The sequence below is a fragment of the Paraburkholderia kirstenboschensis genome, from assembly GCF_032806925.1.
Lineage (GTDB): Bacteria > Pseudomonadota > Gammaproteobacteria > Burkholderiales > Burkholderiaceae > Paraburkholderia > Paraburkholderia kirstenboschensis.
On the sequence record NZ_CP136513.1, the window covers coordinates 1,668,067 to 1,783,409 of the forward strand.

At 63.7% G+C, this 115,343-nt stretch carries 83 protein-coding genes and 5 pseudogenes (2 of these 88 only partly in view); 24 read left to right on the top strand and 64 right to left on the bottom strand.

All coding sequences use genetic code 11. From position 1 onward, the window contains the following. A protein-coding gene (locus RW095_RS30120) for an ABC transporter substrate-binding protein (RefSeq protein WP_317022373.1) crosses the window boundary here: on the bottom strand, positions 1-106 show its start. Its footprint begins 824 nt before the window's first position; 106 of the gene's 930 nt are visible here — the first part of the coding sequence; it begins with the start codon at positions 104-106; its stop codon lies off the left edge, out of view. 19 nt (positions 107-125) lie between these two features. Continuing rightward, complete coding sequence (locus RW095_RS41775; protein WP_449406547.1) at positions 126-1,172, bottom strand: AAA family ATPase; 1,047 nt, start codon at positions 1,170-1,172, stop codon at positions 126-128. Between the two features lie 364 nt (positions 1,173-1,536). Between RW095_RS41775 and RW095_RS30130 the strand changes: the two are divergent. Next, positions 1,537-1,992, top strand: a pseudogene (locus RW095_RS30130) (IS6 family transposase); the annotation flags it as partial. 138 nt (positions 1,993-2,130) lie between these two features. Beyond that, positions 2,131-2,340, top strand: a pseudogene (locus RW095_RS30135) (transposase domain-containing protein); the annotation flags it as partial. 76 nt (positions 2,341-2,416) lie between these two features. On the opposite strand, the gene RW095_RS30140 reads toward RW095_RS30135, so the two are convergent. Next, the gene (locus RW095_RS30140) at positions 2,417-3,898 is read right to left on the bottom strand and encodes an MFS transporter (RefSeq protein WP_317022374.1); all 1,482 of its coding nucleotides are present in this window, start codon (positions 3,896-3,898) and stop codon (positions 2,417-2,419) included. 49 nt (positions 3,899-3,947) lie between these two features. Then, positions 3,948-4,544, bottom strand: a complete 597-nt coding sequence (locus RW095_RS30145; protein WP_317022375.1) for a TetR/AcrR family transcriptional regulator — start codon at positions 4,542-4,544, stop codon at positions 3,948-3,950. A 1,240-nt stretch (positions 4,545-5,784) separates the two neighbouring features. On the opposite strand from RW095_RS30145, the gene RW095_RS30150 reads away from it, so the two are divergent. The 4 genes from RW095_RS30150 (at position 5,785) to RW095_RS30165 (ending at position 14,933) form a co-directional block, all read left to right on the top strand. Next, complete coding sequence (locus tag RW095_RS30150; protein ID WP_317022376.1) at positions 5,785-6,621, top strand: IclR family transcriptional regulator; 837 nt, start codon at positions 5,785-5,787, stop codon at positions 6,619-6,621. A gap of 379 nt (positions 6,622-7,000) precedes the next feature. After that, positions 7,001-8,443, top strand: coding sequence for an MdtA/MuxA family multidrug efflux RND transporter periplasmic adaptor subunit (locus RW095_RS30155; protein ID WP_317022377.1), 1,443 nt, complete (start codon positions 7,001-7,003; stop codon positions 8,441-8,443). 18 nt (positions 8,444-8,461) lie between these two features. Continuing rightward, a complete protein-coding gene (locus tag RW095_RS30160; protein ID WP_317022378.1) occupies positions 8,462-11,611 on the top strand; it encodes an MdtB/MuxB family multidrug efflux RND transporter permease subunit in 3,150 nt (1,049 codons plus the stop codon). A gap of 4 nt (positions 11,612-11,615) precedes the next feature. Then, entirely contained in the window at positions 11,616-14,933 is a 3,318-nt protein-coding gene (locus RW095_RS30165; protein WP_317022379.1) for an efflux RND transporter permease subunit, read from the top strand. Positions 14,934-15,032: 99 nt separating this feature from the next. On the opposite strand, the gene RW095_RS30170 is transcribed toward RW095_RS30165, so the two are convergent. The 3 genes from RW095_RS30170 to RW095_RS30180 form a co-directional block, all read right to left on the bottom strand. Further along, entirely contained in the window at positions 15,033-15,497 is a 465-nt protein-coding gene (locus RW095_RS30170; RefSeq protein WP_317022380.1) for a hypothetical protein, read from the bottom strand. A 23-nt stretch (positions 15,498-15,520) separates the two neighbouring features. Next, the gene (locus RW095_RS30175; protein ID WP_317022381.1) at positions 15,521-16,084 is read right to left on the bottom strand and encodes a peroxiredoxin; all 564 of its coding nucleotides are present in this window, start codon (positions 16,082-16,084) and stop codon (positions 15,521-15,523) included. A gap of 226 nt (positions 16,085-16,310) precedes the next feature. Next, positions 16,311-17,648 (bottom strand): EAL and HDOD domain-containing protein, encoded by a 1,338-nt coding sequence (locus tag RW095_RS30180; RefSeq protein ID WP_317022382.1) that lies wholly within the window; start codon positions 17,646-17,648, stop codon positions 16,311-16,313. Between the two features lie 296 nt (positions 17,649-17,944). On the opposite strand from RW095_RS30180, the gene RW095_RS30185 reads away from it, so the two are divergent. Continuing rightward, positions 17,945-19,759 carry a putative bifunctional diguanylate cyclase/phosphodiesterase gene (locus RW095_RS30185; protein ID WP_317022383.1) on the top strand — a complete coding sequence of 605 codons (1,815 nt, stop codon included), beginning with the start codon at positions 17,945-17,947 and terminating at the stop codon, positions 19,757-19,759. Positions 19,760-19,850: 91 nt separating this feature from the next. Further along, complete coding sequence (locus tag RW095_RS30190; RefSeq protein ID WP_317022384.1) at positions 19,851-21,308, top strand: HDOD domain-containing protein; 1,458 nt, start codon at positions 19,851-19,853, stop codon at positions 21,306-21,308. A gap of 140 nt (positions 21,309-21,448) precedes the next feature. Here the strand turns inward: RW095_RS30190 and RW095_RS30195 are convergent, their stop codons facing one another. The 15 genes from RW095_RS30195 to RW095_RS30265 all read right to left on the bottom strand — a co-directional run bounded on the left by RW095_RS30195 (position 21,449) and on the right by RW095_RS30265 (position 38,418). Further along, entirely contained in the window at positions 21,449-22,828 is a 1,380-nt protein-coding gene (locus RW095_RS30195) for an EAL and HDOD domain-containing protein (RefSeq protein ID WP_317022385.1), read from the bottom strand. Between the two features lie 277 nt (positions 22,829-23,105). After that, a complete protein-coding gene (locus RW095_RS30200) occupies positions 23,106-23,906 on the bottom strand; it encodes an ABC transporter substrate-binding protein (RefSeq protein ID WP_317022386.1) in 801 nt (266 codons plus the stop codon). Between the two features lie 279 nt (positions 23,907-24,185). Next, positions 24,186-25,238: a succinylglutamate desuccinylase gene (gene astE / locus RW095_RS30205; protein WP_317022387.1), complete on the bottom strand. Its 1,053-nt coding sequence runs from the start codon at positions 25,236-25,238 to the stop codon at positions 24,186-24,188. Beyond that, positions 25,222-26,562: an N-succinylarginine dihydrolase gene (gene astB / locus RW095_RS30210; RefSeq protein ID WP_317022388.1), complete on the bottom strand. Its 1,341-nt coding sequence runs from the start codon at positions 26,560-26,562 to the stop codon at positions 25,222-25,224. The genes astE and astB overlap by 17 nt, the downstream gene beginning before the upstream one ends. A gap of 9 nt (positions 26,563-26,571) precedes the next feature. After that, complete coding sequence (gene astD / locus RW095_RS30215) at positions 26,572-28,035, bottom strand: succinylglutamate-semialdehyde dehydrogenase (RefSeq protein ID WP_317022389.1); 1,464 nt, start codon at positions 28,033-28,035, stop codon at positions 26,572-26,574. A 2-nt stretch (positions 28,036-28,037) separates the two neighbouring features. Further along, positions 28,038-29,075: an arginine N-succinyltransferase gene (gene astA / locus RW095_RS30220; RefSeq protein WP_317022390.1), complete on the bottom strand. Its 1,038-nt coding sequence runs from the start codon at positions 29,073-29,075 to the stop codon at positions 28,038-28,040. Continuing rightward, positions 29,072-30,130 (bottom strand): arginine/ornithine succinyltransferase subunit alpha, encoded by a 1,059-nt coding sequence (gene aruF / locus RW095_RS30225; protein ID WP_128594800.1) that lies wholly within the window; start codon positions 30,128-30,130, stop codon positions 29,072-29,074. Before aruF ends, astA begins: the two co-directional genes overlap by 4 nt. 55 nt (positions 30,131-30,185) lie before the next feature. Continuing rightward, the gene (locus RW095_RS30230) at positions 30,186-31,421 is read right to left on the bottom strand and encodes an aspartate aminotransferase family protein (RefSeq protein ID WP_317022391.1); all 1,236 of its coding nucleotides are present in this window, start codon (positions 31,419-31,421) and stop codon (positions 30,186-30,188) included. Between the two features lie 176 nt (positions 31,422-31,597). After that, a complete protein-coding gene (locus RW095_RS30235; protein ID WP_201701846.1) occupies positions 31,598-32,647 on the bottom strand; it encodes a GlxA family transcriptional regulator in 1,050 nt (349 codons plus the stop codon). Between the two features lie 24 nt (positions 32,648-32,671). After that, positions 32,672-33,463, bottom strand: a complete 792-nt coding sequence (locus RW095_RS30240) for an ABC transporter ATP-binding protein (RefSeq protein ID WP_128590818.1) — start codon at positions 33,461-33,463, stop codon at positions 32,672-32,674. 78 nt (positions 33,464-33,541) lie between these two features. Then, the gene (locus RW095_RS30245; RefSeq protein WP_317022392.1) at positions 33,542-34,255 is read right to left on the bottom strand and encodes an ABC transporter permease; all 714 of its coding nucleotides are present in this window, start codon (positions 34,253-34,255) and stop codon (positions 33,542-33,544) included. A 4-nt stretch (positions 34,256-34,259) separates the two neighbouring features. After that, positions 34,260-34,949: an ABC transporter permease gene (locus RW095_RS30250; RefSeq protein WP_128590814.1), complete on the bottom strand. Its 690-nt coding sequence runs from the start codon at positions 34,947-34,949 to the stop codon at positions 34,260-34,262. A 336-nt stretch (positions 34,950-35,285) separates the two neighbouring features. Further along, positions 35,286-36,239, bottom strand: a complete 954-nt coding sequence (locus RW095_RS30255) for a patatin-like phospholipase family protein (RefSeq protein WP_317022393.1) — start codon at positions 36,237-36,239, stop codon at positions 35,286-35,288. 38 nt (positions 36,240-36,277) lie between these two features. Continuing rightward, on the bottom strand, positions 36,278-36,829 hold the full coding sequence (gene bamE / locus RW095_RS30260; RefSeq protein WP_193414888.1) for an outer membrane protein assembly factor BamE domain-containing protein: 552 nt from the start codon (positions 36,827-36,829) through the stop codon (positions 36,278-36,280). Positions 36,830-37,431: 602 nt separating this feature from the next. Continuing rightward, positions 37,432-38,418 (bottom strand): ABC transporter substrate-binding protein, encoded by a 987-nt coding sequence (locus RW095_RS30265; RefSeq protein ID WP_317022394.1) that lies wholly within the window; start codon positions 38,416-38,418, stop codon positions 37,432-37,434. Between the two features lie 163 nt (positions 38,419-38,581). Between RW095_RS30265 and RW095_RS30270 the strand changes: the two genes are divergently transcribed. After that, complete coding sequence (locus RW095_RS30270) at positions 38,582-39,493, top strand: LysR family transcriptional regulator (protein ID WP_317022395.1); 912 nt, start codon at positions 38,582-38,584, stop codon at positions 39,491-39,493. A 105-nt stretch (positions 39,494-39,598) separates the two neighbouring features. Here the strand turns inward: RW095_RS30270 and RW095_RS30275 are convergent, their stop codons facing one another. The 4 genes from RW095_RS30275 to RW095_RS30290 all read right to left on the bottom strand — a co-directional run bounded on the left by RW095_RS30275 (position 39,599) and on the right by RW095_RS30290 (position 44,014). Continuing rightward, the gene (locus tag RW095_RS30275; protein WP_317022396.1) at positions 39,599-41,200 is read right to left on the bottom strand and encodes a rhodanese-related sulfurtransferase; all 1,602 of its coding nucleotides are present in this window, start codon (positions 41,198-41,200) and stop codon (positions 39,599-39,601) included. Beyond that, a complete protein-coding gene (locus RW095_RS30280; RefSeq protein ID WP_317022397.1) occupies positions 41,197-41,805 on the bottom strand; it encodes a cysteine dioxygenase family protein in 609 nt (202 codons plus the stop codon). Before RW095_RS30280 ends, RW095_RS30275 begins: the two co-directional genes overlap by 4 nt. Before the next feature lie 236 nt (positions 41,806-42,041). Continuing rightward, the gene (locus RW095_RS30285; RefSeq protein WP_317022398.1) at positions 42,042-42,887 is read right to left on the bottom strand and encodes a class II aldolase/adducin family protein; all 846 of its coding nucleotides are present in this window, start codon (positions 42,885-42,887) and stop codon (positions 42,042-42,044) included. 11 nt (positions 42,888-42,898) lie between these two features. Beyond that, entirely contained in the window at positions 42,899-44,014 is a 1,116-nt protein-coding gene (locus RW095_RS30290) for an LLM class flavin-dependent oxidoreductase (RefSeq protein ID WP_317022399.1), read from the bottom strand. A gap of 306 nt (positions 44,015-44,320) precedes the next feature. Here RW095_RS30290 and RW095_RS30295 point away from each other — a divergent pair, with 306 nt between their 5' ends. Then, on the top strand, positions 44,321-45,316 hold the full coding sequence (locus tag RW095_RS30295; protein ID WP_317022400.1) for an LLM class flavin-dependent oxidoreductase: 996 nt from the start codon (positions 44,321-44,323) through the stop codon (positions 45,314-45,316). 110 nt (positions 45,317-45,426) lie between these two features. Here RW095_RS30295 and RW095_RS30300 read toward each other — a convergent pair whose 3' ends face one another. Then, entirely contained in the window at positions 45,427-46,563 is a 1,137-nt protein-coding gene (locus RW095_RS30300; protein ID WP_317022401.1) for an alpha/beta fold hydrolase, read from the bottom strand. Between the two features lie 626 nt (positions 46,564-47,189). Between RW095_RS30300 and glgC the strand changes: the two genes are divergently transcribed. The 5 genes from glgC (at position 47,190) to RW095_RS30325 (ending at position 53,325) form a co-directional block, all read left to right on the top strand. Then, positions 47,190-48,455 carry a glucose-1-phosphate adenylyltransferase gene (gene glgC, locus RW095_RS30305; protein WP_317022402.1) on the top strand — a complete coding sequence of 422 codons (1,266 nt, stop codon included), beginning with the start codon at positions 47,190-47,192 and terminating at the stop codon, positions 48,453-48,455. A 103-nt stretch (positions 48,456-48,558) separates the two neighbouring features. After that, positions 48,559-50,019 carry a glycogen synthase GlgA gene (glgA, locus tag RW095_RS30310; protein ID WP_317022403.1) on the top strand — a complete coding sequence of 487 codons (1,461 nt, stop codon included), beginning with the start codon at positions 48,559-48,561 and terminating at the stop codon, positions 50,017-50,019. A gap of 262 nt (positions 50,020-50,281) precedes the next feature. Then, on the top strand, positions 50,282-51,148 hold the full coding sequence (pdxY, locus tag RW095_RS30315) for a pyridoxal kinase PdxY (protein WP_317022404.1): 867 nt from the start codon (positions 50,282-50,284) through the stop codon (positions 51,146-51,148). Between the two features lie 157 nt (positions 51,149-51,305). After that, positions 51,306-51,767 (top strand): hypothetical protein, encoded by a 462-nt coding sequence (locus tag RW095_RS30320; protein ID WP_317022405.1) that lies wholly within the window; start codon positions 51,306-51,308, stop codon positions 51,765-51,767. A 406-nt stretch (positions 51,768-52,173) separates the two neighbouring features. Beyond that, on the top strand, positions 52,174-53,325 hold the full coding sequence (locus tag RW095_RS30325) for a branched-chain amino acid ABC transporter substrate-binding protein (protein ID WP_317022406.1): 1,152 nt from the start codon (positions 52,174-52,176) through the stop codon (positions 53,323-53,325). Positions 53,326-53,333: 8 nt separating this feature from the next. Here RW095_RS30325 and RW095_RS30330 read toward each other — a convergent pair whose 3' ends face one another. The 10 genes from RW095_RS30330 to RW095_RS30375 form a co-directional block, all read right to left on the bottom strand. After that, positions 53,334-55,259 carry a DUF3857 domain-containing transglutaminase family protein gene (locus RW095_RS30330; RefSeq protein WP_317022407.1) on the bottom strand — a complete coding sequence of 642 codons (1,926 nt, stop codon included), beginning with the start codon at positions 55,257-55,259 and terminating at the stop codon, positions 53,334-53,336. 24 nt (positions 55,260-55,283) lie between these two features. Next, positions 55,284-55,949, bottom strand: coding sequence for a hypothetical protein (locus RW095_RS30335; protein ID WP_317022408.1), 666 nt, complete (start codon positions 55,947-55,949; stop codon positions 55,284-55,286). 762 nt (positions 55,950-56,711) lie between these two features. After that, a complete protein-coding gene (gene hutG, locus RW095_RS30340) occupies positions 56,712-57,524 on the bottom strand; it encodes an N-formylglutamate deformylase (RefSeq protein ID WP_317022409.1) in 813 nt (270 codons plus the stop codon). Positions 57,525-57,590: 66 nt separating this feature from the next. After that, positions 57,591-58,988 carry a formimidoylglutamate deiminase gene (locus RW095_RS30345; RefSeq protein WP_317022410.1) on the bottom strand — a complete coding sequence of 466 codons (1,398 nt, stop codon included), beginning with the start codon at positions 58,986-58,988 and terminating at the stop codon, positions 57,591-57,593. Between the two features lie 15 nt (positions 58,989-59,003). Continuing rightward, complete coding sequence (gene hutI, locus RW095_RS30350; protein ID WP_317022411.1) at positions 59,004-60,233, bottom strand: imidazolonepropionase; 1,230 nt, start codon at positions 60,231-60,233, stop codon at positions 59,004-59,006. 84 nt (positions 60,234-60,317) lie between these two features. Next, positions 60,318-60,986: a HutD/Ves family protein gene (locus RW095_RS30355; RefSeq protein WP_317022412.1), complete on the bottom strand. Its 669-nt coding sequence runs from the start codon at positions 60,984-60,986 to the stop codon at positions 60,318-60,320. After that, positions 60,983-62,677 carry a urocanate hydratase gene (hutU, locus tag RW095_RS30360; RefSeq protein WP_317022413.1) on the bottom strand — a complete coding sequence of 565 codons (1,695 nt, stop codon included), beginning with the start codon at positions 62,675-62,677 and terminating at the stop codon, positions 60,983-60,985. The genes RW095_RS30355 and hutU overlap by 4 nt, the downstream gene beginning before the upstream one ends. 65 nt (positions 62,678-62,742) lie before the next feature. Beyond that, positions 62,743-63,438, bottom strand: coding sequence for a histidine utilization repressor (hutC, locus tag RW095_RS30365; protein WP_087753145.1), 696 nt, complete (start codon positions 63,436-63,438; stop codon positions 62,743-62,745). 91 nt (positions 63,439-63,529) lie between these two features. Beyond that, positions 63,530-65,053, bottom strand: coding sequence for a histidine ammonia-lyase (gene hutH, locus RW095_RS30370; protein WP_128594786.1), 1,524 nt, complete (start codon positions 65,051-65,053; stop codon positions 63,530-63,532). Between the two features lie 353 nt (positions 65,054-65,406). After that, on the bottom strand, positions 65,407-66,321 hold the full coding sequence (locus RW095_RS30375) for a LysR family transcriptional regulator (RefSeq protein WP_317022414.1): 915 nt from the start codon (positions 66,319-66,321) through the stop codon (positions 65,407-65,409). Positions 66,322-66,426: 105 nt separating this feature from the next. Here RW095_RS30375 and RW095_RS30380 point away from each other — a divergent pair, with 105 nt between their 5' ends. Continuing rightward, positions 66,427-67,338 carry an NAD-dependent epimerase/dehydratase family protein gene (locus tag RW095_RS30380; RefSeq protein WP_128585737.1) on the top strand — a complete coding sequence of 304 codons (912 nt, stop codon included), beginning with the start codon at positions 66,427-66,429 and terminating at the stop codon, positions 67,336-67,338. Between the two features lie 129 nt (positions 67,339-67,467). Next, positions 67,468-67,650, top strand: coding sequence for a hypothetical protein (locus RW095_RS30385; RefSeq protein WP_128594783.1), 183 nt, complete (start codon positions 67,468-67,470; stop codon positions 67,648-67,650). Positions 67,651-67,686: 36 nt separating this feature from the next. On the opposite strand, the gene RW095_RS30390 is transcribed toward RW095_RS30385, so the two are convergent. The 3 genes from RW095_RS30390 to RW095_RS30400 form a co-directional block, all read right to left on the bottom strand. Beyond that, positions 67,687-68,451, bottom strand: a complete 765-nt coding sequence (locus tag RW095_RS30390) for a DUF899 domain-containing protein (protein WP_317022729.1) — start codon at positions 68,449-68,451, stop codon at positions 67,687-67,689. Positions 68,452-68,550: 99 nt separating this feature from the next. Continuing rightward, entirely contained in the window at positions 68,551-68,976 is a 426-nt protein-coding gene (locus tag RW095_RS30395) for an ArsR/SmtB family transcription factor (protein WP_317022415.1), read from the bottom strand. A gap of 250 nt (positions 68,977-69,226) precedes the next feature. Beyond that, complete coding sequence (locus RW095_RS30400; protein WP_317022416.1) at positions 69,227-70,609, bottom strand: NCS2 family permease; 1,383 nt, start codon at positions 70,607-70,609, stop codon at positions 69,227-69,229. Between the two features lie 476 nt (positions 70,610-71,085). On the opposite strand from RW095_RS30400, the gene RW095_RS30405 reads away from it, so the two are divergent. Together RW095_RS30405 and RW095_RS30410 are read left to right on the top strand one after the other, a co-directional pair. Continuing rightward, entirely contained in the window at positions 71,086-72,066 is a 981-nt protein-coding gene (locus RW095_RS30405) for a PRC-barrel domain-containing protein (RefSeq protein ID WP_317022417.1), read from the top strand. After that, the gene (locus RW095_RS30410) at positions 72,063-73,319 is read left to right on the top strand and encodes an MFS transporter (RefSeq protein WP_317022418.1); all 1,257 of its coding nucleotides are present in this window, start codon (positions 72,063-72,065) and stop codon (positions 73,317-73,319) included. Before RW095_RS30405 ends, RW095_RS30410 begins: the two co-directional genes overlap by 4 nt. 111 nt (positions 73,320-73,430) lie before the next feature. On the opposite strand, the gene RW095_RS30415 is transcribed toward RW095_RS30410, so the two are convergent. Then, entirely contained in the window at positions 73,431-74,324 is an 894-nt protein-coding gene (locus RW095_RS30415; protein ID WP_317022419.1) for a LysR family transcriptional regulator ArgP, read from the bottom strand. 97 nt (positions 74,325-74,421) lie between these two features. On the opposite strand from RW095_RS30415, the gene RW095_RS30420 reads away from it, so the two are divergent. Further along, positions 74,422-75,042, top strand: a complete 621-nt coding sequence (locus RW095_RS30420) for a LysE/ArgO family amino acid transporter (protein ID WP_317022420.1) — start codon at positions 74,422-74,424, stop codon at positions 75,040-75,042. A 44-nt stretch (positions 75,043-75,086) separates the two neighbouring features. On the opposite strand, the pseudogene RW095_RS30425 reads toward RW095_RS30420, so the two are convergent. The 8 genes and pseudogenes from RW095_RS30425 to RW095_RS30460 form a co-directional block, all read right to left on the bottom strand. Next, positions 75,087-75,965, bottom strand: a pseudogene (locus RW095_RS30425) (endo alpha-1,4 polygalactosaminidase); the annotation flags it as partial. Between the two features lie 14 nt (positions 75,966-75,979). After that, a complete protein-coding gene (gene pelG / locus RW095_RS30430) occupies positions 75,980-77,353 on the bottom strand; it encodes an exopolysaccharide Pel transporter PelG (protein ID WP_317022421.1) in 1,374 nt (457 codons plus the stop codon). Beyond that, positions 77,353-79,041: a GT4 family glycosyltransferase PelF gene (pelF, locus tag RW095_RS30435; protein WP_317022422.1), complete on the bottom strand. Its 1,689-nt coding sequence runs from the start codon at positions 79,039-79,041 to the stop codon at positions 77,353-77,355. Before pelF ends, pelG begins: the two co-directional genes overlap by 1 nt. Then, complete coding sequence (locus RW095_RS30440) at positions 79,038-80,087, bottom strand: hypothetical protein (RefSeq protein WP_317022423.1); 1,050 nt, start codon at positions 80,085-80,087, stop codon at positions 79,038-79,040. The genes pelF and RW095_RS30440 overlap by 4 nt, the downstream gene beginning before the upstream one ends. Beyond that, positions 80,080-81,483 (bottom strand): PelD GGDEF domain-containing protein, encoded by a 1,404-nt coding sequence (locus RW095_RS30445; protein ID WP_317022424.1) that lies wholly within the window; start codon positions 81,481-81,483, stop codon positions 80,080-80,082. The genes RW095_RS30440 and RW095_RS30445 overlap by 8 nt, the downstream gene beginning before the upstream one ends. A 100-nt stretch (positions 81,484-81,583) precedes the next feature. After that, positions 81,584-82,135, bottom strand: a complete 552-nt coding sequence (locus RW095_RS30450; protein WP_128590940.1) for a penicillin-binding protein activator LpoB — start codon at positions 82,133-82,135, stop codon at positions 81,584-81,586. Between the two features lie 76 nt (positions 82,136-82,211). Further along, a complete protein-coding gene (locus tag RW095_RS30455) occupies positions 82,212-86,099 on the bottom strand; it encodes a tetratricopeptide repeat protein (protein WP_317022731.1) in 3,888 nt (1,295 codons plus the stop codon). Positions 86,100-86,136: 37 nt separating this feature from the next. Further along, positions 86,137-88,959 carry a sugar ABC transporter gene (locus RW095_RS30460; protein ID WP_394365223.1) on the bottom strand — a complete coding sequence of 941 codons (2,823 nt, stop codon included), beginning with the start codon at positions 88,957-88,959 and terminating at the stop codon, positions 86,137-86,139. Positions 88,960-90,182: 1,223 nt separating this feature from the next. Here RW095_RS30460 and RW095_RS30465 point away from each other — a divergent pair. Then, entirely contained in the window at positions 90,183-90,344 is a 162-nt protein-coding gene (locus tag RW095_RS30465) for a DUF1328 domain-containing protein (protein WP_006051149.1), read from the top strand. Positions 90,345-90,539: 195 nt separating this feature from the next. Here RW095_RS30465 and RW095_RS30470 read toward each other — a convergent pair whose 3' ends face one another. Continuing rightward, positions 90,540-91,442 (bottom strand): LysR substrate-binding domain-containing protein, encoded by a 903-nt coding sequence (locus RW095_RS30470; protein WP_394365224.1) that lies wholly within the window; start codon positions 91,440-91,442, stop codon positions 90,540-90,542. A 98-nt stretch (positions 91,443-91,540) separates the two neighbouring features. Between RW095_RS30470 and RW095_RS30475 the strand changes: the two genes are divergently transcribed. Beyond that, positions 91,541-92,434, top strand: coding sequence for an EamA family transporter (locus RW095_RS30475; protein ID WP_317022427.1), 894 nt, complete (start codon positions 91,541-91,543; stop codon positions 92,432-92,434). Positions 92,435-92,550: 116 nt separating this feature from the next. On the opposite strand, the gene rfbC is transcribed toward RW095_RS30475, so the two are convergent. The 12 genes and pseudogenes from rfbC to RW095_RS30535 all read right to left on the bottom strand — a co-directional run. Continuing rightward, the gene (gene rfbC / locus RW095_RS30480) at positions 92,551-93,102 is read right to left on the bottom strand and encodes a dTDP-4-dehydrorhamnose 3,5-epimerase (RefSeq protein ID WP_128591132.1); all 552 of its coding nucleotides are present in this window, start codon (positions 93,100-93,102) and stop codon (positions 92,551-92,553) included. Between the two features lie 101 nt (positions 93,103-93,203). After that, positions 93,204-94,199 carry a GlxA family transcriptional regulator gene (locus RW095_RS30485; protein ID WP_027804932.1) on the bottom strand — a complete coding sequence of 332 codons (996 nt, stop codon included), beginning with the start codon at positions 94,197-94,199 and terminating at the stop codon, positions 93,204-93,206. 712 nt (positions 94,200-94,911) lie between these two features. After that, the gene (locus RW095_RS30490; RefSeq protein ID WP_317022428.1) at positions 94,912-96,273 is read right to left on the bottom strand and encodes a metallopeptidase TldD-related protein; all 1,362 of its coding nucleotides are present in this window, start codon (positions 96,271-96,273) and stop codon (positions 94,912-94,914) included. Continuing rightward, positions 96,273-97,709, bottom strand: a complete 1,437-nt coding sequence (locus RW095_RS30495; RefSeq protein WP_317022429.1) for a TldD/PmbA family protein — start codon at positions 97,707-97,709, stop codon at positions 96,273-96,275. The genes RW095_RS30490 and RW095_RS30495 overlap by 1 nt, the downstream gene beginning before the upstream one ends. Continuing rightward, positions 97,702-99,360 carry an ABC transporter ATP-binding protein gene (locus RW095_RS30500; RefSeq protein ID WP_317022430.1) on the bottom strand — a complete coding sequence of 553 codons (1,659 nt, stop codon included), beginning with the start codon at positions 99,358-99,360 and terminating at the stop codon, positions 97,702-97,704. Before RW095_RS30500 ends, RW095_RS30495 begins: the two co-directional genes overlap by 8 nt. Next, positions 99,357-100,472, bottom strand: a complete 1,116-nt coding sequence (locus RW095_RS30505) for an ABC transporter permease (RefSeq protein WP_317022431.1) — start codon at positions 100,470-100,472, stop codon at positions 99,357-99,359. The genes RW095_RS30500 and RW095_RS30505 overlap by 4 nt, the downstream gene beginning before the upstream one ends. Beyond that, positions 100,426-101,478 (bottom strand): microcin C ABC transporter permease YejB, encoded by a 1,053-nt coding sequence (locus RW095_RS30510; protein WP_317022432.1) that lies wholly within the window; start codon positions 101,476-101,478, stop codon positions 100,426-100,428. The genes RW095_RS30505 and RW095_RS30510 overlap by 47 nt, the downstream gene beginning before the upstream one ends. Before the next feature lie 17 nt (positions 101,479-101,495). Then, on the bottom strand, positions 101,496-103,391 hold the full coding sequence (locus RW095_RS30515; RefSeq protein WP_394365208.1) for an extracellular solute-binding protein: 1,896 nt from the start codon (positions 103,389-103,391) through the stop codon (positions 101,496-101,498). A 115-nt stretch (positions 103,392-103,506) separates the two neighbouring features. After that, positions 103,507-104,280: a TonB family protein gene (locus RW095_RS30520; RefSeq protein ID WP_317022433.1), complete on the bottom strand. Its 774-nt coding sequence runs from the start codon at positions 104,278-104,280 to the stop codon at positions 103,507-103,509. After that, positions 104,277-104,696: an ExbD/TolR family protein gene (locus RW095_RS30525; protein ID WP_006051605.1), complete on the bottom strand. Its 420-nt coding sequence runs from the start codon at positions 104,694-104,696 to the stop codon at positions 104,277-104,279. The genes RW095_RS30520 and RW095_RS30525 overlap by 4 nt, the downstream gene beginning before the upstream one ends. Before the next feature lie 25 nt (positions 104,697-104,721). Further along, complete coding sequence (locus RW095_RS30530; RefSeq protein ID WP_317022434.1) at positions 104,722-105,333, bottom strand: MotA/TolQ/ExbB proton channel family protein; 612 nt, start codon at positions 105,331-105,333, stop codon at positions 104,722-104,724. A 112-nt stretch (positions 105,334-105,445) separates the two neighbouring features. Continuing rightward, a pseudogene (locus RW095_RS30535) lies at positions 105,446-106,840 on the bottom strand (TonB-dependent receptor domain-containing protein); the annotation flags it as partial. Positions 106,841-106,895: 55 nt separating this feature from the next. On the opposite strand from RW095_RS30535, the gene RW095_RS30540 reads away from it, so the two are divergent. Continuing rightward, positions 106,896-108,056 carry an IS30 family transposase gene (locus RW095_RS30540; RefSeq protein WP_317022435.1) on the top strand — a complete coding sequence of 387 codons (1,161 nt, stop codon included), beginning with the start codon at positions 106,896-106,898 and terminating at the stop codon, positions 108,054-108,056. Positions 108,057-108,062: 6 nt separating this feature from the next. Here RW095_RS30540 and RW095_RS30545 read toward each other — a convergent pair. After that, positions 108,063-109,196: pseudogene (locus RW095_RS30545) on the bottom strand (TonB-dependent receptor plug domain-containing protein); the annotation flags it as partial. Between the two features lie 34 nt (positions 109,197-109,230). Here RW095_RS30545 and RW095_RS30550 point away from each other — a divergent pair. Further along, positions 109,231-109,494, top strand: coding sequence for a hypothetical protein (locus RW095_RS30550; RefSeq protein WP_317022869.1), 264 nt, complete (start codon positions 109,231-109,233; stop codon positions 109,492-109,494). A gap of 939 nt (positions 109,495-110,433) precedes the next feature. On the opposite strand, the gene uvrA is transcribed toward RW095_RS30550, so the two are convergent. Beyond that, on the bottom strand, positions 110,434-115,343 hold the 3' portion of the coding sequence (gene uvrA, locus RW095_RS30555) for an excinuclease ABC subunit UvrA (RefSeq protein WP_317022436.1). It continues 1,006 nt past the right edge of the window; the window shows 4,910 of its 5,916 coding nt (coding positions 1,007-5,916); the start codon falls outside the window, past its right edge; it ends in the stop codon at positions 110,434-110,436.

A 115,343-nucleotide genomic window follows, 5' to 3' on the forward strand; every position in this document is an offset into this window, starting at 1 on the left:
CGGGCTGCTGCGGACTCAGATCGACGGCGGCTTGCGCGGCGGGGTGATACAGAGAAGACAAAGCGAGTGCGAGGCTCGTCAGAATGAATTGGCGTCGGTCTGTCATTGTGTGATTGTGAAAAGCCTCATAGCACTCTCGAAAGAAACTCGCGTGTACGCGCATGTTGCGGTACAGCCAGTACATTCGATGGCGGCCCTTGTTCGATCACGCGCCCGCCATCCATGGAGACAATGGTGTCCGCAACTTCCCGCGCGAAGCCGATTTCATGAGTAACGATGACCATGGCGGTACCCGAGCGCGCGAGTGCCTTGATGACATCGAGTACTTCGTTCACCAGTTCCGGATCGAGTGCCGACGTCGGTTCATCGAAAAGAAGTACCTTGGGTTTCAGCGCAAGTGCGCGCGCAATCGCACGCGCTGCTGCTGACCGCCGGACAATTGACGCGGCCATGCGTCTTCTTTCGAAGCAAGGCCGACGCGCGAAAGCAAAGCGCGCCCGAGACGCTCCGCTTCGGGGCGCGACAAGCGCCCGAGGGCAACGGGCGCTTCGATGATGTTCTCCAGCACCGTCAGATGCGGAAAGAGATTGAAGTTCTGAAACACCATGCCAACGCCAGTACGACGGCACAATGAACGATACATTCTCGCCGTTCTCGTCCTGCACGTTGATGCGCGCATAGTCCGCGAAGGCAGTGCCCGTCGAGTAATACTTCTTGCCCGTCACGCGGAAGTGCTCGCCGTCGCGCACGAGCTTCGTGACAATTTCGCCGGGCCGCGAGGTGCCCAGCTCGGTCGATGCGCCGCCGAACATCGCGCCTTGTTTTATCCGTTCAATCTGCGTGTCGTTAAACGAAGAACGGGGCGACAGCAGCAACTGCTCGGTCTGATCGTAGTGGATTCGTAGCGCGTGCGCGACATTCGACTCGTGCGCAGCCAAAGTACTCACGACATGAAAGAGATCTTCGAGCGATCCCCCAAGGCCGCCCCACTCGATAGGGAATCGCAGCACACCCAGCCCCGATGCACGAAATAGTGCAAAGCGGTCCACCGGCAACTCGCGCCGCAATTCGCGCTCCGCGGCATCTTCTCCAAGTGCCTGCGCGAGCGCCGGCAATGCGGCAAGCGCACTTTCGAGCTTCGAGCGTGTAATGGTCTCCGGAGACGCCTGCATACGCCTATTTCCCTTTTCTACGGCACACCTATGGATCGGCCACGGCGGAAAGCCGCGCCGTTGTGGTCGGCGAAACCACGCCGTATGCGTGACGCCGACGCAGCAGTATAGGCACGCTGCTTTCGACACAGAACCAGCAAATGAAGCTATGAATATGCGCGTTTCTGAAATGCAATGCTTTGCACCGACGGCCTATTGTCTCGCTCATGTGCGACTGCCCGTGCGACGCAGCGGATCGCCATCTCGGTCGCATCAGTCTGCAAAGAAACGATTGCCCGGCGGTTCTGGTGCAAATCCTGAAGGTGAATCGGTTAAAGTGTTGCTCCCCGATCTCATCATCCGACAATGAGCAACCTGAAGAGTAATCCGCGGCAAATGGGTCTACCTTTATCGGGCGGTAGATCGGTCGGGACAGACGGTTGATTTCCTGCTCAGGGCGAAACGTGACGTGAAGGCGGCCATAGCCTTCTTTAGCAGGGCCATCAAACATCAGGGCAAGCCACCAAAGACCATCACGCTCGATGGCTATGCCGCCTCACACCGTGCTGTGCGGGAGATGAAGGCGGATGGCCTGCTGCCGGAGGATACGAAGATCCGGTCCTCGAAATATCTCAACAACTTGATCGAGTAGGACCATCGCCACATCAAGTCCCGGACCAATGTCATGCTCGGCTTCAAACGGTTCAGGAACGCCGCGATCACGCTCGCAGGCATTGAGTTGCTGCATCGCATTCGAAAAGGTCAATTCAATCTTGCGAAGCTCGGCCTCAAAGATATCACTGCGCCCGCCGTCTGGAGTGCTGTCCTGTCTGCTCGATAAGAAATCCTTTCTATCTGAACCGTCTCTTCCAGACGGCCTATTTGCACCAGAACCCCTTGACGCGACGCCCGTACAAGGGATGCCAACGGTAATGGACTTCAACTTCCTGCCCGATATGGGCAGAATGATCGCGAACCTGTCGTTGCACGCAAGGGCTTCCTGTTCGCCGATACCGTTGCTGGCGCACATGCGAGCGCAAATCTTTACTCGCTGGTCCAGTCGGCAAAAGTCAACGGTATCGATCCATATCGGTACCTCACCTGGCTGCTCCGGTGCCTGCCACTCGCGCAGACCGTCGACGACTACGCCGCGCTTCTTCCTTGGTGCATGCCTGCCGAACTGCGGTAAATCTATTGCCCAGTTCAACGACTCTGATGGGCGTCGTTAATTGACCGCATACGAACGATTACCCCGAGACGGGCGACTACGGCCGATTGCGTTCAGGGCCGAAGCCCGGCCGGGCGGCCGCCCGCACCGAGGTCGGCGCGGCGGGCGCGCGTGCGAGCGAGATCCCCAGCGCGGCGCCGGCGGCGAGGAACAACGAAATCGAGAGAAGCGCGACGATGAACGCGTGCGCAATGGCGGCCGGATCCTGGCGCGTGCCGAGGACCGTATAGAAAATTCCGCCGATGATCGCGACGCTGAGCGAGGTGCTGACCTGCAGCGTCGAATTGGCGATGCCGGCGATCATGCCGGAAAGCGCAGGTGCGACGCGCCCGGTGACCATGCGCATCAGCGTGGGCAGCGCGAGCCCCTGTCCGAAACCGATGACGAACAGCGCGGCGGCGAGCGGCACGGACGCGAGCGGCATCCCGATCGGCGTGGCATCGATCAACCACGCGAGGCCGACGAGCCCGACGACCTCCAGCCCCATGCCGAACGGATTGACGTAAGCGCCGACGAGACGTGCGCAGAACGGGGTCGACAACGGGCCGAGCAGGAACCCCACGCCGAACGGCAAGAACACGAGGCCCGCGCTCAGCGCGTCGACGTGCAATGCATTCTGCAGATACACCGAGAACAGCAGGAAGAATGCGCCGATCGCGTACAGCAGCAGCGCGATCAGCAACGCCCGTCCCAGGCCCGGCGCGCGCAGCGCGGCCGGATCGAGCAGCGGTGCGCCGCCGCGGCTGCCCAGCCCGCGCTCGTAGCGCCAGAAGAGCCCGGCGAGGGCCGGCACCGCGATCAGCGACACCCATGCCCATACGGGCCAGCCTGCTTCGCGCCCCTCGATCAGCGGCACGATCAGCGCGCCGAGCGTCAGCATCGACAGCGCGGTGCCGCCGAGGTCGAGCTTGCGCGCATGCTGCGCACGCGTTTCCTTCAACAGCGGAACGCCGAACAGCACGACCAGAATCGCCAGCGGCAGGTTGACGAGGAAGATCGTGCGCCAACCCAGGTTCAACAGGTTCAGCGAGATCAGGATCCCGCCCAGCGCCTGCCCGACCACGGCAGCGAGGCCGAAAACCGCGCCATACAAGCTGAGGGCGAGCGGCTTTTCCGCTTCCGGGAAGATCGCCTGGATCGAAGCGAGCGCCTGCGGCGCCATGATCGCGGCCGTCACGCCCTGCAACGCGCGACCGACGATGAGCGTCCACGGCGAGCTCGCGAGGCCGCACAGCGTCGAGGCCGTCGCAAATCCGATCAACCCTAGAAAGAACATGCGGCCGCGGCCGAACAGGTCGCCCAACCGCCCGCCGGTGACCAGCGTCACCGCGTACAGGCCGGCATACGACGAAATGACCAGTTGCTCGGCCGATGACGAGGCGCCCAACTCCGCGCGGATCGACGGCAGCGCGACGTTGATGATGAAGAAGTCCAGCGGCGGCAGGAACGCGCCGACGAGCAGGACCGAAAACATGGCCCAGCGACGCGGGTCGGGCGAGACGGCATCATTTCGTGACATGGACGGCTCTCCATACGGAACCAACCAGTTCCAAATTGAGTAAAAAAATTCAGTCGAGGAGGCGCATCGTGCGGTCGACCAGCGCGAGCATGTCGCGCTCGGGCACGTCGGTTTTCCCCAGCACGCGCATGCCCTCGACCTGGCAGACGAGCAAACGCGCCAGCACCTGCTCGTCCTGCTCGGTGATCTCGCCGCTCGCCTGGCCGCGGACGATCGCGCCCGCATAGAGCTGCTGCAGGCGCCGGAACATGCGCCCCGTGCGCTCCGCGACATCCGCGTCGCGCGCGGCCAGTTCGGTGGTCATCGCGATCGCGAGGCACCCGCGCCGGCCCGCCTCGCCGACGGACAGGTGCGCATAGCGCAGCAGCGAGTCGCGAATCGCATCCTTCACGGGGCCGGGTTGCGACAGGATCTCCGCGGTCGCCTTGAGCCCGTCGGCCATGTACAGGTCGAGCGCCGCCAGCAGCAGCGCCTTCTTGTCGCCGAAGGCCTTGTAGAGACTGCCGCGCGACAAGCCGGTGCCGGCCATCAGGTCGGGCAGGGACGCGCCTTCATATCCGCGGTCCCAGAAAACGCCCATCGCGCCGCGCGCGGCATCGCCAAGTTTGAATTCGCGGGGGCGACCCACGCCAGCCGGATTTGCCATCGATCAGTTTCGCAAACGATGCGGTGCTTGAAATTGGAATCGATTATATGGACCGATCGGTTCCTATGTCAACGAGTGTGCGTCGAAAGGGCCGCGGCGATGGTGTCGTCCGCGCGGACGGCCCGGATACGCCAGATCAGCCGGGCCCTGCCCTGGCACCAGATGGATGCGAAGGCGCGTGATTGCGCACGCTCAACACCCACACGAACTATCGGCTACACGGAGCCGTCACTCGAGGGTAGCGCCACAATTTATGCGCGTTGATTGAGACTGGCGTTTGACTCGGAAAGGGCCTGCCCCGCCAGGCAAGTCGGAGCTTCCTGCGATATTGTTGAATATCGACGTACTGAAAAGGACCTGCACGCGAAGCGGTCCAAGTCGAGGCGTGGCAGCTTCTGGTGTAGGTCTCTAAAAGGGGGAATGTTTTTGAGCGCGTTCGACGCATTCTGCGGGTGACCGGCAGTCCCACTGGCTTCAATATTCGACGTCGCGACTGCCGACGAGCGTTATGCTTTCTACTGTATGGTGGCGCCTTCAGTGCTTGGCTCCTGCTGAGGGCGCACCTGAGACGCACAATGAGCGAGAACCGAAATAGCTTTCCTCTATCGACTCTGCTGCGATGCCGCATTTCCCACGCGCAGGCACTACTTTCTCCGCTCATCAAACGGCCGGAAGCCCTGCACAGCCTAGGTGGAGCAGACATTATTGTCCGCGCAGGCGCAGGCAGGAACAACCGCGCACTCGGGCGACCCCGTTGCCGCCTACGGCCCCCTGAACAGACCGGGTTGAAGAAGCAAAAAAAAGGCGTCACGTTACCGTGACGCCTTGAAAAGTTCTAGCCATTCCGAGGGCCGTGCTAGAACCTGAGAGACGGTATTTCGAAAGTTGGCGGGTGACCGCACTGCTAGCGGTGCAGAACACAGACGGCGCCCGCAGACCGGTATCAAAGTGGGTGGGTACGCGCTGCTGGCCACAGGCCCCAGCCACCGAAACTTAAGGGGCGGAAACCCGCCGCCTGATACCGGCTATCGAAATGAGGTTCCATTTTTTCCGGTAATGCTGACTTAGTCAAGCAAAATCTCGGGGGCCTTGAGCGCGGCGCCGGAAATTATTTCGCTACAATAATCAGAGGAAGAAAATATGGCCGTGCTGGCTTTCGGCGAGCGGCGTTTCGAGCCGGACGCATTGCGGCTAAGCGCCCCGATGAGCCAATAATCTGAAATAACGTTCCACAATTCACATGAACCCACGCACGCGACTCAATACCTTCGCCGACCCCGTCAAGGAAAAAGACGGCTCCGGCGACGAGGTCACCGCGCTGGCCCGTGGTCTGACCGTCCTCCGCTCGATTGCCGCCGCGGACGCGCCGCTCAGCAACCGCGAGTTGACCGAACTCACCGGCATTCCCAAGCCGACCGTCTCGCGTATCACCGCGACACTCGTGAGCACCGGCTTTCTATTCCGGCTGCCCGACAGCGAGCGCTTCGTGCTGACCTCGTCGGTGCTTGAACTGAGCAATGGCTTTCTGCGCAACTTCGACATTCGCGCGCGTGCCCGCCCGTTTCTGATCGAACTCGCGGAGCGCACCCGGCTCTCGGTGCATCTCGCCGTGCGCGACCGCCTCGACATGGTGGTGATCGACGTGATCCGGCCACGTTCGGCCGTGCTCGTGTCGCGCCTCGAGGTCGGCGCGCGGATGAGCCTGAGCCGCACCGCGATCGGCCGCGCCTACCTGGCGGCGCTCGACGAACCGGATCGCATGAAACTGCTGACCGGCTTGCAGGCCGCCGAAGGCGACGACTGGGGCCACGTCGGCGGCCCGCTTGAAACGGCGCTGCAAGAAACGATCGAGCGCGGCTTCGCGATCGCGACCGGCGAATGGCACGACGGACTGAATGCGATCGCGCTCGGCTTCACCGGCCCTTCGGGCGAGCGCTACGCGGTCAACTGCGGCGGCTCGGCCGACCAGTGCCCGCGCGACTGGCTCATCAACCGCGCCGGACCCAATTTGCTCGATTGTGTCGCGCGGATCGTGCTGGAGATCGGCGGGACCCCCGGCCGCCGCCTCCACAACTGAACCACAGAAGTGCCGCAAACTCGCTGCCCGCGCAGCGGCGAGCCCTCCTACATCCTGTAACCGGCGTAATCAAAAGAAAAATACGCAGGTGGACTGTTACAGAGTGCGGGACGTAGGATCATGCATTCCTGTCGCGGAGGCGCCCGCGCGGTCGGGCCTCGGGGCCGTTCGCCACGGTGCGCCGACCCCGGACCGCACGCGCGTCCCGCAGCACTGTGCATGCATCGTTGGCCGCGCCTCAGGTAGCATCGCGCTGAACATGCGCGGGCCGCCCGCTGTCGAAACCGCCTGTCGTGCCATCCGCACGCTCAAGCGCCAGGCGCTAATGCGGCACAATCGCGCGAACGCCTCACTTCCAAGCCAGTCACTGACCGAACCGATGGACGAACAACAACAGCATTCGGAAACTTCACGCCCCACCGCTCCGGTTTCCCCGACGCCCGCCAGCGGCGCGCCAGTCCGTCCGTCGCACAAACACGATAAGCGGGACACGCCGCCGGGCGTCGTCAGAACGCATCGCGGCCGTAACATCGCACTCATTGTCGCCGCGCTCGCGATTCTCGGCTTCGTGCTGTGGCGCTGGCATCCGTGGGGCTCGCCGAGCGGCGCCGCCGCACCGGGCGCAAGCGGCGCACATAGCGGACGGCCCGGCCGCGGCGGTCCGGGCGGCATGGCGAACATGCCGCAACCGGTCCATGTGGCCGCGGCGACTCAAGGCGAGATGCCGGTCGTGTTGACCGCGCTCGGCACCGTCACCCCGCTAGCCAGTGTGACCGTATTGCCGCAACTGAGCGGCACGCTGCAGGACGTGTATTTCAAGGAAGGCCAGATGGTTAAGAAGGGCGACCTGCTGGCGCAGATCGACCCGCGCCCGTATCAGATCTCGCTCGACAACGCGCAAGGCACGCTCGCGCGCGACGAGGCGCTGCTGCAAACCGCGCGTCTGGACCTCAAGCGCTATCAGACGCTGCTCTCGCAAGACTCGATCGCGAGCCAGCAGGTCGATACGCAGGCATCGCTCGTGCGCCAATATGAAGGCACCGTGAAGTCCGACAAGGCCAACGTCGACACCTACAAGCTCGACCTGGTCTATGCGCGGATCACCGCGCCGGTGTCCGGGCGTGTCGGCTTGCGGCAGGTGGATCCGGGCAACTACGTGACGCCGAGCCTGACCAACGGCATCGTCGTGATTACGCAGTTGCAGCCGATCAGCGTCATCTTCACCACCTCCGAAGACAACCTGCAGCAGATTCTCGAGCAGACGCAGACCGGCACGAAGCTTTCGGTCACCGCGTACGACCGCAGCAACACCACGTCGCTCGAAGGCGGCTCGCTGGAGACGCTCGACAACCAGATCGACACCACGACCGGCACCGTCAAGCTGCGCGCGATCTTTCAGAACAACAAGAACCTGTTGTTTCCGAATCAGTTCGTGAACACACGGTTGCTCGTCAATACGATCAAGGACGCCGTGATCGTGCCGACATCGGCTGTGCTGAACGGCTCGATGGGCCAGTTCGTGTATGTCGTGAAGCCTGACAACAGCGTTACGGTACGTCCGGTGAAAATCGGCCCCGTCGACGGCGAGCGCACCAGCATCAAGTCGGGTCTGCAAGTGGGCGAGCGCGTCGTGATCGACGGTTCGGACCGCCTGAAGGAAGGCGCGAAGATCACGATTCCGGCGGACAAGCCGCGCGGCGCCTCCGGCGCGCGCGGGGCAAGCGGTGCGGGCAGCGCAGGCGCGGCCATGGCCTCGGGCGCCTCGGGTGCTTCGGGTGCTCGCCCGCATCACGGCAAGCACGCGGCGCAAGCTTCGCAATAAGGGCACGGCACTTACCGCATGAATCCATCCCGCGCCTTTATTCTGCGTCCCGTCGGCACCGCGCTGCTGATGGCGGCGATCATGCTGGTCGGCCTCGTCGCGCTGCGCTTCTTGCCGCTTTCAGCGCTGCCGCAGGTCGACTATCCGACGATCCAGGTGCAAACGTTCTATCCGGGCGCGAGCCCGGACGTGATGACGTCGTCGGTCACCGCGCCGCTCGAACGTCAGTTCGGGCAGATGCCCTCGTTGAATCAGATGTCGTCGCAAAGCTCGGCCGGCTCGTCGATCATCACACTGCAGTTCAGCCTCGATCTGCCGCTCGATATCGCCGAGCAGGAAGTGCAGGCCGCGATCAACGCGGCGGGCAACCTGCTGCCCTCGGACCTGCCCGCGCCGCCGATCTACGCAAAGGTCAATCCCGCGGATGCGCCGATCATCACGCTCGCCATCACGTCGAAAACCTTGCCGCTCACGCAGGTCCAGGATCTCGCCGACACCCGTCTTGCGCAGAAAATCTCGCAGGTCGCGGGCGTGGGCCTCGTGAGTCTGTCGGGCGGCCAGCGCCCGGCCGTGCGAATTCAGGCGAACCCGCGCGCGCTCGCCGCCTATGGGTTGAATCTGGACGACTTGCGCACCACGATCTCGAACCTGAACGTCAACACGCCGAAGGGCAACTTCGACGGCCCAACGCGCAACTACACGATCAACGCGAACGACCAGTTGACCGACGCCGACGCGTACAAGAGCGCGGTGGTCGCGTACAAGAGCGGCCGTCCGGTGATGTTGACCGACGTCGCCACCATCGTGCAGGGCGCGGAAAACACCAAGCTCGGCGCGTGGGTCGACGGCACGCCCGCGATCATCCTGAACGTGCAGCGCCAGCCGGGCGCGAACGTGATTCAGGTCGTGGACAGCATCAAGAAACTGCTGCCTCAGTTGCAGCAATCGCTACCGGCCGCACTCGAGGTGCAGATCGTCACCGACCGCACCACTACGATCCGCGCTTCGGTGCGCGACGTGCAGTTCGAACTGGCCATGTCGGTCGTGCTCGTCGTGCTCGTCATGTACCTGTTTCTCGCCAACGTCTACGCGACCATCATTCCGAGCCTGTCGGTGCCGCTCTCGCTGATCGGCACCCTGGCGGTGATGTACCTGTGCGGCTTCTCGCTGGATAACTTGTCGCTCATGGCCTTGACGATTGCGACCGGCTTCGTGGTCGACGACGCGATCGTGATGATCGAGAACATCGCGCGCTATATCGAAGAAGGCGAAGCGCCGCTCGAAGCCGCGTTGAAAGGTTCGAAGCAGATCGGCTTCACGATCATTTCGCTGACCGTCTCGCTGATCGCCGTGCTTATTCCGCTGCTCTTCATGGGCGACGTGGTGGGCCGCCTGTTCCATGAGTTCGCGATCACACTCGCCGTGACCATCGTGATCTCGGCAATCGTGTCGCTCACGCTCGTGCCGATGATGTGCGCAAAACTGTTGCGCCACACGCCGCCGCACGAGAGCCACCGCTTCGAGGCACGCGCACACCGCACGATCGACTGGGTGATCGCCCGTTACGCGGTCGCGCTCACATGGGTACTGGGCCGGCAGCGCGCCACGCTGGTCGTTGCGGTGCTGACGCTCGCGCTGACCGCGCTGCTCTACGTGTTCATTCCCAAGGGCTTTTTCCCGGTGCAGGATACGGGCGTGATCCAGGCGATAACGCAGGCGCCGCAGTCGGTGTCGTATGCGTCGATGGCCGAGCGCCAGCAGGAACTCGCCGCGCAGATTCTGAAGAACCCGGACGTGGAAAGCCTGACCTCCTTCATCGGCGTGGACGGCAGCAATATCACGTTGAACAGCGGCCGCATGCTCATCAACCTGAAGCCGCGCGACGACCGCAGCAGCACCGCAAGCGAAGTGATCCGGCAGCTTCAGCAGGACGTCGCGCATATCGCGGGCGCGTCGCTCTACATGCAGCCGGTGCAGGACCTGACGATCGATTCGACCGTGAGCCCCACGCAGTACCAGTTCATGCTGACCGACCCGAACATGGCCGAATTCACGACCTGGGTGCCGAAACTCGTCGAGCGCTTGAGGCAGTCGCCGGAACTCGCGGACGTCGCAACCGACCTGCAGGACAACGGCCAGTCGGTCTACATCGAGATCGACCGCGCCACCGCGTCGCGTTACGGCATCACGCCCGCCACCGTGGATAGCGCGCTATACGACGCATTCGGCCAGCGCATCGTCTCGACTATCTTCACGCAGTCGAACCAGTACCGCGTGATCCTGGAAGCGCAGCCGTCGATGCAGCACTACACCGAGTCGCTCAATTCGATCTATCTGCCCTCTTCCACTTCGTCGGGCGGGCAAGTGCCGCTCTCCGCGATCGCGAGATTCATCGAGAAACCGGCCCCGTTGCTCGTCACGCACCTGAGCCAGTTCCCCGCCACGACGGTGTCGTTCAACCTCGCGCCGGGATCGTCGCTTGGCGCGGCCGTCAAGGCGATCGAACAGGCGGAAAAAGACATCGGCTTGCCGGCGTCGTTCCAGACGCGCTATCAGGGCGCGGCGCTGGCGTTCCAGGCGTCGCTATCGAACGAACTGTTCCTGATTCTGGCGGCCATCGTCACGATGTATATCGTGCTCGGCGTGCTGTATGAGAGTTTCATCCACCCGATCACGATTCTTTCGACGCTGCCTTCCGCAGGCGTGGGCGCATTGCTCGCGCTGCTCATCACGGGCCACGACCTGGACATCATCGGCATCATAGGCATCGTGTTGCTGATCGGCATCGTGAAGAAGAACGCGATCATGATGATCGACTTCGCGCTTTATGCGGAACGCGAGGAAGGCAAGGCGCCGCGCGAAGCCATTTACCAGGCGTGCCTGCTGCGCTTCCGGCCGATCCTGATGACCACGCTCGCCGCGCTGCTCGGCGCGCTGCCGCTGATGCTCGGCACCGGCGCCGGTTCCGAATTGCGCCGCCCGCTCGGTATCGCGATTGCCGGCGGCCTGATCGTCAGCCAGTTGCTGACGCTCTTCACCACGCCGGTGATCTACCTCGCGTTCGATTCACTCGCCCGCCGCACGCGCGAGCGTTTCAACCGTGGCGGTCCGTCGCACGGCGGTCCGCCGGCGGGCGCCACGCCGCCCGCCACGGACGCAGGGAACTGATGCGATGAACCTGTCGCGTCCGTTTATTTCGCGCCCCGTCGCCACCACGCTGCTCGCAATCGGGATTGCGCTGTCCGGCATCTTCGCGTTCATGAAGCTGCCCGTTGCGCCGCTGCCGCAGGTCGATTTCCCGACCATTTCAGTCCAGGCATCGTTGCCGGGCGCGAGCCCGGACACGGTGGCGACCAGCGTGGCGAGTCCGCTCGAACGGCATCTCGGTTCGATAGCCGACGTCACGGAAATGACGTCGACGAGTTCGGTCGGCTCTACGCGCATCACAATGCAGTTCGGTCTGAACCGCAACATCGACGGGGCGGCGCGCGACGTGCAAGCCGCGATCAACGCCGCGCGCGCCGATCTGCCGGCGAGCCTGCGAAGCAATCCGACGTACCACAAGGTCAATCCGGCTGACGCGCCGATCATGATTCTCGCACTCACGTCAAAGACGCTCACCGCCGGTCAGCTCTACGACTCCGCGGCCACGGTGCTGCAGCAGTCGTTGTCGCAAGTGGACGGTGTGGGTGAAGTGGACGTGAGCGGCTCGGCCAATCCGGCTGTTCGCGTCGAACTGGAGCCGCAGGCGCTTTTTCAGTACGGCATCGGTCTCGAAGACGTGCGCGCGGCGCTCGCCGCGGCTAACGCGAACAGTCCCAAGGGTTCGATCGAGTTCGGCCCGAACCGCGTGCAGATCTATACGAACGACCAGGCGAGCAAAGCGTCGCAGTACCGCGACCTCGTGATCGCCTATCGCAACGGCTCGGCGGTCAAGCTGTCGGACGTGGCGGAAGTCGTCGATTCCGTCGAGGATCTGCGCAACCTCGGGCTCTTCAACGGCAAGCGTTCGGTGCTCGTGATCCTGTACCGCCAGCCGGGCGCGAACATCATCGAAACCGTCGACCGCGTCACGGCAATGCTGCCGCAGCTGCATGCGTCGCTGCCGGCCGACGTCGACATCTCGCCCACGTCCGACCGCTCGGTCACGATCCGCGCGTCGCTGAAAGACACCGAGTACACGCTGATGATCGCGGTCGCGCTGGTCGTGATGGTCGTCTTCCTGTTCCTGCGCAACTGGCGCGCCACGCTGATTCCGAGCGTGGCGGTGCCGATCTCCATCATCGGCACGTTCGGCGCGATGTACCTGCTCGGCTTCTCGATCGACAACCTCTCGCTGATGGCGTTGACGATCGCGACCGGCTTCGTCGTGGACGACGCCATCGTGGTGCTGGAAAACATCTCGCGGCATATCGAGAACGGCGTGCCGCGCATGAAGGCCGCATTCATCGGCGCGCGCGAAGTCGGCTTCACGGTCATGTCGATCAGCATCTCGCTCGTCGCCGTGTTCCTGCCGATTCTGCTGATGGGCGGCATCGTGGGCCGGCTGTTCCGCGAGTTCGCGCTGACGCTGTCGCTCGCGATCGGCGTGTCGCTGATCGTCTCGCTCACACTCACGCCAATGATGTGCTCCCGTCTTCTGCGCGAGCCCCGGGAACAGAAAGAGGAAGGCCGTTTTGGACGCTGGCTCGAACGCGGTTTTGCGTCCATGCAACGTGGCTACGAACGCACGCTCGGCTGGGCGCTGCTGCGTCCGCGCCTGATCCTCACAATTCTGCTCGCGACCATCGGCCTGAATATCTGGCTGTATATCATCGTGCCTAAGGGCTTCTTCCCGCAGCAGGACACCGGGCGGCTCATCGGCGGCATTCAGGCCGACCAGAGTACGTCTTTCCAGGCCATGAAAGGCAAGTTCGCGCAGATGATGGAAATCGTCGGCAAGAATCCGGCGGTCGACAGCGTGGTCGGCTTCACGGGCGGGCGGCAGACCAATTCGGGCTTCATGTTCGTGTCGCTCAAATCGAAGGGCGAGCGCAAGCTTTCCGCCGATGAGGTGATCCAGCAACTGCGCGCGCCGCTTGGCGACGTAGCCGGCGCACGCACGTTCCTGCAATCGGTGCAGGACATCCGCGTGGGCGGGCGGCAATCGAATGCGCAGTATCAGTTCACCCTGCTCGCCGATTCGACACCCGACCTGTATCTGTGGGGACCGAAGCTCACCGAGGCGCTGCAGGCGCGCCACGAACTGACCGACGTGAATTCCGACCAGCAGCAAGGCGGCCTCGAAGCGATGGTGACCATCGACCGCGCGAGCGCGTCGCGACTTGGCATCAAGCCCGCGCAGATCGACAACACGCTGTACGACGCCTTCGGCCAGCGCCAGGTCTCGACGATCTACAACCCGTTGAATCAGTATCACGTCGTGATGGAAGTCGCGCCGAAATACTGGCAGAGCCCCGACATGCTGAAGCAGATCTATGTCAGCACGTCGGGCGGCAGCGCGAGCGGCGCGCAGACCACCAACGCGCCTGCGGGCACGGTGACGAAAGCGACCACCACCACGTCGTCCACGAGCGCCTCGGCGGGCGGCACGGCGGGCACCACGGCGTCGAGCGCCGCAACGATTGCCGCCGATTCCGCGCGTAACCAGGCGATCAATTCGATTGCCACGAGCGGCAAGTCGAGCGCTTCGTCGGGCGCGGCCGTGTCGACCTCGAAGGAAACCATGGTGCCGCTGTCGGCGATTGCGAGCTTCAGTCCCGGCAATACGCCGTTGTCGGTGAATCACCAGAGTCAGTTCGTGGCCTCGACGATATCGTTCAACCTGCCGCCCGGCGTGTCGCTGTCCACGGCAACCCAGGCGATCTACGAGACCATGGCTCAAATCGGCATGCCCGCGACGATCCACGGCAGCTTCCAGGGCACGGCGCAGGCATTCCAGCAGTCCATGTCGGACCAGCCGATTCTGATTCTGGCCGCTCTCGCTGCGGTGTACATCGTGCTCGGCATTCTGTACGAGAGCTACATTCACCCGCTGACCATTCTGTCGACGCTGCCGTCGGCGGGCGTGGGCGCGTTGCTCGCGCTGCTGCTCTTCAAGACGGAGTTCAGCATCATCGCGCTGATCGGCGTGATTCTGCTGATCGGCATCGTCAAGAAGAACGCGATCATGATGGTGGACTTCGCTATCGAAGCGTCGCGGCAAGGCCGGTCGTCCCGCGACGCGATTCACGAGGCGTGCCTGCTGCGTTTCCGTCCGATCATGATGACCACGTTCGCGGCCATGCTCGGCGCGGTGCCGCTCGCGTTCGGCCGCGGCGAAGGCGCGGAGTTGCGCGCGCCGCTCGGCATTGCGATTGTCGGCGGGCTGATCGTGAGCCAGATGCTGACCTTGTACACGACACCGGTGGTTTATCTTTACATGGACCGGATTCGCGTTCGCTGGGAGTCGAGGAAAGCGCGCAGAAGCGGTATTGCTCCGTCTGCATGATGCATGGCGTGATGCGTGCACGGCATCGCGCATGCGCGGGGCACTGCGATCAAATACGCACTACCGCAGCGCAATGCCCCTTCAGCGCTGCAAACGGCCTCACAGTTTCTGGTCTATAGCGAGCAGAAAAATGCGCCGCCATTGCCTTGCTTGCCGTTCGCTCTGCATAGGCAAGTGCCACACGCCATGCGCGGCGTCCTTCACTTTCAGCGCAACTTGCCATTGCGCGCCGTCGCGCTCCAGGTCGGCCCCGCGCAGATCGGCAAAGATATAAGCGCCCTGCTCCGAGCCAAGATAAATCTCACACAGACGCTTGCCCGACGCGAGCCGCACCGAGCCCCAAGTGCCGTCGAGCCGGTGCGTCCAGTTGCCGTCGCGAATATTCGGTGCGACTTCCTTGCGACGGCGCAACCAGTACGCGACGGCGGCAATCAGCAGCAAGGCGGCCAGCACCGACGCGCCGACGGCGACCGCCGTGCCGAAGGCCGACTGCAACGCATAGAACGCGCGCACCGCGCCATACACCAGCGCAATCAGCGCCAGTAGTGCAACAATAATCGGCATTGCGAGCTCCCGACGAAAAAGCCTTACGGCTGCTTGTGCGTCGCGGCCCAATCCTTCACGGCCTTAAGCGTATTCTCGACGTGCTTCTCCGGCGAAAGGCTCGTGTATTCGTAGATGATCTTGCCGTCCGGCGCGATCACGTATGAGACGCGATTGGCCATCGAACTATGCATCGGCAAGCCCGCGTCGTATGCGGCGATCACTTTCGACTCCGCGTCCGCGGCAACCGGGAATTTGCTGCGGCACTCGCTCACCGAGAATTTCGTCAACGTGTCGATGTTGTCGTGCGACACGCCGATCACGGTCGCGCCATATTTCTTGTATTCGTCGACGGCCTCGGCGAATTCATGAGCCTCGATCGTGCAGCCCTTCGTGAAAGCGGCCGGGTAGAAGTACAGCACCACCGGTCCCTTCTTCAGCTCGTCGGCAAGCGAATAGGTGTACGTCTTGCCGCCGAGCGACGCCTGTGTGGTGAACTGCGGTGCCGCGTCGCCCGGCTTGAGCGTCGCGCAAGCCGCCAACGAATACGCGGCGAACGCCACCGACACGGCAGCGGCCAGCGCCGCCGGTATGATCTTTCTTTTCATCTGCTGATCCTTTGAGCGTTGATGCACACGATTCCGGCGACGAGTCTACGGCCTCGCCGTTATAGCGCGACCATGGTCGCCCCGGACGATCCGGGCGCTTTTCAAGCAGCCTGGAGCAGCCCGAAGCGGCAAAGCCAGAGATAAACGACCGGCCTTGCGCTCTATTGGACCACGTACACGCAGAATACGTGCGCCGCACCTCGCAGGATGCAAGCATCGGCTCCGCTCAGGCGGCCGCTTCTTCCACATGCGCGCCGAACCACGCGGCCGCGGAGAGATTGAGCTCGGCGAGTACCTCGGGCGTGAGCGCGGCGAATTCCGGCGGCGCATCGGGTCCGAGCGCGATCGACGCCGCGTCGCCGCCTTCGCCCGCCACCTGGGCGATGTGCAACAGCGTGCCGAGCGCTCCGCCATGCGTCACGATCGCCTCGCGGATCTGCGGCGCAAGACCGAGCCTTTCCAGCACCGCCTTGGGCGTGCTGCCGAGCAGCACATGTACGAGCGAAAAAATGCCGGTCATGAATGCGGCGTCGGCGAATTCGTCGTCGGCGGGACGCATCCAGCCTGCCGCCAGTTCCATGAAGCGCGAACGGGTACCGGCCAGTTGCACGAGCGGATCGGCGCGCCACGGCAAATCGCCGCTGTCCGCATAAAGCAGCAGTTGCGCCCAGCGCGCGATCTGGCGCGTCCCCGTGGCGATGATCGCCTCGCGCAACGACGCGATATTGCGCCCCAGACCGAATGCGCTCGAGTTCACGAGGCGCAGCAGTTGCACGACGACGCTGGGGTTCAGCTTCAACTCGGCTTCGAGTTCGACGATACCCGCATCGCGCGACAGTAGCGCGAGCAGCCGCAAGAGGCTCGGACGCGGCGACCGGTTGCGCGGCGCGGCCAGCACCTGAGGCCGCGCGAAAAAGTAGCCCTGAAACAGATCGAAGCCGAGATCGCGGGCGAGCGTGAAGTCCTCGCGCGTCTCCACCTTTTCGGCTATCAGCGTCTTGCCGTAGCCGAGCATGGCCGCGGCGAGTTCGGGCAGATGCGCTCGCTTCGTCTGCAAAAAATCGATCTTGACCATGTCCGCATGCGGCAACATGGCGAGCAGTTCGTCGGACAGCTCGCTGACGTCGTCGAGCGCGACCTGGAAACCGCTGCGCCTTAGTTCGTTCAGCCGGCGTGCGAGTTGCGCGTCGAACTTCACCGTTTCGAGTATCTCGAGCACGAAGCGTTCGGGCGGCATGACGTGGACAATGTCGTCGAAGAGCATCGCCCGATCTATGTTCACGAAGCCGCGATGCCGCCCGAGTACCGCAGGCACACCGATTCCGCCGAGGGCGCGCGCCACCACCTGCGCCGTCGCCTGAGCGTCGTCGGTGACCTCGGCATAGTTGTGGGCGCCGGCCCGGAACAGCAGTTCGTATGCGTTGAGCGCGCCCAGGCGATCGAGGATCGGCTGCCGTCCAAGATAGACGAACTGGGCGGCGGACGCCCGGTCGCCATCCTCGCCGGACGAGTCGCGCACCTCGATGCGCCGGGCAGTGGCCCGGACCAAATGAAGTTCAGACATGGATCATCGGTGCAGCTTGTCGAAATGTGGCGCGGCAGCGGCGCGCCGCCACCGCACAAGGGGTTTGCCGTATTAACGGACGCCGGGCCGCCGCACTTTAACGCAATCGCCGGAACCCGCGGCCATGGCGGCTCGCCGTCCCTTACGAAAAGTTTTTCTCGCTCGCCGGCTAAAGATTCCGGGGCGCGAGCCGTTATCTTGTTCTGATGGGGCGGCCTGCTACTTTTTGACCGCCCTCACCAGGCGAAAAGCAAGCCGCTCCGCCTGCAGACGAACACAGGTTGCCAGCGACAAACATGGAAGCGAACAGGATCACCGCGCCCCGCCGGGGCTCCTTGCGCACGGTCGTCGACCGGCTTCTTGCGCTTGGCCGCCGCGTGGACGACACGCCGCAAGCAGCCCCGCCCCCGCCGCCGCAAATGGAACAGGTGGTGGGCGCCGTCGATCTGCTCGCCCACGTGGACAGCGAACTGCACTTTATCTATGTGTCCGACGCGAGCCTGCGCTTTATCGGCTATCACCGCGAGTATCTCGAGACGATCACGCTGCATGAACTGGTGGCGCAGGCCGATGTTGCCCGCCTCGACGCGCTGCTTGCCCGCGCGTCGGTTTCGGGCAACGTGGAGAAAGCCACGCTCGGGCTCATCAAGTCGCTCACCTACCCGATCACCGTGGAGTTGCGCGTGGTGCGCAGCAGCCACAACGGCATCGGCGGCTATGCGATTGCCGGCTTCGACGTGTCCGCCTGGCGAGCGAGCGAGGAGCGCCTCATCCAGGCACTGCATCTGGACCGCCTGACCAACCTCGCCAATCAGTCCGCGCTGATTCCCGCCGTGCTCGAGGCCCAACAGCAAGCCGACGCGCACGGCACGCCGGCCGCGCTGCTGCTGCTCGACATCGACGACTATCAGCGCGTGAACCGCGCGCTCGGCTACGATGCCGGCGACGAGATGCTGCGCGACACTGCGCGGCGTCTCATGAACATGACGAGTCCGAGCGAGACCGTGGCGCGCGTGGCAAGCGACGAGTTCGCGATCCTCGTGAAGCCCGCTGCGAACCGCACCGACGCGGCCGCCGCCGCCGAAACGCTGGCCCGGCGCCTGTTGACCGCGATCCAGCAGCCGTATGTATTTAGCGGCCAGCAAGTGCATCTTTCGGCGAGCATCGGCATCGCTCTGTATCCCGATGTGCGCCACGCCAACGACACCGCGGCCCACGACACGCATCTGCTGCGCTGGGCCGACCACGCGTTGTTGCAGGCCAAGGCGGCCGGCGGCAATACGCTCGCGTTCTATGTGCCGGACGACAATCCCGCCGACGCCGAGCGCCTGAAACTGGAAGCGGATCTTTACGACGGCGTGCGCAACGGCGAGTTCTCGCTACATTTCCAGCCGATCACGAGCAGCCGCACGCACGGCGTGGTCGGGGTCGAGGCGCTGATCCGCTGGCTGCATCCGGTGCATGGTCTCGTGCCGCCGTCGATGTTCATTCCGCTCGCCGAATCGATCGGCCTCATCAACTTCCTCGGCAACTGGGTGCTGAAAATCGCGTGCATGCAGTTGATCCAGTGGGACGCCAAGGGCATTTCGCTGCAATACGTCGCCGTCAACGTGTCGCCGCAGCAGTTCCGCGATCCGCGTTTCAAGGACGCCGTGCGCGAAGCGATCAACCTGACCGGCATCGACCCGCGGCGCCTCGTGTTCGAAATCACCGAAAGCCTGCTGATGCACGACCCGGCACACGCAAAGGTGTTGCTGGAGGACCTGACCGCGATGGGCATCCGCTTTGCCGTCGACGACTTCGGCACCGGCTATTCGAGCCTGGCTTACCTGCAACGGTTTCCGCTTGCGAAGCTCAAGATCGACAGGAGTTTTGTCGAGAATCTGCTAACCTCCCGAAACGATCAGGCGATTGTCAGCGCGGTGGTCGGCCTCGCCCAGACTCTCGACCTGGAACTGGTCGCGGAGGGCGTCGAAACCGAAGCGCAGCGCGCCCTGCTCACCGAGATGGGATGCGATCACATACAAGGCTGGCTCGTCTGCCAGGCGTTGCCTTCCGACGAACTGGCGCAGCGTTTCGAAGCGCGCTCGCTTCACCTGCACAGCGCCTAGCAGTGCGGGTCAAGCGCTTACGCAGCGGCACAAGCCGGCTTCAGGCCGGCGTGGCATTCATTGGAACATGTATGGCTTTTGCGGGACTCACATGGTAAAGGCGGCTGTGCTCGACCGGCTCTGGACGCGAATGAGCGAGCGCGGCGATTTCCCCATGCTGTCGCAGTCGCTGCGCACCACCATGGCGGCGATGAACAACGACGACCTCGACTTCACCGGCCTCGTGCAGGTGGTGCTCTCGGACTTCGCGCTCACGCAAAAGGTGCTGCGGCTCGCGAACTCGGCCATGTATATGGCTTTCGGCGGCAATATCACCACCGTGTCGCGCGCGCTGATGGTGCTCGGCATGGACGCGGTCGGCCATCTCGTCGTCGGCCTGAAGATCGTCGATCACTTTCATCACAGCGCGCCGCGCCGCATCGACGCGAAGCTCGAACTGAACCGCACGCTGCTCTCGGGCTGCGTCGCGCGCAAGCTGACCGAACGCGGCGATCTGCGTGCCGGCGAGGAAGCCGTGGTCTGCACGCTGATGCGGCAAATCGGCAAGCTGCTGGTGGTCTTCTATCTCGACGCGGAATGGGATCAGATTCGCCGGCACATCGACAGCGGCACGCTGGAAGCGGACGCATGTGTGCTGGTGCTCGGCGTGACGTTCGACGAAATCGGCGCCGAAGCCGCGGTCCGCTGGCGCCTGCCCGACATGATCCGCTCGGGCATGGGCGAGTTCGATCCGCAGGACACGGAGCAGCCGCGCCAGGTGCAATGGCTGCGCGCGATCACCAATTATTCGACGGCGGTCGCCGACGTCCTCACGCAGCAGAACGTGCCCGACTTCGAGCGCGAGGAACGCATCGCCGAACTCGCGCAGGAATATAGCCGGGCGCTCAACACCGATCCCGAAGTGCTGCTCGAAATGAGCGTCGCGCTTGCCCGCGAGGAAGGCGGCGACGGCGTGATGCGCGAAATCGTCGAACTGCGCGCGAATGCGGACGCAATGGCGCGCGAGGCGATGAACCCGGAAGCGCGCATTGCGGCAGGTGTCGAAGATCTGCGCGCCCTCCCCGACGGCAGTTCGCTCGCGCCCGCCCTCGGCATGGCTGCCGAAACGGTCCTCGCGGCGCTCGGCTTTGCGCGCACCGTGGTGTTCGTCAAGCACAGCAACGGCACCTTCCGCGCGCGCCTGGGTCTCGGCCCGAAGATCGACGCGGCGCTGCCCAAGCTCACGTTCGGTTCGGCGTTCGAACCCGACGTGTTCCACCTTGCTATAGCGAATTCGGTGGGCATCTTCATCGAAAACGCGCGCGATCCGAAAATGGTCGCGCGCCTGCCCGAATGGTTCCGCCGCTCTTTCGACGACGCCCGCGCCTTCGTGCTGTTACCGGTGGTGGATGAGACCGATCAGACTGTCGCGCTGCTTTACGGCGACTGGTCTCATACTCAGGAGCCACGCCGCATCTCGCAGAAAGAGATGAGCGTGCTGAACGAACTGGCCAAGGAGTTAGGCCGTTTTTTCGGCCTGGGGCAGATGCGGGAAATGGAGACGATGTAAAGACGTGGCGTGATCGTTGATCACGGTACGTAAGTCTCCTGCTTCTGCATTTGCCCGACGCCTGATTTTGCAAGTCAGATTCGCGATGCCGGTTTGCGCTGCATGCCGGCATCGCGCTAATCCGCTTTAATCTCTGAACTTCAGTCCTCGATTCTTTCCAGGCCTTCCGCGCTGCGGTCCGCGACACCTGCCCAGGCGCCGGCCGCGAGTCCCATCTGAGCGACCTCTTCCACCGTCAACGGCGCAAGCTGCGCGCACAGTGCGGCAAGCTCGTCCCACGAGCCGCTCTCCAGCGCCTCGACGGTGTCCAGCAACAAACCGAGCGCGCCCTCGCGTTGCAGAATCGCAGCCTGGATCGGACGCGACAGCGTGAGCACATTCAACGTGCTTTCGAGCGAGCCGCCGAACACCGCGTCGACGAATGAAAACACACCGGTGAGAAACGCCGCGTCGGCTTCGTCGCGGCCGGCTTCCGGCAAGCGTTCGATCGCCAGTTCCATGAAACGCGCGCGGGTCGCCGCCAGTTGCAGCAGCGGATCGTCTTCGAGCGCGACCTTGCGGCCGTCGGCATACAGCAGCAACTGGGTCCAGCGTGCAATCCGGTCGGTGCCGGTTGCGTTGATCGCCTCGCGCAGCGTGGTCACCTTATGACCGACTGCCAGCCCGCTGGAATTCGCGAGCTTCATCAGATGCATCACCAGCACGGGATTGAGCTTGAGCTCCGCTTCGAGCTGCGCGACAGTCGGGTCGCCTGCGAGCAGTTGCAACAGATTCAGCAGCGCATGGCGCGGCGCGCTGACGCGCCGGGTCAGCGCGGTTTGCGGGCGTGCGAAGAAATACCCCTGGAAGCGGTCGAAGCCGAGGCCCTGTGCCGTTTCGAAGTCGGCTTGCGCGTCGAGCCCCGATGCGATCAGCAGCTTGCCCGCCGACTTGAGCACGCTCGTCAGCTTCGGCAACAGCGCGGCGGGTGCGCGCGTGATGTCGATCTTGATGGCCTCGGCATAGGGCAGAAGCTTCGCGAAAGTCTCGTTGGGCTGAGTCACTTCGTCGAGCACGAAACGGTAGCGCCGGCCATGCAAGAGCACGATGCGCGCATTCAGTACCTCGTCGACTTCCAGGTTGGGCGGGAGTTCGAACAGGAAGCGCTCGGCGGGCAACCGCTCGATCGCGTCGTCGAACAGCATGTCGCGGCTCATGTCGATGTACGCGGGATGCCCGGTCAGCGCGCCGCGCACATTGCTCTGGGTGAGGCCGCGGATGATTGCGCGCGCCACGCGCTGCGCGGGCGTGGGCGCCCGGCCTGCCTTGGCGCTGGCGTCGTCCGCGTTGCTGTCAGCGTCGAGGTCGACGTCGAGGTCGGGTAGCGGTTCTGCCGGCAACTCCGGCGCGCGTATCTTGAGCTCGTAACCGCACAGCATGCCGTCCCGATTGAGGATGGGTTGCCGTGCAAAGCTGGCGTTCAACTGCTCATCGTCCGTGGCGCGCGCATGGCCCGGATTTTCGACTGCAATGGTGCTCATTCTGGTCCCCCGCGAGGCGCCGCCCAGGCGCTTGTTGCTGTTATGCCTGTGTTATCGCTGTGTTATCGCTGTCTTGTGGTCACCACTGTACAGATTGCGCCTGATTTATCGTTTGCGACGGCAGCGCGTCCGGCGATTTTAGCGCAGGCAGTCTTGCACGGGCATGTCGAGAAAACAATATCAGCAAAAATTTCGTAAGCGCGGAAAACGCGTTCTTCTGACCTGGAATAAAAAACGGCCGCAACTAGCGGCCGTTCATCTTAGGCGCGGCGATACGTTACTTGAGCACCACCTTCACGTCGAAGTACTTCGCCGCGAAACGGTCGATCGTGCCGTCTGCCTTCAGTTCCTTCAGCGCCTGGTTCAATGCGTCCTTCAGCGCCGCATCGCCCTTGCGGATGCCGAAGCCGACGCCCGCGCCGAGCAGTTTCTCGTCGCTGACAGCGGGACCGGCGAATTCGAAGCCCGCGCCTTGCGGCTTCTTCAGAAAGCCCTTGGACGCAGCCTCGGCGTCCTGGAACGATGCGTCGAGACGACCGGACGCGAGGTCCGCATAAATCTGGTCTTGCGTCTGATACGGCACGACGTCGACACCCGCCGGCGCCCAGCGCGCCTTCGCGTACGTTTCCTGGATCGTGCCCTGCAGCACGCCGACATGCTTACCCTTTAACGACGCGGGCGTCGGCAGCAAGCCACTGCCCTTCTTCGCGATCATCTGATTCGGGATCGTGTAGATCGGGTCCGTGAAATCCACTGCCTGACGACGCTGGTCCGTGATCGTCATGTCCGAGTTGATCGCGTTGAATTTGCGCGCCTGCAACGCGGGAATGAGACCGTCGAACGAATTCTCGACCCACACGCATTTGGCCTTCAGCTTCGCGCAGACAGCATTGCCCACGTCGATGTCGAAACCCTGTAACTCGCCCGACGGCGACTTCGATTCGAACGGCGCATACGACGCCTCAACGCCGAAGCGCACTTCCTTGATCTCTGCCGCCGCTGCGGTGCCTGCCGTTACTGTCGCCGTTGCCGTCGCGAATAGCGCGAGCGCGGCCGTGTTTCGCCAATTCATCTTCATTGCGGGTGTTCCTCTACGGTATTGAACAAGACGGAGCCGAATCCGGACAGGCATGATTGCCGCGCCAAAAATGCGATTCAAACTCGTGCGGCCGATGTGGTGCAGCGCAGCAGCCGCGAGGCGGGGATTGTACAGGCGGGCGCGCCGCGCCTGCGGGCAACTGCGTCAAGACGCCAAGCGGAACGCAGATTCAAGCGCACATGCAAAGCTGCAACTTGATGTCGCGTGCACGCAAAAACATCAGCGCCGATGCGGCCGCCGTTCATGCGGATCGCGTGGTTAGACGAGCTTCGACAACGTGTCGTGCGTGGTGTCCACTACCATCAACCCGGCACGCAAACCGGGCTTGACGGTCGCGTTCGGGAACACCAGTCGCTCCTCGTCGTGTTGCACGACGTAGCGATAGTCGCCATCGCGTGCGACCAACGTGCCCTTGCCAAAGGGCGTGAAGTTGGCAACATCGGGCGCGACCAGCAATTCGAACGCTTCGCTGTGCTTTGTGATCTGATCGATCACCGTGAAGGCGCGCGGCAGTTCCGCTCGCGTGCGGCCATTCGTGCCCGCGAGCATATGACGCAACGCCTCGTCCGCGCCGGCAAAACGCGTGAGGTCGTTCTGGCCGAACGGGCGCACTTTGCCCAACTCGAGCGTGCACGCTTCGGCTTCACACGCGTGCGCGGTGAAATGCGAGTACGTATTGCCCTTCGTGGTGTGCAACAGCACGGCACTGATGCGCGCCTCTGCGAGCCACTCGAACATCGCGCGCGAAAACGGCCTGCCGGTATGCGGCAGCAACGCGAAGCGCTCGAACGCGGACGCGCGGATTGCCGTGTGCATGTCGATATGCCACCGTGCTCCGGGCTGCCGCGATGCGGTGGCGAAGAACTGCGTCGCCGCCTGTTCGAGCGCGGCGGCGCGCGGCGCTTCGTAACTGTGCGGCAGCTGCAGATGCCGGCCGCTGAAGAGGCGGTTGAGATCGTCGTCGCGATAACGGCACGCGTCGCGCATTGCATCGACATTGCCGAGAATCACCAGCAGACGACACGTCAACGCGGCCTCGCCGCGCGCTATATCGCGCACGAGATAAGACAGCAGTTCGATCGGCGCGGTCTCGTCGCCATGCACGCCCGCCGAGGCCAGCACGCTGCGCGTGTCCGCCGCAAGTGCCGCGGGCTCCATCGACAGAACGCCGTCGTCGAGCCACGACCAGCGCACGCCGCCGGCACACGTGCCTTGGGTTTCGTTCGCGGAAGGCCGCGTGCCCGCGAGCGTGTACGCGAGGAAATCGTCCAGCATCGCGGGCTGCGTGTGGCGCTCAGCGCTGGAAGTCATAGAGCGACCCGAGTCCCAGAATCTGCGTCAGTTCGTCGAGTGCGCTGCGCGATTCGACGAGCAGTTTCGGATCGGCAAGATCCGCGGGGGCGAGACGGTCGCGATAATGCTTTTCGATCCACGAATCGAGCCGGCCGAACAAGGTGTCGTCGATCCACACGCCTTGTGTGACCGCCGCGCGTTCCGCATCGCTCAACACGACACGCAGGCGCAGGCAAGCCGGACCGCCACCGTTCTTCATGCTTTCGCGCAGGTCGAATACGAGCACGTCGTCGATAGGACCCGTATGCGATGTCAGGTCGTCCAGGTAAGCGGCCACGCGGGGATTTTCGCGGCACTCCTGCGGCACCACCAGAACCTGCTTGCCGTCGGGGCGCGTCAGCAACTGGCTGTTGAAGAGATACGACGAGACGGCGTCTGCCACGCTCACCTGCGCGTCGGGCACTTCGATCACATTGAACTGAGCCTTCAGACCCGCGAGCTTCGCGCGCAATTCGTCATACACCGCGTTCTGCTCGACGAACGCAAGCTCGTGACAGAACAGCGTATTGCGATTGCCGACCGCGATCACGTCGTTGTGAAACACGCCCGCGTCGATCACCTCCGGGTTCTGCTGCGCGTACACCGTGGCCTCGTCTTGCAAACCGTGACGGTGCGCGACCGCGCGGCTCGCCTCGAACGTTTGACGCGCGGGAAAGCGCTTCGGCTCCGGCCCGCGACGATACTCGCTGCGGCCATACACGAAGAATTCGACCCCACGGGTGCCATATTCCGAACAGAAGCGCGTGTGATTCGCCGCGCCTTCGTCGCCGAGCGCCGGCGTGCCGGGCAGCGCCTCGTGCACCGCGAAGCGATCGGCGTCGCTGAAGATGGCGCGCAACGTGCGGCGCGTCGATTCGTGCTCGATCGCGCGATGCAGCTTGCTGCACAGATTGGCCGGCGTGAAATGCACGCGGCCGTCGTGCGTGTCAGCGGACGGACTCACCGTCGCAGCATTCGCGGTCCACATCGCCGATGCCGAACTTGCCGCGGCGAGCAACTCAGGCGCGTTCCTCGACACGCGCTCGATCACCGTCGCGTCGTCGCCGGAAAATCCCAGCTCGCGCAACAGACGCATCGACGGGCGTTCCTGCGGCGGCAACACGCCCTGATGAAAACCGAGATCGGCCAACTGCTTCATCTTGCGCAGGCCCTGCTTCGCGGCCGCCTTCGGATTCGCAACCGACTTCTCGTTGTTCTGCGACGCGACGTTGCCGAACGACAGCCCCGCGTAGTTGTGCGTCGGGCCGACCAGACCGTCGAAATTGGCTTCAGTGGCTTGCATCGTCGATCCTTAGAATTGGAGGCCCGGCGAGACGCTCGCGGGCATTTGCAGTTGCGCGCTTTCGACGGAAGCCATCGGGTACGCGCAGTAGTCGGCCGCGTAATAGGCGCTCGGCCGGTGATTGCCCGAACGGCCCGGTCCACCGAACGGCGCACCCGACGAAGCCCCATTAGTCGGCCGGTTCCAGTTGACGATGCCCGCGCGGATGGTGCGCTGGAAATGCGTCCACAGCGATTCGTCGTCGGCGAGCAGTCCAGCGGACAGGCCAAACTCCGTGTCGTTGGCTTTTTCGAGCGCTTCGTCGAAGCTGCCGTAGCGGATGATCTGCGCGAGCGGTCCGAAATGCTCCTCGTCGGGCAGATTCTTCACAGCGCTCACGTCGAGAATGGCCGGCGTGACGAAGCCGAGTTTCGGATCGCGTTGCTCCATCTTCAACAACGCGTGTGCGCCGTCGGCAAGCAAACGCTCCTGCGCCGCGACGAGCCGCGAAGCCGCGCGCGCCGAAATCACCGCGCCCATGAAAGGCTGCGGTTCGGCGTTGTATTCGCCGACGCTGATGCGCGACGTCACTTCGACAAGGCGCGCAAGGAAGCGCTCGCCGAACGCGTCGTTCGGCACGAAGATACGGCGCGCGCAAGTGCAGCGCTGTCCCGCTGACAAAAACGCTGACTGGATGGTGTGATGCACGGCGGCGTCGAGGTCCGCGACCGGGCCGATCACGAGCGGATTGTTGCCGCCCATCTCCAGCGCAAGCACGATCTCCGGGCGTCCGCCGAATTGCTTGTGCAACAATGTTCCGGTGTCCGAACTTCCTGTGAAAAAGAGGCCGTCGATCTGCCGGTGATTCGCGAGCGCAATGCCCGTGTCCTTCTCACCCTGCACGAGATTGAGCACGCCGGCGGGCAAGCCCGCGTCGCGCCACGTCTGCACGGTTAGCGCCGCCACGCCGGGCGCGAGTTCCGACGGTTTGAAGACAACCGCGTTGCCTGCGATCAGCGCCGGCACGATATGCCCGTTCGGCAAGTGACCCGGGAAGTTATACGGCCCGAACACCGCCACCACACCGTGCGGGCGATGCCGCAATACCGCGGTGCCGTCCGCCATCGCCGAACGCTTTTCGCCAGTGCGCTCGTTGTACGACTGAATCGAAATCTCGACTTTCGCAGCCATCGAGGCCGCTTCGGTGCGCGCTTCCCACAGAGGCTTGCCGGTTTCGCGGCCAATCGCTTCGGCGAGCGTCTCCTTGCGTTCGGTGACGAGCGCGGCGAAGCGGCGCACTACCGCGCACCGCTCGTCGAGGCTCGCTGCGGACCATGTTGCGAACGCACGGCGCGCGCTGCGCACCGCGCGGTCCACGTCGTCCGCGGAGGCGCTATTGCCTTCCCACACCGTCGCGCCCGTGCCCGGATTGCGCGACGCGAATGCGGGTCCTGTGCCGGCGGCCCATTCGCCGTCGATGAAAAGCTCGCTCATGATCATCCTTGTTTACGTTTCAGCGCCAACACCCGAACCGGGTCGCCTGCGTTGACGCCCAGCGCCGACGCTTCTCTCGCGTTCATGCGGAACACGCCGTCTTGCGGCACGCCCGCCGCCACGCCTACGCGAAAATCGCCGAGCGACGTGTTCGACACCATCGAGCGCGGTGCATCCTGCGCCGCGCCCGCCGGCACGTCGGCAATCTCGACCGGCACCAGCACGCTTTCGCGCACCGTGCGCAAGTCGGAGATATGGCATTCGAGCACCGGACCGGCATCGAAAATATCGACGTGGTTTTCGTAACGCAGCCCTTCCGCTTCGAGCATGCGGCGCGCCGGAATCGTGTCGTTATGGGTGAGGCCGACGCATTGCTGCGCCTCTTGCGGCAATAACTCGACATACACCGGATAGCGCGGCATCAGTTCGGCAAGGAACGCTTTGCGTCCATGCGAGCTTAGATAGTCGGCCGCGTTGAAATCGATCTGATAGAAGTGCGAGCCGACCGCGCGCCAGAACGGCGACGTGCCTTCCGCATCGAAATGCCCGCGCAATTCCGCACATAGGCGCTGCGGAAAACGCTCACGAAACTGCGCGAGAAACATGAAGCGCGAGCGCGACAGCAAGCCGCCCACACCGCTCGTGCGATATCGCGGGCTCAGAAACAGCGAACACACTTCGGCATAACCGGTTAGGTCGTGCGAGATGTTGAGCGCCCGCATGCGCGTCCAGATGCCCAAGTCCTGGCTCGCGTGCACCACCGTGCTCACCCGATAGTTGTAGAACGGCTGTTGCAGACCGACCGCCGCTTCGATTCCGCACACGCCGGCCACGTCGCCGGTCGCCGTGTCTTCCATCACGAAGAAGTAGCCCGCTTCATGCGGCTCGGCCTTGTCTTCCATCGTGCGGCGCGCACGTTCGACTCGCGCCGCAAGTGCCTCGCGATCCGGCTTGAATGTGGTGAGCCCCGGCCCCGTTTCCTGCGCGAGCCGCATCAACGCGTCGACATCGCCTCGTTGCACCACGCGAACGACGATCATTGCGCGTCTCCCGATTGTTCATTCGTTTCCGGCCGATGCAACGGCACGCAGCGCACCGTATCGCCGTCCTGCACGCCGAGCGCCGCACGCGCCGGCTGGGCAAGCGGCGCGCCTTCGTTCCTCGCCGTGGGCAACTCGCCGAGCACACAGCGGAACTGACCGTCCGCGCCGTTGTGGGCGATCAGATACGTCGAGCCGTTCGCCCCGGCCGCCGCCTCGTGCGCCACCCGCGTTTCGTTGTGGGTCACGCAGGCGCTGCGATCCACCTGCGCGGTGAGCACCGGGCCCGCATCGAAGATGTCAATGAAGCGATCGGTCTCGAAACCCTCTTCAAGATGAATTTCGTACGCAAGCAGAGCCTTCGAATCCGGCTCGCCGAGCACACGCTGCGCCGCTTCCGGCAGCAACGGCACATAGATTGGGTACGTCGGCATCACTTCGGCGATGAACGTTCTACTGCGCCCGCCCGACTCGATTTCGATGTCGGCGAAATTGCGGCCGAAGAACTTGCGCCCCACCGCTTCCCAGAACGGCGACACGCCGTTCTCGTCGGTGACGCCTAGCAGCAGCGAGAACACCTCGGGCGTGAAGCGCTTGCGATTGGCCGCGATATACATCATTCGCGCGCGCGACATGAGATGCGCGGCGGCGTCCCCGCGCAGCGACGGGTCGATGTAATAGCCCGCGAGCCGGCTCTTGCCGGTCAGTTCATGCGACATGGTGAGCGCATGGATCTTGCGGTTCACGTGCAGTTCGCGCGATGCATGGATCAGCGCGTCGTTGCGAAACGCATAGAACGGATCGGAGTAACCCGCGGCGGCGACGATGCTCGCCGTGCCCATCAGCTTGCCGCTCTCCGAATCTTCGAGCACGAACAGATAGAATTCCTCGCCCGGAAAATCGACCTCCGCGCGAAACGAATCCTCCGACAACGCGACGCGTGCTTCGAGCGCGCGCCGGTCGTGCGGTAGCGAATGCAGCACCGGTTGCGCGGTGCGCGCCATATGTTCGAGCGCATCGAGATCGGCGAGGCGGCCGGGGCGTACGAAGAGCATCATCGTTCCTGTTCAATGTGACGCATGAGCCAATGCGGAGCGTTCGAACCGCCGTTCACTTGGACGCGGCTTCGGCCTTCGCGCCGACCACGTCCGCGATAGCTTTGGCGAGACGCTCGAAGCCCTCGTTCATGTCGTCGAGCGGCATGATCAGCGACGGCACGAAGCGCAGCACGTCCGGTCCTGCCATGAGCATGATGACGCCATGCTGGCCGGCCGCCGTGACGAAGTCTTTCGCGCGACCCTTGTAGGCGTCGGTCAGTTGCGCGCCGATCAGCAGGCCCTTGCCGCGCACCTCGTCGAACAGGCCGAAGCGCTCGTTGAGCTTCGCGAGGTGGCCTTTCAGCACTTCGCTGCGGGTACGCACGCCTTCGAGCAGCTTCGGATCGCTGACCAGCTCCACCACTTTTTCCGCGATGGCGGAACCGAGCGGATTGCCGCCGTAAGTCGTGCCATGCACGCCGACCTTGAAGTGCGCGGCGAGTTCGTTCGTGGTCAGCATCGCGCCGATCGGAAAGCCGTTGCCGAGCGCCTTCGCGGTGGTCAGGATGTCGGGCGTGACGCCCGTGTCCTGATACGCGTAAAAGTAACCGCTGCGGCCGACACCTGTTTGTACCTCGTCAAAAATCAGCAGGGCGCCGTGCTGATCGCAGGCTTCGCGCAGCGCCTCGAGGAACGCCGGATCGGCGGGGATCACACCGCCTTCGCCCTGAATCGGCTCGACGATGACCGCGCAGGTCTTCGCGCCGATCGCCTTTTTCGCGGCCTCTATGTCGTTGTACGGCAAGTGAACGATGCCTTGCGGCACCGGCCCGAAGCCTTCTGAATACTTCGGCTGACCGCCCACGCTGACGGTGAAGAACGTTCTGCCATGGAACGACTGAGTAAACGAGATGATTTCGAATTTGTCGGCGCCATGACGCTCGAATGCGACGCGGCGCGCGAGTTTCAATGCGGCTTCGTTCGCTTCCGCGCCCGAGTTCGCGAAGAAAGCGCGGTCGGCGAACGTCAATTCTTCGAGGCGCCTCGCCAGACGCAGCACCGGCTCGTTGGTGTAGCCGTTACCGATGTGCCAGAGCTTGCTACCCTGCTCGTGCAAGACTTTCAGCAGTTCGGGATGCGCATGACCGAGCGCGGTGACGGCGATACCGCCGGCGAAGTCGATATAGTCGCGGCCTTGCGTATCCCAGACGCGTGAGCCGAGACCGCGATCCGGCACGAAGGCGGCGGGTGCGAATACCGGCACCATGACTTCGTCGAAGGTCTTGCGTGTCACAGTCAGGTCGTTCATGGCAAATCCTCGTTACAGGTGAGAGGTAGTACAGGTAGTGTAGGAAACCGCACGCGTTACGTCTTGCGCATACGCGACGCTTTCTATGAGGTTCGGCCCGCGCCGCGAGCGGCAAGCCCGCCAGCTTCGCCGCGCGGCCACTCGGCGGCGGCCAGCGAGCCGCGCCCGGCCGCCTTTCAATCGCCCCTATCCGGCGGCTCGATCAGCGCACCCGCGCGCGGCTCACTGGCCGCAGCGCCGCTTGCGCCGGTCTGTTTGTCGATCCAGTTGCGGCGGTCCTCGCGCGGCGTCACGCCGAAGCGTTCGCGATAGGCATTCGAAAAGTGCGCCGCCGACGAAAACCCGCAAGCCAGACTGATCTGCACGACCGACTTGCTGGTGCGCTGCAATTGCGTGCGCGCTTTCGAAAGCCGCAGGCCAAGATAGTATTTGGACGGCATCGAGCCGAGATACTGGCGAAACAGGCGCTCCAACTGGCGTCGCGAAACGCCGACGAGACCCGCGATTTCGTCGGTGGTGAGCGGATCTTCGATATTCGCTTCCATCAGCAACAATGCATCGTTCAGGCGCGGATGACGCTCGCCGGGCGCTGTCACGAACGGTATGCGCTGACGCTCCTCGCCCGCGCGCAATACGCCGACGCCGAGCGTATCCGCAATGCGATCCGCGAGCTCCGGACCGTGCTCGCGGCCGATCATCGCGAGCATGAAGTCGACGGTTGCCTGACCGCCCGCGCAAGTGGCGCGATCGCGGTCGATTTCGAAGATCTGCTGGGTGACGATGGAGCGCTCGAACTGCTCGGAGAACTGCTGATACGTTTCCCAGTTCACACTCACGCGATAGCCGGACAACTGGCCCGCCATCGCGAGCCACCACACGCCGTGATGAATGCCGGTGACGAGCGGCGTGCGTTGCCCGACGCGCGACAAACTAGCGAGAAACAGGCGGTAGTCGGCGAATTGCTGAAACCGTTCGCTGACCACGATCAGCCAGTCGCACACGACCGCGTCGCCGAAGGCCGCGTCGGCGGGCCATTGCGCGCCGCCCGCAAGCGGCACCGCGCGGCCGTCCCACGAGCACACCTGCACGCGGTAAAGCGCGCGGCCGTCGATCTCATTGGCGAGATTGAGCGCGTCGACAATCGGCCCGACGCCCGACATCGACACAGGCGGCAATGCCACGATTGCGACCTGCATGGTGCGTGCGGGGCTGGACGTACGAGCCATCGGTTAAATAGAAAACGGCGAGCGTTACTTCAGGCTGCCGGAGAGGAACTGCTTGAGCCGCTCGCTGCGCGGCGAGCTCAGCACCTCGGCGGGCAGACCTTCTTCTTCCGTGCGGCCCTGATGCAGGAACATCACATGGTTCGACACGTTGCGCGCGAAACCCATTTCGTGCGTGACGACGATCATCGTGCGCCCTTCTTCGGCGAGTTTCTGCATGACCTTCAACACTTCGCCGACCAGTTCGGGGTCGAGCGCGGAAGTCGGCTCGTCGAACAGCATCACGTCAGGGTCCATTGCCAGTGCACGCGCGATCGCCACGCGCTGCTGCTGACCGCCCGACAGGTGCGACGGATACTGTTTTTCCAGACGTGGCGCGAGGCCCACTTTCTCGAGATATTCGCGCGCGCGCTCCTCGGCTTCGCGACGCGGCAAACCGAGCACATGAATCGGCGCCTCGACGATGTTCTCGATCACGTTCATGTGCGCCCACAAGTTGAAGTGCTGGAACACCATCGCGAGCTTCGTGCGGATGCGCTGCAATTGCTTGTGATCGGCCACTTCGAGATTGCCCGCGCGGTCGGGTTTCGTCTTGACCGCTTCGCCGTCGACGACGATCTGCCCCGCGTTCGGCCGCTCGAGAAAATTAATGCAGCGCAGGAAGGTGCTCTTGCCCGAGCCGCTCGCGCCGATGATGCTGATCACGTCGCCCTTGTTCGCATTGAGCGATACGCCCTTGAGCACTTCGTTGTCGCCGTAGCGCTTGTGGATGTCCTGCACGGCGAGCTTGCAAGCTTCGGTTTGCGTGGTGTGGAGCAAGATGCTCTCCCTGTGAAAATACGGATCGAACGTCGACGGCGCGCTTTTATCGCACCGCCTGCTGCAAACACGGCGCGCTCAATGCGTGCGCACCGCCAGGTAGCCGAGCCAGCGACGTTCGGCGCGGCGGAACAACGCGACGAGGGCGAACGACACCACGAGATAAATCAGCGCCGCAAGGCCGAACGCATCGAACGATTGATAAGTGGCCGAATTCGCGTCGCGCGCCACCTTCAGAATGTCCGGCACGGTGGCCGTGAACGCGACCGTCGTGGCATGCAGCATCAGGATCACCTCGTTACTGTACAACGGTAAAGCGCGGCGCAGCGCGGACGGTATCACAATGCGGCGGTACATCGTGAACCAGCTCATGCCGTAGGCGCGGGCCGCTTCCACTTCACCGTGCGACGTCGAGCGGATCGCGCCAGCAAAAATCTCGGTGGTGTACGCGCAGGTGTTCAGCGCGAACGCGAGAATCGCGCAGTGAAAACCGCTGCGAAAGAACGCATCGAGCAGTTGATGCGAACGCACGAATTCGAGGCTATACATGCCGGTATAGATCAGCAGCAATTGCACGTACAGCGGCGTTCCCCGAAACACGTAAGTGTAAAGACGCACCGGCGTGGAAAGCCAGCGCTTCTTCGACACGCGCGCGACCGCGAGCGGAATCGCGAGACAGAAGCCGATGCCGACGGATGCCACCAGCAGCCACAGCGTCACCGCAAGGCCGGATATGCGCTGACCGTCCCAGTAGAGGAACGCGCGCCAGAACTGATTGAGAATGTCGATCATGGTCTTAAAGCTCCGCGTGCCGCACGCCGATCGAATAGCGGCGTTCCAGCCAGATCAGCGCGAGGTTAGAGACAGTCGTCAGCGCGAGATAGATCAGCGCGGCGATCAGAATGAAGAAGAACATGTTGAAGGTGCTCTTGCCCGCGTCCTGCGCGGCCTTGACGACATCCGCGAGACCGATGATCGACACCAGCGCCGTCGCTTTCACGAGCACCTGCCAGTTGTTGCCGATGCCCGGCAGCGCGAAGCGCATCATCTGCGGAAACAGGATGCGTGCGAACACGCGCACGCCGCTCATGCCGTAAGCGCTGCCCGCTTCGAGCTGGCCGCGCGGCACCGCGAGAAACGCGCCGCGAAACGTCTCGGTGAAGTACGCGCCGTAAATGAAACCGAGCGTCAGCACGCCCGCCACGAACGGGTCGATGTCGAACTGCGGCAGATCGAGCGCGTCGGTCAGATTGTTGACCCCGATCTGGATGCTATAAAAGAGCAGCAACATCAGCACGAGGTCCGGCACCGAGCGGATCAGCGTCGTGTAGCCGGTGGCGAGCGCGCGCAACGGCCGGTTAAACGAGAGTTTCGCCGCCGCGCCCGCGAGGCCGAGCACTACGGCGGCCGCGAGCGAGAGGACGGACAGTTCGACCGTCTGGATCGTGCCGGCCAGTAATACCGGACCAAAGCCGTATAGCACCACGCGTGTCTCCATCCAGGTTCGTTGAATTCCTATGGAGGTCGTCGGCTCGAACGCCCCGACTCATCCTGCATGGCGCGCAGTCTCGCAAGCGAAAATTAAATTCTCAAAGGCGGGCGTGGCATTTGCTGCGACGCAGCAAACCACGAATGACAGCGTCGCATCGCTGACGGCGCTTGGTACGGGGGCGCCTCGAGCAATACGACGAGCAGCGCGGGCAGCCGCGGCCGCTGCGATTTCGCAAGTTTGAGGTCGCTTTTTCGATAGGGGGCGCGGGGGCTTCGCGCGGAGCGAAGGGCCGCACTCAAGCGCGGCGTAGGGGCGCATTGCGCGCCGCTGCTATTCGATGCCGAGCCGCGCGCGAATCGCCGGCAGCATGTATTCGACTGCCGCGCGGCCTTCCGCGATGGCCGGCGCAGCGCGGTGAAAGTCGAAGATGCCCATGCCGCCCAGACGCGGCTGAATCAGAATGTCCGCAGGCTCGCCGGCGAGGCGGCTGCGGGTAATCCGAACCTGCATGATGTCGATGCTTTGCGCGATCGAACTCAGCATTGAAGGCACGCGTGCGCTCGGTGCGGGCGGCACGCGAACGTCGTCGGTGACGCGCTCCTCGGCGGGAGCGAGCCAGCGCGGCCACGGCTTGCCGTTACGGCGCAGCGACACGGGCGGCGGTGCGGTTGGATCGATTGCCGGGGTGTCCACCACCGCGCCGCCGAAATCGCGGCCGTTGAGAATGTCGTTGTTCAGATCGACGGCGATCACACAGTCCGCCCGCATGCCGCGCGCGACAGACACCGGCACCGGATTGCTGAGCCCGCCGTCGACGAGCCATACGCCGTTGTGCCAAACCGGCGTGAAAATGCCGGGAATCGCAATCGACGCGCGCACCGCGTCGACCACACTGCCGTCCTGGAGCCAGCTCTCGCGGCCCGAGTCGAGTTCGGTGGCGACCGCCGCGAACGGCATGTTCAGCTGCGCGATCGAACGGCCGTTGAACTTGTCGGCGAAAAGCTGGATGACCTTGCGCCCGCCGAGCAAGCCGCCCGAGAGGCGCAAGTCGAGCAGCCGCACGACCGTCTGCCACGTGAGACGCGACACCCACTCCTCGAGCCAGTCCAGGTCGCCGTTCGCATACACCCCGCCGACCAGCGCGCCGATCGATGTGCCGCACACCACGTCGGGCTTGATGCCCGCATCGTGCAGCGCGCGAATCGCGCCGATATGCGCCCAGCCGCGCGCCGCGCCGCCCCCCAACACCAGCCCGATACGGCTGTATCGACGTCGACGTATCATGATTCCCCGCCTTCCATTCGTCTGTCTTGTCGTTGCTTCTAGCGCCCGCGCACCACGTCCGAGCGCGATGTCGTGTACACCTTTCTGTTCTGGTCGAAGTGCACGTTGAAAATGCCTTCTTCCGTCACGCCGCCTTCGCGCCACTTCCAGCTCCACACCGTCTCCGGCTTGAGCGGGAACACCGCGATTTCGCCCGGTTTGCCGAGCAGGCGCCGCACTTCGTCCTCGCTCATGCCGATGCGGATCTTGCCGAAGTTCGCCGCGGTCAGCACCTGCGTGATGGATTGAAGCTTACCGTCACGGTCGATGTCGACCATGTACGTATTCAGACCTTGCGGACCACGTGGATATTCGAAGCGTTTCGAGCCGTCCGTATAGGTGCGCTCGGTTTCCGGCTTACCCATCTGCTCGCGGATCTGCGCTTCGGTCGTGACGCCCGGCGTCATGTTCTTCAGCAGCAGCGCGTCGGGCTTCACGGCGTTGAAGAATTCCTTGATTTTTTGCACGGCGCGCTCGCTCTGCTGGTCGTCGCAAGCAGTGAGCGCGATGCACGCGGCCAGCATGGCGGCAATAGGCAATTTCAGGCTCACAGCGAATTTCCTGTATCGATGCGAGCGCGACTGTGCGCACCGCTCGTGTAGTGATTCACCAAAGGGACTTCCTTTGGAACGCGCTACAGGATAACCGCGTGCGGCAAAAACCGCGAGCGAGCGCCGGTGCGCCAAAACCGGGCGATGCCGGTGCTGGCATGCGGAAAACGCGGGACGTTATGGGCTTTTTGGAGAATCAGGCTGTCTGCGCGAGATTTATTGCAAACAGCAACAGACGCAACAGAAAGCAAAAAGGCGACGCCGTGCAAGCGTCGCCCGGGCTCGCGTCGCCAATGAGGTTCTGCACCGGTACTGTAGGTACGTCGGCAGCGACAAGGGACACGCGGAAAGACGGGACTATGGATGCTGCCAAAGACCGGGACGACAGCGTGGACGACGCGCAGCGGTCCGGTTCCGACGCGGCGATGAACGACCTTGGCCGCTCACCTTGCGCCATCGCCGGAAGTGGCGAACCGCTGCTTGTTCGGCCGTCCTGGTCCCTCGATAAGTCTTCCAAGTGACGTTAATCTAACGGGATCGGACGGTTTAGACGAGAGCGCGTTTACACCGAATTTGCAGAGGATTTCGTCGCGAGAGAACGATCACGGCAATGGAAAACTGCGGTCGAAGCTCGCACGCACATCCAGATGCGCGCGAATGACGTTGGCTGCCTCGTAGGTGTCGGCGGTGCGCTGCTGCGCGGCCACGACGCTATCGTCTATGGTGACCGGATGCACCTGACCGCGCTGATAAACGGTCTTCAACACGTCGGTCGGCAAGCCGGTGACGCGCGACTGCATCGTCGCGACTTCGTCGGGGTGCGTGAGCGCCCAGCGCTGACCCGTCGCCACGCGCCGCAGGAAGTCGGCTAACTGCGCCCGCTTGGCCGCAATCGAGGCCTCGGTCGCGACCTGATAGCTAAGCCCTTCCGACAGACCCACGCCGTTCGCGATGATGCGGTCGTGATCGCGCGACTCGCCAAGCGCCGTGTACGGGTCCCAGACCGACCACGCATCGACGCTGCCCGAAGCGAGCGCGGCCTTTGCGTCGGCCGGCGCGAGGAACACAAACGTGACGTCGCTCGCGGACAGATTCGCCTTCTTCAGTGCGGCGAGCGCGAGAAAGTGGCCGATGGATCCGCGCGTCGTGGCAAGGCGCTTGCCCTTCAGATTCGCGACCTCGGTGAGCGGCGAATGCGGACCGACGACGATGGCGAGATCGAGCGGATTGGAACGCGTCGCGGCGACGGCCCGCACGCGCGCGCCGGCAGCAAGCGCGAATACGAGCGGCGCGTCTCCGAGTCCGCCGACATCCACGGCACCTGCATTCAACGCTTCGCCAAGCGGTTGCGCTGCCGGAAAGTTGAACCATTCGATCTTGTACGGCAAGTCTTTCAACTGGCCCGAGGCTTCCAGAATGCCGCGCGTTTGCAACGATTGATCGCCGACCTTGAGCACGGGCAGATCCGCAGCATTTGCTGACGTCGCGCATAGCAGAGCGGGAATCGCCAGCACAGCGGCGGCGAGCGGTTTGACAAGCGTGCGTTGCAGCGCGGAGAGCGTCGCGAAAAGAGAACCGGATAGCGTCATGTGGAAGGCCTGCGAATGAGTTTCCAGCGACGATAAGCGAGCGGCCCGTATAAGACAAACGCATTATTCTTCCATGCAAATATGCGAATTTTTATTACGCGCGACGCTTGAAAAAACGGCGACGCGCGTATCATCGGGCGCATGAACCATCTCACCGCTCATCATGAAGATCGACGAAATCGACGCCTACGTCACCGTTATTCGCTGTGAGTCACTGCAGCAGGCAGCGCTCTCGCTTGGCCTCACGCAACCGGCCATCACGCGCCGCCTGCAGAATTTCGAGGAAGCGCTCGGCGTCGAATTGCTCGACCGTAACACGCGTCCCCTGAAGGCGACGGCGACGGGCCGGGTCGTCTACGAACAATGCCGCGTGATTCAGCGCGAACTGGACGTGCTGCGCGAAATCGTCGCGACCGATACGCCCCCCGTCGGCACGCTGCGCGTGGGCGTGGCGCAAACCATCGCCGACATCGCGCTCGGCGAAGCGCTGCGCGTGGTGAAAGCGGCTTACCCGGAGTTGCAGGCGCGCGCGTCGACTGGCTGGGGCGGCCAGTTGCTGCAACGTCTGGAAGATGGCGAACTCGACGCCGCCGCGATTCTCCTGCCCGCCAACAAAACCTTCGGCGACGCGTTGTCGGCGCGCTCCCTTGGCCGCATCAAGCTTGCGGTGGTGGCGCGCAAAGGTCTGCTGAGGAAGCGCGTGCATACGCTTGCGCAATGCCAGTCGACCGGTTGGGTGTTGAATCCCGATGGCTGCGGTTTCCGCGACGGCCTGCAGCGCGCGCTGACGGGCCTCGGTCTCGCGCTCAAGCTGAATCTGGAAACGCTCGGCACGGAATTGCAACTACAGCTTGTCGCGGATGGTCACGGCTTAGGGCTCGTACCCATGCCGCTGCTAGTTGGCAGCGCCTACGCGGATAAGCTCGACGTGGTGACGATCAGCGACTTCAAGCCGCTGATCGATATGTGGCTCGTGCACCCGCGTGTGCTCGGCAAATTGCAGCAGCCGGTCGAGCGGTTCGGCGCGGCGATCGAACGGCAATTCAAGGAGGCCCGCACGCAACGCGCGGCTTGAAGCGTGCCGCGTGTCTTCATGCTTGCTGTCTTCTTTGGGTCGTCGCTGGTTCGTGTTCAGCCCGCGTTGCACGGTAGAGTGACAGCGCGGGCTTGAACGCCAACGTCAGATCACATGAAACCCATGCGTGCCGTCGCGAGCCAGTTGCGCGACGAGCCCATACTCCCACTCGAGATAGGCGTTCATTGCCTCGCGTGCGTTATCGGTGCCTTCATACGGACGCCGATACCGATCGATGCGCGGCGACGCCAGCCGCGTCTCGCCGCTCTCCACGGGCAGGCCCGCTTCGATCCACGCCGCCGTGCCGCCCGTGAGCACCTGCACCGGCTTGCCGGTCAACGCCGCCAACTCGGGCGCGGCGAAGCGCGCGAGCAGACTGCTGCCGCATGTGAGCACATAACGCTGTGCGTCCGGCAGCTTGTGCACCGCCTTCTCCAGTTCACTGCGAATCGCGAACCACGCGCCTGGAATATGACGCTTCACATAGTTCGCGCTGCTCGTGACATCGAGCACGACCGTGCCGGGCGACTGTAGCAGCGTGGCGAGTTCCGCAGGCGCGATTTCGTCCGCGCCGGGTGGCTGGGGCGCGAGGCGCGCGGCGGGGGCCGGGCCTTTTTCGGCGAAGTCGGCGGCGGTCAGACCGTCCACCACGTATACCTCGATGTTCATCTGCGCGAGCCACGACGCAGTCATGTTCGCACGCACGCCGTCGCTGTCCGCGAGAATGACGCGCGCACCGCGCACCGGCGCGAACATCTCGGTTTCCTGCACGAGCTGGCCGCCGGGCGCGTGGCGAAAGCCCGGTACGTGGCCCGCTTCGTATTCCTCTGGCGTGCGCACATCGAAACGGTACACGGTGCGCACCGCTTCGTCGGCCCAGCGGCGCGCTTCGTCGCGTGACGTGCGCCCCACTTTCGCGCGATCGGCGACTGCGCGCGCGCCGTCGGCGGCGACGAGACGCAGTGCATCGTCGACGACCGGATGCGGCCGGCGCGAACTGCCGTGCGCGAGAGGCTGCCCGGCGAGCGTCCAGCCGATGGTGCCATTGCGCAGCGCGGCGACCGGGTTCGGCAAGCCCGCGTTGATGAGCGACTGCGCGCCGATGATGCTGCGCGTGCGCCCCGCGCAATTGACGATGATCCGCGTCGTGGGATCGGGTGCGAGCTCACGCGCGCGCAGCACCAGTTCCGCTCCAGGCACGCTGATGCTGCCCGGGATATTCATCGTCTGATATTCGTCGAAACGGCGCGCGTCGAGCACGACCACGTTTTCTTCGCGATCGAGCAGCGCCTGCACCTGCTGCGCCGGCAGCGACGGCGTGTGGCGCACGCTTTCCACCAGTTCGCCGAACGCTTTGCTCGGCACGTTGACGTCCTGGAACAGCTCACCGCCGGCCTTGCGCCAGCCTGGCAAACCGCCTTCGAACAGCGCGACGTCGGTGTAGCCGAGGCTCCTGAGGCGCTCCGCCGCACGGGCGGCGAGCCCTTCGCCGTCGTCGAGCACGACAATGGGCACAGCGCGGCGCGGCAAGCGCACCGGCGCATCGAGTTCTAACCGCGACAGCGGCAGGTTCGCGGCGAACAACGGATGACTGCGCGCGTGCGGATCTTCCTCGCGCACATCGACGAGCGCGATTTCCTCGCGTTCGAGCAGTGCGCGGCGCACGTCTGCATAAGATCGGGTACGTAAATCTTTTTCGAATGTCATGAGATCGGGGACTCCTTCGACACATTCCAGATGTTCGGCAACACGTCGTTCGAATAGCCGGACACAAAATTTTTGCGGCCACCGCCGCCCGGATACACGGAGCGGCTCACCGCTCCGATATTTCCACCGTACACGTGAATGCTGATCGACGTACGGTCACCAAATGCATTGCTCACGCGATGAATATCGCCGATGCGCGGCGACACCGCATCCACGGCACCCGTATCGAGGCGCCGCGGCGCACCCTCTTCGACCAGGTCGCCATGCGGCGCGACACGGTAATGCTGCGCAATTTCCGCGCCACGCAGCACGCCGATCAACCCCCACACCGTATGGTCGTGCACGGGCGTCGCCTGCCCGGGCCCCCAGACGAAACTGACGATCGAAAAACGCTGCCGCGAGTCCGCATGCAACAGAAACTGCTGGTAGCGCTCGGGGTCGGGCCGCGCGAAAGCATCGGGCAGCCAGTCGTCGTGCGCAATCAGTTCGCGCAGCGCGGCACCGCCCGCTTCGAGCAGCGCGGCTTCGGGCGTTTCGTCGTCGACGAGCGACGCAATACGGCCGACGAACGCGCGCAGCCGGTCAGGCCTCAGGGTCTGGGTCATGGATAGCTTGACAAAATAGTGTGGAAGTTCGGCGCGCGGCAGGCACTCGTCGCTTCGCGCACCTGCAGCGAGCGCCGCGTTGAAGAATCGGGTCCAAAGCGGTGCGAGTTCGGCACGCCGCTCGACCTTGGTCGCGCCGCTGTTGCCCGCCGTGGCACCGCCGTTGCCCGATATAGGCCGATATCGCCGGGCCGCAGCGGCGCTGCGATGAAACCGTGAGACACCCGCTAAGACGCTCAGGTCAGCACGTCGGGCTCCGCTTCCACGAGGCCTTCGAGCAGGCTCTGGAAGGCGAACAAAGCGCCGTTCGCGCGGCCCACCTGCTCGTGCGTGAGCGCGGCCATCTCATGGGGAATCGCTTGGGGCGCGCCGGCCGCTTCGGCGAGCAATTGCGCGTGACAGGCGTTGTCGAGCGCGATGTACCACCAGGCCGCCGCTTCGACGCTCGGACCTGCCGTCAGAATGCCGTGGTTCTTCAGGATCACCGCCTTGTTCCCGCCGAGCGCCGCAGCGATGCGCGCGCCTTCATCGGTATCGAGCACGACGCCGCGGAAATCGTCGAACAATGCGTGGTCCTGGTAGAACGCGCACGAATCCTGCGTCAGCGGATCCAGCTTGCGGCCGAGCGTGGACCACGCCTTGCCGTACAACGAATGCGTGTGCGCCGCCGCGACCACCTCGGGATGTGCCTCGTGAATCGCTGCATGAATCGCAAAAGCGGCCTGATTCACCGGCCCCTCGCCGACCACGATCTCGCCTTGCGCATTGACGAGCAACAGATCGGATACGCGGATGCGACTGAAGTGCTTGCCGAACGGATTAACCCAGAAGTGATCGGGCCATTCCGGATCGCGTGCGGTGATGTGACCGGCGAGCCCCTGATCGAATCCGTAGCGTGCGAAGAGCCGGAACGCGACCGCGAGCCGCTCCTGACGGTAACGGCGCTCTTCGGCGACACCTTCTCGCGGCGGCACGTCGTCGAACCAGAACTTGCGCAGCGGCGCGTGGCGCTTCAATGTCGATGGTTCGCCGCCGGGCGCAAGACGTTCGCCGGTCGGAGGTGCGTGAGAAAGATCGGTCATCGCGCCTCCGGTCACGCGGCCACGGTCTCGGTAGTCGCGGCGCCCTGGGCACCTTGGGCGCTGCGAATGCGCGCAATGCGTTCGCGCGTCGCGGGAATCAGCTCGCGGCCATAGTCGATCGCGTCTTCGAGCGGATCGAAGCCGCGCACGAGAAAAGTGGAGACGCCTAGCGCGTAGTATTCCGCGAGCGTATCGGCGACCTGTTGCGGCGTGCCGACCAACGCGGTCGAATTCGAACGTCCGCCGATTTCCTTCGCGATGCCGGTCCACAGGCGTTCGTCGGCGCGATCCGAATCACCCGAAGCCGCGAGCAAACGCCGCGCGCCTTCGCTTTGCGCGGGCCCGCCTACTCCGAGTCCTTGCGCCGCGCGCAGCCGTCTCGTTTCAGCGAGGATGTGATCGGCGCGCTCCCACGCTGCGGCTTCGGTCGCGGCGAGAATCGGCCGGAACGACACCGAGAAGCGCACTGTGCGGCCGTGCTTCGCGGCTTCGGCGCGCACGCGCGTCACCTGCTCGCGCACTTGCGCCTTCGATTCGCCCCACAGTGCGTAGACATTCGCATGACGTCCGGCAATTTCGAGCGCGGGCGCCGACGCGCCGCCGAAATACACCGGAATATGCGGCTGCTGCACCGGCTTCACTTCGGAAAAGCCCTGTTCGAAACGATAGTACTGCCCGTGGTGATCGAACGGCTTCGCCTCGGTCCAGATGCGACGCACGATGTGCAGGTACTCGTCGGTGCGCGCATAGCGTTCGTCGTGCGAGAGGAAGTCGCCGTCGCGGCGCTGTTCCGCGTCGTCGCCGCCCGAAATGATATGCACGGCGAGACGGCCGCCCGAATACTGATCAAGCGTCGCCAGTTGGCGCGCGGCGAGAGTCGGCGCAACGAAGCCCGGGCGATGCGCGAGCATGAAGTGCACCTTGCTCGTCACGCTGGCTGCATGCGCGACGGTGAGCAGCGCATCGGGGCTCGTGGAATGGTGCGGCACGAGAATGCGGTCGAAGCCCGCCGCCTCGTGCGCGCGGGCGAACTGCGCGACATAGTCGACGTCGACAGCGGGCCCTTGCGGCGCATGCGTTTCCGATACCTTCCGGGTCTGAATCATGCCGATGAATTCGATGGACACGCGAGTGCCTCCGTGAATGGTTGCTGCCCGGCGGGGCAGCGGCATTGCACGCGGAATGCCGTGCTCTCTGGAGGCGCTCAAGGTAGCAGCGAGTCATGCGCTTGTTAAATATTGATCGGCCATATCTATATCGACTTTGCATGTAACGGCGTCGCTTCCAGCAGTGACTCTGCGTCGCCCTAACCGGCTTCGCGTGGACAGACCCTTTCGCGAACGTGGGCATCGCGCCCCCGCAAGCAGAAAGCCGAAAGCTTTGGGAGAATGCTCCATCGCGTGAAAGCGCCAGAAACAGCAAGCGAACAGACAATGATCCCCTTTTCGGTCCTCGACCTCTCGCCGGTCATCGCGGGCGCAACACCCGCAGATGCCTTCAAAAACACACTCGATCTCGCGCAGCACGCGGAACGGTGGAACTACCGCCGCTTCTGGCTCGCGGAGCATCACAACATGACCGGCATCGCGAGTGCGGCGACCGCGGTCGTGATCGGTTATGTGGCCGGCGGCACGAAGACGATCCGCGTCGGCTCCGGCGGCGTCATGCTGCCGAATCACGCGCCGCTCGTGATCGCGGAACAGTTCGGCACGCTGGAGTCGTTGTATCCGGGCCGGATCGACCTCGGACTCGGCCGCGCGCCGGGCACGGACCAAACCACGGCACGCGCGCTGCGCCGCGATTTGCAAAGCAGCGCGGATTCTTTCCCCGACGATGTCGCCGAATTGCAGCGCTATTTCGCCGACCCGGTCTCAGGCCAGCGGGTTCGCGCGGTGCCCGGCGCGGGCTTGCATGTGCCGCTGTGGCTCCTGGGGTCGTCGCTCTTCAGCGCGCAACTCGCCGCGTCGCTCGGCTTGCCTTTTGCGTTCGCGTCGCACTTCGCGCCGGATTACCTGCTGACGGCGTTGCAGGTTTACCGCTCGCAATTCCGTCCGTCGGAGACGCTCGAAAAGCCCTACGCGATGGTCGGCGTGAACCTCTTTGCAGCGGATACCAATGACGAAGCGCAGCGTCTTTTCACGTCGCTTCAGCAGCAGTTCATCAATTTGCGGCGCGGCACGCCGGGGCAATTGCAGCCGCCGGTCGAGCGGCTCGCGGCTTCGGAGACGGAATTGAACTCGGTTGCGCATTCGCTCGCATGCACGGCGATCGGTGACCGCGATGCGGTGCGCGAGGGCTTGAAGTCGATCATCGATCAAACCGGCGCCGACGAATTGATGCTCACCGCACAGATCTACGATCACAAGGCGCGGCTGCGGTCGTTCGAGATCGGGGCGGAAATTCACGAGGAATTGGCCAGCGGAAAGTAAACCGCAACTGGATGAAAAAAGGGCGGCGCATACGCGACCGCCCTTCTTCTTTCACCTTCTTTCTCGTGTTCTTCTTCTGACCGGTCCGGTCCTCTCCAGTCTCTACTAGCTCAACGATTCACCTGCACCGCCGCCATTCCGTCGAGCAGTGCCTTATGGAACGCCTGCGGGTCCTGCATCTGCGGCGCATGGCCCAAGTCGGCGAATTCAACCAGCGTCGCATGCGGGATCGCTTTGGCCGCGGCTTTACCCAACTCGGGATAGTGGCCGATCTTCGCGCGCACCTCGGGTGACGCCGCGTCCTTGCCGATGGCGGTGGTGTCCTTCTGGCCGATCAGCAGCAGCGTTGGCATCTGCAACTGGCCGAGTTCATAGACAACAGGCTGCGTGTAGATCATGTCGTAAAGCAACGCCGAATTCCACGCGACGATCTGCTTACCCGGCCCCCGGTACATGCCTGCGAGCATCTGCACCCACGGTTCGTAGTCCGCGTGCCATTGCCCTGCGTAATAGGTCGACTGCTCGTAGCGGCGAATGCCGTCGGCGGTGGTCTTCAACTCGCGCTGGTACCACTGATCCACCGACAGCGACGGCACGCCTTTCGCCTTCCAGTCTTCGAGCCCGATCGGATTGGCGAGCACCAGTTGCTGCGTCTCGCGCGGATACATGAGCGCATAACGCACGGCGAGCATGCCGCCGGTCGAATGACCGATGATGGTCGCGTCCTTCACGCCCAGCGATTCGAGCAGCGCATGCGTGTTGCGCGCCAGTTGCTGAAAACTGTACTGGTAATGCTCCGGCTTGCTCGACTTGCAAAAGCCGATCTGGTCCGGCGCGATCACGCGGTAGCCGGCCTCGCTCAGACGATGAATCGTCGTGCCCCATGTCGCCGCGCAGAAGTTCTTGCCGTGCAGCAGTACTGCGGTGCGGCCGTTCGCGTGCGCCGGTTTAACGTCCATATACGCCATATGCAGCGCAACGCCTTGCGAAGTGAACTCGTATTGCTCGACAGGCGCGGGATAGTTGAAGCCCTCCAACTCGGCTCCATAGGCTGGGCCGTCATTGCCGACCGGCTGAGCGGGCTCGCTTGCAACGCTGGCCGGCGCGGCTCGCGAAATAACGGACGGGGCCGTCGCCGGATTATCCGGGGATGCGGCGGAAGCGGCACGTACCGCGACCGGTGCAACGCAGAACATGGCGGCGCTCAATGTGGCAAGCAACGAAAGGCGGCGAGAGGTCATCGACATTTTTGCATGGTTGGAAGTGCGTTCACGGCTCGCAGCAAGCACGCACAGGCTTGCTCACCGGCCGCCGACGATTCTACGACGCCTCTCGCAGCCGCGCAGTGGCGCACACAACGCCAGCCGCGTCGTAGCGTGCCGCCGAGTGGCACGCATATTGCGCGCCGAACCTCGCCAGCTATGTGTCGTGGCGCACGGAGCGCAGACGCGCAACGGCCGATCGTTCGCAGTTGGGCGCGAGGCGGCTAGCGCACGACAAAGGTCGCCCGCGCGAGGCGATTCGGTGCTAGAACTACGGGACGGGCTCGCCAGTGCAGCGGCCCGGCAGTGGGAATGGATATGCAGAGCCGGGCGACCGGCATCGGCGGGGAATAGTAACCAGCAACGGATTGCATGGCGCCGTAAAGAGGACGGGCATGTGACTGGAGTACGCCGAAGCGCGAAGTTTGGTCTATTGCTAGCAAACCGGGTGGACCGGAGTAAGCGCTAAAGCGCCAACTCCGGTCGACCGCGATAAAACTGCATGGGACCGGAGTAAGCGCTAAAGCGCCAACTCCGGTCGACCGCGATAAAACTGCATGGGACCGGAGTAAGCGCTAAAGCGCCAACTCCGGTCGACAAAGGAGACGGACATGGATACTCCGGCACGGCTGAACGACCTTCAACGCACCACCCTCGCCATCGTCCTCGCCGGCGGACGAGGCACGCGGCTCGGACCGCTCACCAACAAACGCGTCAAACCCGCCGTGCATTTCGGCGGTAAGTACAGGATCATCGACTTCGCGCTGTCGAATTGTCTGAACTCAGGCATCCGGCGCATCGCTGTCGTCACGCAGTACAAGGCCCACTCGCTGTTGCGCCATCTGCAGCGCGGCTGGAGTTTCCTGCGCGGCGAGTTCGGCGAATTCATCGATCTGTGGCCCGCGCAGCAGCGTGTGGAAGGCGCGCACTGGTATCGCGGCACCGCCGACGCCGTGTTCCAGAACCTCGACATCATCCGCTCCATCCGCCCCAAGTACGTGGTCGTGCTGGCGGGCGATCACATCTACAAGATGGACTACACGCGCATGATCGCGGATCACGCCGATAGCGGCGCGGATTGCACGGTCGGCTGCATCGAGGTGCCGCGCATGGACGCGGTGGCCTTCGGCGTGATGGCCGTCGACGAAAACCGCCGCGTGATCGGCTTCGTGGAAAAACCCGCCGACCCTCCCGCAATACCTGGCCGCCCGGACACCGCATTGGCGAGCATGGGCATTTACGTGTTCAACGCGGACTACCTGTACTCGCTGCTGGAGGAAAACATCTCGACCGTGGATACCGATCACGACTTCGGCAAGGACATCCTGCCGCGCGTCGTCACGCAAGGCACCGCGATCGCGCATCCGTTCGGCATGTCGTGTGTATCGTCGGACCCGAACGTCGAGCCGTACTGGCGCGACGTCGGCACCATCGACGCCTATTGGGCCGCCAATCTCGATCTCGCCTCCACGATCCCGACGCTCGACCTCTATGACCGCAGCTGGCCGATCTGGACGTATCAGGAACAACTGCCGCCCGCCAAGTTCGTGCGTGATCTGAAGGGTCTGCAAGGTTCCGGCAACAATCTGCTCGCATGCGGCGGCTGCGTGATCTCCGGTTCGCAGATCTCGCGCTCGGTGTTGTCGTCGAATGTGAAAGTGAGTTCGTTCTGTAACATCAATGAGGCAGTCTTGTTGCCGCAGGTCACAGTCGGCGCGAGTTGCCGCTTGCAGAAAGTGGTCGTGGACCGCGGCTGCGCGATCCCGGACGGCACGGTGATCGGCGAAGATCCGGTAGCCGACGCCGAGCGTTTCTATCGCACCGACGACGGCGTCGTGCTCGTCACGCCCGAAGCGCTGCGGCAGGAAGCGCCCTGAGTCCGACCGGCTGCGTGCCAGTTGCCGTAGCTTCGCCCGGCGCGGCGCGCGGCCAGTATTGCGAGCATTCCCCGGCCATCATTCAAGGAACGAGACCGAGCCTATGACGATTCGCGCCCTGCACGTCGCAAGCGAGCTGTATCCCCTCCTGAAAACAGGCGGTCTCGCCGACGTTGCGGGCGCATTGCCGTCCGCGCTGGTCGAGCGCGGCGCCGACGTCCGGGTGCTGCTGCCCGGCTTTCCCTCGGTGGCTGCCGGCTTGCGCGACGTGCGTCCGGTCGCGCAACTGGGCCGCCGTTTCGGTGCGCCGGACGTCACGCTCGAACAGGGCACTCTGCCGTCGAACGGACTTATCGTCTACATGATCCGCGCCGCCACGCTGTACGACCGGCCCGGCAACCCCTATCTGAACGACGAGCACGTGCCGTACGGCGACAACGCACAGCGCTTCGCGCTGCTCGGCTGGGTCGCCGCGCAACTCGCGCAACAGCTCGATCCGGCCTGGTCGCCGCAGATCGTCCACGCACACGACTGGCATGCAGGACTCGCCGCCGCCTATCTGAAAGCGGCCGAACGGCAGCATGGCCGGGCACCGGCCCGCAGCGTCTTTACGGTGCACAACCTCGCATACCAGGGCGTTTTTCCCGCGCACCAGTTCGGCCAGCTCGGCCTGCCCGACGATTTCTTCAGCATGTACGGCGTCGAATTCTATGGGCAGCTATCGTTTCTCAAGTCGGGGCTTTACTACAGCGACCGCATCACGACCGTGAGCCCGACCTACGCCCGCGAAATTCAGACGCTCGCCCAAGGCGGCGGACTCGACGCTCTTTTACGCAACCGCTCGCACGACCTGTGCGGCATTCTGAACGGCGTCGACTATACGGTGTGGAACCCGGCAAGCGACGCGCTCCTCGAAAATCGCTACACCGCCACGCGGCTCGCCGGGAAACTGGCGTGCAAGGAGGCGTTGCAAAAACGCTTCGGTCTCGCGCAGAAAACCGACGCGCTGCTGTTCGGCGTGGTGAGCCGCCTCACCGAGCAAAAAGGCCTCGACCTGCTGCTCGAAACCGTGCCGGAGATCGTCAAACGCGGCGGCCAGCTGGTCGTGTTCGGCACCGGCGACCCGGCGCTCGAGAACGGCCTGAAACGCGTCGCCCAGACCCATCCCGAATCGGTCGCGGTGGAGCTTGGCTTCGACGAAAAGCTCGCACATACGATCATCGCGGGCAGCGACGTGGTCGCCGTGCCGTCGCGCTTCGAGCCCTGCGGGCTGACGCAGCTCTATGCGCTTGCCTACGGTTCGCTGCCGCTCGTGCATTCCGTAGGCGGTCTCGCGGACACCGTGATGGACGCATCGCTCGAAAATCTCGCCGAGGATCTCGCCACCGGTTTCGTCTTCGAGCACTTCCAGCCGCGCGGCCTCACCGCCGCGATTCGCCGGGCGTTCGCGCTCTATGGCCGGCGCACCGAATGGAAAGCGGCGCAGCGGCGCGCGATGCGCCAGGACTTCGGCTGGGGCGCTTCCGCGGACCGCTACCTGGCGCTGTATCGCGAGCTTGTCTGAGTTGGTGCCTGCCTGAGTTGCCCGGCCGCAAACAGCGCGGCGCCGCGCATCTTTGGTGATGGTTCGGCGCAACAACACGGGGACGGATCAACTGCCTTGCGGCAAACTCATGTATTGTTTCCTGACGATGCAGACCGTGCATTATTCTTGCAGCGTCTGAAGCAGTGCTGCGCGCGAGGCATTCGGCTCATGCCGAAACACCGTCACCGCGCATTCCTCCCGTTTTCACCGATCGCGCACGAACGGCTGCGCGAGCCATACCATGACGAAGAACGTTCTGAGCATCCAGTCACATGTCGTTTTCGGGCACGCGGGCAACAGCGCCGCCGTGTTCCCGATGCGTAGGCTTGGCGTGAACGTGTGGCCGCTGAACACGGTGCAGTTCTCGAACCACACGCAGTACGGCCATTGGACCGGCACGGCGATCAATGCCACGCAGATGGAAGAGCTCGCCGAAGGCATCGGCGCAATCGGCATGCTGCCGCGCTGCGACGCCGTGCTCTCGGGTTACCTCGGCACGCCGGAGCAGGCGCAATCGGTACTGGAAATCGTCAAGGCCGTTAAGGCCGCGAATCCGCGCGCGTGGTACTTCTGCGATCCGGTAATGGGCGCCGCGAGCGGCTGCAAGGTCGAGCCGGGCATCCAGGAGTTTCTCGTGAACACCATGCCGGAGATGGCCGACGCGATGGCGCCGAACCATACTGAGCTGCAGCGGCTCGTGGGCCGCGAGATCGAGACACTCGAAGAAGCCGTCACCGCGTGCCGCGAGATCATCGCGCGCGGACCGAAGCTCGTGCTGGTCAAACATCTGCTCGACCGCAACAGTCCCGCCGACCGCTTCAACATGCTGGTCGTCACCGAACGCGAGGCATGGATGGGCCAGCGCCCGCTCTATCCGTTCGCGCGGCAGCCGGTTGGCGTCGGCGATGTGACGAGCGCGGTGTTCGTCGCACGCACGCTGCTGGGCGATACGATTCGCGCGGCGTTCGAGCACACGCTCGCGGCGGTCAACGCCGTCGTCAAGCTGACCTGGCAAGCCGGGCGCTACGAGCTCGAACTGGTGGCCGCGCAAAACGAAATCGCGCAGCCCCGCGAGTGGTTCGACGCGTGGGTGGCGGAGACCGCATAGCGGCTTCGCTTGCTGCGGGCGGCAACGCGGCGCCGTGCGCCGCACGGAACCTTGGCGGCCTGCCGGTCGTCCTATAATGCGTGCCGCGTGTGCGAAGCAACCCCTCACGCGCGCGGCAAACTTTTTTAGGCTCCGGCATTCAGCAGACGAGGCATCGATGGACGGTTATATCCGCAGCGAGCGGGAAGAGTACTTTGAGCAGTTGTGCATCAGCGTCGACGCGGACGAGGTGCACGAACAGGAAGCCATCGAGTTCTTCGAGAACCAGTTCGACCAGGCCGACTTCGATCCCACGCAGTGGCTCGACATCGCGCTCTACTACTCACAGGCGGTGGCGCGCGGCATCATCGACATGGTGACGCCCGACGACAAGGCGCGCAGCAATATCGCCGAAGTGATCGCCGACAACCTCGACATCTCCTACGGCGAGGACGAGTGCCAGCAGTTTGCCGAGACCATCGAATTCGCGCTGAACAACGGCGTGCCGGTGGATCTCGACCTCGTGCTCGACGGCTGCCAACGCGCGATCGACGACCTCGACACATGGGCTGACGACGAAACCAAGGCGCCGCTCTTGCGTCTGCGCGAAGAAGTGATGCGCCAGCAAGGCGAGCGCTAGAAACCGGCGCGTCGCTCCGCGCGCAAGCATTGCTTGCATTGCTCTTTGCTTACCGCCATTCCTTGCCGCCCAGACGCGGCATCACGCCCGCACATGCCTTAAACGTCCCGTGGACGTAGCTTCAGGCATGTGCGGTAATCCGCATCCCCGCCCCGCCCCCCGGCATGCGGCCCGCCCACGCACGCGCGGCTTATGCCGAAATTCTCATCCAAAGCGCAGCGAACTGCCAAGACGGCGGCATATTGGCTTTCTATATTCGCGCCACATGACCAGCGTGCAAACGCGAGTGCGCGTATTCCAGCATTGTGTATCGCGAGCCATTTTCCTTAGTCTCTCGTTGCACGCCGGACCCGCGTCGCAGCCTTGCCGCTTTCATAACCTGGAACTGTCGAAGTAAGGAGAGACCATGAGTCTTAACAACACGCTCAAACCGCTTGCTTTGTTCGTTGGCGCCATGATCGCAGCGGCGCCGCTCGCCAGTTTCGCCGACGACCTGCCGGTCAAGATCGGTTTCGCCGCGCCCATGACGGGGGCCAATGCCGGCTACGGCAAGGATCTCGAGAACGGTGTGCGGCTCGCTATCGAGGAAGCCAACGCGCAGAAGCTCAAGATCGGCGACAAGGTCGCGCAGTTCCAGATCGTCTCGCAGGACGACCAGGCTGACCCGCGCATCGGCGTGCAGGTTGCGCAGAAGCTGGTGGACGCGGGCGTTTCGGTAGTGGTCGGCCACTTCAACTCGGGCACGACGATTCCCGCTTCGCAGGTTTATGAGCAGGCCGGCATTCCGGTGATCGACCCAGCCGCGACGAACCCGATCATTACCGGCCGCGGCTTCGCGAACACCTTCATGGTGATCTCCACGGACGCGCAAAATGCCGGCAACGCAGGCGTATACGCGGTCGAGGTGTCGAAGGCCAAACGCATTGCGATCATCGACGACCGCACCGCATTCGGCCAGGGCGAAGCCGACGAGTTCGAGAAGGCCGTCAAGGCGCATGGCGGCAACATCGTCGCGCGCGAATATACCGACAATCACGCGGTCGACTTCAGCACGCAGATCACCAAGATCAAGGCGGCGAACGCGGACCTGATTTTCTTCGGTGGGCTCGACACGCAGGCCGCAGGCTTCGCGAGGCGCATGAAGCAACTCGGCGTAACGGCGCAACTGGTGGGCGGCGGCGGCGTGGAGGACCCGGAGTTCATCAAGCTTGCGGGCGACTCGGCCGAAGGCGTAATGGCCTGGGAATACGGTCGCCCGCTCGCGCAACTGCCGGGCGGCAAGGACTTCTCCGCGAAGTTCAAGAAGCGCTTTGGCGGCGAGATCCTGTCGTATGCGCCGTTCGGCTATGACGGAGCGTGGGCCGCCATCAAGGCCATGCAGCAGGCTAAGTCGACTTCGCCCGCCGATTACCGGCCGGCTCTCAAGGCGATCGACTTCGAAGGCGTGACCGGCAAGATTTCGTTCGATAACACCGGCGCGCTGAAAAGCGGCGCGTCGACGCTCTATCAGGTCAAGAACGGCGCGTGGGTTCCGATCGTGACCAAGAGCGGCTCCTGAGCGCGGCGCTACTTCGCGCTCGCGGCCCCCGCCAGCCTCGCGGCCTTGACGACGATTTGCGCGTCGAGGTCGCGCTCGATCCGCACGAGATCGTCTTTGATCGCGGCAAACTCGGCGGGGGTGCACATCTGGTGTCCGAAGGCGGCGTGCAGTTGCCGCCTGATCTGCAACCCGCGCGCCGCGCGATCGAACACATAGCGCGACGAGAAAGTCAGATACCGGTTCTGCACGTCGGTATCGGCCGGCGTGTCGGTCACGTTTGCGAAGCGCGGCAGCGTGATCTCCAGTGTCTCGTCGAAGTCCCCGCCGATGCACGCCCACGGCTGCGTGCGCACCGGCTCCGCAAGCCACGCCTGCACCTGCGAGCCCATGCCGCCGGAGAAGCTCGTGAGCGTGGGCATTGCCGTCGTGCCGTCGGTCCATACGAAGTGCTCGACCTTGCCTTGCATCCACGTCGCGAACGGCCCGTCGGTTACCGCAACTTCGCCTGTACGTAACTGCGCGGTGCCATGCAGGCCGGTTTGCAGCAGACGGTTGCCGGCAATCTGTTGCGTGCGCTGGCGCGACGCGCGTCGAAAGACATTGCGTTCGATCTCGGCGGTGAAGCCCGCGTCTTCGACCCGGTACGCGTAGTCCGCGGTGCCATTTTCGTCGACGTCGATCTGCACGCGCGCGCGCCGCTCGCGCGCCTGTGTGGCCGGCGTGCGCGACAGCACGCCTTCGCCGACCAGCAGTACCGGCCTGTCCATCACCGCCGCCGGCAGATAACCGAAGCCCACGCCGCCCGCCGTCGTGTCCGCGTACAGCGATAGATCAGGAATCCAGACGATCGCGTGATTGATCGCGCTCGCGCCATAGCCCGGCACGTCCGGCAAGCTGTAGTACGGCCCGAGATTGAGCAGCACGGCCTCGCTGCGAATGCCGACGGCGGCCAGCAATGCGCTATAAAGCGCGACGTGGTCCTTGCAGTCGCCATAACGATTACGCAGGATGTCAGCCGCCTTGTGCGGAATCGCCGCCGTCTCGCCCAGAAAAAGCGCGACGTAGCGGACATTCATGCGTACCCAGTCGTAAAGGATGTGGGCCTTCTCGCGCGGATCGGCGGCACGCGCGGTGAGCGACTGCGCAAGCTGCACGATGGCCGGATCGTTGAAGGTGGCGTCGGCCGCGGGTCCGCGGTAACGTGCGGCGAAGCTCGCGAAGTCGGGCACGGTCGACACCATCAGACGATCGCCCCAATTCGCGTAGCCGACCGCGCCGGCCTCCAGCCGCGCATACGGCCCGTGCCGGTATTCGAATTCATAGCGTGTGCGGCCGTTCGCCGTGACCGGCGGCAACGCGGTATAGCCGCGCGCGTCGGCGTAAAGCGGCACGTCGGCGGGAAGATCGAAGATCAGGCGCTGTTCCTCGACGGGTTCGCTCGTCGGCTCTACGAGGTAGGCGAAGGTGCCCGCCTGCAACGGCTTTGCGCGCGTCTTGCGAAACGTGAGATGCACGCGGGAACCAGGCTCCACGCCCGGAAAAATCACCGTGCGCAACACGCCGTCCTGAAAGCTCGGCGCGCCCGCCGAGCGCGGCTCCTGAATGTCGCGGATCGCTTCGGGACCGACAGTGTGCGTCGCGCCGTCGGCGTCAATCGTTTCGGCCGCGAGCAATTGAACCTGCTCGATGTCCTTGTTGAACCACACATAGCGTTGCGCGATGTCGTCCACGCCGCTCGTCGTGTTCGCGCGCAATACGCTGTCGTCGTGTTCCTCGATCGAACCGTCTTTCTGGATCGTGAAGAGATGAACGTCGCGCTCAGTCGTGTAGGGCGCACGCTCGTCGCCGGATGGGTCCGATACCGATAGCGCGCCTTCGGCGAAAGCGGTGGCGGCTGCCGCGCACAATGCGAACGCGGCGGCGATCCGCAGGCACGCCGTGTAGCGCGTCATGAATAATGTTCTCCGCGCCGCCGGTCAATCGCCTTCACCAAGCTGCCCGAGCAAAGCCTGCAGTCTCTCGACATGCCTGAGCAGCAGATGCCGATGCTTCTCGATCTGTTCGAGCCGCCCGGCAAGATCGGCCTGGATCGGATCGTCCGCATCGGCGGCGGCGATCACGTCTTCCACTTTCGATCGCAACGACGCGAGTTCAACCGGCGCATGCACGATATGCCGCTCGAAGCGCCGAACCTCTTGTACCGCGAGTTCACGGACCTTGCGAAAATACGCCTGGCGTCGATGCGCTTCGGCGTCGATGGTCTCGTCCTCGACGCGCCTGGCAGGCGACGCCTGGCCAAAAATCGGCTCAGGCGGCCGCAGCACGGTCTTCTTCCGCACGGGATGCGCGGTGCCGCGAAAGCGCGCGAGGGGCTGCTCGTTGTCGATCGCTTCGCGCGCGTTGGCCGGGATCTCGGCTTCGGTGTGCGGCGTATTCATCCAGCCATTCGGCAAACCCGTCACCGCTTCTATGCCACGCACGAACTCCTCGCTGAATTCGCGCTGGCCGGACAACATCAACTTCAGATAGCTCGCGGAGAAAGTCATCATGCGTGCGAGGCGACTGGCCGCGCCCACCTCGCGCGTCAACAGCACGAGATTCGCGCGCCAGACCGGGAGCAGCAATTCGTCGGAATCTTCCATCGCTGGGTCTTCCATCTTTTGCCCGATGTAAAGACGACGCCGTTGCGAGCGTCATCGTTTTGAAAGGGTAGCCGTTGCAGGGCCTCACTGGCAAGCGGCGCACGCGGTCGCACACGAGGCCATGCATCGACTCTGCTCGCGTCGCTCAACGTCAATGCACATAGCCGTTTGCGCCCTTCGCCGCGCTGTTCGACAAGTTGCATCGGGACGACGTTCCTCCGCCCCGCGCGCCGATGTGGCATGCTTGCGAACCGTGCGGCATAGGTCGTGCTGCATCGTGAGTTTCCCAACACCGATTAAGGGTTTTGTAATGAAGAAAATTGTTCTGGCCATTGCCGCAGCCGCCGCTGCTCTCAGCGCAATCGCTCCCGCACAAGCTTATGAGCATCATCACCACCAGGTGTGCCATAAGGTGCACGTGCATCATCACTGGGAACGCCACTGCCGCTAATCGTTGCCTTCACATCGAGGGAAACGACGGCCGCCCCGAACGCCGTGCGTCGCGCGCATCGCAAAGCCCCGCTACTTGCGGGGCTTTTTTTATCGACGGATTCGCGCGGCGCAAATGGATACGTGAGATGCGGACGCCCATAACGCCATACGTTGTGCGCGAAAGGCGCGGCGCGCAATCGCGGACACACGCTGTTACACCTTCGCGGTGTGAGCCGACGCGTGGGAGCTGCCGAGATTTACGGCAGCTCCGCGAACCGCGTGGAAATGATGGAAGAGGTATGGAAAAACAGCAGGGTTGCGAGGCCGCGGTCAACCGGCCTTGACACGCTCCAGCGCCGTCGCGACCAGTCGCTCGAGCAGCGGCTCGACCTCCGCCGCAAGCGCTTGATCGTACGCGTACGGCGGCTGTTCCTGCATATAGGTGATCTGCGACAACTCCAACTGCACCGCGTGCACACCTTGCGAAGGCTGACCATAGTGCCGCGTGATGTAGCCGCCCTTGAAGCGCCCATTGGCGACAGCCGAATAGTCGCCATGTCGCTCGACCACAGCCGCCAGTTCCTCGCCCAAACCCGCCACCGCGCTTGCGCCGTTCGAAGTGCCGAAATTGAAATCCGGCAAGCGTCCTTCGAAGAAACGCGGCACATGCGAGCGGATCGAATGCGCCTCCCATAGCAGCGCCTTGCCATGTTGCGCTTTGAGCGCGGCAAGTTCGCCCGACAGAGCGTCGTGATACGGCATCCAGTAAGCATCGCGACGGCGGGCCACTTCGGCCTCGTCCGGCAGATGGCCTTCCAGGTACAACGGCTCCTTGTCGAAGGTATCGACGGGCAAGAGTCCCGTTGTATCCTGGCCCGGATAGAGGTTCGCTCCGTCAGGCGGACGGTTCAGATCGATCACATAGCGGGCGTAAGTGGGCGCGAGAATCGACGCGCCCATGCGTTTCGCGAACGCATAGAGCCGGTCGAGATGCCAGTCGCAGTCGTCGGTGCGAAACGCCGCGGGGGTCATCGCCGCGGCGATGTCGGCGGGTATCTGGGTGCCCACATGCGGGATCGAGATCAGCAACGGCAGGCTTCCTCGATGCAGCGTGAAAACCGGCGGAGTATTCGAAGCAGTCATGTCAGTTCTCTTTCGCAGGATCTTTGCAGTGACGCAGGCACGCAATGCACGATGCGCTGCTTTACATCATTTGAGCAGGTCGGCGAGCGCCACGCGATAGCGCGCGTAAGCACCCTCTTCGTCGCGATGCCGCCGATTGTCGACTACCTTGTCGCCGCCTGCATACACATCGCGGATGGGCGTCTCGCCGTGCTCGCAGAATACAACGCCAGAGAGCCACGCGTTCGACGCATGCTCGGCAATGCTCGCATGATTCGGGTCGAGCACCAGCCAATCCGCGCGATGGCCCGCTTGCAATGCGCCCGTCGCGCGACCCGTTGCGTGCGCGCCGCCTTCGACCGCCGCATCGAAAAGACGGTCTGCCACATACGGCGTTTGCGCGGACGCGAGCACGTTGCGCTGCCGGCGCGTCAAACGCTGCCCGTATTCGAGCAGGCGCAATTCCGCGCGCCAGTCCACGCCGATATGACTATCCGAGCCGACACCGATGCGCCCTTTCGCGTCGAGATACTCCTGCGCGGGGAAAAGGCCATCGCCGAGATTCGCTTCGGTGGTCAAACACAAGCCGGCCACCGCGCCGCTCTTCGCGAGCGCAAGCGTCTCGTTGGCATCGACATGCGTGGCGTGCACGAGGCACCATCGGCTGTCGACGTCGAAACGGTCCAGCAGCCATTGGACCGGACGCGCGCCCTCCGTTTCCACGCAGGCTTCTACTTCGGCAGTCTGTTCCGCGATATGGATGTGAACCGGAGCACTGCCGTCGAGCCCGCCGAGCAGCTCGCGCAACGATTGCTCCGAGACGGCGCGCAACGAGTGCGGCGCCACCCCGTAGCGCAGCGCCGCATTTTCAGGCCGCGCGGCGCGCAATGCGTCGAGCAGTTCGAGCAGGCTCCCAGGCGTATTGATGAAGCGCCGTTGGTCGTCGCGCGGCGCGCGCGCGCCAAAGCCGCTGTATTGATAGAGCACCGGCAACATCGTCATGCCGATGCCGCTCGCCGATGCTGCATCCACCACGCGTTGCGCGAGTTCCGCCGGGTTGCCATAACGGCCGCCGTCCGGCGTGTGATGCACGTAATGGAACTCGCACACTGACGTGTAGCCCGCCTTCAGCATCTCGATGTAGAGCCATTGCGCGACGCTAGCCAATCCCTCGGGCGTGATACGCGCGGCAAAGCGATACATCAGATCGCGCCAGCTCCAGAAGTTGTCCGTGGCGCCTGTAGCCGATGCCGCGCGATATTCGGTAAGGCCGGCCATTGCGCGCTGAAACGCATGCGAATGAAGATTCGGCATGCCAGGCATTATCGGGCCCGCCGCTGTGGCCACGGACGCAGGCACGTCGCGCGTGCCGGGCTCGACCCTCGTCAGCGTTCCGTCGACGTTCCATTCCAGCAGTACGTCGCGGCGCCAGCCGCCCGGCAGGTATGCGTGCTCAGCGAATAGCGATTGTTTTGCTTGTGTCATATCTCAGGTCCTGGATCAATTCGCGCCGCGTATCGAAGGACGATAAACCGTCTCGCCCGCGCGCACGACCCGCGCGCACAACGGACGCCCAATCCAGTAAGCTAATTCCGCGAGCGAATCGACCGACCACACCGCGAAGTCGGCCGCGCGGCCTACTTCCAGCGAGCCGTGCCGGTCCGCCTTGCCGAGCGCGCGCGCCGCATGCGAGGTCACGCCCTTCAGCACTTCGGGCACGGTCATGCGGAACAGCGTGCTCGCCATGTTCATCATCAGCAGCAACGAGGTGGTGGGTGAAGTACCGGGATTGCTGTCGGTGGAAATGGCAATCGGCACCTCGTAACGCCGTAGCAGATCGAGCGGCGGCAACTGCGTCTCGCGAATGAAGTAATACGCGCCCGGCAGCAACACGGCCACCGTGCCGGCTTCTTTCATTGCGGCGACGCCGGCTTCGTCGAGAAACTCAAGGTGATCCGCGGACAGCGCCCGATGGCGCGCCGCGAGCGCCGTGCCGCCGCCGTTGGACAATTGCTCCGCGTGCATTTTTACCGGCAGCTCGTAGCGCGCGGCGGCATTGAACACGCGCTCGCTCTGCTCGAGCGAAAAGCCTATGCGCTCGCAAAACACGTCGACCGCGTCGACCAGACCTTCGTCTGCGAGCACGGGTAGCATGTTGTTGCAGACTTCGTCGATATACGCGTCGGCGCGGCCCGCGAATTCGGGCGGCAATGCGTGCGCGCCGAGGAACGTCGTGTATGCCGTCACCGGATAACGTTCGCCCAGCCGGCGCGCGACGCGTAACATCTTGCGCTCGCTGTCCAGATCCAGTCCGTAACCGGATTTGATTTCGACCGCCGTCACGCCTTCGGTAAGCAAGGGTTCGAGTCGCGCGGCCGATTGCCGAAACAACTCGTCTTCGGTCGCGGCACGCGTTGCGCGCACCGTGGACACGATGCCGCCGCCTTGCCGCGCAATCTCTTCATAACTGACGCCTGCGAGGCGCTGCGCGAATTCATCGGCACGTTGCCCGCCGTACACGAGATGCGTGTGGCATTCGACGAGCCCCGGCGTCACCCACGCGCCATGCAGATTTTCGCGCGGCCACGCCGCGTATTGCGCGGGCAATCCGGCGGCCGCGCCGAGCCACGTGATATTGCCGTCTTCAACCGCTATCGCGGCATCGGGCAGCGTATGTTCGGGATCGCCCTGAGGGCACAAGTTCAGTTGATGCCAGACGGTTTGCTTCATCGCGTGCTCTTGCAGCTCGTTGCGTGTGTATGGAGGTCCCCGCGCATGCGCTGCCGTGCGACGTCACGCACGCGCGAACCATGGTCATCGTTGCGTGTAGCGGATGCTGATTGCGAGCAGCGCGCCCGTGCCTTCCATGTTGCATGGCAGCGCATTCGGCGTATCGATGCGCAACGCGTCGCCAGTTTGCAGCCACTGCGCGTGTGCGTTGCCGTGCGCGCCGGCCAATGTGACCGCAAGCGGGCCATTTGCGCAGTAAAGCAGCACGACGTCGGCGGACAACGTTCGTTCTTGCTGCGTCTCGTGCTGGGCCGCGCGCCACACTTCGAGCTCGCCCTGCGCCGAGTCGCGACGCACCATCAGGTTGAAGTCGCGCGTCGCACCGTCGACAAGCCGCGCGTCGATCGCCGTCTCGCCACTGAAGCGCGCGATATCGAACGGCCGTGTCAACGCGTGGGTCTTCACCGTGTGGTCCGATTTGGCTTCATCGAGCAACATGCCCGCGCCGGACAACAGCACGAGCGTGCGATCGATGCCCGCGAATCGCGAGAACGGCCCCGCTTGCGCGACATCTGCCACACTCACGCGCCATACGAACGTGTCGAGCCCCGCGTCCGCAGGAAACGCCGCCACTTCGCGCGTGAGCCCGCCGCCGTTTTTCCACGGTACGGCTACGAGTTCCGCTCCACGGATCAATGTAACGGCGCGCGCCGAGCCGCTCGCCACAGCGCCTGTGCTGCCCGCAGACGTCATGCTGAGCGGCCCAGCATCGGCAGATTGAGGCCCGCTTCGCGCGCCGTTTGCTGCGCGAGTTCATAGCCGGCGTCCGCGTGACGCATCACGCCCGTCGCCGGGTCGTTGAACAAGACGCGGCCGAGGCGTTCTTTCGCGGCGTCCGTACCGTCCGCGACGATCACGACGCCCGAATGCTGGCTGAAGCCCATGCCGACACCGCCGCCATGATGCAGCGACACCCACGACGCGCCGCCTGCCGTATTCAGCAACGCGTTGAGCAACGGCCAGTCGCTGACTGCGTCCGAGCCGTCCTTCATCGACTCGGTTTCGCGATTCGGGCTCGCCACCGAACCGGTATCGAGGTGATCGCGGCCGATCACGATCGGCGCCTTCAGTTCGCCGTTCTTCACCATCTCGTTGAACGCCTGGCCCAAACGGTAACGATCCTTCACGCCGACCCAGCAGATACGCGCCGGCAATCCCTGGAACGCGATGCGTTCGCGCGCCATGTCGAGCCAGTTGTGCAGATGCGGATCGTCGGGAATGAGTTCCTTGACCTTCGCGTCCGTCTTATAGATGTCCTCGGGATCGCCCGACAGCGCGACCCAGCGGAACGGCCCCTTGCCTTCGCAGAAGAGCGGGCGGATGTACGCCGGCACGAAGCCGGGAAAATCGAAGGCGTTTTTCACGCCCATTTCGAGCGCCATCTGACGAATGTTGTTGCCGTAATCGAGCGTGGCGGCACCGCGTTCCTGCAGCGTCAACATGGCTTGCACCTGCTTGGCCATAGACTGCTTTGCCGGGACGACGATCGAATCCGGCGCGGTCTTCTGACGCTCGCGCCAGTCTTCGACCTTCCAGCCTTGAGGGAGGTAGCCATGAATCGGATCGTGCGCACTCGTCTGATCCGTCACACAGTCCGGCGTGATGCCGCGCGTCACGCACTCGGCGAACACGTCGGCGGCGTTGCCGAGCAAACCGATAGACACGGCCTTGCCCGCCTGCTTCGCTTCTTCGAGCATGGCGAGCGCTTCGTCGAGCGTCTTCGCTTTCTTGTCCACGTAACGCGTCTTCAGACGGAAGTCGATGCGCGTCTCGTCGCATTCGACTGCGATCATCGAGAAGCCGGCCATCGTCGCGGCGAGCGGCTGCGCGCCGCCCATGCCGCCCAGACCTCCCGTCAGGATCCAGCGGCCCGCCGGATCGCCGTTGAAATGCTGGTTGGCCACCGAGAAGAACGTTTCGTACGTACCCTGTACGATGCCCTGGCTACCGATGTAGATCCAGCTGCCCGCCGTCATCTGGCCGTACATCATCAGGCCCTTGCGATCGAGCTCGTGAAAATGCTCCCACGTCGCCCAATGCGGGACCAGGTTCGAATTCGCGAGCAGCACGCGCGGCGCGTCGGCATGCGTGCGGAAAACGCCGACAGGCTTACCCGATTGAATCAGCAGCGTCTCGTCTTCGTTCAGATCCTTGAGCGAAGTAAGGATCTGGTCGAAGCAATCCCAGTTGCGCGCCGCACGGCCGATGCCGCCATACACCACGAGCGCGTGAGGATGCTCGGCTACTTCGGGGTCCAGATTATTCTGGATCATCCGGTACGCGGCTTCCGCGATCCAGGTCTTGCAGGTCTTCTCTGCACCACGGGGCGCGCGGATCGTGCGAGTGGGATCGAGACGCGGGTCGATGTGTTTCGGGTTGTTCATGGTGGCCCTCGGAATGCCTGAAGATGATCGGGAAATGTCAGGGAAAAATCAGGGAAAAGCGAAAATCAGAAGTGTCCGGTGAAACGGTAACGGCTGCCCGGATGCCACAGATTAGCGATTGAAGCGACCTGGCTTTGCGACCACGTTCGCCGATGCAGCACGAGGCAAGGCTCGAGTTCGTCCATGGTCAAAAGCTCGCGGGTGTCGCCGTCCGCCGCCAATGCCTCGATGCGATACTCGACGCGCTGCAACGGCGCGACCCGCACGAGATACTGGTTCGGCGTGGTGTTCGTGAAATCCTGCAACGCATATTCGGGTGCGACAGCCGGATTGACCCAGCGCTCTTCGAGCTGCACCGGCTCGTCGTTTTCGAAATGAAGCACACGGGAATAAAAAATCGGACTACCCGCGCTCACCTGCATTTCTTCGGCGAGCGCCGCATCAGCGATGCTCGCGCCAATGTGCAACACCTTCGCCTGATAACGATGACCACGCGCGACGATTTCGTCGGAAATACTGCGGATCGCCACCAGCGTAGATTCGTACTTGGGGCGCGCCACGAAAGTGCCCGAGCCTTGCACACGCGTCAGCACCTGCTCCGAGGTCAGCTCGCGCAGCGCGCGGTTCACCGTCATGCGAGCGACGTTGAATTCGCGTGCAAGCTCGTTCTCCGAGGGCACCTGGTCGCCTTCGCCCCATTCGCCCGCGTGGATGCGCGCGAGGATGAAGTCCTTGATGCCCTGGTATGCGGGTGCGTTCATTGGCTGCTGGGTCTCATGGTCCGATCGGGGCGCTCAGGTGCACCTGGGGCGCTTAGGGCGCTCAGTTGCGCGTGGCCCCGCACGGATTCGCTTACTGTTCGGATACGAAGGAAAACGGGCTCAGCTTCGCAATCGTGCCGTTCTGCACGAGACGCGTAACGGCCGCGATGTCCGGCGCGAAGTAGTGATCGAGCTCGTAATGCGCGACGTCCTTGCGCACCACGTCCATCGCTTTCTGCAAACTCGGGCTCGTCTTGTGCGGCGCGCGCAGGTCCACACCTTGCGCGGCGGCGAGCAATTCGATAGACAGAATATTGGCCGTGTTTTCGGCGATGTCGCCAAGCTTGCGCGCAGCGAACGTGGCCATCGAAACGTGATCTTCCTGGTTCGCGGACGTGGGCAGCGAATCGACGGAGGCCGGATGCGCGAGTGTCTTGTTTTCCGATGCGAGCGCGGCAGCCGTCACATGGGCGATCATGAAGCCGGAGTTCACGCCGCCGTCGCGCACGAGGAACGGCGGCAGGCCCGACAGCGTCGCGTCGATCAGCAACGCGATACGGCGTTCGGCCAATGCGCCGATTTCCGCGGCGGCGAGCGCGAGATTGTCCGCGGCGAATGCGACCGGCTCCGCGTGGAAGTTGCCGCCAGACAGCACTTCACCGGTGTCAGGGAAAATCAGCGGATTGTCGGACACGGCATTGGCTTCGAGCAGCAGCACGTCGGCGGCGTGACGCATCTGGTCGAGACACGCGCCCATTACTTGCGGCTGGCAGCGCAGGCTGTACGGGTCTTGCACCTTGTCGCAATCGGCGTGCGACACGTTGATGCCCGAGCCTTGCAGCAGTGAGCGATATGCCGATGCCGCGTCAATCTGGCCTTGATGCCCGCGCAATTCGTGAATGCGCGCGTCGAACGGCTTGACCGAACCGGCCGCCGCATCGACCGACAACGCGCCCGCCACCAGCGCGGTGCGATACAGGTCTTCGATCGCGAACATGTTGTAGAGCGCGAGCGCAGTCGACGCCTGCGTGCCGTTCAGCAGCGCGAGGCCTTCCTTCGCTTGCAACGTGAGCGGCTTCAGACCGACCAGTGACAGGCCTTCGGTGGCCGGCAGGCGTTCGCCCTTCGCGAATACTTCCCCTACGCCGAGCAGAACCGCCGACATATGCGCGAGCGGCGCAAGGTCGCCCGATGCGCCGACCGATCCCTTCACCGGAATTACCGGCAACACGTCGGCGTTGTAGAGCGTGATCAGCGCTTCCATGACTTCGCGGCGAATGCCGGAATGGCCGCGGCCGAGGCTCGACAACTTCAACGCGATCAACAGACGCACGACCGGGCGCGACATCGGCTCACCCACGCCGACCGCGTGCGACAACACCAGATTGCGTTGCAGCAGTTCGAGCTGGTCATGCGGGATATGCGTGCTGGCGAGACGCCCGAAGCCCGTGTTGATGCCATACGCAGGCTCACCCTTCGCGGCAATGTCCGCTACCGCTTTCGCACATGCGTCGATAGCCGCGTGGCTCGCGGGATCGAGTCGCAGCGGCACATGTTCACGCGCGATCTGGCGCAGTTGCGGGAGAGTCAGGTGGCCGGGCTTCAGAGTCATCATGGTTGTCGTCCTGTCTATACAATTCGAGAGAAGTCTAGCTGCGCCGTCTTGTATATACAACTTGTTTTTAATGCTTCGGAGACCAGGGCTTTCCACTAAGGCCTTCTGCGTCGCATCACAGCACGGTCCGGCATCCGCTTGTTGCAGCGCCCGATGCCAGGCCGCTCGAACCAGGTGCGCCTCGTTCACCGCCAACTTGTATATACACGTTCAAAAACCAGCTCGCCAAGCGGACAAAAACATCGCCTGCGTTAAGGAGCAGGCTGGAGAAACATCAGCTCATAACGCGACGAAGTCCGCCGACTCATGCGAGCCGCGGGCTTCCGTCTGGAGCGGTGACTTCGAGTGCGCCGCTACAACCGCACTCTTGCCGCCATGAAATCCAGAAAGCACTGCACACGCCCCGCGAGCGACGCGCTCTGGTAATACACCGCGCTGACCGGCTGGCGCTCGTCGAGTAGCACATTGCCGAGAATCGGCACGAGGCGAGCCTCGCGGATATCGGCGGCTATCATGAACTCAGCGAGGCACGCGATGCCCCAGCCCGACAGCGCGAGTTGCCTTAAGGTCTCGCCGCTCGATGCGGTGATCGACGGTTCGATTTTCAACGGCCCTGCGTTGCCGTTGCGGCTCCCCTTGCCTTTGCTCCGCTCGCGCAACGGCCAGCGGTTCAGATGCTCCGGCGCGGTGAATCCGATCAGCCGATGCTCGCCTAACGCGTCGACCGTTTTGGGTTCGCCGTGCTCGGCCAGATACGCGGGACTCGCGACCACGCGCAGTTTGCTGCTGCCGAGCGCGCGAGCATGCAGCGTGGAGTCCTGCAACGCGCCAATCCGGATTGCGATATCCACCTTCTGCTCCAGCAGATCGACGATCCGCTCGTTGCTCGTCAACTCCAGCCGGATCTCGGGATAAAGCTCGGAAAACGCCGTCATATGCGGGGCAATGCAGTGAAGCATGAACGGCGACGCCGCGTCGACGCGCAAGCGCCCCGAAGGCCTGCGGCGCTTGCGCGTGACGGATTCCTCGGCTTCTTCCATGGCGTCGAGAATGGCCCGGGCTCGCTGCAGGAAGCTTTCGCCCTCTTCGGTCAATTGCAAACGGCGTGTCGTGCGCCTCACCAGCGCCGTGTCGAGCTTCTTTTCGAGGCGCGTGAGGGCGCGGCTCACGCCCGACACGGTCTGCCCGAGCTTTTCCGCAGCCGCCGTGATCGAGCCGCTGTCGATTACGGTGACGAACACCAGCAACTCGTCGGTGGAGGTTTTCATTGTTGATTCACAGTCAAGATTGATTTGAGACTAACACGCTTTTTGCGAGAATCAAGACGGCGGATACTGCTTGCCTGTCATCGTGTTTCCACTCAGGAGAAGGTCTTGAAGATTTTCATTACAGGCGCGGGCGGTTTTATCGGCGGTTCGATTGCGGCGCATCTCGTGCGCGCCGGTCATCAGGTACGTGGTCTGATCCGCAAGCCCGAACATAGCGACGAACTCAAACGGCTCGGCATCGAACCGGTTATCGGCACGCTCGACGACCGCGCGTTGCTGATTGCCGAGGCGCAAGCCGCCGACGCTGTCATCAATGCCGCCAGCAGCGATCACGAAGGCGCGGTGAGCGCGCTGATAGAAGGACTCTCGGGCTCGGGCAAACCGTTCTTGCACACGAGCGGTTCGAGTATCGTCGGCGACGCATCCGGCGGCGAAGCGGCCGAAGCGCGCATCTATCACGAAGACGCGCTGCCGGAGCCGACCGCCGACAAGGCCGCGCGCGTCGCGATCGACCGCCGGGTCCTCGAAGCCGCGCAGCAGAACATCCGCTCGGCGGTGCTATGCAATACGCTCATCTACGGCCACGGCGCGGTAGCGGGCAGCGCGAGCGTGCAGTTGCCGCGCCTCGTGCGACAGGCGCAAAAGAGCGGCGTGGTGCGACACGTCGGCAGCGGCGGCAACACGTGGTCGAACGTGCATATCGACGACGTCGCGGAGCTCTATCGTCTCGCGCTGGAGAAAAGCCCGGCCGGCACGTTCTACTTCGTCGAAAGCGGCGAAGCGTCGTTCCGCGAGATGAGCGCGGCCATCGCGCGCGCGATGAAGCTCGGCGAGCCGCAAGACTGGCCGCTCGAAGAAGCGCAAAAGGAATGGGGCTACGAAATGGCTTCGTACGGGCTCGGTTCGAATAGCCGCGTACGCGGCGAGCGCGCACGCAAGCTGTTGGGCTGGCAGCCCAGGCGCACGTCGGTGATCGACTGGATCGAGCACGAGATGATGTCAGGGCCGGCGGCGTAAGCTCGCGGTCTTCTTCGTAATTTGTGTAAGCACCGGCGTTGCAAATCCGTAAGCTCGGCTCGATAAAATCCTGCTCATCTGACCCGTGCGGCTCGATGCTCGAGCCGCACACGAGCCCGCATTTGATCGATGACCATGGCGTTGAATTTCGACTGGCTGACCAACCTGCTGGCGATCCTGTTCGTCGTGGCGTGCCTTTACGATGCACGCTACGACGAATACGGCACGTTGACGCTGTCAGCGGCCTTGATGGGTCTCGCCGTGATGGCGATCGAGCTCTTTCTCAAGCCCGCGTTCGACATGGCGCTGTAGGCGCGCGGCGCTCCACTCGCCCCTCTCGCAGATTCACTAACCGCAAGCGGCACAACCGCCGCCGTTCGTCTCCTTCTCCTCATATCGGTCGTGGTGCTTGACCCAATCGATAAGACTGCCCGCTTCATTGCGCCCTTTCGGCGTAACGTCCAGATGCGCGTAGGTATTGATGAACCGCTCGTCGCCGCGGCCATAGCAGGAATACGTGTGATAAACGTCGCCGTTCGCGTCTTTATAGAAGACACTATGGCCGTGTAGTTCGTCGATGCCGACGTCCTGCTCGGTGAAGTTATAGAAGGCCTTCTTGCTCGCCAGTTGTTCGGGCGTGAACGACACGTGATAGTCGAAATTGAAATCGCTTCCGTCCGACGACACCCACGGAAACGTCCAGCCCATGCGTTTTCTAAACGCTTCGATCTTCGCGAGCGGCGCATGCGAGATAGTCACGTACGACACATCGTGATGTTCCAGATGCGTGACCATACCGACCAAGTGATCCGATAGGAACGAACAGCCAATACAACCCTCCTCCCAGTCCGGCCCAAGCATGAAGTGATAAACGATCAACTGACTGCGCCCGTCGAAGAGATCGGCAAGTGATTTGCGGCCCTGCGGCGTATCGAACACATACGTCTTGTCCACCTTCACCCACGGTAGTTCGCGGCGCTTGCGGGCGAGTTCGTCACCGGCGCGCATGTGCGCTTTTTCTTCCACCAGCAGCGCCCTGCTCGCCTCCAGCCATTCCTGCCGCGAGCCAACCCGGTGTTCCGGGTCTCGCTGAGATTGCATTGGTGATTGCATCGGTTCCATTTGCGGCTCCTTTACAGTGACGTACACGTCAGTAAATACGCGGCATATGCAATTCATCGACGACTCGCGCACAGCAAACCGGCGTGCGCGTCACGAGTCGCGCCTTTTCCTTCGGGACGGCGAAGATTTGCGCGGCCGGGGTGTGGACAGTGCAGCGACGCGGCGAGCCGGCTTTCGCGCGCGCGGCGCTTCGTCTTCCTCGACGAAAGCGGCCAGACGATCGAGCGATTTCGCCCAGAAGCGCTCGTAGCGACCGAGCCACGCCATTGCTTCTTCCATCGGTTCCGCGCAAAGCCGGCACGCGACCGTGCGGCCGTTCTTGCTACGCGTGACGAGGCCGGCCCCCGCGAGAACGTCGAGGTGCTTCATCACCGCCGGCAAGGACATGGCGAACGGCTCGGCAAGCTCACTCACCGACAGTTCGGTTTCGGACAAGCGCGTGAGCAGCGCACGCCGTGTGGGGTCCGACAACGCCGCAAAAGTGCGATCGAGTAACGTTTCATTAAACTTAACCATGAGGTTAAGTTTAGAAGCGAACTCGTGAATGTCAAGGACAGGTACACAGTTCTAGCGGAGCGAGCAGACAACCAGCGCACGCACAGAACAAAAAGAAACGCGCGCGTCGCAGATCGAACATTGCAACGCAGCGCGTCAGGGGAGAACAACCGACTACGGTTCGAACCGCGGCACGCCGGGATACTCCGCCATGCTCGCGTTACGGTAATGAATCGGGGTGCCGCGAGTGCGCCGCCGCATCCTTAGCGAATCAGATCGCCCATCCGCCGAGATAGAACCCGACCAGCACGATCGCAATCGCCACTGTGCCCACGTTCAGCTTGCGGTATTCGCCGCTCACCACGCGGCCGATCACGAGCGTCGCGAAACCGAGCATGATGCCGGTCACGATATTTGCGGTCAGCACGATGAACACCGCGCACATGAGACCCGACATTGCGTCGACCATGTCGTCCATATGCAGCTTGCTGACATTCGACAGCATCAGCAGTCCGACATACATCAGCGCGGGCGCTGTTGCGTACGACGGCACGAGGCTCGCGAGCGGCGAGAAAAACATTACGCCGAGAAACAGCAGGCCGACCACCGCCGCCGCCATGCCGGTCTTCGCGCCCGCGGCCACGCCCACCGTCGATTCGATGTACGCCGCGGCCGGCGCGCCGCCGACCAGGCCCGAGAAAATCGAGCTGATCGAGTCGGCCGTCAGCGCGCGGCCACCGTTGATGATGCGACCGTTTGCATCGAGCTGGCCCGCCTGGCCGGCCACCGCGCGGATCGTCCCCGTGGCGTCGAACACGGCGGTCATCACGAGAGCGAGCACGCTGGGCAACACTGCCATCGACAGCGCGCCCTTGATATCCATCGCACCGATCAGCGACTCGTGCCCCGGCGCGCTCAACGACGGCACGGCGAATACGCCATGAAACGACACGGCCGGATCAACGAGCAGTGCAATTGCCGAAATCCCAACGATCACGATCAGAATCGAGCCGGGCACGCGGCGGCGCACGAGCCCAAAGATCGCGGCGAGCCCCGCGACCGACATCAGCGCAGGCAGTGCGGTGATATTGCCGAGCGAGACCGGCAAACCGGCGCCTGGGTTCTTCACGACGAGACCCACGTCGTTGGCGGCGATCAGCAACAGGAACAGCCCGATGCCGATGCCCGTGCCGTGCGCGATGCCCGTCGGCAGGTTGCGCAGAATCCACGAACGCACGCCCGTCACCGAGATCGCCGTGAACACGACACCCATCAGAAATACCGCGCCGAGCGCGACTGTCGGATGCAAGCCCTTACCCAGCACGAGACCGAACGCCGTGAACGCGGTCAGCGAAATCGCGCAGCCGATCGCGATCGGCAGGCGCGCCCACACACCCATCAGCAATGAACCGAACGCGGTCGTGAGACACACGGCGACGAATACCGCGCTCGTATCGAAGCCCGCTTTACCGAACATGCCCGGCACGACGAACACGGAGTAGACCATCGCGAGGAAGGTCGTGATGCCCGCGACGATTTCCTGACGCTGCGAACTGCCGCGCGAGGAAATTTCGAAGTAGCGGTCGAGAAAGCCCTTTGTGTCGAATGATTCGGCGCCGGCTTCGGAAAGCGGCTGGGCGTGGGGTTCCATCATGATGAGTGCCTCCTTTATCAGCATGCTGAAACGGCTGTCGAAGTGGCCGTCATCAGGTTCGTCTCTTTACGTTGATTTAATGTGCGCCGTGCGCTGTGTGTCTCGTTTCTGTCTCGAAATGTAGGCCAACCCAAATATATCGCCCATCGCATGAATGGCATGCCGGGCATGTCGCGACTCTTATATCGTCCAAGCGACGGCAAGGCGCATCGGCGACCCGCGCGTTAACACCTACGGCTCACCTACGGCTCGTCACGCTTTCTCATCGGCCCATGAAAGCGTTTTGAGAGCTTGGCGGAAGCTGCGAGATGCCCGCCGCGCGCGACGGTTGTACGCGGCGCGGCATGAAGCGTGCTTGGCGCGTACCCGTCACACGGCCCTCAAAAGCGGACCACCCGACGTCGCGGGTTAAACTCTGGGCCGTACTGTCTAATCGCGGCGCTCTACCGCCGCACCGGTCCATGGAGTTTTTCCCGATGAGCGGCGGCTTTTCGCTTCCTGCGTGGCGTCATACGATCCTCGCGGCGTTCGCGCTGCTGGCGCTTCTTGCGCTGTCCGGCTGCAGCAGCCTGCTGTGGGGAACGCAGCAGGCGCCGATCGTCGAAGCCACGGTCATGCCGGTCGAAGCCGCGAGCGCGCCGGTGGCCGCTTCCGCGCCGGAGCCGGTCGAGACCGAAGCCGCCGAGCCCGAGCAGCCGAAGAAGCCGAAGAAGCCCGTCGTCAAACCGCATAAAGTCGAGCCGCCGCCGCCCGTCGTCGTTGCGCCACCGCCACCGCCGCCGCCCCCGCCGCTAGTCGTGCTGCGCACGATCGAGCGCAACGACGCGCATACGCTGCTCGACAGCGAGGTGCAGAAACCGGACGGCAAAGTGGTCGGGCGAGCGGTCGACATGATCGCGGACGCGAGCGGCAAGCCGCGCGAAGTCGTGGTGAATCTGCAAGGTTTCCTCGGGGTCGGCGATCGGAAGGTCAATTTCGCGTGGAACGCGTTCCGCTTCACACCGACCGCGAAAGCCGCGCCGATCACGCTGAATCCGTCGGCGACTCCGGTGAATCCGGCGAAGGCGAACGCCGCGATGCAGTTGCCGGTGATCGACGCGACGGTCGAACGCTCGAACGGGGCGAAGGTGGGCCGCGTGATCGACGTGCTGATCGACGCCAATGCGCAGCCGCAGGCAGTGGTGCTGGACGTCAACGGCATGGTCAGCACGGAGCGGCGCACGATTGCCGCGAACTGGTCGGCGCTACGCTTCGTCGCGAAAGACAAGGAACTGCATCCGCAAATCGATTTGAGCGACGCGCAGATCAATGCGACGCCGCCCTACGCGAACGACAAGCCGATTCGCGCGGTGTCGCCCGCGCCGCCCGCCCAGCCCGCGCCCCCGCCCGCCGCCGCTGCCGCGCCTGCGTCCGGGGCGACAGCCACGGCCGCTTCCAACGCACGGGCGGTCCGATGACAGGCCGCACTCTGGTTACTGCGCGAAGCCTGCGCGCGCTCGATTGGCTGAACTTCTTCGTCGCCAATGTGCAGACGGGTTTTGGACCATTTATCGCGTCATATCTCGCGTCGCATAAGTGGACTCAGGGCGAGATCGGCATGGCGCTGTCGGTCGGTACGATCAGCGCGATGGTGAGCCAGGTGCCGGGCGGCGCCGCCGTCGACGCGTTGCGCAACAAGAAGGGCGCGGCCGCGTGGGCGATCTTCGCGATCATCCTGAGCGCGGTGTTGCTGGCAACGAGTCCGACGGTGCTGCCGGTAATCGCCGCCGAGGTCTTCCACGGCTTCGCCAGTTGCATGCTGACGCCGGCACTGGCGGCGATCTCGTTTGCGCTCGTCGGACGTGCGAATCTCGGCGACCGGCTCGGGCGCAACGCGCGCTGGGCGTCGATCGGCAGCGCTGTCGCGGCCGGGCTGATGGGCGTATTCGGCGAGTACTATTCGCCGCGCGCGGTGTTCTGGCTGACCGCGGGGCTCGCCGTGCCCGCGCTGTTCGCGTTGGCGATGATCCAGCGCACCGACACGATCCAGTTGCCGAAAGCGGCGCCGACGCCGCAACAGACCGAGCGGCGCGAAAGCCTGCGTGAGTTGCTGCGCGACCGGCGCATGCTGCTGTTCGCTGCATGCATCGTGTTGTTCCATCTGTCCAATGCAGCGATGCTCAATCTCGCCGCCGGCGAAGTGACCGCCGGCATGGGCGACAACGTGCAGCTCGTGATCGCTGCGTGCATCATCGTGCCGCAAGCGATCGTCGCGATGATGTCGCCGTGGGTCGGCCGTTCCGCCGAGCGTTGGGGACGCCGGCCGATCCTGCTGCTGGGCTTTTCGGCGTTGCCGATCCGCGCGCTGCTGTTCGCCGGGATCAGCAGCCCCTACCTGCTCGTGCCCGTGCAGATGCTCGACGGTTTGAGCGCCGCCGTGTTCGGTGTGATGCTGCCTCTGATCGCCGCCGACGTGGCCGGCGGCAAGGGTCGCTACAACCTGTGCATCGGCTTGTTCGGGCTCGCGGCCGGCATCGGCGCGACGTTGAGTACGACGGCGGCCGGATTCGTCGCCGATCATTTCGGCAATGGGGTCGCGTTTTTCGGACTCGCCGCCGCGGGTGCGCTGGCTGTCTTGCTGGTGTGGGCGGCGATGCCGGAGACGCGCGATGCGGCAGCGGCGGAAGACAGCGCACCGGTAGCGGACGGCGGTGGGTCGGCGGTCAGGTAAGCCGCGATGGCTCGGCCTGCGGCGCTGTTGCACCGCCGGCGGAGCCAGGCTCTCGAATCAATCGCACTGCCCGCCGTCTTGCACATGCCGGGCCGTCGCGGCGGGGTTCGCTCAATCCAGGAACTCAGCGGCGCGCATGCGCAACACCGCGCTGAAGTCGTCCAGCCAGCCAATCGACAGGCGCCAGCTCTGCCAGTAGAGATCGACGTCGATATGCTTGCCTCGCGCCATTTCCACCAGTTCGCCGCTCGCCAGTTGTGACGCGATCATGCGCTCGGGGCACATGCCCCAGCCGAGACCTGTCACGCACGCGCGCAGAAAGCCGGCGACATGCGGAATCCAGTGCAACGGCGGATCGACCTCTGCTCGCGTGATGCGGCGCATGAAGCGTTTTTGCAACTGGTCCTTAGGATTGAAATCCACGCAGGGCGTGCGCCGCAAACTGTCGCGCGTGACGCCGTCAGCGAAATGACGCGCGTGAAACGCCGGCGAGCAAACTGCGAGATACCGCATGCGGCCAAGACGCGTCGAGCGGCACCCTTGCACCGGCTCCGCTTGCGTGGTCACCGCGCCCTGCACGCTGCCGTCGCGAATCCGCTGCGCGGTGTGATCCTGATCGTCGATCACGAGGTCGAGCAGCATTTGACGCTCGGCGCAAAACGGCGCAACCGCGTCGATGAACCATGTGCCGACGCTGTCGTCGTTTACCGCCACGCGCAGCGTCGGCCATGCTTCAACCAGGCCGCCGGGCAGTGCGGGCACGCGGCCGGTCAATTCGGCTTCGAGCAATTGCACGCGTTCGGTATGACGGCACAGCAACGCACCAGACGTTGTCGCGACGCACGGCTGACCGCGCTTGACGAGCACACTGCCCACACGCTCCTCGAGCAGCTTCACCCGCTGCGATACTGCCGAGGGCGTGACGTTGAGTTCGCTCGCGGCGCGGTCGAACGAGCCATGGCGCACGACGGCCGCGAGTGCGTCGAGCAATGCATAGTCGAGCATTAGCGTTCCTTAATCAGCGTTAGCCAAATTAGCTTCTCTTATGAAGCGTAGAACCGCAGACTAGCCATGTTCGCTTCTCCCGTCTACTGGATCCGCTATGAACTGGCTGTCTTTTTCTCACGGCGCGGCGTTATGTGCGTCGCTGATCGTGACCATCGGCGCGCAGAACGCCTTCGTACTGCGGCAAGGCATCATGCGCTCGCATGTGGGCAAGATCGTCGCGCTGTGCGCGGTGTCGGACTGCATTCTGATTAGCGCGGGCGTCGGCGGCGCTTCGGTGCTGATCGAGCGCTATCCGGTGTTCGTGCATGTCATGCTGTACGTGGGGCTCGCCTATCTCGCGTGGTTCGGCATCAATGCATTGCGCCGCGCAGTGCGGCCCGGGCATGCGGTGATGGACGCCCACGCGAACCGTGGCGCCCAGCCCGCGCAACGCGCGATGCCCATCGTGCTTATGACGCTCGCCTTCACGTGGCTCAACCCGCATGTTTATCTCGACACTTTCCTACTGGTGGGTACCGCTGGCGCACGGGAACCGGAGGGCGCACGCGTCGCGTTCGCCGTCGGTGCGATGGCGGTGAGCTGCGTCTGGTTTATTGGGCTGGGTTACGGCGCGCGTGCGCTTGCGCCGCTGTTTCGCCGGGCAAGCGCATGGCGTGTGCTGGATGGCGCGATCGGCAGCATGGTGTTATTGCTGGCCGTCACTCAGTTGCGTTGAAGCAGACTACCGAAGCCCGATCACTGCCTGGCCGCGCGAGCCGGCCCCACACCGACCGTCTGCAGGCCGCCGTCCGTGACATACGGAACAATGCCCGCAGCGCTGATCTTGTTGACGGTGTCGGCGGCACAGACGCTGTCGGCCGGCGCGCAATAGTCAATTGCGAATACCGGCAGCCGGTATTGCTCGCGAATCGTTTTCGCCTGCCCGAGCAGCCACTCGCGATCGGCCTGCGCGATCTCGGTGTAGCGCTTCCCCGCCTGGTCCCAGCCCCGGTAGAGCGATTCGAATGCGACCGCATACACCAGCGAGTGAACCTGCGGCAATATCTCGAACCCGCGATTGAAAATCAGCCGTGCACGCGGATAGCGCGCCTTGATCGCGCGCACAACGGCAACGAGACCACGCTCCTGCCGCGCCCTGGCCGCGTCCGTTTTTGCGACGATCTGGTAAGAATCCAATGTGTCGAGGAAAAAGCCGCGATAGCCTTTCTTCCACAGCGGAGCGATCACATGCTCGACGTAGAACGCGGGCCAGTCCGCCGGGTCCTGATCGATTACCCTCGCGCCCCACACCGCGTTGTCGCCCAGTTGCCAGGCTTTCGGAATGGCAGCGTAATACGGACGCTGCGGCTCCGCCTCTCCCACGCTCACATAAGCGAACCACGCGGTGCCCGGAGTTTTGTGCTTCAGCGGCTCGAAGCCGCTGTCCGGTTCGACCACGGCGACGTCGAAGTTGCGCAACTGGCTAACCGGCGGCTGCGTGCCATAAAAGAGCGCAACGGATGGCGCAGTTCCCCCGTCGGCCCACGCGCGTTCGTGTGCGATCGACGACAGCAGGCCCACCAGCACGAGACGCGCCGCGCACAGTGCGCGTCGATAAAACGCGCACAGGTCGTGGCGCAGACGTCTTCCGATACTCATCCGCGAATCCCCGCCTAGTTGCGCAGCATGTAAGTCTCGTACTCGAGCGACGCGAATTTGCGGTCGAGCAGAGTCACGGCAGCCATCACGACGAGCAGCAGCGCGAGCGCGAAACCATAGCCGTATAAATCCGGTCCGAGCCAAAGGGTGATGCCCGTGAACAGTGCGTTCAGCACGACGAACGCCGCCGTGAGTTTGAGCACGGCACGGCGTGCGTCGAGATAGAAGAACACATTGAGCAAGCCGAGCAGCAGCACTTGCAGACTGGCCGAGATGACATCCACGATGAGCAGCGGCAAATATAGCGTCGAAATTCCCAGTGCCTCCAGCACAAGGTGCCCGAACGCGAGGATCAACAGCAGCACGACCGTCTGGACCTTCACGATCTCATACAGCCCTGCCCGCACGCTGCCGACCATCATGTCGCGCATGTCGTTGATATGGCGCAGCGTGGCGCCGCTGCGCACCGCGTCGTAGAAGCGGTCGTAGTACTCGACGAAATCCGCCTCGATCCGCACGAGAAAGGTCGCCATGCCCGGCATCACGCATACGTATGCAATGAAGACGGGAATATCGTAGATCACCGACGCATGCAGCGGTCCGATCACGCGCGCGCCGGTGTCCGGCGCGTACCAGAACATGAACTTGTCGATCCAGACGCCAAGGTTGAACAGCAGCCCGACGAGCGCAAGACTCGGATACGCAAAGCGTTTTTGCAGCACCTCGAACGAAATGAAACGTTCGCTGCGGTAGTTGCGATAGATAAGCCCGGAAAGTCCCGCGAGCAACACGATATGACCCGCCACGAAGCCGCCGAGCAGTCCCGGCAGTCCATGACGGTTGAGCATCAGCGCGAACGCGACGGTGCAGCCGTAGCCGAGCGCGAACACATAGAGAATCTGCCGATACTGCTTGACGCTCGACAGAAAGATCACCGCGATCCAGATATTGCTGACGACCACAAAGCCCGCCACCATCAGCAGCCGGTAGATCAGCGGCTCGCCGCGAAAGCCGAATGCGACCGCGATCACGCCGAGCACGCCTGAGGCCGCCGTTGAAATCAGCACGACGCCGTTGTAGTTCGACAGCACGAGGTCGTCGCGCTTTTCGAACAGGCGGTCGGAAATGAAGCGCGTGAACGACAGTTGCAGCGGCCCGGTCAGAATCAGGCTGCACGCAACGAGGTAAGTCACCGACACCTGGAACTGCACGATCGCGTACTTCGGAATCACGAACGCGAGGCTCAACACGCCAATGATCAGGATACCGAAGATCGACAGAATGAGGGGCCCGGAACTGATCAGCCCCGCGTACGCATAGGCGCGCGCGACGCCGAAGAGCGTCTGGTGCTTGAGTATCTTGCGGAGTTCGAAACCGATGCCGGCCATCAGCGCACCTCTTGCGGTTGGGTCCGCGCGTTGCCGTCCGGCGCAACGGCATCTTTGGTCGCATGCCCGGCGCCCGCTGGCGCGCCGTGATGCATCGGGCAGCCGCCGCGTGCGCCGGCCGCGTTGCCGCTCTCGCGACCGTCACGCGTAGGCGCGGCCGTCAGGCGTTCATACAACACGCGGTATTGATCGATCATCTGCTTCTTCGTATAAAAGCGCCGAACCCGCGCGAGGCCCGCCTGCTGCGCCGCGAGCCAGCGCGGTTCGTCGCCGAGCAGATCGAGCACGGCCTGCGCGAATGCTGCCGGATTCGCGATGGGTACGACGCTGCCCGCCGAGCCCAGTGCGCGGTCTTCGTCACCGTAGCCGTCGATCAGTTGACGGCACGAGCCAACGTCCGTCGTGATGGCAGGCACGCCAGCCGCGAAGCCTTCCAGCACGACGAGCGGCAACGCCTCGCTGATCGACGTCAGCGCGATGACGTCCACTTGCGGCAGGATTTCGTCGATGCGCTGGAAGCCGAGAAATTTCACGTTCTTGGCGAGCCCGAGACTTTGCACGAGCGCGCGGCACTCGAGCGCATAGGCTGCGTCTTCTTCCTCCGGCCCGACGATCCAGCCTTCGATATCCGGCATGGTTCGCGATGCGATGAAGAGCGCGCGAATGAAGGTCTTGATGTCCTTGATCGGCACCACGCGGCCAATCAGCGCGACCACGTTGCGCGGCCGTGCGACGCGTTTTTCGACGAGCGGCGCGAGTGCGTCGACGTCCACGCCGTTCGGAATGTTGCGCGTGCACGAAGCGAGCGCGCCGTCTGCGATCTGCCGTTGCCGATTGGTCTCGTACAGAGCGACGATGTCGTCGGCGGCGTCGTAGGCGAGCTTGCCGAGCGCCTCGAAGAAACGCACCCACAGTTCGCGGAAGTAACTGATCTTCGAGATGTCGCGCTCGAATGCGCCGCGGTTGTCGCGTATCCACTGGCTTTGCAGCAGATCGATCTTGCGTTCCTTCGTATAGATGCCGTGTTCCGACACGAGCAGCGGCCGCCCGCTCAGGTAATGCAGCAGCGCGCCGAGAAAACCCGCATAGCCCGTCGACACGGTGTGATACACCTTCGCCGGCGGCACTTGCTCCGCGACGCGCGCAAGCTGCCACAACGGTTTGTGCATGATGCGCACGGTCCAGAAGTAGTCGGTAAACGACGGGTCCGTGCAATACCGGTCGTACTGGTCGACGATAAAGTCCCACGCGGCGCGGCTCGACAGGAACTGCTCCTCGTTGAGCGGCCCGTTGTCGCCGATCAGTTGCACCATGTCGGCCATCAGCGCGCCGGGGTTCGACACCGGGTCCGAACTGCCGCGGTTGCGCCATGCGTCGTGCAATGCGGCCGAGCGCGCGAATGCCTGCGCGTCGCCGGGAATTTCACGCGACGCGTCCTTATCGGCATGCGCCGCTTCGTACAAATAGTGGACTTCGAAATGGACGACGTTATCCGGCAACGCATACGCCGCGCCGTCATAGTCTTCTTCGCGGCTGCCGACGAACACGATCGAAAAGCGCAGCTCCGGATACGAGCGGATCATGTCGTTGACCCAGCTCGACACGCCGCCGCGCACATAGGGGAACGTGCCTTCGAGTAGCAGGCAGACATCGGCGTCCGCGGCGCGGCGCAGCAGTGAGGGTTTCATGTTGACCAGTAACGCGCGACAGGTTTGAGCATGGGCAGCGTCGCGGCATTACCGAGCGACGCCAACAGTTCGGATACGCGTGCAAAATTCCCGCGCAGGAATTCGACTTCGGCAAGCCACGGCACCAGACGCTCGCGTGGAAAGCCGAGCGCCTGGGCACGCGCCATGTAGTCGGCCGCTTCGTCCGCGGCGCTGTTCACGAGCGCGAGGCGGCCGCGAATCATCCATAGCGCGGCGTCGCCGTCGTCGATCTCGAGCGCCGCGCGCGCATGGCGATCGGCTTGTTCGAGCGTGTGCCGGTAGACGGCGCCTTGCACCAGGTTCTGATAGATCAGCTCGAAGTACAGCTCCGCAAGCTGACGATTGATCGCGTGACGCTGATCGTCGGTGCTTGCCGTCTCGAGACTTTGCCCGGTTTGGAAAATGCGCTGCATCACTTCGTTTTCCGCCTGATCCAGCGTGCCGTAAGCGATCAGGCGCACGTCTTCAACCGGGTCCGCAAGCAGCTCGCGCAGCAACGTTCCCGTGGTCCGCGTCGGCATGCTTTGAATCGCGACGAGCGCCGACAGACGATCCGACGCATTCACCTGCATATTGACGATGCGCGCCTGCAAGCGCGCGCCGCCGCCATGCGATACGCGCGACATCAGATGCGTGACGAATTCGGGCGCCGGCACGTCGTCCAGTTCCTCGCCGCTGTGTGAACGCGGGTAGCAGGCTGCCCACGCGCAGCTCACGAGTACGACGAGCCCGCCGAACAGCGGCACGAATGCGCATCCGAGCCACAGCAGCAGCAAGCTCCAGCCGTGCGGCTCGCGATAGTGCTGCGGTAACAGCGCGCGAAACAGGAGCGCCTGCAGCGCACCGCCGGTCAGGTCGATCGCGACGACGGGCAACAGCGGGTCGAACGCGACCTGCCCGTTCGCGATGCGCCAGACCAAAGCGCACTGCACCAGCACGACGAGCACGATGCCGACGAAAGCGGCGACGGCGCGAAGTACGCTCGACGCGCGGCCTATGGATTGAGGGCGCATGGTTTCAGACATCGACGCCGCTGCGCACGAGAAGACGCTTCAATGCCGGACCCGGCTCGCCGCCGAGATGCAGCGTATGCACGCCGATGCGCGCGCCTTCGAGATCGAGATTGAACTGCGCGCGCAGGCTTGCTTCGATCCGCGCAAGATAACCGTCCACGCCGGTCGCATCGGTCGCCGGCATCAGATTGATCAGCACCGACTGCCCCGCGGCCTTGACCGGCCACATCAGATCGAGCGCACGGCGGCGACGCATCACATGCTCGAAGAACGAGTCGCCCTCGTCGTCGTGCGGGAACACCAACGCGACGAGTGACGACGTAATGCCCGCCGCGTGTTCAAGGCGCGTGAGGCGGCTCACGTCGAGCGCGAATTCGTATGGGCAGTCGGGCAACGCATTGAGGATGGTGCGCACCTGCTGCGAGTGTTCGACGCCGTCGGCATAGTAACCGAGCAGCACCAGCAGCAATTGCAGGTTGTCGAAGTTCAGCGACAGGAACGGCATCCGCTTGATCGCCAGCACGGCGATGAGCCGCCCGTCCGCCGAGATCATCGGCGCGCACACGAGCAGGCCCGTGTTCGTGAACGGATGCTCGCCGCTCTTCAGATGGGCGACGGCTTGGGTTTCGAGCGCCCGGGCGACGAGTTCGTCGCGCGGCTCGAGCTCGAACGCATCGCCGATGCGAGCGAGCGCTTCACGCGCGAGCTTGCCGTCGTGCGCGGGATACAGCGCGGCCACTTCGATCTGACATGCCTGCGCGACGAATTCGAGCAGCGCGTGCGCGCCCGGCAGACTGTGCGATGTCACGCCCTTCGCACTATCGAGCCCATGCGCGACCGACAGGCGGCGCAGTTCGGTAATCGAATCGCGCAGCGTGGTCGGCTTCGACAACAGATCTTTTTCGAGCCGCTCGTGCGACAGGCGCATCAGGTAATGGCTATTCGTGATCGCGACAAGCCGGTCGTTCAGGTAGTCGTTCAACGCGTTCGCCCGTTGCGCCCGGTTGCCCCACGTATCGCCGAAGTGACCGGCGACGATGGTCTGCAACAGGCCGCCGGTGAAGAACAGCGTCGGCCATGCGTCGGGGCTGCCGCGCATCAGCACCTGCCATGCGCCGATCAGCATCGCGCAGGCGAGCAAGCCGAGCAGCGTGCCGTAGCGCAGCGCAACGATCAGCGGCGCGAACCATAGCCACGGAAAACCCGCATGCAGCAGGAACGGATCGTTGCGGTCGAGCGCCCAGCTCAACGCGCCGGCCGCCGCAACGAACGCGATCGTCTCGACGATTGAAAACGGCCGCGCCACCGCGGGCGCAACGATGCGCCGCAACGCGCTCAGGTTGCCGAGCGGATTCGAATGGCGCGGCTTCGCCGCACTGGCGGCAGATTGCGCGGTGACGGTATTCACAGCCGACTCCTCATGACATCTCGAGATACGAATGACAGCGTGCTTGCGCAGCGCGCGACGTCACGCCAAACACGACGCAAAACGTGACGCAACGCGTGCATCAACCGCGCGAGCGCAGCGGCGACAACAGACTGCCGATCAACGACGAAGCAACGCTTGCAAGACTCGAGCGCGTCCAGCCGCTCTTCGAACCCGTGGCGCTCCACACGACCTGGCCCGATGCGACGTCGATCAGTTCGAAGGTGACGCCCGCTACCGGCTCGCCGTCCACGCCCACCTTGTAGCGCCACTCTTCCACCGCGCCGGTCAGCACGTATTTCACGTGCTGCTCACGCGCCCAGGCGAGCTTCTTCTCGCCGAGCTCGCGCTGAGCGGTATCGAACATCGCGTTCGCCGATGCATCGACGGGAGCGATCCGCACATCCGTCAGGCCGTTCGCGCGCAGCGTGTTGGCCGCGATCGCAGCCGCGCTGCTGCCCGCCGCCGGCGTTTCGGTGAAGTTCGCCATCGACACGACCGCAACCGAGTCCTTGACGCCGAGCGCCGGCGAACCCGTTTGACGGATAGAACCGCACGCGCCGAGCACGAGTGCCGTCGCCGTCACCGCCGCGGACCATTTGACGAGGCCGGACCATCTTTTCATGTTGTTCATCGAACCACTCCTCAGTAACGTCGTTATTCGTCGCAGGCGCGATATGCCCGCGGTGTCAGTCGAACAGAATCGGTAATCAGTAGTACCAGCTATAACGCGCGCCCAGCACCGTGACAGGCGTGCCGATCTTCGAGACGCGCTGGTGCTGCAGGAACACGGCCGCGTGATCGCCGCCGAACACGGTGCCCGCGATACCCACGCTCAATTGCGGCCCCCAGCCCTGTATCGAATCGTGCAGCAGGCCGACCTCGAAGAAAGGCCGCCAGCGGTGCGTGTACTGTTCGAGAAGATCGTTGCCCGCGCCGAAGAAGAAGCCGTATTGCGTGTAGGTGTCGGGCATGAAGTCGCGCGGCGTGGCCGGTTGCAGCGCGACCGGCAATAGACGCGAGATCAGGCCATCGGCCTGGCCGCTTGCGCCGTAGCCGCCGTGTGTAATGAGCGCGCGCAGCGTGTAATCCGGGTACTGCGTGCGAATCCGGTAACTCACCTCGCCCGTCGACAGCACGCCGCTTCCCAGATAGGTGCGCGCCTGGCTATAGAAACGGTCCGCCTCCACACTGCCCGTGAACGTGATGTGCTGCGTCATGCGATACGTGAAATCGCCGATCACGTTGTCCTTCATGCCGCCGACCAGCAGCGTCTGGGTTTCGTCCGCGATCTGATTGCGGCCGGCGCGAAGCCCGAGCGTCAGGGCCGAGTTGCGGCCCACCTCGCCCGCCAGATCGAGCGTGTAGAACGAGCTCAATGCAACGCGCCGCCCGCCCGTGATCGTGAACGACGTGTCGCGCGTGCGCCGCTCGCCGTAGATGTTGAGCCAACGGTCCACCGAAGGCACGTTGACCAGCTGGGTGATGTCGGTCGAATGCTGAAAATGCTGTACTGAAGTCACGCCAACGAGATAACGCTCGGCGATCTTGCGGCTTCCGGCGAGCGTCGCCTCGACGTAATCGAGCGGGTGCTCGACGTAGTTCGTGACATTCGCGTCGATGGATTGCGGCCAGTCGAGCGCCGTCTCCGTAACCCGCGTGTGAAGTTCGGTGTCTTCGGGCGCGCCGCCTAGGGCGTCGAACGCAAGCTGCTGCGCGCGATCGGGGTGGTCGACGGCGATCGTCGCGTCGATGCGGTCGTAGACCGGCAAGCGCGAGCGTTCCAGGTCGAGCAGGCGCTGCATCTCGCCCACGTTGTTCTCGGCGAGCGCGATCGTGAGCCGCGCGTCGGCGGGACGCGACAGGCGTTCGGCATACTGCTGCGCGAGCCAACGCTTCGCAAGCGGATTGCTTTCGTGCGACAGCGCCCAGGCAACCGCGACGTCCTTCGCGACCGCGCCGCGCACTTGCGCGTTTTGCGGCAGATCGGCGCCTTGCATCGGCGCGCCGCCGGGCAAACCCTTCGCGTTACCGATCAGGGTGCGGCGCAGTTGCGCGATGTCGGCCGGTGCTGCGTGCGTGGACATGAGGTCGTCGAGCAAGGCGGCGGAGACGTCCCCCGTCGCGAACTCCGTCGACAAGGTCACACGCCGGCCGCGCAGATCGGCCGCCGTCTCGGCGTCCTGCGCGGCGCGGCCGCGCATCGACGCGCGTTGCGCGCCGTGAAGCTTCGCGAGTTTCGCCTGCTCGTCCTGCAGTTGCAGCCACACCTTCTTGCGGATTGACCAGGCAAGCCCCGCGTGCCCCGACTGTTCCTGTGCGTCGGCATAGGTGAGGAGCCAAAGCGGATCGCGCGACATCATGCCCGCCTGCCGGCGCAGATAGTCGAGCGCGGCGACGGGCCGGTTCAGGCGCATTTCAGCGGCGGCGAACGGGCCCCACAGCGCCGAGCTTTGAGCGGCGCTGCCGCGCCAGCGCTTGAGCGCGGCACGCAGATCCGCGTCGCTGCCGTAGTCGACGAGGGTCCACAGATACGCGGCGCTCACGTCCGAACCCGCGCCAGGCAGGTCGACCGCACGCTTCAGATCGGCAAGCGCGTTTTGCGGCTCACCCATCAGGCGATAGTATTCCGCGCGCACGCCGAGCAATGCGGGCGACGCCTCCGCGGTCTTGCGCTCGTCCGGCGTCAGATTCGCGAGGAGCATCGCGATCCGGTCCAATGCCTGGGCATCCAGGTAGTAGTAGATCGCGTCGCGCAACGCACGGGCCGTGTGTTCGCGATGAAAGCGCAATTCGGCGATGCGGCCCGCGTCGATCGGATACGGATCGTAGAAATCCGTCATTTCGCCGAGGTCTTCGCGCGTCGCCACGCCGTTCGCGAGCAGGTGGCGATACGCTTCGTTGGCGTCGTCGTCGCGTTGCTGCAGCCGCGCCAGTTCGGCGTAGTTGCGCCAGAAAACTTCGTCGCCGTCTTTTGCGCCCGCGCGCGCGGCGGACAACGCGTTGAGCGAGGCGCGATAGTCGCCCTTGCGGTACAGCACACTCGCGGTGCGCAGCGCAGCCGTTGCGTCGTTCGGATGACGGGCCTGCACCGCACGATACGTAGCAAGCGCCTCGTCGTCGTGCCCTGCTCGCTCGGCAAGCCCGCCTATGCGTTGATCGATCGCATCGCCATTCGCCCCGCGCGGCAGCGACCGCAGGAACGCCAGACCGTCGTCGGGACGGCCAAGCCGTTCATAGGTGGCGGTGACGCTGTCGACGAGTTTCATGTCGCCGGGCTTCGCGCGCGCCTGATGAACCAGCGCGACGAGATACGCTTCGTCGTCGTTGAGCATGGGTGCGATACGCAGCACGTTTTGCCAGCCGACAGGATCGTTGGACACCTGCGCATATTCGAGCCACGACTTCAGCGCGAGCGACGGGTCGCGGTTCCATTCCGCCACTTCGGCGAGTCGCTTGACCCACAGTGCGGAGCGCGGGTCGCGCTGCACCTGTTGCCCGGCGATTTTTTGCGCGTTGGGCAGGTCGCCGGATTCGACGAACGCCTGGAATACGGGGTTCGCGATGCCGGGGTCCGGGTTAGTCGGGTTAGTCGGGTTAGTCGGGGTCGCTGCGCTTGCCGGGGCCGCAGCAGTCGCGACGCGAACGACGTGCACCGTGCCCGGCTTTTGCGCCTCGCCGCGCATCGCCTCGCGCGGACTCGCGAGCACGAAACCACTTTGCCGCGCGACGGGCCCGTCCATATACGCATATTGCGCGTGCTGCGAAGGCAGCGCTTGCGGCGGCATCTCACGCAATTCGTTCGACGTATAGCGCGCCAGCATCTTCGCGTAGCGATCGACGGCTTGCGGACGATTCGCGGCGCGCGCGAGATTGAGCAGCACCACCAGCGTCGCCGGATCGTCAGCGAGCGTGCTGCCGTGCGCGTCCGCCGCGGCAAGCGCGTCGTCGAGCAGATTGCCCGACTGCAAGGCGCGCAGGCCGGCCACGAAACAACGGCGCTGTTCGTCGCGCGTGCGGCCCGCTGCCTGCTGACGGAACCAGGCATCCGCAGCCGCGCGATAGTCGCCCACTTGCAGCGCGTAGCGCGTGATCTGCGTGTCCCACTTGTTGCGGCCATTGGGATCGTTAGCCGACAGCCGCGCGTAAAGCTGCACCGCGAGATCGGGCAGGCCGACGCCAGCCGCGCGCTGCGCGAGCCATTCGAGGTCCTTCGGCGCCCACTGCAGCTTGGCCGCTTCCTGCAAATGCATGCGCAGATCGCTCAGCTCGCGAGCGCGGCGCGGATCGTCTTCGGCAATCGCAAACGTGCGTTGCTCCGCCACCGAAAGACGCAGCATCGTCGCGGTGCGATGCATGTCGTCGGTGCCGAGCGCATCCATGCGCGCGGCGATCCGCTCGGTGTCGGCGGTGCGTCCCAGATACGAATACTGCGCGCCGAGCAAGGAGAGAAACTCCTCGTTATCCGGCCGTACCTTCGACCATGCTTCCAGATACGCGACGCTCAGGTCGCTGGGCGCGCCGACCGACGCCACGCGCTGGCGCAAGCCGCCGCGCGGCGACACGCCGTATATCGTCAGCAGTACGACGCCCGCCATCAGACAGACGAGCCAGGTCGGTGCGATACGGGGACGTTTAGCGCTCACAGGAAATCTCAACGGGCTGATAGTTCACCTGCAGACCGGCGGAGGCCGGCGTATCGAAGCGCAAGCCCGCGGCGTCACGGTGGGTGGCGACGGGACGTCCGGCAACACTCACACTGCAACTGCCCGCGTGAGCGAGTCTGACGAACGGCTGGTAGTAGCCCCCGAATTCGAACGACATGCCGTTTGCGCTGCGCCTGAAGTTGCGAACGAAGCCGTTCGCTTCGGCGATGTACGGCAATGCGCCTGCTTTCGAAAGCGCTCCGGCCGAGCTATCGCGGGCATCGGCACCGTTGAACGACACGCGAGCGGCGCCGTCAGCGATGTGGATATACGTGCCGTCCGGGCCGCTCGAATAGCCGGTGACACCGGCCGATGCGTGCAGATCCGGCGCCGTCGACAGCGGCCAGTGCAACTCGCGCACGTCCCCGTTGCCGCGCACGATCCAGTCGCCGTCCGCGCGCTTCCCGGCATTGGCACCCGCATCCGCATCCGCATCGGCGTCGCCACGCACCGCGCGTGCGACCGCGAACGAACGCCAGTCGAGCACCTTCTGCGTGTAGTCGGTCATCTGCACGGGCAGCACGGCTTGCTTGAGCACGGCCGTGAAAATCTGGTCGAGCGCGTGCAGCGAAGCGACCTTCGTGCCGCTATACATGTGGTAGTACAGGTCGATCGGCTTGAAGCGCAACGGCTTGTCGGTCATGTCGAAGGTTTCGAGCACGCGCGTGAAGCCGTAGAACGGGCCCAGCCAGTCGTTCGTGTAGACGTTCTCGTCCTGATTCGGCGCGTACACCTGATACGCACCCGGCCCCTTGTCGACGCCGATCGGCGCGATGTTGGTCCAGCTGCTCGCGCTCTTCGTGATGACGGTGTCGCCGCCGTTCACGTTCGCGACGCCCGCCGCATAGACCTTGCGCACCACCAGCGCGGGCGGCTTGCAGTTGCCGGGCCATTGCAGGATGGTCGTCTTCTTGCCGGGAGGCGCAAGGCGCGTGTTGATGTAATCGATCGAGCCCGTTACCTCCCGGTCGATGTCGAACGTGTAGTTCGGAATGTTCAGCGAGAACGCAGTATCGCCGCCTCCGCGGTCCACACGTTCGCCCGTCTTCGCGTCCACGCTGCCCCAGTCGAACGGATGCGAGTAGGTATGAGTGCCGATCGCGACATACGGCAGCGCGAACATCTTGCGGGCGATCTCTTCCAGGCGCGGCGAGATTTTCGGGTAAAGACCCGTCGGCCCCACTTCGCCCTCGATGACGGAGAGCGTCATCGGCACCTTGTAGCGCGTAAAAATCTGCTGATACAGCGCTTCGCCCGAATAGTCCGCGCCAGGGAATTCAGCGCGCGAGGCGAAACCGTCACCGTCTACGTGCGACATGAAGAGGCGCCGCCCGTTTTCCGTGGTAACGCTCGGCGACGGCATCTGCTGCAGACGCAATGCGGCAGAGAGGAACGGAATCGGTTGAATGGCCCAGCGTTCCTGATCGATGCCGTTGAGCGACACGACCGTGTACGGGCTCATCGCGAAGCCGCCCCATGGCGTGATCGCGACCGGGTCCAGCGTCGCCTGACCGCTCTTCACGCGCAGCAGCGGCCGGCTGGCGGCGCCGACCTGAACGCCCGTCAGATCGCGCGGGCCAAGCTTCGGATCGATCTCGAAGCCGATCATCGGATCGCGCGAGACGACGTCCACCTTGTCGCTGAACGGACCCGGCACTGCCTGCAGATCGAGCGCGCGCCCTTCGTCATCCGCCGCGTCGAAACCGAACTGGCCAAGAAACGCGACGGGAATGTGCGAGGCGATGCGCGCATCGACCCATCTGCGCCACACGGCGCTGTCCTGCGTGCCGCTGCCCTGCAACCACGCAACAACGCCAGCGTAGCGGTCAGGCGTAATGTCATCGGGAAGCGCGCCGTTGACGTTCGCGTACTCGACGTCATAGCCGAGATAGTTCAGCGGCATTGCCAGGTCGCGTACGCCGGGGGTTTCGTCGAGCAGCAGGTCCTCGCCCGTGTCCTGCACGACGAGCACCTTGCGCGGCAGCACCTCGATTGCGCCGATGCCGACCACGTCGCGCGCCACGTCTGTCACGTAGGGCGTGACGCCCGCCGCTACCACTTGCGCGGCCGTCTTGCGCGCGCACGCGCGGTCATCGGCGGCGCAATATTCGATCGACACGACGGGCACGCCCGTCTGCCGCATAAACGCTTGCGCAGCGGCGACGCGCGCGGCACGGTCGTCCGCGGAAACGACGATCTGCCCGGCACCGCTCGCGCTCGCACCGCTGAGGAGCGACGGACCCACCACCGCATACAGCCCATTCGCATGCGGCATGGCGAGCCTCAGCGCGTCATCGCCGCCGATCACGATTCGCGCGTCGGGGTGCGCCGCGCGGATCGCGTCGATCGAAGCAAGCGCTTGCGGCGTGTCGAGCAGGAACCCGCGATAACCGCGCTGCCACAGTGGCTCGATTGCGCTCGCGACGAATGCATTGGGCGTGCTGGCAGCGGCATCCGCACGGGTGCGCGCGAGCCATACGGTATGGCGCAACGAGTTCGCGGACGGATCGAAACCATGCGAGGGATCGACGACGACGGCGTCGAAGGCTTGCAGCAGATCGACCGGCACGTTGGCGCCGTCGAAAAACGCGAGATTGACCGACGGCGAGGAACGCGCTTGCGCAGTGTGCGCTTCTGCCTGGACTAGCGGTTGGGCGGGTAACGTCGCGGATTGGGATTGGGTCGACTGAGCGTTCGCGCTCCCGTAGACGATCGCGAGCGCCGCAAGGACAGCGCATTCCGACACGCGCATGAGGCGCGGGTGAGCACGTCCCCTTTCGAGACGTGTCGGGCTCGGCTCGCCGCCCGGTGCGTCGCGAAGCGCCAGCCGCGCACCACCAATCGTTTGAATCCCCAATGGCATGTGATTTCTTCTTCGGTTTATTGCTCTTTTACCGACCGCTTTGAACGCGGCTTTTCTTTGGGTTTTACCGCAGCCCACTCGATTGACCGCTCCTTTTGACGCGCTCTCCGCCGACCTTTACAACGGTGTAATGAAACACCGTTAGAACCCCCTCTGACGTTAAAAGCCGACCGCGTCCAGGCTGCGCATTCTAATGGCTGTTTTTTCAAATTGCACGAGTATTCTGGGGCTCGGGTTTTTTCCCAACAATCGCGAAAACCTGCCAAACATCAAAGAACCAGTGTGCTACTCAAGTCTGTATGGCGCCGCAAACGTTTTACGTCTTCACGATCCGCAGGGTCGAAAATCATTGGGCCTGACAACAATTAACAATTCAGAAATGACTTACCGTTTTCAGCGGGATCGTTCAAGCAGGGTTAAGCGGGCAACCTTAAGTGTCATGCCGCCCGGCACGGTGCCGGGTACCGGGCAAGCGGAACGTCGCGCTGGGACATGGCTGTTTAGGCGCCTCCCTGTGCAAAGGAGGGATCGCCAGCATTTTGCCGTTCCCGTTTTTGATGAAGCACGTTTGCAATCGCGCCAATCAGATCCGGCCGTTGCGCCGCGAGTAGCTGGCGTTAATTTGACGGGGGGGCTGCCGTTAATATGGCTATGTCGGGCGCATTTTTTTCAAAGACTGGCAGGCGGCCGCGCGAGATTAACGATTTGTACGTCATGAGACCCGCTGCAAGCTGCCACCCTGCCGCACTTTAATAAAGGCAGATTAACTATTTCATTTGACACGCGTCGTTTCGCCCAGCGCACATAATTCCACGCATCGGTCGGTTTCACTGCACGTTTATTGACTCGCGCAAACGTTATCGTCGGCGAATATCCGTTTCGCCTGAGACGGTCCGCGGCGCACAGGTCGCAAGTCTACGATCCGCGAGTGACAAACTGGCCTTCGACGTGTCGTTGCAGTGAAGCAACGGGGAGACCGCCACCGATAGCCGCTGGCACCAGGCACAGCCATTGCTCAACATCGCTCGCCGGCAGATCGCTCGCTCACGGACCTGTACCCGAGGCGAGCCGCCGTTCTACTTCAATCCAGCAATTCATCCGTGGGAGGCCTCATGCTTCGATACGCTGCAATCTTCTTCGTCATCGCTATCATCGCCGCGGTATTCGGCTTTGGCGGCATCGCCGCCGGCGCGACGGAGATCGCCAAGGTGCTGTTCTTCATCTTCGTGGTGATTTTCCTCGTCACCTTGCTGATGGGCGTGATGCGGCGCTGATCACCGCATCGACTGTATAAGCGGAGGAATACCCGCCCCGGCGCGTGCGAACGACCTGTTGCAATACCTGCCACGGTGTCTTGCAATAGTTGCCGCTCCCGCCGGGCTTCCCCGCAACGCAGCACGCGCATCGCGCCTTACGTGTACTGCCGGCTTTCAACGCTCCGCTCCTGCGTTCCTTCATCCTGATCTGCTTCATTCTTCCGACAGCACGCGCGGCTCGCTCTCCCGCATGCCCAGATGCAACTCCTCGCATAGAAATCCTTGCAATGTCTGCACGGCTGCTTCCTGCGCGCCTGCGACCTCGCGCATGAACAAGCCGAAGTCCGCAGCCGGCGCATCGGGCAAGCCATCGGTGCGACCTAAGATTCTCATGGACTCCGAACGAATATTGCCTTCGAGCAATACCGACACGCCGAGACCCGCTTCGACCGCCGACTGCACCGCCGGCAAGCTTGTGCTCGTACACACAATGCGCCAGCCGATGCCCGCGCGGCGCAACGCCGTCAACACATTCTGTTGCCACAGACACGTGCCGCCAAACGCGACCAACGGCAAGGGCGCTTCGGCCTCGCGCGCATAGCCGCGCGCGCCGACCCAGAACAACGGTTGGGTCCATGTGAGCAAAGGCGTGCCGTCCACCAATGCGGGATCGGCAACGACCACATCGAGGCCGCCGTCCGCGAGCCGCTTCGACAAAGTGGCGCTGCTGTCCACGACGATTTCCAGCGCGACGCGCGGATACGCAATCGAAAAACGCCGCAACGCACGCGGCAAGCGACCGACGGCAATGTCCTCGAGCATGCCGAGCCGCACGGCGCCCGACACCTGCCCCGCGCTCAGCGCGCGCCGTGCATCGGCACCCGCGCCGAGAATCGCGTGCGCGTATGGCAGCAGCAGATGGCCGGCCTCGGTGAGTTGCACGCCGCGTGGCGAGCGGTCGAGCAGCCGCTGGCCAAGGTCTTCTTCGAGACGGCGCAACTGCATGCTCACCGCCGCCTGGGTGCGTGCGAGACGGCTTGCGGCCACGCCCACCGCACCCGTCTCCGCGACGGTGACGAACGCGCGAAGCAGACTGCTATCGAGGTCACGGGTCATCACGATTGTTGAAATCGACATAAGAAATATCAACTTATCTTAGTAGCGCTGGAGCCGATAAGATAGCGTGAACATCCCCACAGCGACACCAAAACACTATGCAGGACACGACGATCAAGTGCGCAGCCTCCCCCGCCGACCCGGCCACGGCGAAACCTGCGCGCGCCGCAGCCGGCGCAGCGTTGCTGTGCGTGCTGTCCATGTCGAGCGTGCAATTCGGCGCCGCGCTTTCCGAACCGACCATGTCGGTCTACGGCTCGCTCAGCACCACGTGGCTGCGGCTCGGCTGGGCCGCGCTCGTCCTCGCAGTGCTGGTGCGACCGCGCGTTCTCAGCTACTCGCGCGCGCACTGGTTCGCCGCGGGCGCGCTCGGCGCTGCAATGGCCGGCATGACGTTGTGCTTTTTTGCGGCGCTTCAACGCATTCCGCTCGGCCTTGCGGTGGCGATCGACTTTCTCGGGCCGCTGACGGTGGCAACCCTGGCCGTGCGCCGCGCGCGCGCGCTTCTGTGGCCTGCGCTGGCGATTGCGGGCGTCGTGCTGCTTTCGCGCGATCGCGCCGGCTGGGTGGGCGAACCGCTCGGCGTATTCCTTGCACTTGCCGCCGCTTGCGGCTGGGGCAGCTACATCGTGTTGATGAAAAAGACCGGCAAGCTATTTGCCGGACTGGAAGGCCTGTCGGTCTCGCTGATCGCGGCGGCGCTCGTCGCCACGCCTTTCGGCCTTGCGCAGAGTGGCATGCACGTGGCCACAGGCCAGCTCGCGGCGACCGCAGGCCTCGCGATACTTGTTCCTCTATTGCCCTATGCGCTGGAAATGGTGGCGCTGCGTCATATGCCCGCCGGTTCGTTCGGTATCCTGATGAGTGTAGAGCCAGCCATCGGCGCGATGGCCGGCTTTGTCGTTTTGCATCAGCCGATGGGCATTCTGCAGATCGCGGGCACTTTGTTCGTGGTCGCCGCGAGTGTCGGCGCGGTAGTGGCTGCACGGTAGCGACGGCGCAATGCCAGCCACCAAGCGCGCGGTGCGCACGCAGTAACGACAACGCAAGGTTGGGAGCGCATCCGCCGGAAGCGCCGCGCGGCGCGGCGCCAATAACGCGTGCGCCGCTACGCCATGTTCTCGGCTTCGTACAAACGCCGCCCGGCAGCATCTTTCGCGCCGACAATCGGCGCGAAATCGATCGGCCATTCAATGCCGATGTCCGGATCGCTCCACAAGATGCAGCGCTCCAGTTCGGGAAACCAGTATTCGGTCGTTTTCCACAGACACTCGGCGACGTCGGAGAGCACGACGAAGCCATGCGCGAAGCCCGGCGGTACCCAGATCTGCCGATGGTTTTCCGCGCTCAGGTGAGCGCCGCACCACTTGCCGAAGTTCGGCGAATTGAGCCGCACGTCCACGGCGACGTCGAAAATTTCGCCCGCCACGACCTGCATGAGCCGGCCTTGCGGACGCTGGACCTGATAGTGCAGTCCGCGCAGCACGCCATGCACCGCGCGCAGATGCCGGTCTTGCACGAAGTCGAAACCGCGTGCGATGTCGTCGCTAAACTCGTCCGCGGCAAAGCTCTCATAACAGAAACCGAATTGGTCGCCAAACACCTCGGGCTCAATGAGTTTCACTTCCGGCAGTGCCGTCGCCAACACCTGGTTGCCCATGCCACTGTGCCCGTAAGAAGCTGCTCGACAAAGAACGGGAAACCGCCGCGCACTCGCGCGGCGGTCCTGAAACGCGCCTGCCCTACAGGCGCGCTCAACTGTCAGAGCTCCGAGGAGGCAAGCCGGCTGCGGGCGCGATATTCGGTTGGCGACAGCGCCATGCGCTTGCGGAAGATCTTCGCAAGGCGGTCGCCGTTGCCGGTGCCGCTGCGCCGCGCGATCTTGTCGACCGGCAGTTCGGTTTCAGTGAGGAAGTTGCAGGCAATGCGCAGGCGCACTTGCAACAGGTAGTCGGACGGCGTGACGTGCATTTCATGCTTGAAGCGCCGCAGGAAATTGCGCTCGCTCATGGCCGCGACCTGGGCTGCGTCGGCAACCGACACCGGACGGTCGCAGTTCGCTTCCATCCAGCGCGCCGCCGCGCGGATCTTTTCCGCGACGCTCAGCGTGCCGCCCTCGGCGGGCAGCGGAACCCACGTCGCAGCCATGCCCGGCATCACGCGTTCGGCGACGCTGCGCGCGAGTTCCGCGCCGAGATCGCGCTTGATGAACATCAGCGCGCTGCGGGCGCAGTCGTTGCGATCGTTGGACGCGCTGAGGATGGCGTCCGCTCCGCCCCGGCCATAGCGGCCGATTTGCAGCGCCTCCGGATCGCCTGGATTGGCCGCCTCCAGCACGAGCCGCCCTTCGCCGATGGTTTCGATCGCACGGGTGCGCGCCTGCACCGAGCGCAGCCAGCCGAGTAGCCGCTGGTCGCGGGCCGCCTCGTGCGCGCCGTGCCCGCCGGCAATGAAGAGGACATCGAAGCCGGTTCCATAGCGCGTGTCGATGCGATCGGTCCAGATGCGCGCAGCTGACGAGCTTGGCACGCTGCCGCCGTCGAGCGACAGGAACTGCACTTCATAGGGCGGCTCTTCGCCTGGGCGCGTGCCGGAGAGTTCGTTCGCGGTCTGGAACATTTCGACGACCGTACCGGGGCCAAGCAACCAGAAGCCGTCGAACAGCAGCACACCAATTCGCCGCGCCGCTGTGCGCACATTGACAGCGGGCGTGTGTAACCAGGTAACCCTCGCGGAATCGACGTGGATGTGGGACATGGTCTTCCTCAAAATGTCTACGTGGTTGGACGAGGACGCGCGTTATCCGACGATATGGATGAACTGATAATCTCTATTCAACATCGGTGAACGCCGCTTCACGCATTATCAGCGATGTTAGCCGAATGAATCGCGTTAGTAAATTTGAAAACAACGGATTAGCCAGGCATTTAACGTATGACGAAAATTATTCTCATTTGATGCAAGTAATAATTATCCGATGCGCGAACTGCGAGCGGAAAAATCTACCGCGCGCCGGGGAGCCTGTGCTGCGAGCCATGTGCGGCGGGGGGCCGCAGCCTGCCCTGCTTACCTCCTCGCATGCCGTACGCATAAGCGAAGCGGGCTGTTGGGCATTGGAGCGATATGAAAACGTTTCAAAGCTGAACACACCAGTGCACCGCAATGGCCCTTTTAATTGGATTTGTTATTCGCACATTCGGAATGTGCCTCGTCAGCCATGGTAATTAGCCTGTGGCGATTCTAATCGCCCGATTATCTGGTTATGCCGGGTTTTTAAAGGCGCCGAAAACGTTTCATTTCTGAAACATGAGCCATTTATTCTTCTGATTAATCTGCGGTGTTTCAGATTCGTTTCACGCGTGATCCGTCTATTCATTAGACGATTGGCGCGGCTTGACGGATTCGCGTTCCCATACGCCGGGAAGCCGGGCACGCGACTCGCCTCGGACGGCGAGCCGCGTCGCAGCACTTAAAGGGTCAGCTCAAACGACCTCGCGAGGATGCCGGGCAATTGCATGCCGCCCGTCGCCCGCTCTCCCCACGTCCCGTCGCTCAGGAGCAATTCGGCTTGCGCGCCGATCTGTTCGAGTTCGCTGCCAAGCAGGCGATACAGGCTGTCGTCGAAACGCATGGCTTCGAGCGGCGCCGCGATCTGTCCGTTCTCCACCCAGAAGGTCGCGAAACGCGTCATGCCCGTGAGTCGGCAATTCATCCGATCCGAAAAGTTCACGTACCACAAATTGCCGATGTAAAGACCGGTACCCAGTTGCGCAAGAACGTCCTCGTCCATCAGTGCCCCGGGCTGCATTGCGAGCGACGCCGGCGCTTCTTCGGCGAGTGCGCCGTTCGGCGTCAAGCCGAATTCCCTTGCACTGCGTGCATTGGTCAGTTGCCCGGCACTGCGGCCCGCCGCGATGAGCGCAACGCTGTCGCGCAAGTAGCCGTCGTCGTTGAAGCCTGGCGTGATGCCGAGGCCGAGCTCTTCGCCGAGAGTTACGCGAGGATCGAGCGCGATCTCACCTACGTGCAGCTTATACAACTCGCTGCGCGAACTGGCCTGCGCGCGCGCCGAAAAGCCGCGCCACGCCGTCACGCCCAATAGCTCGGCAAGCGCCGCCGGAGCGAGCCACGCGCGATAACGTCCAGGCGCGAGCGCACGAGGGGCGCGAGCGAGCACCGCGAGACGCGTGGCGGCCTGTTCCACCTTGCCTGCAAAGACGGCATCGCTCCAGTCGTCGCCCGCATACGTGGACTTGATCGCACGACCGCTCGGGTCATAGAGCGACCAGCTGAAATTGAAGTTGTCGACTTCGTACCAGCCGCGGCTGCCACGCGTCGACGCGAACCCTCGCACAATGGTGCCGCCCGCATAAAACCCCACGAAATCGAGGCCCCGCGCGCATTCGGCGACGACGCGCAACAAACCGTGCGGATCCGGCAATCTGCCCGAACGCCGCGTGGTGCGCTGCCATGAGGAAGTATCGAACAGCAGGTGCGGATCGTCGGCGGCATCGCGCAGACCCTCGCGCAGCGTGGCAAGCGCGGCGCGCACTTCGTCCACGTCCTGCTGCAGATCGCCGCACACCGTCAACGTGGAATACGCCTGACGCGCGCCGTCGATCAGACGCAAGGTCAGCTTGCCTTGCGACACAGTGCCGCTTTGCCGCACCCTGCCCGCGTTGAAGCGGATGAAGTCGGACTGCTCGCCGGCAAACGAACTGAGCGTGGTTTCCCCGCGTTGCTGGAGACGCTCGATCGCATCGGCGAGCGACGTGAAGTGCCGCTGCCAGTCCACGGCATGCGTGGCGCGCGGTGACATGAAGTCGCTCATCACGCGCCTCCCAAAACGTCGACATTGCTGAATACACAAGCGGGCGACGCGTGCCCCACGCGAATGATCTGCGCCGGCTCTCCCTTCCCGCACATCGACGTGCCATACACTTCGCGCGTGGCCGCGTTGCCGACCGCGCTCAAGCTGCGCCAGAAATTCGCGGAAATGCCGCGATAGTTCGGCTGCTTGACGATCTGCGTGAGCTTGCCGTTTTCGATCAGTTGCCCAAATTCGCAGCCGAACTGGAATTTGTTGCGATGATCGTCAATCGACCAGGACGTGTTCGTGCGCATCAGAATGCCGTGTTCGATGTTGCCGATCATCTCGTCGAGCGAACTGTCGCCCGGCTCGATATTCAGATTCGCCATGCGGTCGATCGGCGGCCGGTTCCAGTTCGACGCACGCGAATTCGCCACGCCCGGCATGCCCGCGCGTTGCTGTGAAAGCGCGCCGCCAAGCGGTCGCTCCAGCACGCCGTTGCGGATCAGATATTCCTTGTGCGCTTCGGTGCCGTCGTCGTCGAATGCGTAGGCCGCGGCTTCTTCGCGCAACTCCGGGTCGAAAGTCACGTTCAGCAGTTCGGAGCCGTAGCGGTAAGAGCCGAACATGTCCGGCTTCACGAAACTCCAGCCCGCGAAATTGCGCTCGTCGCCGAGGATCCGGTCGAGTTCCAGCGGATGGCCGATCGACTCGTGAATCTGCAGCATCATCTGATCGGGCATCAGCAGAAGGTCGCGCTTGCCCGACGGGCAGTTCGGCGCGGCCAGCAATTGCAGCGCCTCGGCGGCTACGCGCGGGCCGCAGCCGTCGAAACCGAAGCGCGCCAGCACGTCCATGCCGCCCTGCCCGAGCGTGCCGTAGTTGCCGCCGAGTGTGCGCACTTGCGTGTCGCCGCTCGCATGCGCGGCCACGCTCAACTGCGGCATCACGAAGCGGAACCGTTGATCGATACGCACGCCGTCGCCCGTCATGTAAAGCTGATCGGTGTGGATGATCTGCACCGCGGCCACCCGCTCGACGATGCGCGAATCCAGCTTCGCCGCCGCGCATTCGGCGCCGAGCCGGTCGATCCATTCGGCGCGGCCCGGCAGCGTGTGCTGCGCATTCGGCGACACATATTCGCCACTCGCCGACGGACGCGCCACTTCGCGATGATCGATCAGCGACAATGCCGCGCTCGCCTCGGCGCGTGCCGTGGCGAGATCGAGCGCCTGCTGCAACCCCGCCGCCGACAGATTCGCCGTCGCCGCATAGCCGGCTCCCGCGCCGACCCACGCGATGAGCATCGCGCCACGATCGCGCACCGTGCGCAGCGGTTGCGCGATGTCGTTGCGAACCTCGTGATCGTCTATCCGTTCGTCGACGATGCGCAGCGACCAGAATTCCGCGCGGCTCTTAAGGGACCGGGCGGCCTGCGCCCAGCGTTCGTCAATCATTCACACTCCGTAGGGTTTGCGCGGAATCCGGCCGCGCCATCAGCAGCGACGAAGCCAGAAGCGAGCGCGTATAGGGATGCGACGGCGCTTGTAAAACTTCGAGCGTATCACCGGCCTCGACGACCCGCCCCGACTTCATGACAATCACACGATGCGCCATGGCGCGCATCACCGCGAGATCGTGCGTGATGAGAAGGTAGCTTAGCTTGCGCGTTATCTGCAAATGTACCAGCAGCGCGAGCACCTGCTGCTGGATCGACACGTCGAGCGCGCTCGTCGGTTCATCGAGCACCAGCAGTTCCGGCTCCACGGCAAGCGCCCGCGCAATCGCAATCCGCTGACGCTGCCCGCCGGAAAACTCGTGCGGATAACGGGGCATCGCATCGGCGGGCAGACCCACTTCCTCCAGCAGGCTGGCCACGCGCGCGCGCCTCGCCTTTGCGTCGATCTCGGGCCGATGCACGGCAAGACCTTCACCGACGATCTGCTCGACCGTCATGCGCGGCGACAGCGAGCCGAACGGGTCCTGGAACACCACCTGCATGCGCGAGTACAACGCCCGCCGTGAAGCGGCCGTCTTCAACACCGACAACGGCATGCCGTCGATATGCACGTGGCCCGCGGCAGCTCTGTGCAAACCGAGCACGGTTGCGGCGAGCGTCGATTTGCCCGACCCCGATTCGCCCGCAACGCCGAGCGTTTCGCCGCGCCGCACGCTCAAATCGACGTCATGCACGGCGCGAAACGTGGAGCGCCCGAACAGCGACCGCCAACCTTTGGCGGGCGTGCTGTAGTCGACGGAAAGCCCTTGCACTTCAAGCAGACGGCGCGCGCCTTTTTCGAGCGGCGCTACCGAGCGGCGCGGTTCGCTGTCGAGCAAACGCTGCGTGTACGGATGCCGCGGATCGTCGAACAACGCTTGCGTCGTATTCGTTTCGACCAGCACGCCCTTCTCCATCACCGCGACGCGCTGCGCGAAACGCCTGACGAGATTCAGGTCGTGCGTGATCAGCAGCACAGCCATGCCGCGCTCGGCGGCTTCCTGTTCCTGGAGTTCGATCAACAGGTCGACGATCTGCTGGCGCACCGTCACGTCGAGCGCGGTAGTGGGCTCGTCGGCGAGCAGCAGGCGCGGTCGGCACGCGAGCGCCATCGCGATCATTGCGCGCTGGCGCTGCCCGCCTGACAACTGATGCGGAAAACTGTCGATGCGACGCTCCGGCTCCGGAATGCCAGTGCGCCTGAGCAACTCGATGCCCCGCGAGCGTGCCGCGTTGGGCCGCAAGCCCTCGTGCAAGCGCACGCTTTCCGCAATCTGCTTGCCGATGGTGAAAAGCGGATTGAGCGCGGTCATCGGTTCCTGAAACACCATGGCCACGTCCGCGCCGCGCAGGCCGCGCATCTGCTGCTCGGTCTTGCGCAACAGGTCTTCACCGTCGAGCAGGATGCGCCCGCTCAATTGCGCGTGATCGACGAGCCGCAGAATGGACAACGCGGTGACGCTCTTGCCCGAGCCCGATTCGCCGACGAGCGCAACACGCTCGCCGCGTGCGATTGAAAGGTCAAGCTCGCGCACCGCGAGCCTGTCGCCGAAACGCGCGGAAAAGCGCTCGATTTGAAGCAGCGGCCGGTCGGTCGACGTGACGCTCATCGCGGTGCACCCCCGAATGCGGAACCGCGCGAACGCGTGTCGAGCGCATTGCGCAGCGCGTCGCCGATAAAGGTCAGCAGCAGCAACGTAACGACGAGCGCGGCGAACGCCGACACCGAAATCCACCATGCGTCGAGATTGTTCTTACCCTCCTGCAATAACTCGCCAAGGCTCGGCGTCGGCGGCGGCGCACCGAGCCCGAGAAAATCGAGGCTGGTGAGCGAGAGGATCGCCGCGCTCATCCGGAAAGGCAGGAACGTGATAACCGGCGCGAGACTGTTCGGCAACACATGACGCCAGATGATCTGCCCGTTCGACAGCCCCATCGTGCGTGCGGCCTTTACATAGTCGAGCGAACGGTTGCGCAGGAACTCCGCGCGAACGTAGTCGGACAGCACGAGCCAGCCGAACATCGACAGGAGAATGAACAGGAGCCACAGGGTCGGCTCGAAGATCGACGCGAAGATGATGAGCAGATACAGGTCCGGCATCGCGCTCCATATTTCGATCAGCCGCTGGCCGATCAGATCGGTGCGCCCGCCGTAAAAGCCTTGCACCGCGCCCGCCGCCACGCCGATCAGCACGCCCGAGACCGTGAGCGCGAGCGCCATCGACACCGACAACCTGAAGCCGTAAAGAAGCCGCGCGAGCACGTCGCGTCCGTATTGATCGGTGCCGAGCCAGTTCGACGACGTGGGCGGCGCCGGATACGGATGCGCGGCGAAATAGTCGATCGTGTCGTAGTGAAAGCGGTTCGGCGGATAGACCGCGAAGTTGCCGTTCGCCTCCAGCCGCGAGCGAATATACGGATCGAGGTAATTCGCGCGCGCCGGAAAATCGCCGCCGAAAAGCGTCTCCGGATAGTCCTTCACGATCGGAAAATAGTAATGCCTGTCATAGCGGACGACGAGCGGCCGGTCATTCGACAGCACTTCGCCCAGCAGGCTGAGAACGAACAGCGACGCGAGGATGATGAGGCTCCAGTAGCCCAGACGCTGCCGCCGGAAGCGCAGCCACGTGCGCCGCCACGGAGACGGTACTGTCCGGCGCGGCGCGCCGGACGCGTCATCGGTCAAGCCGGTTGAACTGGATACGCGGGTCGACGAGGACATAGCAGACGTCAGCAATGAGTTTGGTTATGAGGGCGATCAACGTGAAGAGAAAGAGCGAGCCCAGCACGACCGGGTAATCGCGGCGAATCACGGAGTCGTATGAGAGCTGGCCCATGCCGTCGAGTGAGAACAATGTTTCGATCAGCAGATTGCCGTTCAGGAACGCCCCGACGAAGGCCGCCGGCAAACCGGTCAGCAGCGGAATTGCCGCGTTGCGCAGCACGTGTTTCCACAACACGTCGCGCTCGGTCGCGCCCTTCGCGCGCGCGGTCAGCACATACTGACGGCCGATCTCTTCGAGAAACGTGTTCTTGGTGAGGATCGTGACGACCGCAAAATTGCCGACCACCGAGGCCGTGACCGGCAGCACGATGTGCCATAAATAGTCGAGCAGCTTGCCGAATGTGCTCAGTTTCCCGAAGTTATCCGATGTGAGACCGCGCATGGGGAACACTTGCCAGAAGGTGCCGCCGCCGAACAGCATCAGCAGCAGAACGCCCAGCACGAAGCCGGGAATCGCATAGCCCGCGAGCACGAGCACGCTCGTCACGGTGTCGAAGCGCGAGCCGTTGCGCACCGCCTTGGCGATGCCGAGCGGCACCGAAACCAGATACGTGAGCAGCACCGTCCAGAGCCCGAGCGTGATCGAGACCGGAAGCTTCGAGCGGATCACGTCCCATACTCTTGCGTGCTGATAGTAGGACTGCCCGAGGTCGAAGCTCGCATAGTGTTCGAGCATCAGCACATAGCGCTCGAGCGGCGGCTTGTCGAAGCCGAACTGCTTCTTGATCTGCTCGATCTGCTGCGGATCGACACCCTGGCTGCCGTGATAGCCGCCGCCGCCCGCCCCCGTGTCTCCGCCACGGCCAGCGCCGTGGCGGAGTTGCGTCATCACCTGCTCGACCGGCCCACCCGGCACGAACTGCGTGACGATGAAAGTCAGCGTGACGACACCGAGCAAGGTCGGCACCATCAACAGCAATCGTCTGAGAATGTAGGCAAGCATGTCGCTTCTCGATGAACTCAGTGGGACGCGGCCGGCCGTTTGGCGAACCAGTAGTCGATGACCCAATCCTCGTACTGGTACGAGGCCGGCACGACCTTCGGAAAACCCAGCGTGGTCTTGTAGCCAATGCGCGCGCCCGGCGCGTAATACTCGGGCACGAGGTAATACGAGTTGATCAGCACGCGGTCGAGTGCGCGGGTTGCCGCTTGCAGATCGTCGAGCGTGGTCGCGGCGAGCGCGGCATGGATCAGCGAGTCGACCGCGGGCGAGCGAATCCCCGGGTAGTTCTCGGAGCCCACCTGCGAGGCCGCCGCGCTGCCGAAGCGGCGTGCGAGTTCCACACCGGGAATGGTGACCGGGGGATAGATATACGTGGTCATGTCGAACTCGAAGTTGTCGATCCGCTTCTGATACAACGCACTGTCTATCTCGCGCAGATGCGCCTCTATCCCGAGGTTCGCAAGCGCCTGCATATACGGAAGAATCAACCGGTCCATGCCGGGCTGATCGTCGATGATCTCGATCTTCATCGGTGTGCCGCTGGCGTCGCGCAACGCGCCGTCGCGATAGTGCCAGCCGGCTTGCGCGAGCAGGTCGCGCGCCACGCGCAGGTTGCCGCGCAGCGAATTCGGCGGCAGCGTATCCGGCGGCTTCACCATCGGGCCGAAAACTTCCGGCGGCAAACTCGCGCGGTACGGTTCGAGCAGCGCGAGTTCCTTCGCTCCCGGCATGCCGCTCGCACCGAACGGGCTCGCAGCGAAATAGCTTCCGGTGCGGCGGTACTGGCCGTAGAACATCATCCGGTTCATCCAGTCGTAATCGAACGCCATGGTCAAAGCATGGCGTACCCGCACGTCCTGGAACATCGGCTTGCGCAGATTCATCAGCATGCCTTGCATCTGCGCGGGGCCGTCCGCGAAATTGCCTTTCTTCAGCACACCATTGTCGAAATTCTTGCCCACGTACTTGCGCGCCCACTGCGTCGCGCTGTATTCGACGATCGCGCCGGCGTCGCCTGCCTTGAAGGCTTCGAGCTGCGTGTAGTGGTCGCGATACAGCTTGAACGTGATATGCGCGAAGCGGTACATGCCGCGCCTCGACGGCAGGTCCGCCGCCCAATACGCCGGATTGCGCCTGTATGTGATCTCCTTGTCGTTCTTGCGCGATTCGACGAGATACGGGCCGCTCGAAACCGGCACCTCGTTCGCGATCTGGTCGAACGGCGCTCGCGTGCCGTCCGCGCGCATCCCCCATTTCGGCGAGAACACCGGCAGGTCGCCCGCAATCAGCGGCGCGTCACGCTCGGCATGCTTGAATTCGAAGCGCACGGTGGCCCGATCGACCACGACCGCGCGCTTGATCACCGCGAATTGCGCGTTGAACATCGGCGAGGCCTGCGGGCTCGTCAACGTGTCGAACGAATATTTGACGTCGGCTGCGGTAATCGGATCGCCGTTCGAGAAGCGCGCGGCCCGATTGATGTGAAACGTCGCCGACGACAGATCGCGCGCGACTTCCACGTCGTCCGCGATCAACGGATACTCCGACGCAAGTTCGTCCCAGCTTCGCTGCATCAGCGTGTCGAACATCAGATGCAGCACGTCCGGCGCGGGTGCGCCACGCACGAGGAACGGATTCATCGAATCGTAGCTTTGCAATTCGTTGTAGTTCTGAAAGCTGAGCGTGCCGTCCGCGGGTGCGGTGGGGTCGGCGTAGTCGAAGTGCGTGAAGTTCGCCGGATATCTGGGCTCGTCGTATTGCGATATGGACGGCCTCGCGTGCGCGCATGTCATGCCGAACGCGAGGGCGATGCCGACTGCGCGCGCCCACAACGAGGCCACGCCCGAGCCGGGCCGCGGCAGATGTGCGAGCATGCGCAACGCGCGCGGCCAGCGAAACTTCACAGGTCTCATTTCTTCGAAACGCTAAAGGTCGCGCGCCGGTTGCGAGCCGGCGCGCGGTACGTCGAATCGCGCGAGGATGGTTCTGGCCATCGCCCGCGCTCCCTTCTCCACTGCGGCTGCCGCCTTACTGGTCGTCGTCGCTCGGTGCGGTTTTGAACGAGAACGCAACTTCGCCGACGTACGGCTCGGCATTCTTCTCGCAACGATACGACCTGACCGCGGTGATGACCGCCTCGTTGAAGACCGAGGTCGGCCGTGTCACGCGCACGATCTTCACGTCGCTGACGCTGCCGTCGGGACTGATCGACAGATGCGCGATCACCGTCGCCGAAAGTCCCTCTTGCAACGCCCGGCGCGGAATCTGCGGCTGCACGGCCTGGCAGTGGCCGCGTCCGTCGACCACGCCGTGCAACGCCGGCGGCGCCGCCGGCGCGGGCGGAGCGGCAGGCGCCGTGGCTGGACCCGGCGTCGCATTCGCCGTGGCGAGCGCGGGCGCGTTCGCGCTCGGATTGGCGGCAGGCGCGATGTTCGCGGGTTTGGGCGTCGCCGACGGCATTGCCGGCGGGGGCTTCGGCGCCGGCTGCGGCTTGGGCTGCTGCGGTTTGGGGGGCGGCTTCACCGGCGTCGGCGCGGGCGGCGGCTCGAGCTTTTTCACTTCGGGCGGCGGCGGCGGTGGCGGCGGCGCCATCGTCACTTCCATGATCTTGCGCGGGGCGGGCGGCTCCTGCTTGAAGCTCACCTGCGAGAGTCCCGCGACGATCAGCAGTTCGACGACGAGCGCGGCAGCCAGCGCTGTCTTCATGGACATGCGGCCATGATGCGCCGGAATGGACGACGCCCAGAGCGCGCCGCTCAGGCGGCTTTGCGGGTCTTTCATGTCGAGTACCGGAGAGCTCATGTCGTCGGATTGGTGGCGAGTGCAACGGAGCTGATGCCCGCTGCGCGCACGAGATCCATCACCTTGACGATGTTCTTGTAGCTCGTGCCTTCGTCGCCCGCGATCGCCACGTCGACCTTCTTCGAATCATGCACGAGCCCTTGCAGATGCGCGGTCAGCTCCGTGGGCGTGACGGGCTTCGCGTCGAGATAGATCTCGTCGGTCTTCGTGACGCCGATCGACACCTTGACTGTCTGCTGCAACTGCTCCGCCGTGCTCGATTGCGGCAGATCGAGTTTGATGCCCGCGCCCTGAATCATCTTCAGCGTGGCGAGCATGAAGAACACGAGCAGGAACATCATGATGTCGATCATCGGAATGATCTCGATGCGCGCCTTCTCTTCCGCGCCCAGGTAATGGCTGCGATGGTTACGCATGATCCTTCTCCTTGGAAGCGGATGTTCAGGCGGCGAACCGCGACACGAGCAGCGACTTGATCAGATCGAACTGATTGACCGTCATCCGGATACGCTTGTTGAAGTAGTTCAGGAAGATCACGCAGATAATGGCGATCGTCAGGCCGCAGGCGGTAGCCGTCAGCGCGTGGCCGATGCCGCCCGTCACGCCGTTCGGATTCGCGGTGCCGCTCGTGCCGAGCACGTTGAACGACTCGACCATGCTGATGATCGTGCCGAGCAGGCCGAGCAGCGGCCCGAGCGTCACCGCCGTGTCGAGAATCCACAGTTTGCGGTCGAGGCGCGGCATCTGGAACATGATGGTCTCCTCCAGCTCGCGTTCCACCACCGCTTCCGGTTTGCCTTGCACCTTCAGCGCACTTTTGACCAGCTCGCCCTGCACGGTTGCTTTGTAGTGCTCGGCGACTTTCTGTGCGTCGGACAGATTGGCCGGCTCGACCATCTTCAGATCATGTTCGAGCGTCTTGCCCGCCTTGACCGCTCGCGAGAAGAACATGAAGCGCTCGACGATGATCGAGATGCCCAGCAGGAAGATGAAGGCCAGAACGGGAATCAGGCCCATCGATTGAACTGAATAGTTGATAAGGGTATTGAGCACGGGGAACTCCAGTTACGTCTCTAACAAAGTTGGGCCGCTTCGGTCCCGAAGACCGGAGCCGGAGCGGCCGACCGACTAAACAGACTGCTCTTCAAAGACAGACATCGAGAACTTAGAAGCGGTACGTCGCGCCGACCTGGAAGAAGCGGCCGATGTTGGTGTAAAGGGACTGGTCATAGCCGGTGATGTCCGGCGTGGCCTGCCACTCGACGTCGAACGGCGGCTTGCGGTCGAAGATGTTGTTGATGCCGCCGTAGATGGTCCAGTGCTTGAAGCCGCGATACGTGGCCATCAGATTGAACTGGCTATACGAAGCCACCGACAACGTGCCGCCGTCGCCGAATTCGGCCGCCACCGCATTCGTGTAAGGGCCCGTGTACTGCCACGTGAGCGTGGTGGTGAGCTTGCGGTAGTCCCAGCTCAGGCTCGTGTTGCCCTTCCAGCGCGGGTTGCTCGCGCCGAACGGTTGCAGCAGCGCAAGGTTGTTGCCCGCGAAGTCCTGCGTCGGTGCGCCGGGGCTATTGAGCTTGAAGTGCCACACATAGGCCCAGTCGCCGGCGAGCGTGAACGTGCCGTACTTCGTGCCGACCGACTTGCGGAAGTTCATGTCGAAGCCGTCGGTGTCGAGCGAGCCGAGATTGACGAACTGTTCCTTGATGTAGGCGACCGTACCGTCCGCATTGCGGATCACCGTCGACGGGTCGTTCGCGTTCATCACCGCATTGGGATCGTTGGTGCCGATCACGCCGTCGATGTGAATCTTGTAGAACGCGGCGCCGATATCGGTCGACGAATCCGGCGAGAGCTGGAAGCCGATGTTGTAGTTCTTCGTATGCTCGGGCTGCAGGTTCGGATTGCCATTGACCTGTTCAGTCGTGAAGCGCTTGGTCGGCGTACCGCTCGGATCGTTCGGATCGACCAGATTCTGGTGCGCAAGGTAAGTTGCCTGCGAATTTTCGACGAGAGTCGGCGCACGGAAACCGCGGCTATACGACGCGAATGCCGTGAGCGCCTGCACCGGCTGGAAGCGCAGCGCGAAGCTCGGCGAGAACGCGCCGCCGAAGTCGCTGTAGTGGTCGTAACGGCCCGCCTGCGTGAACGTCAGATTGCGGATGATCGGAATGTCGATCTGGTAGTAGACCGCGGCCACGTTGCGCTCGCCGTCGACCGTCTGCACGTTGGCCGGCGCGGTGATGCCCTGCACGGTGTACGTGCGTGAATTGATCAGCGAACTCTCATGGCGGAATTCCGTACCGAAGCCGACGCCGACCGGTCCGCCCGGCAGATTGAACAGATTGCCGGTCGAGGTTTTCGCCGTCACGCTGTCGAGCTTCGAGATCGCCTGCTCGTAGTCGTTCTGGAATACGCCGTTCAACCCGTTAGGCGTTGCCGACGGATTGGCGAAGTCGTACACCCCGTTCTGCAGGATGTTCTCGACGCCCGCCACGTTCAACATGTTCCTGTAGGTCGTGTCGACAGTGCTTTGCGAATGACCGTAGTCCGCGGCGGATTCAACCGGTCGGTGCAACACCTAGAATCTGAGAGCAGCGGAGGTGTTGCAAATGAAGCAGCGACCGAGAATTTACTACTCCGAGACCCAGAAGGCGCTGATGTGGGACCGATGGCGCAAGGGCGATACGATTCATCAGATTGCCAAACTGTTCGATCGAGGCCATTCTTCGATTCAGCGGATACTATCGGAGACCGGCGGCATCCAGCCGCTGCAAAGGCACCGCGCGCCACGGGCATTGACGCTCGCGGAGCGCGAGGAGATATCCCGCTCCCTGGTGTCCGGATTATCGATTCGGGCGATAGCAGCCAGGCTGGGACGGGCTGCGTCCACTATAAGTCGCGAGTTGCAGCGCAACGGGGGCAGCCAGGGCTATCGAGCAAGCCAGGCGGATGTGATCGCCTGGGAGAGGGCACGTCGGCCGAAGGTTTGCAAATTGGTGCAAAACCAGACGCTGGCGCGAGTTGTCGCTGCAAAGCTGAAGCTGCAGTGGTCCCCTGAGCAGATTGCAGGTTGGCTCAGACATGCTTATGCGGTCAACAAGGACTACCTGGTGTCGCACGAGACAATCTATCGGAGCCTCTATATTCAAGCTCGTGGTGCCCTGAAAAAGGAATTGCTTGAGCACTTGCGACGCTCTCGAACCATGCGCCGGTCCCGTCATCACACACTGAAAACTGAGGGACGCACGAACATTCGCGACGCCGTATCGATCAGTGAACGCCCCGCTACGGCGGAGGATCGCGCAATACCCGGGCACTGGGAAGGTGACTTGCTGTATGGCAACGCTACGAGCCAGATTGCAACTCTCGTCGAACGTCAAAGTCGATTCGTGATGCTGGTAAAAGTCGCCAGCAAGGATTCTGAGGCTGTGGTTGACGCGCTGATACGACACGCCAGCAAGTTACCTCGGGAACTATATAAATCGCTGACGTGGGACAGGGGTTCGGAAATGGCCGACCACAACCGCTTTACTGTCGCTACCGACATTGAGGTCTATTTCTGCGACCCACAGCATCCCTGGCAACGCGGTTCGAACGAAAACACGAATGGGCTTCTGAGGCAATACTTCCCTAAGGGTACTGATCTATCTGCCTACTCACAGACCAGGCTGGATGCCGTAGCCAGGCGGCTCAACGAACGTCCCCGAAAAACACTCAACTTCGATACGCCAGCTGAGCGATTTAACCAAATCGTTGCATCGACCGGTTGAATCCCCCGCGGACCAGTCCCAGTCGCCGAACTTCTGCGTGGTGAACGAGCCCTTCACGCCGGTCATCGCGCGCCAGAAAGTGGAGACCGTGTCCGCTGAAACGGTGTTGGGGAACGTATAGTTGATCTGCGCCGGTGCGCCGAACGGGTTGTACGGATTGGTCCCCGGAACGGTGCGCGACAGCGGCAGCGCGGAGCCGGTGGCCGGGTTGTAGGCGTTGGTTATGCTCGACAGTGCCGCGGGGCCCTCGTTCTGCACGGTTTCGTTGCGGCTCACCCACAAGTCCGCGTAGGCCTGGACGTCGTCATTGATCTTGAAGGTGCCGCGCACCTTCGCGTTCAAACGCGTTGTAGAAGGAACCAATGAAGTCGTGCTCGCGGGATTCGATTTACACTCGGCGCCGCCGTCGGCCGACACGCTGCCGGGCGGGCATGGGCTGAGGGCGGTCTTGGTGCCGTCGGGCGCCGTCCAGTACGACTGCTGGTTCGGCCCGAGCGGGCCTGCCAGACCGCCGGGGAACTGGCTGAAGTCCTGGTTGGCTGTCATTGAACGATCGGCGAGCGAGGAACCGCTGTCGCGGTAATAGCTCGCCGCAGCCGTTACGTTAAAGCGGTCCGAATTCAGATCGCCGAAGCCGCCGAGCACGCCGAAGTTGCCCTGCGCGTCGCCCGGATGTTGCGCCTTGCCCAGTTGACCGTCGAACTGCAAGCCCTGGAAGTTCTTCTTCGTGATGATGTTGACCACGCCGGCAATCGCGTCGGAGCCGTACACCGACACGGCGCCCGTCTTCACGATGTCGATGTGATCCACCATATTGAGCGGGATCGAGTTCACGTCGAAGAACGTGTCGGTGAAATTCACCGCCTTGCCGTAATTGGCGACGCGCTGACCGTCGACCAGAACCAGCGTGTACTTTTCGCTCAGGCCACGCAACGCAATGCCGCCACCGCCTTGCGCCGAACTGTTCATCGTCGTTTGGCCCCAACTGCTGCCCGAATTAGCGGAGGTGCCGCGCAGAAAATCAGCCACGGTCGTGTAACCGCTTTGCTCGATTTCCTTCGGCGTGATGGTCTGCACCTCGGTATTGCCGACCTTATCCGACGTGCGGATCAGCGAGCCGGTGACTTCCACGCGCTGCATCTTCGTTACGTTGCCCGAGTCCGTCGCTGCCGGAGTGGCTTCCGACGTCGTAGTGGCCGCGGTACTGCCGGTCGTCGCCGGCTGGCTCTGTGCAAATGCCGGTGCGGCAATAGCCGCCGACAAGGCGAGTTCTGCCCAAAGTATTCTTTTGATGGCCAACGCCAATGCCCTTTGTTTCATTTTCCCCTTCTCACTTGTCAGTAAGACCACACCTGTTGTGCAAGAAAAGCCTTATGAACTTCTCTGCCCTTTTCACGACGACGACGCACCACGCTTTACCGAATATGCCCAGCATTAGTGCAAATAAGTCCAAACGATTAAATTGTGTTTGATCCGATCTGGTGAGAACGGCAATACGGCTTCAATTCAATTTATTGAATATGGACTACTAATTTCATAACAGAAATGAAAGCTTTTCTATTTGTGCAATGTTCATGTCGATGTGAACTCGTCCCCTTTCGCGGCACGCCACTTTCAGCGCGGCTCAGTACATTCACGGAAAGACAAATAATTTGGATGCCTAACTTTGCTTCACCCCGCCAGCCTCCTGCCGAGGGTACTTCCGCTGCGAGCTTCCCTCCGCCCGACCGGTCTGTCAGTGAGTTGAAAGATTCACCGGATGGGGAACACCATTGCTGCTGAACCGCTTACCCTGCAAGGCGGACCTTGAGTGCGGCCCGTGAAATCGGGTGGCTGAAACATAGCAAGCCAGAATCGAGTAGTCAAAATTTGTTTGATAGAAGCAAATATTGTTTCGCGCGACGCTCACTGCTCGTCCGACTGCTATTTCCCGAAGTCGGACCGCCGCTTCGTCCGCTCACGGCAAGCAACGACAGATTTCGAGCGCGAGCGAAAGCGGCGGCCGAATTACGGACGCGTGACTTTCAGTCGGGCTGGAAAAGCGTGGAGACGAATCCTGCGCGTGTCTCCCGCCAAGGCGCCAAGTGTTATGAAGCACTCAATGGACAGCGACAATAACAAATCAAAATCGGTCGTCAAACTTTTTTTGATGACACTGTTTCAATCTGGCACTGCCCGATCTTTAGACGGGATGTTCTAAAGCTTTTCGAATTCGCACGTGCGTTGACCGCGTCTTGCGATATACGACGATTTGACAATGCACTAAACAGAACGCCGTCTTGAGCTAAACATGCTCTAGTGGAATGGAAAGGGCCCGCATCGCCTGATTGGCAATGCGGGCCCTGTCTTTTTGCTGCTGCGCGATCTGAAGAATCTGTTACCCGTTGGTGCCCTCGCCCGCTTCGACGGGCACAGCGCGAGTGCCGTCATTCGCGGCACGGTCGAGCACAGGCTTTAACGCTGCGCCGGTGTGGCTCGCGCGAACCTGCACGATTCCTTCGGGGTCCGTAGCAGCGACGATCGTTCCGCCGCCCACGCCGCCTTCGGGACCGAGGTCGATGATCCAGTCCGCCTCCGCGATCACATCGAGGTCGTGTTCGATCACCACGACGCTATGGCCGCCGTCAGCGAGACGATGCAGCACGCGAATCAACTTCGCGACGTCGGCCATATGCAGGCCGACCGTCGGCTCGTCGAGCACATACAACGTATGCGGCGGTTTTTGACCTCGCCGCGTAATGTCGTCGCGCACCTTGCTCAACTCCGTGACGAGCTTGATGCGCTGCGCCTCGCCGCCAGACAAGGTAGGCGACGGCTGACCGAGCGTGAGGTAACCGAGCCCCACGTCTTTCATCAACTGCAACGGATGAGCAATGTTCGAGATCGGCGCAAAGAACTCGACAGCCTCGTCGATTTCCATGGTGAGCACGTCGCCGATATTCTTGCCCCGCCACGTCACTGCGAGCGTTTCCGGATTGAAGCGCTGCCCGTGGCAGACATCGCACGGCACCTTCACATCCGGCAGGAAGCTCATGCCGATGGTCCGCACGCCTTGCCCTTCACAAGCTGGGCAACGGCCCTCGCCGGTGTTGAACGAGAAGCGCGATGCCGTGTAGCCCCGGGCGCGCGCTTCGAGCGTGCCGGCGAACAGCTTGCGAATTGCGTCCCACACGCCGATGTACGTCGCGGGACACGAGCGCGGCGTCTTGCCGATTGGCGTCTGATCGACTTCGAGCACACGGTCGATGCTTTCCCAACCCGTGATCGAGTCGCAGCCCTGCCACGCATGCGTGACGTTCAGCGGAGCACGCGGCGCGGTGCGCGCGAGCACGCTCGAACGACGGTTCGCGGCGGGCTTCTCTTCTGCCGCCGCTCGCGCCCGACGCGTAGCCGGCGACGACAACACCGAGCGCCCAACTGCGTCGAGCAGATTCGCCATGAGCACGTCACGCGCGAGCGTGGACTTGCCTGAGCCGCTGACGCCCGTCACCGCGACGAGCCGCGACAGTGGAATGCCCACGGTGACGTTGCGCAGATTGTGCAGCTTGCCGCCGTGCACGGTCAGCCAGTTCTCAGGCACCGCTGCCGCGCGCTTGCTTGGCGCGACGACTTTGCGACGCGGCTGCAACGGATGCACGATCGGCGTTGCGAGAAACTGCCCCGTCAGCGATTCGGGCTGCGCGGACAGATCCGCCACGCTGCCCTGCGCGATCAGCGTGCCGCCGCGCTTGCCGGCGCCCGGCCCGATGTCGATGATGTGATCGGCCCGCCGGATCGTGTCTTCGTCGTGCTCGACGACCACGAGCGTATTGCCCTTGTCGCCAAGCTTGCGCAGCGCGTTCAGCAGGATCTGATTGTCGCGCGGATGCAGCCCGATGGTCGGCTCGTCCAGCACATAGCAGACACCTTGCAGGTTGCTGCCCAGTTGCGCGGCGAGGCGAATGCGTTGCGCCTCGCCGCCCGACAGGCTCGGCGCCGCCCGGTCTAGGCTCAGATAACCGAGCCCGACTTCTTCGAGAAACTGCAAACGGCTGCCGATCTCGCTGACGACGTCGCGCGCGATCTCAGCGTCGCGGCCTGTCATGTGCAACCCGTCGATCCACGCGCGCGTGTCGGAGACGGTCCATTGGGCGACGTCGGTAATGGCTTGCGCGTCGAACGTGACGGCGCGCGCGGTGGGGTTCAGACGTGTGCCCACGCAATCCGGACACGGTTCGTCGACGAGACCTTCGGGTTCCTGCTCTTCCGACGGCAAACTTTGTTCGCGGCCACGATTGTCGTCCACCACGATCGTGTCGTCGTACGCGGCGCGTTGCTCGCGCGTGAGCGCGAGCCCCGTGCCCACGCAGGTCGTGCACCAGCCGTGCTTGCTGTTATACGAGAACATGCGCGGATCGAGTTCGGGATAGCTCGTGCCGCAAACCGGACACGCCCGCTTGGTGGAGAGCACCTTGACCGCGCCGAGCTTGGCGGTAGGCTGCCCGCCGTTTATTGCGTCATGCAGACCGTCGAGCGGCGCGAGCAGATGCATCACACCCTTGCCGACTTCCAGCGTCTGATCGAGCGCGCGACGCAGTTCCGCTTCGTTGTCCGCCGACACGATCAGGTCGGCGACCGGCAATTCAATGGTGTGCTCACGGAAGCGGTCGAGCTTCGGCCACGGGTCCACCGGCACGAATTCGCCGTCCACCCGTAGATGCGTATTGCCGCGTGCCTTTGCCCACTTCGCGAGATCGGTGTACACGCCCTTGCGGTTCACCACGAGCGGAGCGAGGAAGCCGACGTGCTGCCCCTTATGGTCACGCAGCAATTGCGCGGCGATGGACTCGACGCTTTGCGACGTGACCGGCGTGCCGTCATGAATGCAATGCTGCAAACCGAGCTTCACATACAGCAGGCGCAGGAAATGCCACACCTCGGACGTGGTCGCCACCGTACTCTTGCGGCCGCCGCGCGACAGACGCTGTTCGATCGCGACCGTCGGCGGGATGCCGTACACGGCGTCGACCTCGGGCCGGCCCGCGGGCTGCACGATGGAACGCGCGTACGCATTGAGCGATTCGAGATAGCGGCGCTGCCCTTCGTGGAAAAGAATGTCGAAAGCGAGCGTCGACTTGCCCGAACCGGATACACCGGTGATGACATTGAACTTGCCATGCGGGATGTCGACGTCGAGCGCTTTCAGGTTGTGCTCGCGCGCATTGACGATGCGTATTACGTCCTCGCCTTCGATTGCGCGGCGTGCGCGCGCCGCGCTCAGCGCGTTCTGCAACGGAATGCCTTGCGAAGCCGCCTCGGCAGGCTCCGCGGCCGCGCTCATTGCGCGGTCGTAGTGCAATAGCGCTTCGCCGGTATGCGATTCGGGGCAGCTCTTGACGTCTTCCGGCGTGCCGGCGCACAGCACGCGGCCACCGCCGTCGCCGCCTTCGGGACCGAGGTCGATGATCCAGTCGGCGGCGCGGATCACGTCGAGATTGTGCTCGATCACGATCAGCGAATGGCCGCTTGCCAGCAGCTTGCCGAAGGCCTGCATCAGCTTGGCGATGTCGTCGAAATGCAGGCCGGTGGTCGGCTCGTCGAACATGAAAAGGCGTTTGGCGACTGCCTGCTTCGCGCCGCGCGCAGTGCGCGCCTGCGCGGATTCGGCGAGAAAGCCCGCGAGTTTGAGCCGCTGCGCCTCGCCGCCCGACAACGTGGGCACCGGCTGACCGAGCTTCACATATTCGAGGCCCACGTCGACGATAGGCTGCAGCACGCGCAATACTTCGGCATCCTTCGAAAAATAGGCGACGGCTTCACTGACGGTCAGTTCCAGCACGTCTGCGATGCTCAACGCACGCGCCGGTTCGCCGCGCTCGATCTTCACTTCCAGCAGTTCCGCGCGATAACGGCGGCCGTCGCAGTCCGGACAGCGCAAGTACACGTCGCTCAAGAACTGCATTTCGATGTGTTCGAAACCCGAGCCGCCGCACGTCGGGCAGCGCCCGTCGCCGGAATTGAAGCTGAACATGCCCGGGCCATAGCCGCGTTGTTGCGCGAGCGGCGCCTTCGCGAACAGCTTGCGGATTTCATCGAACGCACCCACGTAGCTGGCCGGATTCGAGCGCGCGGTCTTGCCGATCGGCGACTGGTCGACGAACACGACGTCGGTGACCTGGTCCGCGCCGGTCAGGTTGCGAAATGCGCCGGGTGACTCGGTGGCGAGACCGAAGTGCCGCGCCATGGCCGGGTACAACACGTCTTGCAGCAAAGTGGATTTGCCCGAGCCCGACACGCCCGTCACGCAGACGAGCCGCTGCAACGGAATCTCTACCGTCACGTCGTGCAAATTGTGTTCGGTCGCGCCTTCGAGCACGATGCGCGGCGTGCTCGCGTCGACCGGGCGCTGCGACCAGTGCGCCGCGTCCGCCACGTGCCGGCGGCCGCCGAGGTACTCGCCGGTGAGCGTGCCCGACGAGCGGATTGACTCGGGCGGGCCGTCGTAAATGATCGAGCCGCCACGCTCGCCCGGCCCCGGACCCATGTCGATCAGACGATCCGCCGCGAGCATGACTGACGGATCGTGCTCGACCACCACCAGCGTATTGCCCGCGTCCCGCAGACGATGCATTGCTTCGACGATCCGGTTCAGATCTCGCGGATGCAGGCCGATGCTCGGCTCGTCGAGCACGAACAGCGTTTTCGTGAGCGACGTGCCGAGAGCCGTTGTGAGATTGATCCGCTGCACTTCGCCGCCCGACAGCGTGCGGCTTTGGCGGTCGAGCGTCAGATAACCGAGCCCGACGTCGCACAGATATTTGAGGCGCGTGCGCACTTCGGCGAGCAGCAGCTTGAGCGCGTCGTCGAGCAAAGCACTGGGCAAACTGATTTCGTCGAAGAAGCGGCGGATGCGCTCGATCGGCATCAGCATCAGGTCGTGCACGGTGAGGCCCGGCAACGCTTCCAGCTGCGCGCGGTTCCATTGGACGCCGCGCGGCATGAAGCGCTGCGCGGGCGTCAGCACTTCGTCTGCATTCGCCTTGCTGCCGAGACGCCACAGCAGCGATTCGGTTTTCAGGCGCGCGCCGCCGCAGGTTTCGCATGGCGTGTAGCTGCGGTACTTAGACAGCAGCACGCGGATATGCATCTTGTACGCTTTCGATTCGAGATATTCGAAGAAGCGTTTGACGCCATACCAATGGCTTTGCCACTTGCCATTCCAGTCTGGCGAGCCGTTGATCACCCAGTCACGCTCGGCGTCCGTGAGTTCGCCCCACGGCGTGCCGCGGCGGATGTCGGCCTTCGCCG

What these genes read in the sequence shown, in the direction of transcription:
- RW095_RS41775 (WP_449406547.1), bottom strand. Translation starts at nt 1,172, where the DNA reads ATGCAGGCGTCTCCGGAGACCATTACACGCTCGAAGCTCGAAAGTGCG.
- RW095_RS30140 (WP_317022374.1), bottom strand. Translation starts at nt 3,898, where the DNA reads ATGTCACGAAATGATGCCGTCTCGCCCGACCCGCGTCGCTGGGCCATG.
- RW095_RS30145 (WP_317022375.1), bottom strand. Translation starts at nt 4,544, where the DNA reads ATGGCAAATCCGGCTGGCGTGGGTCGCCCCCGCGAATTCAAACTTGGC.
- RW095_RS30150 (WP_317022376.1), top strand. Translation starts at nt 5,785, where the DNA reads ATGAACCCACGCACGCGACTCAATACCTTCGCCGACCCCGTCAAGGAA.
- RW095_RS30155 (WP_317022377.1), top strand. Translation starts at nt 7,001, where the DNA reads ATGGACGAACAACAACAGCATTCGGAAACTTCACGCCCCACCGCTCCG.
- RW095_RS30160 (WP_317022378.1), top strand. Translation starts at nt 8,462, where the DNA reads ATGAATCCATCCCGCGCCTTTATTCTGCGTCCCGTCGGCACCGCGCTG.
- RW095_RS30165 (WP_317022379.1), top strand. Translation starts at nt 11,616, where the DNA reads ATGAACCTGTCGCGTCCGTTTATTTCGCGCCCCGTCGCCACCACGCTG.
- RW095_RS30170 (WP_317022380.1), bottom strand. Translation starts at nt 15,497, where the DNA reads ATGCCGATTATTGTTGCACTACTGGCGCTGATTGCGCTGGTGTATGGC.
- RW095_RS30175 (WP_317022381.1), bottom strand. Translation starts at nt 16,084, where the DNA reads ATGAAAAGAAAGATCATACCGGCGGCGCTGGCCGCTGCCGTGTCGGTG.
- RW095_RS30180 (WP_317022382.1), bottom strand. Translation starts at nt 17,648, where the DNA reads ATGTCTGAACTTCATTTGGTCCGGGCCACTGCCCGGCGCATCGAGGTG.
- RW095_RS30185 (WP_317022383.1), top strand. Translation starts at nt 17,945, where the DNA reads ATGGAAGCGAACAGGATCACCGCGCCCCGCCGGGGCTCCTTGCGCACG.
- RW095_RS30190 (WP_317022384.1), top strand. Translation starts at nt 19,851, where the DNA reads ATGGTAAAGGCGGCTGTGCTCGACCGGCTCTGGACGCGAATGAGCGAG.
- RW095_RS30195 (WP_317022385.1), bottom strand. Translation starts at nt 22,828, where the DNA reads ATGAGCACCATTGCAGTCGAAAATCCGGGCCATGCGCGCGCCACGGAC.
- RW095_RS30200 (WP_317022386.1), bottom strand. Translation starts at nt 23,906, where the DNA reads ATGAAGATGAATTGGCGAAACACGGCCGCGCTCGCGCTATTCGCGACG.
- astE (WP_317022387.1), bottom strand. Translation starts at nt 25,238, where the DNA reads ATGACTTCCAGCGCTGAGCGCCACACGCAGCCCGCGATGCTGGACGAT.
- astB (WP_317022388.1), bottom strand. Translation starts at nt 26,562, where the DNA reads ATGCAAGCCACTGAAGCCAATTTCGACGGTCTGGTCGGCCCGACGCAC.
- astD (WP_317022389.1), bottom strand. Translation starts at nt 28,035, where the DNA reads ATGAGCGAGCTTTTCATCGACGGCGAATGGGCCGCCGGCACAGGACCC.
- astA (WP_317022390.1), bottom strand. Translation starts at nt 29,075, where the DNA reads ATGATCGTCGTTCGCGTGGTGCAACGAGGCGATGTCGACGCGTTGATG.
- aruF (WP_128594800.1), bottom strand. Translation starts at nt 30,130, where the DNA reads ATGCTCTTCGTACGCCCCGGCCGCCTCGCCGATCTCGATGCGCTCGAA.
- RW095_RS30230 (WP_317022391.1), bottom strand. Translation starts at nt 31,421, where the DNA reads ATGAACGACCTGACTGTGACACGCAAGACCTTCGACGAAGTCATGGTG.
- RW095_RS30235 (WP_201701846.1), bottom strand. Translation starts at nt 32,647, where the DNA reads ATGGCTCGTACGTCCAGCCCCGCACGCACCATGCAGGTCGCAATCGTG.
- RW095_RS30245 (WP_317022392.1), bottom strand. Translation starts at nt 34,255, where the DNA reads ATGATCGACATTCTCAATCAGTTCTGGCGCGCGTTCCTCTACTGGGAC.
- RW095_RS30255 (WP_317022393.1), bottom strand. Translation starts at nt 36,239, where the DNA reads ATGATACGTCGACGTCGATACAGCCGTATCGGGCTGGTGTTGGGGGGC.
- RW095_RS30265 (WP_317022394.1), bottom strand. Translation starts at nt 38,418, where the DNA reads ATGACGCTATCCGGTTCTCTTTTCGCGACGCTCTCCGCGCTGCAACGC.
- RW095_RS30270 (WP_317022395.1), top strand. Translation starts at nt 38,582, where the DNA reads ATGAAGATCGACGAAATCGACGCCTACGTCACCGTTATTCGCTGTGAG.
- RW095_RS30275 (WP_317022396.1), bottom strand. Translation starts at nt 41,200, where the DNA reads ATGACATTCGAAAAAGATTTACGTACCCGATCTTATGCAGACGTGCGC.
- RW095_RS30280 (WP_317022397.1), bottom strand. Translation starts at nt 41,805, where the DNA reads ATGACCCAGACCCTGAGGCCTGACCGGCTGCGCGCGTTCGTCGGCCGT.
- RW095_RS30285 (WP_317022398.1), bottom strand. Translation starts at nt 42,887, where the DNA reads ATGACCGATCTTTCTCACGCACCTCCGACCGGCGAACGTCTTGCGCCC.
- RW095_RS30295 (WP_317022400.1), top strand. Translation starts at nt 44,321, where the DNA reads ATGATCCCCTTTTCGGTCCTCGACCTCTCGCCGGTCATCGCGGGCGCA.
- RW095_RS30300 (WP_317022401.1), bottom strand. Translation starts at nt 46,563, where the DNA reads ATGTCGATGACCTCTCGCCGCCTTTCGTTGCTTGCCACATTGAGCGCC.
- glgC (WP_317022402.1), top strand. Translation starts at nt 47,190, where the DNA reads ATGGATACTCCGGCACGGCTGAACGACCTTCAACGCACCACCCTCGCC.
- glgA (WP_317022403.1), top strand. Translation starts at nt 48,559, where the DNA reads ATGACGATTCGCGCCCTGCACGTCGCAAGCGAGCTGTATCCCCTCCTG.
- pdxY (WP_317022404.1), top strand. Translation starts at nt 50,282, where the DNA reads ATGACGAAGAACGTTCTGAGCATCCAGTCACATGTCGTTTTCGGGCAC.
- RW095_RS30320 (WP_317022405.1), top strand. Translation starts at nt 51,306, where the DNA reads ATGGACGGTTATATCCGCAGCGAGCGGGAAGAGTACTTTGAGCAGTTG.
- RW095_RS30325 (WP_317022406.1), top strand. Translation starts at nt 52,174, where the DNA reads ATGAGTCTTAACAACACGCTCAAACCGCTTGCTTTGTTCGTTGGCGCC.
- RW095_RS30330 (WP_317022407.1), bottom strand. Translation starts at nt 55,259, where the DNA reads ATGACGCGCTACACGGCGTGCCTGCGGATCGCCGCCGCGTTCGCATTG.
- RW095_RS30335 (WP_317022408.1), bottom strand. Translation starts at nt 55,949, where the DNA reads ATGGAAGATTCCGACGAATTGCTGCTCCCGGTCTGGCGCGCGAATCTC.
- hutG (WP_317022409.1), bottom strand. Translation starts at nt 57,524, where the DNA reads ATGACTGCTTCGAATACTCCGCCGGTTTTCACGCTGCATCGAGGAAGC.
- RW095_RS30345 (WP_317022410.1), bottom strand. Translation starts at nt 58,988, where the DNA reads ATGACACAAGCAAAACAATCGCTATTCGCTGAGCACGCATACCTGCCG.
- hutI (WP_317022411.1), bottom strand. Translation starts at nt 60,233, where the DNA reads ATGAAGCAAACCGTCTGGCATCAACTGAACTTGTGCCCTCAGGGCGAT.
- RW095_RS30355 (WP_317022412.1), bottom strand. Translation starts at nt 60,986, where the DNA reads ATGACGTCTGCGGGCAGCACAGGCGCTGTGGCGAGCGGCTCGGCGCGC.
- hutU (WP_317022413.1), bottom strand. Translation starts at nt 62,677, where the DNA reads ATGAACAACCCGAAACACATCGACCCGCGTCTCGATCCCACTCGCACG.
- hutC (WP_087753145.1), bottom strand. Translation starts at nt 63,438, where the DNA reads ATGAACGCACCCGCATACCAGGGCATCAAGGACTTCATCCTCGCGCGC.
- hutH (WP_128594786.1), bottom strand. Translation starts at nt 65,053, where the DNA reads ATGATGACTCTGAAGCCCGGCCACCTGACTCTCCCGCAACTGCGCCAG.
- RW095_RS30375 (WP_317022414.1), bottom strand. Translation starts at nt 66,321, where the DNA reads ATGAAAACCTCCACCGACGAGTTGCTGGTGTTCGTCACCGTAATCGAC.
- RW095_RS30385 (WP_128594783.1), top strand. Translation starts at nt 67,468, where the DNA reads ATGACCATGGCGTTGAATTTCGACTGGCTGACCAACCTGCTGGCGATC.
- RW095_RS30390 (WP_317022729.1), bottom strand. Translation starts at nt 68,451, where the DNA reads ATGCAATCACCAATGCAATCTCAGCGAGACCCGGAACACCGGGTTGGC.
- RW095_RS30395 (WP_317022415.1), bottom strand. Translation starts at nt 68,976, where the DNA reads ATGGTTAAGTTTAATGAAACGTTACTCGATCGCACTTTTGCGGCGTTG.
- RW095_RS30400 (WP_317022416.1), bottom strand. Translation starts at nt 70,609, where the DNA reads ATGATGGAACCCCACGCCCAGCCGCTTTCCGAAGCCGGCGCCGAATCA.
- RW095_RS30405 (WP_317022417.1), top strand. Translation starts at nt 71,086, where the DNA reads ATGAGCGGCGGCTTTTCGCTTCCTGCGTGGCGTCATACGATCCTCGCG.
- RW095_RS30410 (WP_317022418.1), top strand. Translation starts at nt 72,063, where the DNA reads ATGACAGGCCGCACTCTGGTTACTGCGCGAAGCCTGCGCGCGCTCGAT.
- RW095_RS30415 (WP_317022419.1), bottom strand. Translation starts at nt 74,324, where the DNA reads ATGCTCGACTATGCATTGCTCGACGCACTCGCGGCCGTCGTGCGCCAT.
- RW095_RS30420 (WP_317022420.1), top strand. Translation starts at nt 74,422, where the DNA reads ATGAACTGGCTGTCTTTTTCTCACGGCGCGGCGTTATGTGCGTCGCTG.
- pelG (WP_317022421.1), bottom strand. Translation starts at nt 77,353, where the DNA reads ATGGCCGGCATCGGTTTCGAACTCCGCAAGATACTCAAGCACCAGACG.
- pelF (WP_317022422.1), bottom strand. Translation starts at nt 79,041, where the DNA reads ATGAAACCCTCACTGCTGCGCCGCGCCGCGGACGCCGATGTCTGCCTG.
- RW095_RS30440 (WP_317022423.1), bottom strand. Translation starts at nt 80,087, where the DNA reads ATGTCTGAAACCATGCGCCCTCAATCCATAGGCCGCGCGTCGAGCGTA.
- RW095_RS30450 (WP_128590940.1), bottom strand. Translation starts at nt 82,135, where the DNA reads ATGAACAACATGAAAAGATGGTCCGGCCTCGTCAAATGGTCCGCGGCG.
- RW095_RS30455 (WP_317022731.1), bottom strand. Translation starts at nt 86,099, where the DNA reads ATGGCGGGCGTCGTACTGCTGACGATATACGGCGTGTCGCCGCGCGGC.
- RW095_RS30460 (WP_394365223.1), bottom strand. Translation starts at nt 88,959, where the DNA reads ATGCGCGTGTCGGAATGCGCTGTCCTTGCGGCGCTCGCGATCGTCTAC.
- RW095_RS30465 (WP_006051149.1), top strand. Translation starts at nt 90,183, where the DNA reads ATGCTTCGATACGCTGCAATCTTCTTCGTCATCGCTATCATCGCCGCG.
- RW095_RS30470 (WP_394365224.1), bottom strand. Translation starts at nt 91,442, where the DNA reads ATGACCCGTGACCTCGATAGCAGTCTGCTTCGCGCGTTCGTCACCGTC.
- RW095_RS30475 (WP_317022427.1), top strand. Translation starts at nt 91,541, where the DNA reads ATGCAGGACACGACGATCAAGTGCGCAGCCTCCCCCGCCGACCCGGCC.
- rfbC (WP_128591132.1), bottom strand. Translation starts at nt 93,102, where the DNA reads ATGGGCAACCAGGTGTTGGCGACGGCACTGCCGGAAGTGAAACTCATT.
- RW095_RS30485 (WP_027804932.1), bottom strand. Translation starts at nt 94,199, where the DNA reads ATGTCCCACATCCACGTCGATTCCGCGAGGGTTACCTGGTTACACACG.
- RW095_RS30490 (WP_317022428.1), bottom strand. Translation starts at nt 96,273, where the DNA reads ATGAGCGACTTCATGTCACCGCGCGCCACGCATGCCGTGGACTGGCAG.
- RW095_RS30495 (WP_317022429.1), bottom strand. Translation starts at nt 97,709, where the DNA reads ATGATTGACGAACGCTGGGCGCAGGCCGCCCGGTCCCTTAAGAGCCGC.
- RW095_RS30500 (WP_317022430.1), bottom strand. Translation starts at nt 99,360, where the DNA reads ATGAGCGTCACGTCGACCGACCGGCCGCTGCTTCAAATCGAGCGCTTT.
- RW095_RS30505 (WP_317022431.1), bottom strand. Translation starts at nt 100,472, where the DNA reads ATGTCCTCGTCGACCCGCGTATCCAGTTCAACCGGCTTGACCGATGAC.
- RW095_RS30510 (WP_317022432.1), bottom strand. Translation starts at nt 101,478, where the DNA reads ATGCTTGCCTACATTCTCAGACGATTGCTGTTGATGGTGCCGACCTTG.
- RW095_RS30515 (WP_394365208.1), bottom strand. Translation starts at nt 103,391, where the DNA reads ATGAGACCTGTGAAGTTTCGCTGGCCGCGCGCGTTGCGCATGCTCGCA.
- RW095_RS30520 (WP_317022433.1), bottom strand. Translation starts at nt 104,280, where the DNA reads ATGAGCTCTCCGGTACTCGACATGAAAGACCCGCAAAGCCGCCTGAGC.
- RW095_RS30525 (WP_006051605.1), bottom strand. Translation starts at nt 104,696, where the DNA reads ATGCGTAACCATCGCAGCCATTACCTGGGCGCGGAAGAGAAGGCGCGC.
- RW095_RS30540 (WP_317022435.1), top strand. Translation starts at nt 106,896, where the DNA reads ATGAAGCAGCGACCGAGAATTTACTACTCCGAGACCCAGAAGGCGCTG.